The following is a 113,765-nucleotide window of genomic DNA, read 5'->3' as shown; positions in this document are numbered from 1 at the left end:
GGGTGCTCGACGCGATCGAGAACTTCCGGTTCGGCGAGGCCGAACTCGAACAGCTCGCCGCCACCCGCGTCGTGGACGACGCGACCCTGGAATGGCTGCGCGACTACCGGTTCCAAGGGCAGGTCGACGGCTATCCCGAGGGCGAGCTGTTCTTCCCCGGCTCCCCGCTGCTGACCGTGCGCGGCACGTTCGCCGAGGCAGTGGTGCTGGAGACGCTGGTGCTGTCGATCCTCAACCACGACAGCGCGATCGCCGCCGCGGCGGCCCGGATGGTGTCGGCGGCCAACGGCCGGCGGATGATCGAGATGGGCTCGCGGCGCACGCACGAGGAAGCGGCCGTGGCCGCGGCGCGGATCGCCTACCTGGCCGGTTTCACCGCCACCTCGAACCTGGAGGCGGGCCGCCGCTACGGCATCCCGACCGCGGGCACGGCGGCGCACGCGTTCACGCTGCTGAACGACTCCGAGCGCGCCGCTTTCGAATCGCAGGTCGCCTCGCTGGGCACCGGCACCACGCTGCTGGTCGACACCTACGACATCACCCGCGGCATCGAGCTCGCGGTGGAGGTCGCCGGGACCGGGCTGGGCGCGGTCCGGATCGACTCCGGCGACGTCGGCGTGCTCGCCCAGCAGGCCCGCGACCAGCTCGACGGGCTCGGCGCGACGGGCACCCGGATCGTCGTCTCCGGCGACCTCGACGAGTACGCCATCGCCGCGCTGCGCGCCGAGCCGGTCGACGGCTACGGGGTGGGCACGGCGCTGGTCACCGGTTCCGGCGCGCCGACCGCCGAGATGGTCTACAAGCTGGTGGAGGTCGAGGGTCGGCCGGTCGCGAAGCGCAGCTCGCACAAGACGTCCCGCGGCGGCCGAAAGGCCGCGGTGCGGCGGTACAAGGAGACCGGAACCGCCGTGGAGGAGGTCGTGTACCAGGTCGCGCCGGGCGCCTCCGAGCCGGTGCTCGGGCCGCACGACCGGTTCCTGCAGATCCCGTTGATCCGGGACGGGAAGCGGGCCGACGGCGTGCCGACGCTGGAGGAGGATCGGCAGCGGCTGCGGCACGCGCTCGTGACGCTGCCGTGGGAGGGCCTCAAGCTCTCGCACGGCGAACCGGCGATCCCGACGGTTTTCCACGAGGCCTGAAGCTTCCCGCCGGGCCCGGCGGCGCTCCAGAATTGCGGTAACGGCGAGGGGGACGTGATGACCAAAGCGTTGATCATCGTGGACGTGCAGAACGACTTCTGCGAGGGCGGCTCGCTGGCGGTGGCCGGCGGCGCGGGCGTGGCGACGGAGATCTCGCGGTACCTCGCGGGATTCGACCACGACCACGTGGTGGCCACCCGCGACTACCACATCGACCCGGGCGCGCACTTCAGCGACGAACCGGACTTCGTCCGCTCCTGGCCGCGGCACTGCGTGGCGGGCACTCCAGGCGCGGCGTTCCACCCGGAACTGGACGTGGGCCCGGTGGAAGCGGTGTTCTCGAAGGGCCAGTACAGCGACGGCTACTCGGGCTTCGAGGGCATCGACCTCCGGGACCGGCCGCTGCGCGACTGGCTGGCCGACCACGGCGTCCGCCGGGTCGACGTCGTGGGCATCGCGACGGACCACTGCGTCCGGGCGACGGCGCTCGACGCGGTCCGGGCAGGCCTGGACACCACGGTGCTCCTGGAGCTCACGGCGGGCGTCTCCCGCGAGACGGTCGACGCGGCGCTGTCGGAGCTAGACGCCGCGGGCGTGAACCTCATCGGCGAACCGGTGGTCCGGTAGCTACGTTTCCGCTGTTCAGGGCTCGTGAGCACTTTGGAGCGCTATAGCGATCCAATACACGCACGAGCCCTGACCTGCAGAGACGCCACCTTGCCGTGATGGCCGGCCGGGTCTCCGCGGTATCCATCGCGGAGCGGCTGCGGTAGCGCGGGGGCATCGGGGCTCTTGGACAGGGGGGCGCGGTAGTTTCTTCTCGTGCCCACCTCTGTCCCGCGATGGTCCGACCCGGTTGCGTTCGAGCCTGACGAAGACGACGAGCTGCCACCGGAGATCGCCGCCGACCTCGCCAAGGTGGGCAAGCGGGAAGCGCCGGAACTGCCGCTGACGGCCAAGCCCAAGCAGGACATCCCGGACCTGGCGACGCTGCTGGAGATCGCGATCACCGCGGTCGGCGGCGTGCCGCGCGAGGGCCAGGCCCGGATGGCCGCCGCCGTCGAGCACTCCATCGGCTCCGGCGAACACCTGGCCGTGCAGGCCGGCACCGGCACCGGGAAGTCGCTGGCGTACCTGGTCCCCGCGATCCGGCACGCCGTCGCTGAGGGCACCACGGTGGTCGTCTCGACCGCGACGATCGCGCTGCAGCGCCAGCTCGTCGACCGGGACCTCCCCCGGCTGGCGACCGCGCTCGCCGAGGCGATCGGCCGCCGCCCGACCTTCGCGATCCTCAAGGGCCGCCGCAACTACCTGTGCCTCAACCGCGTGCACGGCAACGCGCCCGAGGAGCCCGACGACGGCGCGCTGTTCGACGCCTTCGCCGCGTCCGCGCTGGAGCGGCAGGTCAAGCGGATCCAGGAGTGGGCCACCGAGACCGAGACCGGCGACCGCGACGAGCTCGTGCCCGGCGTCACCGACCAGGCGTGGCGGCAGATGTCGGTCACCGCCAAGGAATGCCTCGGTGTGCACCGCTGCCCGGTCGGCGTCGACTGCTTCGCCGAGCGCGCCAGGGCCGAGGCCGGGCGCGCGGACATCGTCGTGACGAACCACGCGCTGCTGGCCATCGACGCGCTGGACGACCGGCCGGTGCTGCCCGACCACGACGTCGTCCTCGTCGACGAGGCGCACGACCTGGTGGACCGGGTGACCTCGGCCGCCACCGGCGAGCTGACCGCGGGCGCGGTGCGGCTCGCGGCGCGCCGCTGCGGGCGGGCCATCGACGAGGAGATCGCCGACCGCCTCGTCGAGGCCGCGGAAGGCCTGGACCTGGTGCTGCAGGCGGCGAACCCCGGTCGGCTGGAAGAACTCCCGCAGGACCTCGGCGGCGCGCTGACGGTGACCCGCGACGCGGCCTGGGCGTGCATCAACGCGCTAGGCCCGGAACGCAAGGAAGACGCCGAAGGCAGCACGGCGCGCAAGCTCGCGCACGCCCTCACCGAAGAGGTCCACGACACCGCGGTGCGGCTCCTGGAAGCGTTCGACGACGAAAAGCAGTACGACGTCGTGTGGGTGTCCGCGGAACCCAACCGCCCGCCGACCGTGCGGGTCGCTCCGCTGGGAGTCGGCGGGCTGCTGCGGGACCGGCTCTTCGGGCAGCGCACCACGGTTCTGACCTCGGCGACGCTGGCGCTCGGCGGCTCGTTCGACACGCTCGCCCGGCAGTGGGGCCTGCCGCCGCAGCAGAAGGCCCAGGCGGCCGCCGGAATGGCCACCGCGAAGGAGGTCCCCTCCGACGCCGGCGGTCCGAAGTGGACCGGGCTGGACGTGGGTTCGCCGTTCGAGCACCAGCGCAGCGGCATCCTCTACATCGCCCGTCACCTGCCACCCCCGGGCCGCGACGGGCTGCCGCCGCAGTACCTGGACGAGCTGACCGAGCTGGTGCAGGCTGCGGGCGGGCGCACGCTCGGGCTGTTCTCGTCGATGCGCGCCGCCAAGCAGGCTTCGGAAGAACTGCGCGAACGGCTGAGCACGCCGGTGCTGTGCCAGGGCGACGACTCGACCGCGCTCCTGGTCCGCAAGTTCGCCGAAGACCCGGAGACCTCGCTGTTCGGCACCCTGTCGCTGTGGCAGGGCGTGGACGTGCCGGGCGATTCGCTGCAGCTGGTCATCATGGACCGCATCCCGTTCCCGCGGCCGGACGATCCGCTCGCCTCGGCCCGCCAGAAGGCGGTTTCCGAGCACGGCGGCAACGGGTTCATCACGGTGGCGGGCACGCACGCGGCGCTGCTGCTGGCGCAGGGCGCCGGGCGGCTGCTGCGCTCGCCGAAGGACCGCGGCGTGATCGCGGTGCTGGACCCGCGCCTGGCCACCGCGCGCTACGGCGGTTTCCTGCGCGCCTCGCTGCCGCCGTTCTGGACCACCCACGACCCGGAGGTCGTGCGCGGAGCCCTGCGAAGGCTGTCCGCAGCCGCATCGGAGGTCTAGCGGCGTCGCATTTTCAATTAGGTTTTTCCAACCTCGTTTTGGGTGGCGGTGCGGGTAGCGGAACCTCAGAAGCTCCCTGGACTGTGGGTGCCCCTCCTGATGTATGTCCAATACACGGCGGAGGGGCCGTCCTCGCCAGGAAGCCCCTGAGAACCCGCGGCGGTGCCAGTTGCGGGGGTGGGCTATGCGCCTGCGGCGCATGCGACACCCATCGACGTGCAGCTTTGCGACCCGCGGCTACGGGCCGACCAGGATGAAAAACGCTCAATGGAAGTCAGATTTCCATTGAGATTGCGGGAATCCCGGATCGGGGTTCGGGGTGTCGTGATCGCCGCGCAGCTCGCGCCGGGCGGCTACCAGACCGGTGGTCCCTGTTCGACGCGGTCGAGCACCGGCCCGAGCCGGTGGAGGTCGTCGCTGGTCTGGAGCAGCCGCTCGTCCCACCAGGTGGCCCCGGCCTCGGCCAGCGGTCCGATCAGGTCGCGCGCCGCCGCGGGGTCGCCCGGGCTGACACCGCCCACGACGATCTCGAAAGGGTCGGCCCGCCGATCCGTGCGATGCCGGTGGACGTAGCCGACCAGTTCCCGCACTTCATCGACGCGCGGCGGGTGTCCGTGGCCGGCCGTTTTGAACAGGGGGACAACGCCGTCCCAACGCGCGGCGCGGCGCATCGGCGGGCGGTTCGGCCACACCCCGCCGATCCAGACCGGCGGACGAGGACGCTGCACCGACGCAGGCAGCAGGGTCACGTCATCGACGTAGTAGTGCCGACCGCGGTGGTTCACCGGCTCCCCGGACCAGTAGCGCTGCAGCAGGTCCAGTCCCTCGTCGAGGCGCTCGGCCAGCACCACCGGGTCGGTGGTTTCGCCGAAGCTGGCGAAGTCGCCGTCGATCGGCCCGCCGAGGCCCGCGCTGAAGATCACCCTGCCGCCGCTCAGCGAGTCCAGGGTGGCCACCTGACGGGCCAGCTGCTCCGGCCGCCGCCGCGCGACCGCGGCGACCAGCGTCCCCAGCCTCAGCCGGGAGGTCGCCAGCGCCGCGGCGGTCAGCAGCATCCACGGGTCGCCGAACTGCTGGCCTCGACGCTCGTCCTTGTCGGCACCACGTGATCCCAGACGAACAACGCATCCCAGCGCGCCTGCTCCGCCGCCGCGGCCACCTTCGCAACCGTTGCGGGATCGGCGAAATCGCCGAAGTTCGGGATGTTGATCGAAAAGCGCACCGATACCTGGTGTGCACGGCTCGACACGCAGAGCACCCGACTTTTCGGCAGCCTGCCGCTGCGGCAACCAGACCCGAGCGGCGCTACCGCGAACGCCACAAGCCCAGCTGAGCCGTTTTCGCTGCTCAGGCACCGTGCGTGTTTTGTGTCGCCATAGCAAGCACAAAACACGCACGGGCTCCCACCAGGCGAGACGGTGGATTTGTAGGAGATCGACAACTCGGTGTTGGGCTTTCTGTTCCGGCGGGGTTGGCGGGTAGGTTGAGCTCGCCGCGCTCATCGGGCCGCCGACGCCGCCCGATTCGACGAGAACCGCTGGTGAGGAACGCCCTGCCGGGCGGGACGCAGTCGAGGAGGAGGCGCGGCGCGAAGCCCGGCCCGGCAGCGCCGCCGGTCGGCCATGTTGTCGATCAACCGCTAGGGAGACGTCGTGTCCGCACCACGCCAAGCCGCGCCCGCCGCGAACCTGGCCAGGACTGTGGTCTTCGCCGCATTCATCGCCGTCCTCGGGATCTTCCCCGGCTTCTACCTCGGCGGCGCGGCGGTGCCGATCGTCCTGCAGAACGCGGGTCCGCTGCTGGCAGGCAGCATCCTCGGCGCCCGCCGGGGCGGCGCGGCCACGCTGCTGTTCCTCGCCCTGGTGGCGATCGGGCTGCCGCTGCTCTCCGGCGGTCGTGGCGGCCTCGCGCCGTTCATCGGGCCCAGCGGCGGTTTCGTGATCGGCTGGGTGGTGGCGGCGGTCGTCGTCGGCCTGATCGTGCAGCGCGGCCTGCCGAAGCCGGGCCTGTTCGTGCTGCTCGCGGCCAACGTCGCGGGTGTGGCCGTGGACTACCTGATCGGCATCCCGTACTGGGGCCTGGTCATCGGCGACCTGCGCGCGGCGGCGGTGCAGTCGCTGGTGTTCCTCCCCGGCGACGCCCTGAAGCTCGTCGCCGTCTCGCTCGTCGCCGTCGCGGTGCACCGCGCCCTCCCGGCGACGCTGACCGGCTCGGCGCGCCGCGCCACCGCCGAGGGCTGAGCGTGCTGCCGATCCTCGGCCGCTCCCCCGCTTCGCGGGTCGCGCACGCCGGAACGACGCTGGACGCTCAGGAGCTGCTCGCGCGGGCCTGCCGCGCTGCGCGGCTCCTGCCGCACGGCTCCAGGGTCGCCTTCGACGGAGGGGACGCGCTGACGCGCTTGACCCACTTCCTCGGTGCAGATCTCGCGGGCTGCGCAACCCTGCTCGCGGAACCCACCTGGACTGAAGCAGACCGCGCGGCGGTTCTCGCCGACGCCCGCCCGGATCTCGTGCTGAACCTGGACGAGCCGCCAACCGCAGACGAGAGCGAACGGACCGTTCACGCCACCTACCGGAACGAACGGGCCGTTCACCCCACCTACGGAGGCGAACAAGCCACCCGCTCAACCGAACCGAGCGAACGGACCGTTCACGCCACCAACCGAGACGAACAGGGCGTTCACTCCACAACCGAACCGAGCGAACGGACCGTTCACCTCGCCAACCGGAACGAACAGGCCGTTCACCGCACCGGCTCAACGCCGGCCGACACGGAGCGCACGCACTTCTACCTGCCCACCACCTCCGGCAGCAGCGGGTCACCGAAGGTGCTGATCCGGTCTCGGCGGTCGTGGCTGCGCAGCTTCGCCGCGCTCGGCCTGCCCTTGAGCTCGTCGGATCGCGTACTGATCCCCGGTCCGCTGAGTTCGTCGTTGTTCCTCTTCGGCGCGTTGCACGCGCTCCACGAGGGCGCCGACGTCGAACTGCTGGACAAATGGTCCGCCGCCGGTGCGGCCGCCGCTTCGCGACGGGCCACCGCGGTCCACCTGGTGCCCGCGATGCTCTCCGCTCTCGTGTCCACTTTGGAGCGTGATCCGGTGTTGCGGGCCGAATGCGGTTTGCGCGTGGTCGTTTGCGGCGGGGCCCGCGTGGACGACTCATTGGCGGAACGGCTCGCCAAGGCGCTTCCCGGGTGCGAGCTCGTCGAGTACTACGGATCGGCCGAGCATTCGCTGATCGCCGTTCGGCGCGGCGGTTCGCTGCGGCCGGTCGTCGACGTGGACGTGCGCGATCTCGTGGGCGGCGTCGGCGAGCTGTGGGTGCGCTCCGACCTGGTCTTCGACGGCTACCTCCGCGACGGGGCGATCGTGCCCGCGACGACCGAGGACGGCTGGTCGACCGTCGGCGATCGCGCCGTGCGGCACGCCGATGGGTCGCTGGAGGTTCTCGGCCGCCTCGGCTCGGCGATCAACACCGGCGCCCGGATCGTGGGCGCGGAGGAGGTCGAATCGGTGCTGCGCGGCGCCGAGGGCGTGCTTGACGTGCTCGTTTGCGCCAGCCCGCATCCGAGGCTCGGCGAGCTCGTCACCGCCGTCGTCGAGATCGACCCGGCAACACCACCGTCGCTGCGCGAACTCCGCGCGCGGGCCCGCAACGCGCTGGGTCCGGCGAAACGCCCCCGGCGCTGGCTGGCGGTGCGGGAGCTGCCCCGGACCGCGTCCGGCAAGCCCGCTCGCGCCCTGATCGCGAAGCGGCTGCGGACCGGAACCCTCGATGCGGAGGCGCTGTGAACCGGACCCCCGTCGTGATCGCCGCACGTCGCACCCCCATCGGCGAAGCCGGCGGCGTGCTGCGCCACCTGGCCGTCGACCGGCTCGCCGCGCCGGTGCTGCGCGCCGTCCTGGACGACGCCGGTGTGACCACAGGGGACGATGTGCTGCTCGGCAACGTGCTGGGCCCCGGCGGGAATCCGGCGCGGGTGGCGGCGTTGCGCGCCGGGTTGAGAGAGGCCACGCCCGGCATGACCGTCGACCGGCAGTGCGCGAGCGGGCTCACCGCGATCACCACGGCTGCGGCGATGATCCGCGGTGGCGCGGGCGACTGGTTCCTCGCCGGCGGTGCCGAGAGCCCATCGACCGCTCCTTGGCGGGCGTGGCGGCCGCGATCGGCGACCGAACCGCCCCGCTTCTACGACCGGGCACCGTTCGCCCCGGCCGAGATCGGCGACCCGGACATGGGCCCGGCGGCGGACCTGGTGGCCGCCGAGGCCGGGATTTCCCGGCAGCGCCAGGACGCTTTCGCCGCCCGCAGCCACGAACGCGCCGTGGCCGCGCGGCGGGCGGGCCGTTTCGACGCCGAGCTGGTGCCGGTCGGCGGCATCTCCGCGGACGAGCGGCCGCGCGAGGGCTTCACCGCCGAGCGGCTGGCCCGGTTCCGGCCCGCGTTCACCCCGGACGGGACCGCGACGGCAGCGAATTCCTGCGGCATAAACGACGGTGCCGCCGCCGTGCTGATCACCACCGAGGAGCAGCGCCGCCGGCTCGGCGTGCCGGGCCTGCGGCTGCTGGGCTGGCGCACGACGGGGGTCGACCCGAACCGGCTCGGTCTGGGCGCGGTGCCCGCCATGCGGGAACTGCTCGAGCAGCACGAGCCGGAGGTCGTCGAGTTCAACGAGGCCTTCGCCGGGCAGACCCTGGCCTGCCTGGACGCCGCGGGCATCGACGAGCGGCTGGCCGGGCCGGACGGCGGCGCGATCGCGCTCGGCCACCCCTGGGGTGCCTCCGGCGCGGTGCTCGTGGTGCGGTTGTTCGGCCGGATGGTGCGGGCGGACGGGCCGCGCGTGGGCCTGGCGGCGCTGTCCTCCGGCGGGGGTTTGGGCGTGGCCACGATGTGGGAGCGAGTGGGTTGATCGAGTTCGAGGACGTCGGGCACAGCTACGACGAGCGCACCGTGCTGGACGGCGTGGACCTGCGGCTGGCCGAGCGGCGGGTCGCCTTCGTCGGGGCGAACGGCTCCGGCAAGTCCACCCTAGCCCGGATGATCAACGGCCTGGTGCACCCCAGCCGCGGCCGGGTGCTGGTCGACGGGGTGGATCCGGCTCACAACGGCCGCGCGGTGCGGCGGCGGGTGGGGTTCATCTTCACCCACCCGGACAGCCAGATCGTGATGCCCACCGCGGGCGAGGACGTCGCGTTCTCGCTGCGCAAGCAGGGCCTTTCCAAGGCGGAGCGGCAGCGCCGGGCGGCGGAGGTGCTGGCCCAGCACGGGTTGGAGGGCTACGCCGAGCACCCGGCGCACCAGCTCTCCGGCGGCCAGAAGCAGCTGCTGGCGCTGTGCTCGATGCTCGTCCTGGAACCGGACGTGCTGGTCTGCGACGAGCCGACGACGCTGCTCGACCTGCGCAACAAGCGGCACTTCATCGACGTCCTGAACGGGCTGCCGCAGCAGGTCGTGCTGGTCACCCACGACCTGGACCTGCTGGACGGTTTCGACCGGGTGGTGGTGCTAGACGCGGGCAAGGTGGTCGCCGACGGCGAACCCGCCTCGGCCATCCCGTTCTACCGGGAGCTGATCAAGTGAGCCCGCTCGGCCTGTACGAGCCGGGGAACAGCCCGCTGCACCGGCTCGGCGCGGGGTGGAAGTTCCTGGCTCTGCTGGCCTTCGCGGTGCTGACCTTCGTGCTCGGGTCGCCGCTGGCGCTGGGCGGATGCGTGCTCGCGGTCGCGGTCGCGTACCTGGTCGGCCGGATCCCGCCGCGCCGCTGCTGGCAGGCCGTGCGGCTGCTCATCCCGTTGCTGCTGGTGGTCTTCCTGCTGCAGTGGTGGATGCTCGGCCTCGACACCGCCGCCGTGGTGTGCCTGCGGCTGCTCGGCGCGCTCACCGCCGCCAACCTCTTCACCCTGACCACCAGGGTCGACGACCTGGTCACCGCCGTGGAGCGCGGGCTCGGCCCGCTGCGGCGCTTCGGCATCCGGCCGGAGCGGATCGGCCTGCTGGTGGGCCTGACGCTCCAGGCGGTCGCGGCCCTGTCGACGATCGCGACGCAGGTGCGCGAAGCGCAACGAGCCCGGAACGCGGAGCGCTCGTTCCCCGCGTTCGCGGTGCCGTTCCTGGTCCGCACGCTCCGCCACGCCGACGAACTCGGCGAAGCCCTCGCTGCCCGCGGCGTCGGCGACGACTGACCCCGCTCGCACCGCCCGGCTACCTGTTCGGCCAGGTCAGGGCCCGTGAGTACTTTGGGTCGCTATAGCAGCACAAACCACGCACGAGACCTGACCAGGCAAAACCTGAAGCCCGAGGCGGCTCAAGACCGGAGGTAGGCGAGCACCGCGAGGACCCTTCGGTTGGTGTCCTCGGCCGGGGGCAGGTTCAGCTTCGCGAGGATGTTGCCGACGTGCTTGCCGACCGCTGCCTCGCTGACGACCAGCCTCCTGGCGATCTCCGCGTTGGAATGGCCCTCCGCCACCAGGGCGAGGACTTCGCGCTCCCGCACCGACAGAGCCGCCAGCGGATCGCGCTGCCGGTTCAGCAGTTGGCGCACCACCTGCGGGTCGACCACCGTCCCGCCCGCGACCACGTGCCGCAGCGCGCCCGCGAAGTCCTCGACGTCGACCACCCGGTCCTTGAGCAGGTAGCCGACCCGTTCGCCGCCGTGCGAGTCGAGCAGTTCGGCCGCGTAGCTCCGCTCGACGTACTGGCTGAGCGCGACCACCGCGAGCCCCGGGTTCGCGCGGCGGAGCTCCACGGCGGCCCGCAGGCCCTCGTCGGTGAAGCCCGGCGGCATGCGGATGTCGGTGATCACCAGGTCAGGATCGTGCTCGGCGACTCCCGTGGTCAGCGCGTCGGCGTCACCCACCGCGGCGGCGACCTCGAAGCCGAACCTGTCGAGCAGGCCGGCGAGGCCTTCCCGCAGCAGCACGCCGTCCTCGGCGAGCACTACTCGGATGGGACGGGACACGGCAGCTCCACGCGCAACAGGGTCGGGCCGCCGACCGGGCTGGACAACAACATCTTGCCGTCGATCACCGCGACGCGGTCCGCGAGCCCGGTCAGCCCCGTGCCACGCGCGGGATCGGCGCCGCCGCGGCCGTCGTCGGCGACCTCGACCGCCAGCACACCGGCATCCTGCCGAACCGTCACCGACACGGCCGTGGCGGCGCTGTGCTTGACGATGTTGGTCAACGCCTCGGCGACCACGAAGTACGCCGTCGCCTCGACGTGCGCGGGGAACCTGTCCGGCAGCCCGGCGTGCAGCGCCACCGGAACCGGGCAGCGGTCGGAGAGTTCGCCGAGCGCGGCGGGCAGTCCCCGGTCGGTGAGCACCCGTGGGTGGATGCCGCGCACCAGCTCGCGCAGCTCGGCCATGAGCTGCTTGGCCTCGTCGTGCGCGGCCGAAACGTTCTGGTGCGCCGCGGAATCCGCCGGCACGTCCAGCCGGGCGAGGCCGAGTTTCAGGGTGAGGCCGACCAACCGCTGTTGCGCGCCGTCGTGCAGGTCCCGCTCGATCCGCCGCCGCTCGACCTCGAAGGCGTCCACCAGCCGCGCCCTCGACCGCGACACCTCGACCAACTCGGTGCGCAGCCGTTCCCGGCCGTCGTGCAACAGCGCGCGGGCCAGCGCGGCATGCCCGGCGGCGAGCAGGCCGAGCAGCAACGGCACGACCGGGAGCGCGGCCAATGCGGGCAGCGCGTACCAGAGGGCTTCCCCGAAAGTGGTTGCGGTACCGAGGAAAATCGCCACCGGCTCGGTAGTGCCGATGGTCAGCAGCGGGCTGATCAGCATCATCAGCAGCACGAACGCGATCCCGAACACCAGCGCATGCGCCACGGGACCGGCGGTGGCGAGCAGGACGGCGTAAGCGACCTCCCGCCAGGTCGCCGGTTCCCGGTACCGGGCGCCCAGCCGACGCCAGGCACCGGTGGCCGCCAAGGCGCGGTGGCCGCTGCTGATCGGCCGGGGGTCGACGAGCCGCAGCCGCCACCGCTCCAGCTTCGCCAGGGGCATCGCGACCAGCGGGGCACCCGCCGCGAACAACCCGCAGCCGACGGCAACGACCACCAGGACCCCGCCCGGCGACGATCCGCCCTTGACCGCGGCCGCCACCACCGCCGTCCACAGCAGACCCGGGAAGGCGACCGCCGCCACCACCGGGATCGCGCCGAGGACGTAGCCCATCGAACCCCAATCGAGGAGCAGAACCCGGTGCTGCCGCAGCGTTTTCAGCCATGTTCGAAGTCGCACGGCCGCAAGCCAACCAGATCGCGGCGGCCCGATCAGCGGCACTGGCCCCCGTCTTCGGGGTATGCCCAGCCATACCCCGAACCGGACGGCTGCGCGTAGTGACCGGGACGCCGCCGCGCTGATCTGCTCGCGGCATGACGACCTCACAGCTCAGCCGATCCGCAGACCGGCCGAGAACGTCGCGGCGCCAGGGTGTTCTGGCGTTCGTCCTGCTCACCTTCGGCATCTCGTGGGCGGGCATGTTCGCGGCGGCGCTGCTGGGCTTCTCGCTGGCGAGCCCGCTGGCACAGCTACCGGCCGCGATGGGGCCGGCGGTCGCGGCGATCATCGTGCGGCGGTGGGTGACGCGGGAAGGCTTCGGCGACGCCGGGCTCCGGCTGCGGCTGCGCGGCAACCTGCGCCACTACCTCGCCGCCTGGCTCGTCCCGTACGCCCTGGCCGCCGGGGCCCTCGCGATCGCCGCCGCCACCGGCCTGTGGCGGCCGGACGAGCTGCCCGCCTGGTGGCTGATCCCGGCGCTGCTGCTCGTCGTGCCGGTGCTCACGCCGCTGTACTGGGGCGAGGAGTTCGGCTGGACCAGCTACCTCCGGCTGCGCGTGTGCCCCGGCCGGCCACAGCTGGCCACCGCGGTCACGGGGCTCGTCTGGGCGGTCTGGCACTACCCCCTGGCCTTCCTCGGCTACATCGAGTTCGACAACGTGCTGATCGGCCTGCCGCTCTGGACGGTGTCGTTCTACTTCCAGGAAGTCGTGCTGAGCTGGCTGCGGATCCGCAGCGGAACCATCTGGACGGCCAGCCTCGCGCACGGCGGCAACAACATGGTCCTCTCGCTGCTGACCGGCATGGCGCTCGAAGGGGCGGTCAGCGCGGAGGTCACCACGGTGGTCATGATGGCGCCGATCGCCCTGCTCGGCGCCTGGATCCTGATCAGCGGGCGCCTCCGACCCGCGGAACCGGGACTTTAGCCTCTGTCGTCGCGGCCCGGATGCTGGGCATATTGGTCGTTACCGGGGAAACCCGGCGACCGGCCCGAGGATGCAGTGGCCTTGACGACCATCAGGCCGCCAAAGACCTAGCAATCGAAAGATTGCAAAACATTCTCGGGCCCGGCCTATGTCCGGGCCCGTTTCAGGAGGCCCGTTTCCGCAGGTCACGGGGTCCGTGCGTGTTTCGTGCCGCTATGGCGACACAAAGTACTCACGGGCCGTTACCAGCGGGAACAGCACATTTCGCGGATCAGTTCCACTGGGCGAGGACCGTGACGGTGCCCGGATCCACCTCGGTGAAACCCGCGTCGCGCACCATGCCCACCCGTGCCTGCCGCCAGGCCGTCTCCGGATCGTCGCGCGGGTGCAGTCGCGCCCAGGTCGCCGCATCGGCGCGCCGGACCGAGCAGCGGAACCCGTCCGCCGCCCAGCCCTCCAGCTCGGCGTCCAGCCCCGCCCCGTGCAGCAGCGAGGCCAGGATCATCGTCGCGTGCCCCACCTGCGCCGCGGACTTCCCGGCGCTCATCGGCACGTCCGGGTTCAGCCACAGCGTCGGCATCCCTGGCAACGGCGCGCCCGGGTCGTCCGCCTCCAGCTCGCTGCCGGAGATCTGCAGGCGGCTGAGCTCCTTCGGCATGTCCGCCACCCGCATCGGCAGGAACGCCCGCACCTCGGCATTGCCGACGCGCACCGTGCGCCCGCGCAGCGACTGCACCGCCTCCCAATGCACGCCGCGCGCCCGCCGCGCCACCTTGCGGATGCGCCCGGAGATCCAGGTGTGCATGGCCTCGTGCCACTCGCCGCCCGGCTTGCAGCGCTCGTCGAGGCACACCTCGATCGCCGCCGCGGCGGCCGCCTCCAGCAGCGCAGTGCGGTCCGGCGGCTCGCGGCGCTCGATCCGCAGCACCATCGGCATCAGGACCACGTTCTCCGGGTCCTCGTCCGAGGTGTCCGCGGTCGCCGCCTCCGGCAGTGCCAGCCACGAGGCGTACCGGGCGATCAGCGGATCCAACACGGAGTGGGAATCAGACACACCTGGATTATCCGATCCCGCGCCACCGGTATTCCGCGCGGCTGCCGACGTCACACGTCCAGCGGCACCCGCCGCAGCACGCCGTCCTCGGTGTCCGCGGCCTCGATCTCGGCGCGGGTGACGCCGAGCACGAACAGCACGGTGTCCAGGAACGGGTACGACAGCGCGGTGTCGGCGACCTCCCGCAGCGCGGGCTTGGCGTTGAACGCCACGCCCAGCCCGGCGGCGGAGAGCATGTCGATGTCGTTGGCGCCGTCGCCGACCGCCACGCACTGCGCCGCGGGCACCCCGAACGACTCGGCGAACCGGCGCAGCGCCTTGGCCTTGCCGGCCCGGTCCACGATCTCCCCGATCACGCGGCCGGTGAGCTTGCCGTCCACGATCTCCAGCTCGTTCGCGGCGCTGAAGTCCAGCCCCAACTCGTCCACCAGCTGGTCGATGATCTGGGTGAACCCGCCGGACACGACGCCGGTGTGGAAACCCAGGCGGCGCAGCGTGCGGATGGTGGTGCGGGCGCCGCGGGTGAGTTCGAGCTCCGCGGCGACGTCGTCGAGCACCGACGCGGGCAGGCCCTCCAGCACCGCGACCCGCTGCCGCAGCGACTCCGCGAAGTCCAGCTCGCCGCGCATGGCCCGCTCCGTGACCTCGCGGACCTCCTGCTCGCAGCCGGCCCGCGCGGCAAGCATCTCGATGACCTCGCCCTGGATCAGCGTGGAGTCCACGTCGAACACCACCAGCCGCTTGGCCCGGCGGGCCAGCCCGGTGCGCTCGACGGCCAGGTCCACCCCGGTGCGCGCGGCCAGGTCGGCCACCGCCGAGGTCAGCGCGTCGTCCGAGCCCTCGCCGTTGTCCGGGGCGCTGACCTGCAGCTCCAGCCCGGTCACCGGGTAGTCGGCGACGCGGCGGATGGAGTCGATGTTCACGTCGAGCTCGGCGAGGCCGCGCGCGACGTCGCTGAAGTTCCGGGCGGTCACCGGCTGCCCGAGCACCACCACGACGTGCGTCGAGCCGAGCTTCGCGGCGCCGCCGTCCTCGGTGCCGATCGCCACGTCGACGGTCATGCCGACGGTGGCCATCGCCTGCTCGACGGCCTCCTGCAGCTGCTCCGGGTCGCGCTCGGTGGACACGAGCACGCCGAGCACCAGCCGGCCGCGGATCACCACCTGCTCCACGTCGACGATGTCCACGCCGTGCCGCGTCAGCGCGGCGAACAGCACGGAGGTGACCCCCGGCTTGTCCTTCCCGGTCACGGTGATCAGCACGGTGGTCGCGTTCACGGCTGCGGTTCTTCCTCTCTCGGCCCCAACAAACGTTAAGCCCCGGCGGGGCATGCCCGCCGGGGCTCATCGTCGAGCTAGCCCTACCCTGGCACAGTTTCGCCGTGCGGGGCTAGCGCGCAGGTCACTTCTCGGCGTCGCCCGACGCGCCGACCGCCGGCTTCTCCTCGTGCTTGTGGGCGAGGGTCTTGCCGGTAAGGCTGAGGTGCGCCTCCAGCCGCATCCGCTCCGAGATGTGCGGGTAGTGCAGCTCGAACGCCGGCCGCTCGGAACGGATCCGGGGCAGCTCGGTGAAGTTGTGCCGCGGCGGCGGGCAGGAGGTCGCCCACTCCAGGGAGTTGCCGTAGCCCCACGGGTCGTCGACGGTGACGACCTCGCCGTAGCGGTAGCTCTTGAACACGTTGTAGAGGAACGGCAACATCGAGGCGCCCAGGATGAACGCGCCGATCGTCGAGATCGTGTTCAGCATGGTGAAGCCGTCGGACTCCAGGTAGTCGGCGTACCGACGCGGCATGCCCTCGTTGCCCAGCCAGTGCTGCACCAGGAACGTGCCGTGGAAGCCGATGAAGGTCAGCCAGAAGTGCAGCTTGCCCAGCCGCTCGTCCATCATCCGGCCGGTGATCTTCGGGAACCAGAAGTAGATGCCGGCGAAGGTGGCGAACACGATCGTGCCGTAGAGCACGTAGTGGAAGTGGGCCACCACGAAGTAGGTGTCCGAGACGTGGAAGTCGACCGGCGGCATGGCCAGCAGGACACCGGTGAGGCCACCGAAGAGGAAGGTGACCAGGAAGCCGACGCTGAAGATCATCGGCGTCTCGAAGGTCAGCTGCCCCTTCCACATGGTGCCGATCCAGTTGAAGAACTTCACACCGGTCGGGACCGCGATCAGGAACGTGGTGAACGCGAAGAACGGCAGCAGCACCGCGCCGGTGGCGTACATGTGGTGCGCCCACACGACGACCGACAGGGCCGCGATGCCCAGCGTGGCCAGCACCAGGCCGGTGTAGCCGAACAGCGGCTTGCGGCTGAACACCGGGAAGATCTCCGAGACGATGCCGAAGAACGGCAGCGCGACGATGTAGACCTCGGGGTGGCCGAAGAACCAGAACAGGTGCTGCCAGAGGATCACGCCGCCGTTGGCCGGGTCGAACACGTGCGCACCGAGGTGGCGGTCGGCCATCAGGCCCAGCAGCGCGGCGGTCAGGATCGGGAACGCCATCAGGATCAGCAGGCTGGTGACCATGATGTTCCAGGTGAAGATCGGCATCCGGAACATCGTCATGCCGGGCGCGCGCAGGCAGACCACGGTGGTCAGCATGTTGACCGCACCAAGGATGGTGCCCAGACCGGAGACCGCCAGGCCGGCGATCCACATGTCCGCGCCGTGCCCCGGCGAGTGCAGGGCGTCCGACAGCGGGGTGTAGGCGAACCAGCCGAAGTCGGCGGCGCCACCCGGCAGCAGGAAGCCGCTGACGACCATCAGGCCGCCGAACAGGTACAGCCAGTAGCCGAGGGCGTTCAACCGCGGGAACGCGACGTCCGGCGAACCGATCTGCAGCGGCAGCACGTAGTTCGCGAAGCCGAACAGGATCGGCGTCGCGTACAGCAGCAGCATGATCGTGCCGTGCATCGTGAACAGCTGGTTGTACTGCTCCTGCGACAGGAACTGCATCCCCGGAACGGCGAGCTCACCGCGGATCAGCATCGCCATCAGGCCGCCGACCAGGAAGAACGCCATCGACGTGACCAGGTAGAGGATGCCGATTTGCTTGTGGTCCGTGGTGCGGAACATCCGCGCCAGGAATGACCCCTTGACCGTTTTGCGCACCGGATAGGGGCGCGTGGCGATCGGCTGTGGCGCGACGGCCGTCACGGTGCCTCCTGCACTCCCTTTGAAGCCTCTTCGAACCCGACTAGGGTTCGCCCGACCCGGTTGGGTCGGTTGACAGCATGCGACACCCTGCAGGACCCCTGCAGCGCAAGTCAGTCGCGATGCCTGCCGACTGCGGATACTAGTCCGGGCGTCCGGCCGCAGTTCGGCCGGGCCGTAGCCACCCTATTCATTGCGACGTGCCCAGTCACGCGTAGTGAGATCAACTCGACAGCACGCGCCCGGCGAGCGGTTCCCGGCGACGTCGGCCGCACGCGCCCGCGGGGCGCCGGTTAGCCTACGGGGCAAAAGGTCCGGCAGCCCAGCTGCGATCAGCAGCTACCGATCAACGGGCCGCCCTGGGACGACGTCCACCAGATCCTGGAGGGGAAGCACGTGCGGAGGAGCACGATCATCGGCGCCGTGCTGGCCGGCGGTCTCGCACTCGCGGGCTGCACGCCGAGCGAGGAACCCAGCGACCAGCCCCCGGGCCCGGGCACGCCGCCGCCCGCGACCGCGCAGCAGCACGCCGGGCAGGGGCACGCCCCGGCCGGCGAGCACACCGCGACGGACCGCGAGTTCGCGCAGCAGCTGCTCGCCAACCGGCAGCAGGTCCTGAACCTCGCCGAGCTGGCCGGCACCAGCGCGCAGAGCGCCGAGGTCAAGACCCTCGCCGCGGAGTTCAAGCAGGCGGCTCAGCCGCAAGTCGACCAGTTGACCGCGTTCCTGAACTCCGCTACCGGCCAGCAGTCCGGCAGCTCCCCGGAGGACGAGGCAGGCGACTCCGCCGACGCCGGTCTGCAGACCGACCAGCAGCTGCAGCAGATCTCGAAGCTGTCCGGAGCGCAGTTCGACCAGCAGTGGAAGCAGGCGATGCTGTCGCTGCAGCAGGGCGCCGGGAACCTAGCCCGCACCGAGCAGGAGGAAGGCTCTGCGCAGCAGATGCGCAAGCTGGCCGAGGAACTCGTCGCCGAGGAGCAGCAGACCGTCACGAAGCTCAACGCCTTGAGCTGACGCGACTCGAAGACGCGAAGGGCGCCTTCCGCCGGGCAACCGGCGGGAGGCGCCCTTCTCTTTCTTCTCCCGTGGAGCCGAAGGGCGTCTCCAGCCGGTCCGCACCGGTCGAAGACGCCCTTCGCGCTTAGCCCGATCAGGTGCATCTCCGCCGCGTGCCAGTGATCTTCGACGCGTCCTCGCTCTAGAAGGCCACCTGGGACGCGGCGCGGGTGGATTTCCGTCTCCCCAGTGGCGACGCCACTTCGGTGGCGGCGTGGTGCCGGGCGCCGTTTTCGCGCGAAACCGCCATCCCCCAGGCGTGCAGAACGCCGTTTTCGCGCGAAAACGGCGTGAAGATCACATCGAGACGTCATCACGTCATTGCGCGACGTCCGGCTCGCGCTGGCCCGACTCGGCGGTCTTCGTCACCCGAACGACGCCCGGACCAGCAGGAATTCCGCCCGCCAGGAACTCGGCGCAGTGCGCGGCCGGGGCCGCGGTCCAGTTCGACGCTTTCTCTTCCGCTCCCCGCGACCAGAACCTACTATGAGTAGCCTACTGACCAGTAGATAGCTCGCTGGCCGCACGAACCTAGGGAGTGCTCATGCCGAACGTGTCCGGGAAAGTCGTCCTGATCACCGGCGCCGCGCGCGGGATCGGCGCGCAGACCGCGCGGGAGCTGGCCCGGCGCGGCGCCCGGCTCGCCCTGGTCGGCCTGGAGCCCGACGAGCTCGCCGCCGTGGCCGCGGAACTGGGCGACGGCCACTTCTGGGCCGAGGCCGACGTGACCGACCCCGACTCGATCGAGGCCGCCGTGGCCGCCGCCGTCGAGAAGCTCGGCCGCCTCGACGTAGTCATCGCCAACGCCGGGATCGCGCCGATCGGCACGGTCCGCCACTCCGATCCGCGCGCGTTCGTCAAGGCCGTCGACGTCAACCTCAACGGCGTCTTCCACACCGCCCGCGCCGCCCTGCCGCACCTGATCGACCGCCGCGGCTACCTGCTGGTGGTCTCGTCGCTGTCGGCGTTCAGCCCGACCGGCGGCATGGCCGCCTACACCGCGAGCAAGGCGGGTTCGGAGGCGCTGGCCAGCGCGATCCATTCGGAGGTGGCGCACCTCGGTGTCGCGGTGGGCAGCGCGCACCCGTCGTGGATCGACACCGACATGGTGCGCGACGTCGCGAAGGACCTGCGCACCTTCGCCGCGATGCGCAAGCGGCTGCCGTGGCCGATGCGGGCGACCACCAGCGTCGAGGACTGCGGCAAGGCCTTCGCCGACGGTGTCGAGCGCCGCGCCCGCCGCGTCTACGTGCCGCGGGCGATCATGGTGATGCACTGGCTCCGCAACGTGCCGTCCTCGCGCCTCGCGGAGCGGCTCATGCTCCCCGTCCTGCGCCGCCTCATCCCGCAGCTGGAGCAGGAAGTCACCGGACTGGGCCGCTCCCTGAGCGAGCGCCACCAGAAGCTCCAGGGCTGATGCCGTGCGTGCTTCGTGTTGCCATAGAGCTTGTTTCCAGGCGCACCTTGCGTGGCGGTGCGGGTGGCGGTCCCCCTGCGGGAGTTGCTGCGGCCTTCTCGCTGTGGGATCCCCGGCTCATGAATGGCCAATTCACCACGTCGGGGCTGTCCTCGCTGGGAGAACCCCGGAGGGGTGGGCGCCGTGAACCCGCGGCGGTGCGAGTTGCGAGGGTGGGCTAAGCGGCTGCGCCGCTTCAAAAACAAAGGCAGCACAATGCACGCACGGTCCCGAACGGTTGGGACCGGTGGCCGGGTTGTCTGACGCGGAAGGCGGCCCCGGCCACCGGAGTCTCAACGCGAGCGCTGCTCGCCGACCAGCGGGCCCACCCGCCGCCGGAACGGCGCCGCGAGTTCTCGCTGCCGCTCTCGCTCGACCTTGGCGATCAGCAGCCAGACGGTCTGGTCGTTGCGGCCCGTCGCGCTGTGCTGCGGGCGGCCGGGCGTCGCCGCGGCGATCCAGCTCGGCGCGCGGACCAGGATGCCGCCGACAGTCGCGCCGATCGTGTTGCACACGACGTCGTCGGTGGACGCCACCCGGCCGGTGACGGCCAGGAACTGGACCAGCTCTATCGAGCAGGCCAGCACCAGCCCGCCGAACGCGATCTTGACGATGCTGTCGAACCACCGGACCCGCTGCGGCACCAGCACGCCGAGCGGCAGCAGCAGGACGAGGTTCCCGGCCAGCTGCACCCAGGGCAGCGAGTCGCCGGGGTCGGCGGCCAGCGCCATCGACACGTCCTTCCCCAGGTCCGGCCGGACCGGTTCGGCCGCCGGCCGCTGGGGCGTGAAGACGAGGTATGCCACGCAGAGCACCGAGAGGACCAGCACTCCGTCGATCAGCGGGCCCCACCGCACAGATCTTTCCGTCAGGTAGTTGCGCACCAATGCCGATCCGAGCGCCGCCGCCACGGCGACCGGGAGCAGAACGGTGACCACTGGTACGAATCCGTCGAATGCCACGAGAATCTGCTGCACGTTCGCCGCACTTCCTCTGGCCGCCAGCGCCAGGACGACGCGGCCACCGGAAATCCACAGTGGATCGCCGAATGACCTGGAACCGTTGGGAACTCTCATTTCCAGCGGTCTGCGTTGACCGGTACCTGCAAGGGATCAGGGGCTGGCGGCGGCCGGACGTCGCCTCGGGGTCCGCCGACGACCGGCCGCCGATGAGCCCTGCCGCGAAGTCGCGGCAGGCCGGGGGCGTTCCGGTGGCGGGACGATCCGGCCGGTGCGGTGACGCCGCCGCTGTCGGGGTCCGACGAGCGCCTGCCGCATGACCTACCTCCGCCACTCCCCCGCACTGCTCTGGTAAAGATCCGAAATCAACTTGGTTGCGGTCGAACCTAACCGCCGCCCCAGAACCCACCAGGAACATGGCAAAAACCCGCCACTCCCGACACTAGTATCCATTGAGGACGGACAGGTTGCCAGAAGAGCGCTCCGATCAGGGGTTTCGACAAGCGGGCCGCCGTTACACAACGCGACGGAAGATAATTCCCACAATTCCCAAACGGGAAACACCGCGAATCCTCGTGAATTCCGCGTAACGCGCGGTGAACGGCGGTGGAATAACGGAGAATCGCCCGCCCGGCGCGAAGTCGGGCCGACCCGCCCACGCCCGGCTGCCGCGGCGGTGCGAAAAATCACGTGCTCCCGAGAATCCGGACCTGCTAGCCTTGGGTCCGTTCGTGCTCGATGACGCAGGTGGAACGGGAGGTGAGATTCAATGGTTGCCCTGGTGATCGCTGCTGCACGCAGCGCCCGGACCGTTCTCACGTCCCGAGTCCCGGTCTGATGCGCCGTCTTCGCTGACAAGTCCGCCCGCGTTGCGGACGCGTCTGCGCGCGCCTCCACCGGGACTCCCATCACCAGGAGTTCCCTCCGTTGTCACACAACACTTCCGCACATCCAGGCGATCTCGCTTCCTTCGGCTGGGACGAGACGCTCGACCAGTCCTTCTCCGAGCACCGAGCGGCCGGGCTGATCCCGGCGCGCGTCATCGGCGTCGACCGCGGTAGCTGCGACGTCATCACCGCCGACGGACCGATGCGCGTCGGTACGTCCCCGACTCCGGCCGATCCGCTCGAGGCGCCGTGCACCGGCGACTGGGCCGCCGTGCGCCCGGGAGCAGATCCGCGGCTGGCGGTCCTGCTCCCCCGACGCAGCGCCATCGTGCGGTCGAGCGCGTCGCGTTCGTCGCACGGGCAGGTGCTGGCGGCCAACGTCGACACCGCGGCGGTGGTCGTTCCGGCGGTGGAGCGGCCGAGCCCCGGCCGGATCGAGCGCCTGCTCGCGCTGGCTTGGGAGAGCGGCGCGGTACCGGTCGTCGTCGCGACCAAGGTGGACCAGGCCGACGACCCCGAGCGGCTGATCGCCGAGCTCGCGCTGCTGGCGCCCGGTGCCGAGACCATCGCCACCAGCGTCGTCACCGGCGAAGGCATCGACCGGCTCAGCGGCCTGCTGACCGGGACGGTCGTGCTGCTCGGCCGGTCCGGGGCGGGCAAGTCCACGTTGGCCAACGCCCTGCTCGGCACCGACCGGCTGGCCACCGGCGCCGTCAGGGAGCAGGACGGCAAGGGCCGGCACACCACGGTGCGCCGCGAGCTGATCCCGCTGCCGGGCGGCGGGGTGCTCATCGACACCCCCGGCCTGCGCGGCGTCGGGCTGTTCGACGCGGACGAGGGGCTGGAACGGGTCTTCGCCGAGATCGAGGAGCTCACCCGCGATTGCCGGTTCGCGGACTGCGGCCACGACACCGAACCCGGCTGCGCGGTCCAGGCCTCGATCTCCGCAGGCGAGCTCAGCGCCCGCCGGCTCGACAGCTACCGCAAGCTCCAGCGGGAGAACGACTGGGCGGCGTCCCGCGCGGACGCCCGGCTGCGCGCCGAACGCGACGACCGCAAGAAGGCCATCACCCGGCATCTGCGCGCCACCTACCGGTTCCGGGGCAGGAAATGACCGCTGACCGACCGAATCGGACTTCCACGACCACGGAGAAAACCGCTGTGAACGACAACAGTTCGCACGCCGCGGACCGCGATGACGTGCGCGACGCGTTCTTCGCGTTGCACCACGGCCTGCCCCGGCAGGGGCCCGGATCCGACGCGACCACCCGGCACCTGCTCGAACTCGCCGCACCACCCGAGGCGCCCCGGGCGCTCGACATCGGCTGCGGGCCGGGACGGGCGTCCCTGCTGCTGGCCGCCGAGGCCGGTGCCCGGGTCACGGCCGTCGACCTGCACCAGCCGTTCCTGGCGGAGTTGCGCGCCGCCGCGGAGGCGAGCGGGGTGGGCGATGCGATCGACACCGACGTCCGGACGATGGCCGAATTGCCTTACCCGGACCGGAGTTTCGACCTGGTCTGGGCCGAAGGTTCGGCCTACAACATCGGTTTCGACACCGCGCTGGCGTCCTGGCGGCGACTGCTCGCCCCGGGCGGCGTGCTGGTCGTCACCGAATGCGAGTGGGCGACCGACGACCCGGCTCCCGAAGTCCGGGCGTTCTGGGACTCGCACTACGCGCTGCGCACGACCGAGGCCAACGCGGCCGCGGCGGTCCGGGCCGGATACGAGGTGTCCGCGATCTACCACCTGCCGGAGACGGACTGGTTCGACGAGTACTACACCCCGCTGGCCGAGCGCATCGCCGCGGCCGACCTGACCGCGCCCGGGATGCGGGAGGCGGTCGCGGGCGCCCGGGCCGAGATCGAGATCCGCCGGGCGCACGGCCGCGACTACCGCTACACCGGCTACGTACTGCGCCCGAACCACGAGGAGAACACCGAGATGTGGACCACCCGACCGGAGACCGAAGCCGACATCCCCGCGATCCGCGCGGTCAACCTCGACACCTTCCCGACCGCCCTGGAGGCGGACCTGATCGAGGCGCTGCGCGAGGACCCGGCGTGGATCGACGGGCTGTCCATCGTGGCCGAGGACGCGAACGGCGAGGTGGTCGGCCACTCGCTGCTCACCCGCAGCCACGTCGACGGCTTCCCGGCCCTGACGCTCGGCCCGTGCGCGGTGCTGCAGCGCTACCAGCGCACCGGAGCCGGCTCGGCGACGATCCGAGCCGGGCTGGAAGCGGCGCGCGCGATGGGCGAGAAGCTGGTCCTGGTGCTCGGGCACCCCGAGTACTACCCCCGCTTCGGGTTCAGGCGGGCATCGGAGTTCGGGATCGGCCTGACGATCGAGGTCCCGGACGAGGCCATGATGGCCCTCCCCCTCGACCCGGAAGCCGAGATCCCCGGCGGCAAGGTCCGGTACCCGGCCCCGTTCGGCATCTGACCCGGGGCGGCTGAACACGACGAGGGCCCTGCTCACCTGGCGAGGTGAGCGGGGCTCGCGTCCCGCTCAGTCCTTCTTACGGCGGAAGAGGCGGAGGATCGGGTCGTAGCGGTGGTCCGCCACCCGCTCCTTCAGCGGGATCAGCGCGTTGTCCGTGATGTGGATGTTCTCCGGGCAGACGTCCGTGCAGCACTTCGTGATGTTGCACAGGCCGAGACCGTGCTCGCCGCGCGCCTCTTCCGGGCGGTTCTCGGCCGCGTCCAGCGGGTGCATCTCCAGCTCCGCCACCCGCATCAGGAAGCGGGGCCCGGAGAACGCCTGCTTGTTGTCATCGTGGTCGCGGATGACGTGGCAGGTGTTCTGGCACAGGAAGCATTCGATGCACTTGCGGAACTCCTGGGAGCGCTGCACGTCCACCTGCTGCATCCGGTACTCGCCCGGCTCCAGCCCCTCCGGCGGCGCGAACGCCGGCACCTCGCGGGCCTTGGTGTAGTTGTAGGACACGTCGCAGACCAGGTCCTTGATCAGCGGGAACGTCCGCATCGGAGTGACCGTGATCGTCTCGGACCGCTCGAACGTCGACATCCGGGTCATGCACATCAACCGGGGCCGGCCGTTGATCTCCGCCGAGCACGAACCGCACTTGCCCGCCTTGCAGTTCCACCGCACCGCCATGTCCGGGCACTGGGTGGCCTGCAGCCGGTGGATGATGTCGAGCACGACCTCACCCTCGTTGACCTCGACGGTGTAGTCGCGAAGCGCCCCGTCGGACGGACCGCGCCACACCCGGAAGTGCGCCTGGTAACCCATCTACAGCCCCTTCACCTGGACGTCCGCGAGTTCTTCCTCGGTGTAGTACTTGCGCAGCTCCTCGACCTTGAACAGCGTCAGCAGGTCCTCGCGCATCGGCGCCTGCGGCTGCTCGACGACCTCGATCCGCTCGTGGCCGACGCTGCAGACCAGCAGCTTGCGCCGCCAGTTCGCGTCCATCCCTGGATGGTCGTCGCGGGTGTGGCCGCCGCGGCTCTCGGTGCGCAGCAGGGCGGCGCGCGCCACGCATTCGCTGACCAGCAGCATGTTCCGCAGGTCGAGGGCCAGGTGCCAGCCCGGGTTGAACTGCCGGTTGCCCTCCACCGCGAGGTGCTCGGCGCGCGCCCGGAGGTCCCGCAGCCGCTCCAGGGCCTGCCGCATCTCCGTGCCCTTGCGGATGATCCCGACCAGGTCGTTCATCGTCTGCTGCAGTTCGGCGTGCAGCGCATAGGGATTCTCCGCGTTCGGCGAGGCCGCGGAGGCGAACGGGTCCTGCGCGCGCCGCGCTGCGGCGTCCACATCGGACTCCGCGATCGCCGGACGGGCGTCGAGACCCGCGATGTACTCGGCGGCGCCCGCACCCGCGCGGCGGCCGAAGACCAGCAGATCGGACAGCGAGTTCCCGCCCAGCCGGTTGGAGCCGTGCATCCCGCCGGCCACCTCGCCGGCCGCGAACAGGCCCGGCACCCGGGACGCCGCCGTGTCCGGGTCCACCTCCACGCCGCCCATCACGTAGTGGCAGGTCGGCCCCACCTCCATGGACTCCGCGGTGATGTCCACGTCGGCGAGTTCCTTGAACTGGTGGTACATCGACGGCAGCCGCCGGGTGATCTGCTCCGCGGGCAGCCGGGTCGCCACGTCGAGGAACACCCCGCCGTGCTGCGAGCCGCGGCCCTCCTTCACCTCGTTGTTGATCGCGCGCGCCACCTCGTCGCGCGGCAGCAGCTCCGGCGGACGGCGGTTGTTGTCCGGGTCGTCGTACCAGCGGTCGGCCTCGGCCTCGTTGTCCGCGTAGTTGTCCTTGAAGACCTCGGGGATGTAGTCGAACATGAACCGGCGGCCCTCGGAGTTGCGCAGCACGCCGCCGTCGCCGCGCACCGACTCGGTGACCAGGATGCCCTTCACGCTCGGCGGCCAGACCATGCCCGTCGGGTGGAACTGCACGAACTCCATGTTGATCAGCGACGCCCCGGCCCGCAGCGCCAGCGCGTTCCCGTCGCCGGTGTACTCCCAGGAGTTCGAGGTCACCTTGAACGACTTGCCGATGCCGCCGGTGGCGAGGACGACCACCGGCGCCTGGAACAGCACGAACCGACCGGACTCCCGCCAGTACCCGAAGGCCCCGGAGATCCGCGCGGAATCCTTCAGCAGCTCGGTGACCGTGCACTCCTGGAAGACCTTGATGCGGGCCTCGTAGTCGCCGTGCTCGGCGTGGTCCTCCTGCTGCAGCGACACGATCTTCTGCTGCAGCGTGCGGATCAGCTCCAGGCCGGTGCGGTCGCCGACGTGCGCCAGCCGCGGGTACTCGTGGCCGCCGAAGTTGCGCTGGCTGATCCGGCCGTCCGGGGTGCGGTCGAACAGCGCGCCGTAGGTCTCCAGCTCCCAGACCCGCTGCGGCGCCTCTTTGGCGTGCAGCTCCGCCATCCGCCAGTTGTTCAGGAACTTCCCGCCGCGCATGGTGTCGCGGAAGTGCACCTGCCAGTCATCGCGCGAGTTGACGTTGCCCATCGAGGCGGCGATGCCGCCCTCGGCCATCACGGTGTGCGCCTTGCCGAACAACGACTTGCACACCACGGCCGTGCGCAGGCCCTGGGAGCGCGCCTCGATCGCCGCGCGCAGACCCGCGCCGCCGGCGCCGATCACGACGACGTCGTACTCGTGCCGTTCGATCTCCACCATCGACTTCCTTCTGCTTCACAAGCGGCGGCAGCCGCTTGCGGTGTGGGACTCGGCTTGCACCGCCGCGGGTTCTCAGGGGCGGTGCACGCTAGTTGAACAATCTGGGATCCGGGAACGCGCCGCTGGCGACCAGCAGCACGTAGAGGTCGACCAGGGCCACCGACACCAGCGACGACCAGGCCAGCAGCATGTGCTTGCCGTTAAGCCAGGTCACCTTGGTCCAGAACCAGTAGCGCACCGGGTGCTTGGAGAAGTGGTTGATGCGGCCGCCGATCAGGTGCCGGCAGGAGTGGCAGGACAGCGTGTACGACCACAGCAGCACCACGTTGGCCACCATCAGCAGCGTGCCCAGCCCGATGCCGAAGCCGCCGTCGGCGCCCCGGAAGGCGATCACCGTGTCGTAGGTGAGCACCGCGGCCACCACCAGCGCCGCGTAGAAGAAGTAGCGGTGCACGTTCTGCATGATCAACGGGAACCGGGTCTCACCGGAGTAGCGGCGGTGCGGTTCGGAGACCGCGCAGGCCGGCGGCGACGCCCAGAACGACCGGTAGTAGGCCTTCCGGTAGTAGTAGCAGGTCAGCCGGAAGCCGAGGACGAACGGCAGCACGAAGATCGGCGGCGGCACGAACGGCCCCAGGTCCGGCGCCGGCTGCCCCCAGTGGCTGGAGCCGGGCACGCAGGCCGTGGACAGGCAGGGCGAGTAGAACGGCGCCAGGTAGTGGTACTCGGGAACCCAGTACCACTGGTTCATGAAGGTGCGGATCAGGCCGTAGACCACGAAGGCCAGCAGCCCGAGGAAGGTGACCAGCGGCGGCAGCCACCACCGGTCGGTGCGGAGGGTTCGCACGGAGATCCGTGCCCGTCCTGAGGCGGAAGGTGGTGCGGACATTCGCAGACCTCGTTGTCTAGGTTCGTCCGGCGGTGCTCACCTGAGGTCGCTCATTGTGGATCAACGGCCTCGACCCAGGTAGTCCCCCAACCGGCGCAACCCGGTCGTGGCCTTCCCCCGATCAAGCGAGATGCGGGGGACTCCTCCCCCGCATCCGGGCCGGTCCACTGCGGACAGGCGAGCGGCTGCCGACTGGCGGCGTGCAGTCCCTGCGGCGGCCTAGTGCGGGGCCTGCCCGCCCAGTCCCTCGTCGTCGGCGTCGCGCCACAGCGACGGGTCGTAGGGGGTGTCGGGCACGATCACCACGTCCTCGGCGGACTCGGTGCTGCGCCGCTGCGTGGGCATGGTGCCGGAGAGTTCGGCGATGTCTATGTCCAGTCGCTCCACATCGTTGTGGATCCGGCGCACGGCCGGGGCGTCGCCGTAGCGCGACCGCAGCGCGCCGACGCTGCTGCGGAGCTGCGCCAGGACGCGCTGGAGATCGGCCAGTTCGGTCGTCGTCGAGGCCATGGGCGAACACCTCTTCCGCCTAGCGGGGCTAGTACCGCACCGACTCTGCCCCCAACGACGTAATGTGACAAGTGCCACATTGTAGATCTTGCTCGAATTCCCCCACCGGGGTCAGGCGACCTCAGAACCCGTGAGTGCTTCGGGGCGCATTGGCACCCCAAAGCACCCGGGACCCCCGCCGAGATCAGGTGTCCTGGTCTTCGTCTTCTCGGGGGTTCTTGCGGCGGTCCCGGTAGACGATCACCGCTACCACCGCCACCACCGCGAACGTCGGGACGAAGAACGGGACCGCCGTGATGATCGGGTGGCTCGCCAGGACCAGCTCCGCCGACGCGGACGTCATGCCGTGCCGTCCGCGAGCCGGGCGACCCGGACCGCGCGGTGCTTGGCCCGGCGGGCCGTCGGTGGGCCCGAGATCGCGCGCGAGACCCGCTGCGCTCCCCAGCCCAGCGACACCACCAGCGCCACCGAGCACGCCAGCACCACCAGCGACGCGCTGACCCACAACCACGGCGGGATGCCCAGCTTCGTCTCGCGCTGCAGCACCTGCCATTCCGGTTGGCCGTCGCGGGTGAACTGCGGTTCCGCGGCCAGCTCGGGCAGTCCCAGCGCCGCGTCGGCCGGCATGTGGATCGGGAACGCGAGCATCGCGCGGCCGTCGTGCAACCGCAGCAGGGTCTTGCCCGTCCCGTCGACCGGCACCGGGTCGGTGGTCCGGTAATGGCCGTCGCCGATCCGCCGCAGGTGGTCGACCCTCAGCGGCCGCCCTGCCAGCTGGTCACCGCCAACCACGTCGGGTCCTGGGCAATCGCGGGCGGGTCTAGCCGCACGTCCGCCTGGCCGGTCCGCTGGTCCAGCGCCATCGTCGCGCGCACTCCCGCGGGCGCGGTGCCGATCAGCCCGTTGGTGACGCCCAGCGCGATCGCCAGCAGGGCGCCGCCGAACACCGCTCGCCGCACCGGCAGGCTCGGCAGCTCGCCGCGCAGGGCGCACACGAGCGACGCCCCGAGCAGGCCGCCGCTGACGCCGCCGACGATGGCCATGAGCACGCCTTCCAGCAGCATGTCCGGCGTCCACGGCATCACGAAGGCGAACTGCGTCCACACGTATTCGCTGGCGAACCCGATCGTGCCGATGAGCAGGCCGGACACCGTGCCCAGCGCCAGCGGCCTGCGCAGCAGGGCGACCGCCGCGACCTCCACGCACAGCGCCTCGACGACGTACAGCGGGACGGCCGCGAACAGCTCCCCGATCACCGGGCCGACCAGGACCGAGACGCCGCCGCGGATCAGGACGTAGAAGCCGACCGCGAACAGCGCGCCGCCCCGCCCGACCCACATGCGGGCGACCACCAGCGCGCACCCGGCGGCGACAGCGATCAGCAGCGGCTGGTGCACCAGCCGGAACTGCGGGACGCCGAAGTCGAACTCGGCCTGGAAAACCGACAGCCCCGCCAGCATCCCGCCGCCGATCATGCCGCGCCGCACGTAGCAGGCGAGCATCGTCTCGGCCCGGCCGGTGCGGACGAACCGGCCCTCGCGCTCCAGCAGGGCGAGGGCGATCAGCGACAGGCCCGCGCCGCCGATGAGCATCAGGTGCGTCGGACCCCAGAGCGTGACGTCCTGGCCGAAGATGCGGTGCCAGACGTCGTCGAGCGGGAAGCCAAGCAGCGCGTAGAAACCCGCGCCGGCCAACAGGATTCCACTTGTCGGCGCGTACCAGTCGCGGGTGATCCGCACCGCCGCGCGACCGGGGCGCTCGCCCAGTGGCAGCACCATCGCCAGCATGCCCGCGGCGAACAGGCCGAACAGGCCGAACAGGATCGGGTAGTGCGCGATGTTCGCCAGCGGCCCCTCGTCGCGGCCCTGCGTGATGTGCAGCGAGATGTCCCAGTACATGCCCAGCAGCGCGAGCACCAGCGAGCCGAATGCGAGCTGCATCGGCAGCGCGGCCCAGCCGGGCAGCCCGCGGAGGAACCAGGAGTGCTCGGATCGCTCGGCGAGCCGCGCGAGCAGCTTGGTGCGACCGGTGCGGTGACCGTAGCCGAGCAGGAGCAGGAGCGCGGTGAGCAACGTCGCGCTTCCCGAAGCGATCAGGATCTGGTCCAGGGCGGCCCCACCGGCCGGGCGGGTGTCCGGCAGCTGCTGCATGAGCGAGGTCATGGCAGTAGTGGAACACGCGGACCTAGACAATGTCACGCCCTAATGTGACATTGGCTGTTGTCATGGTTTGGACTTCACCTGAGCGGCCCACGGAGGATTCATGACGACCGCACGAGGCTTCGGACTCACCCTGCTGGCCGGCGCCGCACTGCTGTCGGCCTGCACGGCGCCTCCGACCGCCGAACCACCCGCGCCGCAGGCCGAGTCGTCGGCGGCGAGCGTGGTCTCGGCGGACTTCGAGGTCATCGGCGGCCAGGTGCGCGGCCCGTCGGAACGACTCCAGGCGCCGCTCGGCGGCCTGGTCCGGCTCACCGTCCGAAGCGACGAAGCGGACGAACTGCACGTGCACGGGTACGACAAGTCCGCGCAGCTCCGCCCCGGCGAGCCGGCGACCGTCGAGTTCCGCGCGGACATCCCCGGCGTGTTCGAGATCGAGCTGCACCACTCCGGCTCGGCGCTGCCCAGCCTGGTGGTGCGGTGAACTTCCTGGCACACGGGCTCGGCGGCCGCACCGACCTGCCGCTCAACGGCGTCGCGGCGATCATCGGCGGCGGCATCGCGGTGGCGATCTCGTTCGCCGCGCTGGCGAAGCTCTGGTCGCGGCCGTGGCTGAACCCCGACGCCGGGCGGCCGCTGCCGTTCCTGCGTTTCGTCGACTCGCCCGGACTTCGTTGGGCGGCAAGGGTTCTGACGCTCACGCTGGCCGTTCTCGTGGTGGCGGTGGCCTTCTTCGGGCCGCCGGAGACGGAGCGGAACCTCGCGCCCTGGGCGCTGTACGTGACGTTCTGGGTCGGCCTGGTGCCGCTCAGCGCGCTGTTCGGTCCGGTGTGGCGGGTCGTCAACCCGCTGCGGACGCTGCATTCGTCCCTGTCCGTCGTGAGCGGCAATGGTCGTCATGGCGACCATTACCCCTCACGACTGGGGTACTGGCCGGCCGCGGTGTGGCTGGGCGCCTTCGTGTGGCTGGAACTGGTCCTGCCGGCGCGATCCGATCCGCGCGTGGTCGGCGGCGTGATCGTCGGCTACGCGGTGGTGAACCTCGTCGCAGCGCGGGTTTTCGGGTCGGGCTGGTTCGCGCGCGGCGACGGCTCCGAGGTGTACGCGACGCTGATCGCGCGGCTGTGCCCCATCGGCCGTCGCAGCGATGGCGCGCTGATCCTGCGCAATCCCCTGGCCGGGCTGGTGCGCACCGACGACGAGCCGGGCATGGCGGCGGTGGCGTGCGTGCTCATCGGCGCCACCGGGTTCGACGGCCTGACCAGGACGACCTTCTGGCAGTCCGGCGGCGTCCTCGGCGACACGCTCGGCCTGCTCGGCTCGATCGCCGCCGTCTCGGCGCTCTACGCGATCGCGATGCGGCTCAGCGCCCTGGTCTCGCCCGCGCGCGGGCTCCCCGGGCTGTTCGCGCCGACGCTGCTGCCGATCGCGCTCGGCTACGCCATCGCGCACTACTTCTCGTTCTTCCTGCTGGAAGGGCAGACGACGCTGATCCTGGCCGGCGATCCGTTCGGGACCGGACTGGATCTGTTCGGCATCCGCGACCACGCCATCGACTACCGACTGGTGTCGCCGGAGCTGGTGGCGATGGTGCAGATCAACGCGATCGTGCTCGGCCACATCGCCGGCACCGCCGCGGCCCACGACCAGGCCCTCCGCCTGTTCCCGCCGAAGCAGGCCCGCCGCGGCCAGCTCCCGGTGGTGATCGCGATGGTCCTGCTCACCTGCACCGGCCTGCTGCTCCTCCTGTCCGGCTGACGTTCCACTGTGGATTTCCGATCGATCCGCACGAGCGAGGAACCGGAGACGAACACGATCGCGGCGTGCCCCGGTGGAGATCTCTCGCAGCAGCCGCAACGGTGCTGTTGCTCGCAGCAAGAAGGTCGTCGACGTCGAGATCTACGGGTGAACCGAATGGTCCACTGTGGCCGATCGCCGCGTTCCGCCGCAATTTCAATGGAAATTGCGGGTCCGATTTCCATTGAAATTGCACGAACGGAAGCCGGTTTCCGCGACGTGGAATGGCGGCGGACGGACCGCGACTCAGGACGCGATCGCGGCGAGGCCGGCGAGCAGGGGTTTCAGGCCTAGGTCGAACTGCTCGTCCAGACCGTGGTTCCGGGTTTCCCGCGCCGCCGCCACCACGTGCGGGAACTCGGCCTCCGACAGGGCCGCCATCGGCGAGTCCCCTGCCGAGTCCGCCTTGTCGACCAGGTCGAGCTGGGCGAATCCGATGGCATAGCTGAAGACCAGGCGCGCGCCTCCGACCATCGCCGCCCCGCGCAGGCCCGCGTCGTGCAACGCGGTCATGACGGCGTCCGGCAGGCGCAGCGCCACCGGGTCGCTGTACTCCCGCAGCGCCAGCAGCGGAGTTGCGTTGGGATGCCGGAAGACCAGCGCGCGGATGCCGTGCGCCAGCGCCGCGATCCGCTCCCGCCAGGGCAGCGCCGCGTCCGGCAGTTCGACCGCGGCGAGCAGGCGCTCGATGACCAGGCGTTCCAGCTCCGAGCGGTCCGCCACGTGGTGGTACAGGCTCATCTTGCCGACGCCGAGGTGCTCGGCGACCGCTCGCATGGACAGCCCGTCGTGACCCGACTCGTCGAGCACCTCCAGCGCACCCGCCACGACCGCGTCGCGGGTCAGCTTCGGCGGACGCCCGCGCCGCCTGGGGACATCCGGCGTGGTCACGAGCCCAACCTAACGCACCTCCTCGACCGGGCCGACACCAGCTGCTAGATTTTTCGTCTAGCCGACGAAAAATAGGAGGGTGCATGCGCACCAAGTACGGACTGGTCCTGTTCACCGACTCGTTCAGGAGCGGCGCGAGCGGCCGCGAGGTCTTCGAGTGGTCGCTGGAATACGTCCGCGAGGCCGAACGGCATGGCTGGCACGAGGCCTGGACGACCGAGCACCACTTCAACTCCCGGGCCCAGAACCCATCGGCCCTGGCGATGGCGGCCTTCCTGCTGGGCCGCACGAACCTCGGCGTCGGCACCGCGGTCTGCGTCCTGCCCAACCACCACCCGCTCGCCCTCGCCGAGCAGGCCGCCGTGCTCCAGCACCTCTCCGGCGACCGGTTCACGCTCGGCGTCGGGCGCGGACAACCGCTGGTGGACCTGGAGATATTCGGCACCGGACTGGCGGGCTTCCGCGACATCGACGAATCCGTGGCCCTGCTCGACGAGGCGTTGCGACAGGGACGCGCGAAGGGCGGCGGCGAGCGGTACCGCTTCGACGAGGTGCGGATCGTGCCGGCGCCGGAAACGTCCCGCGCGCCGTTCGTGCTGGCGTCGTCATCGCCGGAATCCGCGCGATCGGCCGCGCGCCGCGGGCTTCCGGTGCTGCTCAGCCCGTTCATCGACGTGGCGGCGAAGCGCGCGGTGCTGGACGCGCATGCCGCGGCGGCGGCCGAATCCGGTCACCGGCTGGACCCGCTGGACAACATCGACTCGGCGTACTTCGCCATCGCCGACGAAACCCCGACCGCGAGGCGGCTGCTGACGAACGGGATCGCCGAGCTGAACCTGCAGACCTCCCACGAGGCCGTGCCGCTGGTCGAGCGTCCGGCGCCGACGGCCGCGCAGGCGTTCGACGAGGCCGCCGCGCTGGCCGACTGCCACATCGCGGGCGACGTGGCGGAATGCCGCAGGCAGCTGGCCGACCGCGTCGCGACCCTCGGCGTCGGGCGCGTCCTCCTGATGCCCGAAGGCGCCGGGTCCCGCGAAGCGGCGCTGCGCACGATCCGCGAAGCGGAGAAGGTCTTCGCGGACTAGGGAGTCGTTTCGGAAAGCTCCGGGAATGCTCGGCCGAGGGCGATTTCGCGTGAAATCGCCACCCCGCCCTCACGAGGGACGCCGATTTCGCGCGAAATCAACGCATGCGCCAGGTCGTCACGGCGCCACGCGGGCATTCTGAAACGACCTCTAGGACGCGGCTTTCAGGCGGAGCCGGGGCCTAGCCGGTCGGCGGGCGGGATGGTGCGGAGGAGGTCCTTCTCCGACGCCGTGACGTGGATCGTCGCCCAGGACAGGGCAAGCGCCGCGTCGCCGGCTTCGAGCGCCTCGTAGATCGCCTGGTGCTGGGACATGATCCGCTCGCGCGCGTCGGCGATGTTCAGGGCGTTCCAGGTCCGGGCCCGCAGGGCGCGCGCCGCCAGGCCGTTGACCACCGAGGTCAGCGTCCGGTTGCCGGTGGCCGCCATGATGCAGGCGTGGAACTCGGCGTCGTGCGTGATGAGCTCCTCGATCGTCTCCGATCGGCGCATCGCGTCGAGGTGTCCGCGCAGCCGCGCCAGCTGCTCCGGCGTGATCCGTTCCGCGGCGAGCGCCGTCGCCTGCGGCTCCAGCAGGCGGCGGAGCTCGAAGATCTCCGGCAGCGTGTCGTCCTGCATGAGCTCGACCGCGTGGGCGATGCCCTCCAGCAGCCGGTGCGGCTCCAGGCTCGTCACGTACGTGCCGTCGCCGCGCCGGACGTCGAGCACCTGCGCGTGCACCAGCGCCGTCACGGCCTCCCGCATCGAGCTGCGGGAGAGCCCGAGCTGCGCGGCGAGGTCCGGTTCGCGCGGCAACCGGACGCCGGGGCGCAGCTCGCCGTCGGCGATGAGCTGGCGGATCTTCTCGATCGCGTCGTTGCTCCGCCCCATCCCGCGCCCTCCACATCAGTCGGCCCGCGCTGCTCGTGAGCGTTTTGATCCGCTATGGCGATCCAAAGTACTCACGAGTCACCGCAGCCGATACATCAGATGTTCCGGTCCGTCAACGTTGATCGTTCGATCGGGGAATTACGGTGAAATCGGTTGTTCGACAGGGTATTGGCCGGTCAGCGGTCGCGGAAACATGCTCGGCGTATTGCTCGAAACATCAGATGTGTCCTAGAGTCGCGGACGTCCCGAGCACCGTCGAATCCCTTCGACCAGCACCGATTTCGCCCGCAACGCCGGGGCGGCGCCGGCCCGGCACGACCCCCTCCGAACGCCGGCAAGCCGCGGTCGGCGATCGAGTTCGAAGGAGCATGATGGCAACGCTGCGTGAAACCCTGGAGGCCGGTCGCCCGACGGTCGGCGGCTGGTGCTCGATCCCCAGCCCGTTCGCCGCCGAGCTGATGGGCCGCTGCGAATACGACTGGGTCTGCATCGACACCCAGCACGGGCTCGTCGGCTACGACCAGATGGTCCTCATGCTGCAGGCGCTCGCGATCACCGGGACGCCGACCTTCGTGCGAGTGCCCTGGAACCAGCCGGACCAGATCATGAAGGCCCTCGACGCCGGCGCGCACGGCATCATCGTGCCGATGGTCAACAACGCCGAGGAGGCCCGCCGCGCGGTCGAGGCGGCGAAGTACCCGCCGATGGGTTCGCGCAGCTGGGGCCCGATCCGGGCGGCGTTCGAGCTCGACGACTACACGCCGGAGGCCGGCAACCGGCGCACCGTGCTCGCCGCGATGATCGAGACCCCCGAAGGCGTGCGGAACGCGGACGAGATCCTGTCCACGCCGGGCATCGACGCGGCCTACATCGGCCCGTCCGATCTCGCCCTCGGCCACGGGATGGCGCCCGTCCTGGCGGTCCGCGAGGCCGAGCACGAGCAGCTCGTCCGCTCCATTTTGGACAGTTGCCGCCGAAACGGCGTGCTGGCGGGCATCCATTGTGACAGCGCCCAAACCGTGCAACGCTGGCATGACCTGGGCTTCGACCTGGCGTCGCTGAGCTCCGACGCGGTCCTGCTCCGCGAGGCGGCCACCGCGGCGGTCCGCCAGGTGACGGGACGAGCGGGACGAGCCGCAGGCGCCGGGTACGCCTGAAAACGGCCGCGAGTCTTGTGCAGCGCGAGGCGTCGCACCAGACTCACTGGTCGGTTCCCGATTCTGATCCTGTTGACTGCGAGGCACCATTGAGCATTCTCGGCACCCGGGTCGAGCGCCGCGAGGACCCGCGCCTACTCACCGCCGGCGGCACCTACGTGGACGACCTGCGAGATCCCGCACTCGCCGGGGCACTGCACGTCACCTTCGTGCGCAGCCCGCTGGCGCACGCCAAGATCACCGAGATCGACACCTCGGCGGCCCGCGAGCTGCCCGGCGTGGCCGGCGTGTTCACCGGCGCGGACGTCGACCTCCCGCCGTTCGTTTCGCAGATGGGCGTCAGCGGCCCCCCACCTGCTGCGATGGAACGACCGCACCTGGCCCGCGACACGGTCCGCTACGTCGGCGAGCCGGTGGCCGTGGTGCTCACCGAGACCCGCGCGCAGGGCGAGGACGCCGCCGAACTCGTCTCCATCGACTACGACCCGCTGGACCCGGTGGTCGACGTCGCCGACGCGTTGCGCGACGAAGTCCTGCTGTTCCCGGAGGCGGGCACCAACATCACCGGCACCAGCGGCGAGCTGGACGACTCGCTGTTCGACGGCTGCGAGGTCGTCGTCACCAAGCAGATCGAGAACCAGCGCCTCGCCGCCGCACCGCTGGAGGTGCGCACCGCCGCCTGCGCCTGGGACGGCGACAAGGTCACCCTGTGGCTGTCCAACCAGAACGCGCAGAGCTGCCGCGACGAGCTGATGGCGAACCTGGGGCTGCCGCAGGATCGGATCCGGGTGATCACGCCCGACGTCGGCGGCGGCTTCGGCGCCAAGATCGGCGTCGAGCAGGAGGCCGCGCTGCTGGCGTTCCTGGCCAAGCGCGCCGGCCGCCCGGTGAAGTGGGTGGAGAGCCGCAGCGAGAACCTGGTCGCGATGACCCACGGCCGCGCGCAGCGGCAGGTGGTGACCATCGGCGGCCGCCGCGACGGCACCGTGCTGGCCTACCGGCTGGAGATCGTCCAGGACGTCGGCGCCTACCCGCGGATGGGCGCGTTCCTGCCGCTGTTCACCCGGTTCATGGTCAGCGGCGTCTACGACATCCCGAAGGTCGACTCCGTCGCCCGCTGCGTCGTCACCAACACCACGCCGATCGGCGCCTACCGGGGTGCGGGGCGGCCGGAGGCGACCGCCGCCGTGGAGCGCGCGATGGACCTCTTCGCGGCCGAGACCGGCGTCGACCCGGCGGAGGTGCGCCGCCGCAACCTGGTGCGCCCCGAGCAGTTCCCGTTCGACACGCCGGGCGGCATGACCTACGACACCGGCGAGTACATCAAGGGCCTGGACGCGGTCCTGGAAGCCGCCGACTACCAGGCGCTGCGCGAGGAGCAGGCCAAGCGGCGCGCCGAGGGCGCCGCGCTCCAGCTGGGCATCGGGCTGGCCAGCTACGTGGAGATCACCGCGCCGAACAACACCGAGGGCGAGACCGGGCACGTCGAGATCCGCCCGGACGGCAGCGTTCTGGTGCTCACCGGCAGCTCCCCGCACGGGCAGGGCCACTGGACCTCCTACGCGATGCTGGTGTCCGACCAGCTGGGCATCGATCTGGACAAGATCGAGGTCGTGCACGGCGACACCGACCTGATCCCGAAGGGCGTGGGAACCATGGGTTCCCGCTCGCTGCAGCTGGGCGGGTCCGCGGTGCACCGGGCCGCGGTGGACGTCAAGGAGAAGGCCCGCAAGCTGGCCGCGGAGCTGATCGAGATCGACGAGGCCGACCTCGAACTCGCCGACGGCACGTGGCAGGTGCGCGGCACGCCGAGCGTCGCGCTGTCCTGGGCGGAGCTGGCCCAGCGCGCCGACGAGGGGCTGGCCGCCGACGTGCACTTCACCGAGGACCGGCCGACCTTCCCGTTCGGATCGCACCTGGCGGTCGTCGAAGTCGACACCGAAACCGGCAAGGTGAACTATCTTCGGCACGTGACCGTTGACGACGCGGGCGTGATCATCAACCCGATCCTCACCGAGGGCCAGCGGCACGGCGGCATCGCGCAGGGCGCCGCCCAAGCCCTGCTGGAGGAGGTCTCCTACGACGCCGACGGAAACCCGCAGAACGCCAACCTCGCCGACTACGCCTTCATCACGGCGGCCGAGCTGCCCAGCTTCGAGCTGCTGACGATGGAAACCCCGACCACGCTCAACCCGTTGGGCGTCAAGGGGATCGGCGAGGCGGGCACCATCGGCGCCACCCCGGCGGTCCAGAACGCAGTGGTCGACGCAGTGGCCCACCTCGGGGTCAAGCACATCGACATGCCCACCACCCCCGAACGGGTGTGGAAGGCCATCAACGAGGCATAGACAGCCCGCGGAGTTGGTTCGGGTGAGTGGATCACGCTGACCCGACAAGTGCTTAGGAGTTCGTTTCGTGCAAGTTTCGATCAACGTCAACGGCGAGCAGCGCAGCCACGAGGTCGAGGACCGCACGCTGCTCGTTCAGTACCTGCGGGAAGACTGCGGCCTGACGGGCACCAACATCGGCTGCGACACCACGTCGTGCGGGGCCTGCACGGTGCTGCTCGACGGCGAGTCGGTGAAGTCCTGCACCGTGCTCGCGGCCCAGGCCGAAGGCCACGACGTCACCACCATCGAGGGCCTCGCCGACGGCGAGGAGCTGCACCCGATGCAGCGCGCCTTCCAGCAGAAGCACGGGCTGCAGTGCGGTTTCTGCACGCCGGGCATGGTGATGGCCTCGGTGTCGCTGGTCGAGGAGAACCCGAACCCGACCGAAGCCGACGTGCGGTCCGGCCTGGAGGGCAACCTCTGCCGGTGCACCGGCTACCACAACATCGTCGAAGCCGTGCTGACCGCGGCCAAGGAGAAGTCGGGGGCCGCGGAATGATCCCTGCCGCGTTCACCTACAAGAAGGCCAATACCGTCGAGGAGGCGCTGAGCCTGCTCGCCGAGCACGGCGACGACGCGAAGCTGCTCGCCGGCGGGCACTCGCTGCTGCCGCTGATGAAGCTGCGGCTGGCGGTGCCGGAGGTGCTGATCGACCTCGGCGGCCTGCGCGACCTGTCCTACATCCGCGAAGAGGGTTCGGAGATCCGGATCGGGGCGCTGACCCGGCACCACGACCTGGAGAACTCCGAGCTGCTGGCCCGCGAGGTGCCGCTGCTGGCGCACGCCGCGGGCACCATCGGCGACCCGCAGGTCCGCCACCGCGGCACCATCGGCGGCTCGCTGGTGCACGGCGACCCGGCCTCCGACCTGCCCGCGGTGGCGCTCGCGCTGGACGCGGTGCTGGTCGCGCAGGGCCCGTCGGGCACCCGGGAGATCCCGGCGACGGAGTTCTTCACCGACTTCTTCGAGACCGCGCTCGGCGAGGACGAGCTGCTGGTGGAGATCCGGGTGGCGAAGAACCCCGCGCAGGGCTGGGACTTCCAGAAGTTCACCAAGCGGGCGATCGACTGGGCGGTGGTCGGCGTAGCCGTCGCCGGCCAGCGCGTAGCGCTGGTGAACATGGGCCCGACGCCGATGCGGGCGCACGGCGTGGAGGCGGCCCTGGCGAGCGGAGCGAGCGCCGCCGAGGCCGCGGAGCGGGCGGCGGAGGACACGTCGCCGCCGGACCAGGCCAGCGCCAGCGCCGACTACCGGCGGCACCTGGCGAAGGTGCTGGTGCGCCGGGCGCTGGAAGCCGCCGCGGCACGCGGCGCGTAGCGGTTCTGCCGAGGGCGCCCTTGACCTAGCGGTCGAGGGCGCCTTCGTCTTCCAGCAGAGTCCACTGTGGACTCATTGCCTGTCACGACACGCCTCGGCGCGTCGGCTCCCGACACGCCGAGGTGGCCCGATTTTAGGCAAAATCGGGATCCTCCTCCGCTCCGGCGCGGCGTGACCCGCGTTCACCTGGGCCGTTCCGGCGGGTGTGGGTTCGAGTCGGCTGGAGGTTCTAGCCGCGGATGGTGGCGGCGAGTTCTTCCGCCAGCTCCGGCGTTGCCGCCGCCACCCCGGACCAGCGGCGCCGGAGGTCCGGGTCGACCTCCAGCGGTCTGCCGTGGACGTCCAGGACCGCGCCGCCCGCTCCGGGCAGCGCCACCATCGCCGCGACGAGGTCCACGATGCGGTGGGTGTCGGAGCCCGCGTCGGCGAAGGCGTCCGTCGAACCCTCCGCCACCAGCATCGTCTCCAGGCACGTCGTGGACAGGATCCGCACGCGCGCCGCCCGCTTCGCCACCCGCCACCACGAGTCCGCGCTGCGCTCGTGCGGGCGCAGCAGGCTGACCGCCGCGCCGTCGAGCGAACGCCGGCCGCTGGTGCGGAACTCCGGCGACTGCCCGGCGACCGCGTGCCAGCACCGCCCGGTGTCCAGCCAGCAGGTCAGCGCCTCCACCGGCGTCCCGTCGAGCACGATCGCGCCCGAGAACGCCGACAGCGGCACCCCGGCGGCGGCGTTGGCCGTGCCGTCCACCGGGTCGGCCACCAGCGTCACCGCCGATCCGTTGTCGACGAACCCGACCTCCTCGCTGAGCATGTTGATCCGGTGCGCGTCGACGACCTCCGCGATCGCGGCCTCCACCAGCAGGTCCAGCCGCATCGACGCGGTGCCGTCCGCGCCGATCGAGGACGTCTCGGCGAGCTGCGCCCGGTCGTAGCGGGCCCGGGCGTCGCGGAACGCCGCCGACGCGGCCTTGGCCGCCTCGGCCAGCACCGCGTGCGCGGCGGACGGGATCTGCGGGTCCGGCACCGGCCATCCGATCACGCCGCACCTCCCGACAGCACGGACCGCACCAGCGGCCACTTCGGCCCCGGCTCCACCAGCGCCAGGTCCGCGCGCAGTCCGGGTTCCAGCCGCCCCCGGTCGGCGATCCCGGCGACCGCCGCGGGCCCGGCGGTCACCAGGGCGATCGCCGCGGGCAACCCGAGCTCGCCGGCCAGCCCGAACACCGCGGCCAGCAGCCCCGACGGCAGGTAATCCGAGGCCAGCGCCGTGACCAGGCCGCGCGAGGCGAGCTCCCGGGCCGACACGTTCCCGTTGTGCGAGTGCCCGCGGAGGACGTTCGGCGCGCCCGCCACGACCGGCAGGCCGTGCTCGCGGGCCGCGACGGCCGCCGCCATCGTGGTCGGGAACTCCGCCACCGCGCCGCCCCTGGTGCACAGCGCGGAGATCTCCTCGGCCGACTCGGGGTCGTGGCCGAGCAGCCGAATCCGCCCGGACCGCGCGAGGTCGCCCAGCCAGGCCAGGTTCTCGTCCCGCACATCAAGCAGCTCGCCGCGCTCGGCGATCATCTCCGTGACGTGCTGCTCGGCCTCCTCCGGCGTCATCCCGTCCGCGCCGACGAGGTAGCGCTCCATCTGCCGCCGGTCGGCGTACTGCCCGATGCCCGGCGTGTGGTCCTCGTGCGAGACCAGCGCGCCATCGTCCACAGTGTCCAGTTGCGCCCGCAGGGCGGTGGCGCCTTCGGCGGAGCGCACGTCCAGCCGGTACAGCACCCGGTGGTCCACCGGCCCCGCTCCCCTGGCGCGCACCGTCTCGCACAACTCGCTCGCGCCGCCGATCGAGCGCTGCGTCCCGCGCGAGGTCTTGTGCTGGAACGCCGCGCCGTGGAACACCGTCGTGACGGCGGCAGCCGTGAGCTTGCCCTCCATGGACAGCAGGGCGAAATCCCACGGCAGCACCGCCGACGGGCGCGGCATGCGCTCCCGCTCCAGCGCGTCGCTGTGCACGTCGATCAGGCCCGGGATGCACAGCAGGCCGCCGCCGTCGACGTCGCAGGACGATCCCGCCGGGTGGTCCTCGATCGCCTCGATGCGCCCGGCGCGCACCACGATCCGGCTGTCGTCGGTGACCCGGTCCGGCAGCACGGCGCGCACGTGCCCCAGCACGTAGTCCTTCGGCGCCGCCGCCAACGGCCAACTGACCTCCTCGACCGCGCTGCTCATGACTGGTCCGCCTCTCCGCGATTCACAGTTCCGCCTCTCCGCGCTTCACAGTTGTGGTTACGTCCCAGGTCAAACTCGAGTTTCGCGGTTTCCTATGGCTGGTTCGCGTCACGGTCCCCTGGGGTGCGGTTGAGGAGGGCTGCGGTTGACACCGGGCTACTCATGCGGCGAGCACCTCCTCGGCCGTGCCGGAGCGGACGATCCGGCCGTCGGCCATCTCCACCACCCGCGTCGCCAGCCGCCGGATCGCGTCGAGGTCGTGGAAGACCGCCAGCACCGCCACGCCCTGGCCGGTCAGCGAAGCGATCAGCTCCAGCGCACGCTCCCGGTTCGCCGGGTCGAGCGCCGAAACCGGCTCGTCCAGCAGCAGCAGTCGCGGCGGCCGCACGGTTCCGGCCGCGAGGTTGACCCGCTGCCGCTCTCCGCCGGAGAGGACCCCGCAGTCGACGTCCCACAGCACCTCGTCCAGCGCCAGCCGACGCAGCGACTCCGCCGCCGCGTCGCGCGCCTCCGCCCGGTCCAGCCCGCGGCGCCGGGCCGCGGCCGCGACGACCTCCAGTGGCCCGGTGCGCGGCGGGGTGGCGAGGAACTGCGAGACGTAGCCGAGCTGCCTGCCGCGCAGCCGGGCGAGCGCGCGATCCGGTAGCGCGGTCAGCTCCACCGACCCGTCACCGGTGTGCAGGACGACCGAGCCGGAATCCGGCAGGTAGCTGCGCTGCGTGCAGCGCAACAGGCTGGACTTGCCTGCACCGCTGGGCCCGGCGATCGCGACGTGCTCACCGGCGGAGACGTCGAGGTCGACGCCGCGCAGCGAGACGACCGTCCGGCCGTCCACGGTGTGCAGGGTGAACGTCTTGTGCAGGCCGCGAACGGTCAGCACGGGCTTGGCGTCCATTGTGGACCTCACCTCCGGGCGGCGGCGACGAGCCGCTGGGTGTAGGGGTGGTGCGGGTCGGCGAACAGCTGGTCGGTCAGGCCCCGCTCGACGACGCGCCCGAGCTGCATGACCAGGCTGCGATCGGTCAGCGCCTCGATCACCGCGAAGTCGTGGCTGACCACCACGGCCGCGATGTCGCGCTCGCTGAGCAGCCCGCGCAGCAGGTCGAGCACGCCCGCCGCGACCGACGCGTCGAGCCCGGTGGTCGGCTCGTCGAGCAGCAGCACCGGCGGCTCGGTGGCCAGCGCCTTCGCGATCTGGACGCGCTGGCGCATCCCGCCGGAGAAGGTGCTCACCGGGTCGTCCATGCGGGACAGCGGCACCTCGACGCGGTCGAGCAGCTCGGCCGCGCGCTTGCGGATCGCGTGGTAGCCGCGCCACCCGGCGGCGGTCAGCCGCTCCGCGACGTTGCCGCCGGCGGTCACTCGCAGGTCCAGCCCGGCGGCCGGGTCCTGGTAGACGACGGCCATGGTGTCCACCCGGAGCCGCCTGCGCCGCGCGGAATCCAGCCGAAGCAGGTCCGTCCGACCATCGTCCACACTGGATAGATAGACGCCGCCGCCGGTGGCGGGCTCGTCGCCGATCACGCAGCGCAGGGCCGTCGACTTGCCGGAGCCCGACTCGCCGATGATGCCGAGCGCCTCACCGGGCGCGACGTCGAACGACACGTCCCAGGCCGCCACCACGGCGCCGGTCTCCGGGCTGACCGCGGTCCCGTGCTCGGGACCGGTGCCCGCGACGGCGCCCGCGCCGCCCGGCCCGTACACCTTGCCGATGCCGTCGACGCGCAGCGTCCACTCCGGACCTTCCACCGGGCGCGGCGCCTCGACGACCTCGACCGGCCGCTGTGCCACCTCCGGCAGCATGTCCACCGGCAGCCGGTGCCCCGCCACGTCGGCGTCCCCGGCCTCCACCCGCGAGCACCAGTCCGAGTCGCTGCACACGTAGGTGCCCTCGCCGCCCTCGACCAGGAAGCTGGTCGTCGAGCCGCAGTACTTGCAGCTGGCGCCCGGCACCTGCTCGACCTCGAACGGGATGTCGTCGAAGGTCAGCGGCACCACGTCGGTGTGCGGCGGGATCGCGTAGATCCGCTTCTCCCGGCCCGCGCCGTAGAGGTTCAGGTGCTCGCACTGGTGCAGCTTCGGCACGTCCCAGCGCGGCACCGGGCTGGTCGCCAGCACGTAGCGGCCGTCCACCAGCACCGGGTAGCCGGTCGACTTGGTGATCACCCCGTTGCGGACCATGTCCTCGTACAGGCTGACCCACATCGCCGAGTAGTCGTTCTCGGCGTGCATCCGGGCGCATTCGACGACCGACTTCTGCACGCCGCGCAGCGGCTCCGGCACCGGCACCTGGTACACCAGGACGTGCTGCCGGCCCAGCCGCTCCTCCGGAATCCGGTGCCGCGACTGGATGACCGTCGCCCGACGGGTGTCGGTGCTGGCGTCGCAGCCGGTGGTGCCCGCGATCATGCGCCGCAGGTTGACGGCGTTGACGCCGCCGTCGTCGCCCTGGTCGATCACCTTCACGACGTCCTGCTCGCCGATCACGGCCAGCGTCACCTGCAGCCCGCCGGACCCCCAGCCGCGGGCCACCGGCATCTCCCGGGAGCCGAACGGCACCTGGTAGCCGGGCACGCACACCGCGACCAGCGCGGCCCGCCGGATCTCCCGCTTCGCTCCCTCGTCGAGGATCCCCGCGCTGTCGTCGGTGTCCGACAGCAGATCCCGCACGGCCGTGGTCATCGGCACTCCTCCCCGAACGGCTCCGGCACGCGCGGCTCGGTCGAGTTCCGCGCCGTCCGCCGGGCGAGCTTGCGGTCCACCATGGACCGGAACGTCACGTAGTGCGGCAGCTTGAGGTGCTCCAGGAAGCCGCCGGAATCCAGCCCGTCGGTGGTGAGCAGCAGCAGCTGTTCCAGCGGGCTGTCCGGCGCGGCGCGGCGCCAGGCGATGTCCAGGTTGGCCATCGCGATCGCCTTGCGCTCGTTGTGCCCGAAGCAGAGCCCGTAGCCGACGTCGAACCGGGTGCGGTCCTCGTCGGCGCCGTCGAGGTCCTCGATGCCCTCCGCCTCGGTCACCCGGATCTGCCCGATCTCCACCGGTTTCCCGGTGTGCGGGTGCACGACCCGCAGCGGCACGCGGCCGTGCCGGGTGTCGCCGAGGGTGATCTCGTGGACGTCGCCGTCGGGCCCGAGGATCGACCGGTACCAGAGCCCGACCAGCGCACCGGTCTCCGCGCGGGCCATGCTGGAGAGCACCGCCGAGCGCGGCGCCGGCGGGCGGGCGGCCCGCCGGGTGATGTCGAACGGCTCGGGGTCCTCGGCCGGCTCGCCGTGCTCGACGACCAGGTCCAGGTCGCGGAGCAGCTGGTAGAACCGGCGCGGCTGCCGCTGCTCCGGCGTGCGCTCGGCCGGTCGCTCCTGCTCCGCCTCGTGGCGATTTCGCGCGAAATCGTCGCTCTCCACGCCTGCGGGACGGTGATTTCGCGCGAAATCGTCGCCCTGCTCTCCGGCCGGGCGCTCCAAGAGGCGGCCGGTGTAGTCGGTGGTGCGGCCCAGCAGCTGCGGGCCGTCCGGGGTGCGGTGGGCCGGGACGATGCGGCGCAGCACCACCATCTCGTCCGGGTCGACGGGCTCGGTGACCGCCAGCCTCGGCAGCGTCGACCGGTGCGCCCGCACGAGGTGCGCGGCCTCCAGCACGTCGCCCTCGGCCTGCCGGAACGCGTCGGCGGCGGTCGGCGGGTCGTACAGGCCCGCCTCGCCCATGATCCGGTCGACGGCCAGGCGGAACCGCAGCACGATCTGCTCGGTGCTCGCCCACTCCGCCGGGGCGTGGTCCCGCGACCGGCGCACCAGCCGCTCGGCGGCGAGGATGGCGTTCATCCCGCCGCGGACTCCGGAATATCCCATCAGGCACCTTCCTCGACTCGGGTGGAGCGCGGCAGCCCGACCAGCTCCCCGCCGGGGGCGACCAGCAGCAGGTCGAAACCGGCCGGGAAGGAGATCAGGTCCCGCCGCTGCGCGACGAAGTCGGCGGGCAGGCCGGCGACGCGCAGCTCGCGGCGGCCCGGCACGCCCGGCCCGGCCAGCCGCAGCGGCCGACCGCGGCCGAAACCTTCCACGGCAAGGGAAATCAGCGCGGCGTCTTCGGGCGCGGCAGCGCTTCCGACGCGGAATCCGGCCAGGTCGTCGAGCGGCCTGAGCAGCGCCGCCAGGCGCGCGGTGGGGCGGTCGACGATCGGCGCGGAGGTCTGGGTGCGGACGACGTCGGCGCAGTCATCGACGTGCACGGGGGTGTCCAGGTCGGCCAGCGCCAGCACCGGCAACAACGCCTCCGGAACCCGGGGATCCGCAATTTCCATTGAAATCGAAGGTCCAATTTCAATGGAAATTGCGGGAAACCGGAGCACCTCGCCCGGGCGGGACAGGGCGTCCAGCACGGCGCGGAAGACCAGTTGCGCCTGCTTGGGCGACAAGGAAGCGGTCGCAGTCATCACAATTCCTCGAACTCGACGATCGTCGGGGCCAGTTCGGCCCACTCGGTGTCCTCGGCCAGCCGCTGCCGCTCCGCGACCCGCGCGCAGAGCTGTTCGACCTCGGCCCGCGCCCGGCCGGATTCCACGGCGGCGTCGAGGATCGCCGCGGCCAGCGCGGCGGCCCGGTCGTCGCCGAGCCGCATCGCCCAGCCACGTGCACCGTCCAGCTCCACCTCGGCGCGGCAGGCGAGCACGTCGCCGAGCAGGAACCGGTCCCGCACGATCGGCTCCCGCACCTGCACCGACACGCAGCCGACCTCCGGCGGCACCAGCACCTTCGGCGGCGGCGCCGCCTCCAGGCAGGCATCGGCCAGCTCGATCACCTCGGCCGGTTCGGCCGCGGCGAGCAGCGCGGCACGCTGTTCCCTGTTCACTCGTCCTCCGGTTGGTACGGCCCGTCCATCTCGACGACGATCCGGGCGGAATCTGGGCGCGACCAGGAGCGGCTGAACAGCACCGGAAGTCCGGTGCCCGAGTCCCGGCTGACGCTCTCCACCAGCCACACCGGGCGGCCGGACTCGATCTCCAGGCCCGCGACGACCTCGGGCTCCGGCAGCGCGTTGCTGACCCGGCACCAGGAACGCACCGGCCGGACCCTGCCCATCTGGCGCAGGATCGAGTCGACCGATTCGACGCTGTGCACCGCGATCTCGACGTCGGGCAGCACGTCGGCCGGGATCCACTCGTTCGACCAGCCGTGCAGCAGGTCGTCCACGTAGTACTGGCGGATCAGCAGGCTGGCCGGGCTGCCGGCCGGCCGCTCCAGCAGCCCGGCCTCGGCCGCGGGCAGCGGAGCGCGCCGCACGTCGCGCACGACCGAGCGCGGCTCGGCACCCGCCTCGCGCACCGTCTGGTGCCAGGACGGGGCCCGCCGCTGGGAAATCACGTAGTCGATGCGCCGGTTCACGAAGGTGCCGGCGCCCCGCACCCGGCGAACCAGCAGCCGCTGCTCCAGCTCCTGCATGGCGGCGCGGGCCGCCGCCCGCCCCACCTCGAACCGGGCGGCGATCTCGTGCTCGCCGGCGATCCGGCTGCCGGCCGGCAGCTGCGCGAGCTCGGCGGCGAGGGTGTCGGCTATCTCCACGTACCGGCTTCTGACCACGCCCGGGAGCCTGCGCGCCCAGCTTGTCCGGACAACTTCGCCGAACCCAACGCGCAGAATCACGAAGGTGAACACCCCGGACACTTGTCACGTATTCGAAGCGGTGGGGACCGCAGTTTCAATTGAAACTGCGGTCCCCACCGGACATTCGCGTGTCAGCTGCCTTCGGTGCACTGCTTGTCGCGGGTGATGCCGCAGACGTCGCGGACGCTGTTGAACGTCGCGTCGTCGGCCGGGACGAAGCCCCAGTAGCCGCCGACCTCGCAGTCGTCCGCCGTGCAGAAGCCGTTCGCCTTGAGGTAGTCGGCGTTGGCCTTGGTCCCGAACGCCTCCACGACCTTGCTCTTCAGGGCCGGGTCGAGGTCGTCGGCGATCGCGGCCGGCGAGCCCGGGATCAGCTCCGAGCGCCACACCACCCGCAGGTCACCGGTCTTGATGCCGCCCTTCTCCGGCAGCAGCTTGTCGACCATCGCGTCGTAGGCGAACCCGGCGTCGCACTGGCCGCTGGCCACGCCCAGCGCCGACGCGTCGTGCCCGCCGGCCAACACCGGCTTGACGTCGCGTTCGGCGTCGATGCCGGCCTTCTGCAGCGCCGCCTTCGGGTAGAGGTAGCCGGAGGTCGAGTTGGGGTCGACGAAGCAGACCTGCTTGCCCCGGAAGTCCTCGATGCGCTGGACCGGCGAATCGGGCTTGACCACTCCGTAGGCCCGGTAGCCGGGCGCCCCGCCCTTGGTCTCCACCTGGGCGCCGAGCGGGCTGATCCGCACCCCGCTGTTCTTCGCGACCACGTACGACAGCGGCCCGTACATCGCGATGTCGATCTTGCCGGTGCGCTGGCCCTCGATGACCGCCGCGTAGTCGGTGGCCTTCTCCACGCGGATCTTCTTGCCGGTCTCCTTCGCAAGCATGTCGATCAGCGGCCGGAACTCCTGCTCCAGGCTGGTGGAGTCCTCCGTCGGGATCGAGGCGAACACCAGCTCGTCCGGGTTGCGCGCGCCGCCCTGCTCGGTGGCCGCACTCGGGCCGCAGGCGGTCAGGCCCAGCGGCAGCGCCGCGCAGGCGAGGACGGTGAGCAACCGCCGGGAGGTCTTGAACATGGCAGGTCCTTCCATCGCTGAGGTGCGCGGTCAGCGTGCGGAAACCAGGTGGAGTGGTGACCGGCTCCCGGTTACACCGAACCGAACGGCTGCGGACGGTCCGGCGCATCTGACCTGACAACTCGCGTAGCTTCGAGACCGTGATCGAGATCGACTCCGCCTTCGTCACCGCTGCCCGCGCCACCTACGCCCGCCTCCGCGAGGAGGGGCCCGTGCACCGCGCGACCGCCCCGGACGGCACATCGATCTGGCTGGTCACCCGCTACGCGGACGTGCGCGCGGCGTTGGCCGATGCGCGGCTGTCGCTGGACAAGAAGCACTCCGGCGGCGGCTACCGCGGCTTCTCGCTGCCGCCCGCGCTGGACGCGAACTTGCTCAACATGGATGCGCCGGAGCACACGAGGCTGCGCCGCATCATCGGCAAGGCGTTCGCCCCGCGCCGGATCGAGCCGCTGCGCCCGCGGGTCCGGCAGATCGCCGACGAGCTGCTGGACGCCCTGGCCGGGCAGCGCGAAGCGGACCTGATGCCGGCCTACTGCGCGCCGCTGCCGATCACGGTGATCTGCGAGCTGCTCGGCGTGGACGCCGCCGACCGGCCGGACTTCCGCTCGTGGACCGACGGCATGCTCGCACCCGAGACGCCCGACCAGGCCCGGGATTCACTCAAGGCGCTGTACGGCTACCTGCTCGAACTGATCGCGGCGAAGCGCGCGAATCCCGGCGCGGACTTCCTCAGCAGCCTGATCGAGCTCCGCGACGAGGAGGACCGGCTCAGCGAGGAGGAGCTGACGTCGGCGGCGTTCCTCGTGCTGTTCGCCGGCTACGAGAACACGGTGAACCTGCTGGGCAACGGGCTCGCCGCGCTGCTGACGCGACCGTCGGCGCTCGCCGAAGCCCGCAGCGGAGTCACATCGGCCACTGTGGACGAATTGCTGCGGTTCGATCCCCCGCCGCAGCTGGCGATCCGCCGGTTCCCGGTCACCGACGTCGAGATCGGCGGCGTGACCATCCCGGCCGGGGAGACGGTGCTGCTCTCGCTGGTGTCGGCGCACCACGACCCGGACCGCTACGCCGACCCGGAGCGCCTGGACCTCGACCGCGCCGACAACCCGCACCTGGCGTTCGGCCACGGGCCGCACTTCTGCCTCGGGGCGTCGCTGGCGCGGATGGAGGGGGAGATCGGCTTCGGCGCGCTGCTGAGCCGGTTCCCGGACCTAGCGCTGGCGGTGCCGGAGGAGGAGCTGCAGTGGCGGAACTCCTTCCGCAACCGCGGCCTCCGCACCCTCCCGGTCACCCTGCGCTGACGACTGCCGCCTGACCGAGGGCATCCAATTCCAGAGCTCGTTTCAGAATGGTCCGCCCGGCTCATCCGAAGGCATCCGGCGCCCCACGCCGGGGCGATTTCGCGCGAAATCGCCAACCCTCCCCCACGCGAGGCGTCGATTTCGCGCGAAATCGACGCCCTGCGTTCCAGGCGGCCACGTCCCACGTGCCCGCACGCCGGTCTGAAACGGGCCCTCGGACAAACCGGAAAATCCCGTTCGGACGTGCCGCGCCGGGCCGGGGTGGGTAGTCCGATGCTCGGAGACCCGCCGGTCGGCGAACCGGCGGATACCGTGGGAAGGGTCATGCGAGCTCGTTCCGCATCGCGCAGGATCCGGATCGGCACGTCCGGTTGGGTGTACGGCCCCTGGCACGGTCCGTTCTACCCGCGCGATCTGCGCCGCGGCGCCGAACTGGAGTACCTCTCGAGCCGACTCGGCTCGGCGGAGATCAACGCGTCGTTCTACTCCCTGCAACGCCCGCACACCTACCGCCGCTGGGCGGAGCAGACCCCGGACGACTTCCTGTTCGCGGTCAAGGGAAGCCGCTACATCACCCACATGAAAAGGCTCCACGACGCCGAAACGCCGCTGGCGAACTTCTTCGCCTCCGGCATCCTCGCCCTCGGCTCGAAGCTCGGGCCGCTGCTCTGGCAGCTCCCGCCGTCGCTGGGCGTCGACGTCGAACGCCTGACGGCGTTCTTCCGCCTCCTCCCCCGGAGCACCGCCGCGGCCGCTGCGCTGGCCGCTCGGCACGACGATCGGCTCGCGGGCCGCTCGCTCACCGAGACCGACGCGGATCGGCCGCTGCGCCACGCGCTGGAGGTCCGCCATCCCGGCTTCGCCTCCGCCGAGGCGGTCGAGCTGCTCCGCAGCCACGACATCGGCCTGGTGGTGGCGGACGCGGCGGGGGCCTGGCCGCACCTGGAGGACGTCACGAGCGACTTCGTCTACCTCCGCTTCCACGGCGCCGAGGAGCTGTACGCCAGCGGCTACAGCGCCAAGGACCTGGACCACTGGGCGAAGTTGATCAGGTCGTGGCACGAGGGCAAATGCCCCAAGACCAAGCACACGGTCGCCGCCCCGGCCCCAACGACCAAGGGCCGAGACGTCTACGCGTACTTCGACAACGACGTGAAGGCCCACGCACCCCACGACGCGATAGCCCTCGCCGAGCGCTGCGCCGGCTGTTGAACGGTTGGCTCGGGCATCGTCCGGCGGTGGAGCGCGGCGGCATGGCACCCGATCCCCTATGAAGCGACGCTTCTGCAATTCCGGGGGCGTGCGTGCTTCGTGTCGCGATAGCGGCTGTTCGGCATCTTATTCTCCGCGCCGTTTTCGCGCGAAAACGGCGTTCCCCACGCCTGCCGGATGACGGTTTCGCGCGAAAACGGCGCCCCACCCGCCCTGCCGCACCCGCACTCCGGCAGATCTCGGACAGGCTCCGTAGCAGACAAGAGTTCGCACGGCCCCTGGCCTGGCGAAATCCGGCCCGCAGCCTCGGGATCGTGAGTGCTTTGGATCGCTATCACGATCCAAAGCACTCACGACCCAGCCGCGCCCGCAGCCCGTCAGGGTGCTTCGGGGCCCAGGAGTTCCGGGCGGGCGTCGAAGGTGCTTCGGACCAGTTCCGCCAGTTCGTCGTGGCCGTGCGCCGCCAGGACCTCCGCCACCCGGCGGCCGAGCGCCGCGCGCTCTTCCCCTGTCGCCAGGCCTTCGATCGCGGCCAGCACGTGCTGCGATGCGCCCGGCCTGCTGCCCTGGACCTCGAATTCCTCCAGCCGGAACGAGCGCATCGTGTGCTGGTCGCCCGGCATCGCGGTAATCCACTGTGGAGGGTGGAGGTCCGGGTCCGGGATCCGGGTGTCGTGCGCGGCGGCGGTGAGCCTCCGCAGGTTGGCGATCTGGCGGACCGCTTCGTCGACGTTGCCGTCTTCCCTCGCCAACCACCAGACGAGCGCGCTGCCGGGATTCTTCAGCACGTCTTCGGCCAGGTAGGCGCGCTTTTCGCGCTCGTGGTTCCGCGCGCGTTCCCAGAGCTCTTCCTGCTTGCGCGCCTCGGCGAGGCGATGCAGCCGGTCCGCGTCGGAGCCGGGCAGTTCGAGCCGCACGTCGCCGGCCCAGGCCGCCACGCGCCCGGACGGATCGGAGCGTTCCACGCCGAGCGCGGCGTTCAGCCGGTACTGCGCGAGCTCGCCCTCGTCCGGCGGCACTTCCGCCACGAAGTGGGCGGCCTGTTCCAGGACCAGGTCGATGGCCAGCCCTCCGGGGTCGGCGTGCGGCAGCCCCGGCGCGTCCGGCTTCGAGTACCAGAACACCTTGCCGGAGAACAAGAACTTGTAGTCCGGGTGCGCGCTTCGCATCGGCAGGCCCGATAACGACCGTTCGGCCGCTTGCGGCCGCTCCCGCGGTTCGGCGGCTTCGACGACCGGCGGCTCCGCCGCGAGCTTCCGGTCCTGCCAGCGCCGGTACCGCCAGAAGATCACCCACGGAGCGACGCACGTCGCGGCGACCAGCGCCAGCCACAGCCACGCCGGCCAGCCGAAACGCAATCCGAGCACGATCCAGAGCGCCGCCGCGATCACCGACACCGCCTTGACGACACCACGCTGCTCACGATTCATCCGGCGTCCTCCACGCACTGGGCTGCACCCCACAATTCAGTACCGGGCTTCCGGCGCGGCGGAACCGTTCAAGCGGTTTTCCGCTCGAACAGAGCAGACCCGGCGCCCGGATCGTGGCGGGCTCAGAAGCGCAAGAACACCGCGGTGGCGTCGTCGTGGGGTTTTCCCCTTCGCCTGCGGCTTTCCGCCTGGGTTTCCGCCGCTTCCGCGGCTCGCACCCGGCGCAGCAGTTCGGCCGGGCCGGCGTGCTCCACGAAGTCCAGCAGGTCGGTCCAGTCGCCGAGGCCGAAGCGGTCCACGTAGCGGGACGCGCCGTCGGTGAGCAGCACCGCCCGGCGCACGTCGGGCGCCGGGAGCACGCCGTGCACGGCTTCGTACGCCGCTTCGGGTTTCGTGCCGGCGACCCAGAATCCGCCCGGTCGGTTCCGCAGGTCGCGGACCGCTTCGAGCGTTTAGCTGGGCAGGTGGTCGATCCGGTCGTCGATGATCGGCCGGGGTTCGCCCGCCACGTCGAGCACGATCGGGCTGTCGGCGAGCACGAGGTACTCCAGGTCGTCGCCGCGCAGCCGCAGCAGCGCCGCGGTCGCCGAGGGACTCGACGGGTTTCGCAGGTCGCAGGTGTCCGCGTGCGCTGCGCAGGTCGCGCGGATCGCCTCGGCGAGGAGGTCGGCGGCTGTCCCGTCCGACGCCGCTAGCCGCTGCGCCAGCTCGCCGCCGAGCCGGCGTACCAGCCAGGGCACGTCGTGCACGCAACCACTGTCCACTCCGGACAGAGCAGTCGCGCCGTCGAGGACGAACGCCCAATCGGGCCCGGTGGCCAGGTAGTCCTCGTTCGACCGGCCGGGCGTGGCGATCGTCGCCTGCGCCGCCCGCACGCCCGGTCAGCCGCCGGGCCGCTGCGGCAGGTTGTGCAGCGCTGCCACCAACGGCGCGAGCTCCGGGAGCTGCTCGGCTTCGACCAGCGCCTTCTCCAGGGCTTCGTCGTGGGTGGGGCGGGCCTGCTCCCACAGGGCCCGGCCCGCGTCGGTCAGCTCGGTGTAGATGCCGCGGCGGTCGTCCTTGCACAGGACCCGGGTGAGCAGCTCGCGGTCTTCCAGCCGGTTGACCAGCCGGGTCGTCGCGCTGCCGCTGAGCGCCGTGGCGCGGGCGAGCTGCTGCATCCGCATGTGCCAGCCGTCCTGCCTGCTCAGGGCGTCCAGGACGGTGTACTCGACGACCGACAGCCCGTGCCCGGCCTGCAGCGCCTTCTCCAGCGCGGTTTCGAGCGCCCCGTGGAGCGCGGCGAGCGTGCGCCAGCCGTGCGCCCGAATCTCGACGGCGTCGTCGGCGATCCCCACCGCACACCTCCCGTGATGCGTACCTCCTACGACTATAGCAGCTTGCGCGGTTATGAAGCGTGTGCAAGCATTTATCGCGCGCCTGCAACTATCTGTGCACCTTGCGTCGACTCGCGCCTCTGCCGCCAGGGCACCCCGGCCAGCACCGACCTGCCGACCACCCCGATCGCAACGAAACCACTCCCACCCAACGGATCTAAACGCTCAGCTCCGCTTGAACAGCACGTACGCCTCGACCCAGCCCTTCTCGTTCGGCACCACCGAGAACCGGTCGAGCTCCCAGCCCTCGTCCTCGATCGCCTCGATCCGCTCCGACCACGGATCGATCGCGTCGTCCTTGCTGCCGGGCAGCGCCACCAGGCGAACGGTGAACCGCCGCCGCTCAGCTTCGAGAGCGGCGGCGGCCATCGCGCCGAGATCGGCCTTCGAGTTCTGGAAGAATCCCATTCCCCCATTCAACCCCAAATGCCCCGAAATACTCGAAACGGGTCAGTGGTCGTCGTTGCGGAAGAAGAGCTCTTCGAGATGATCCGCGGTTTCCGCGACGAAGTTCAGCGGATCGGTGAACTCGTTGATGTCGAGGTTCAGCAGCGGCAGCGAATGCCGGAGCACGACGTGGTCCCCGATGATCAGCGCCCCGCACACGACCGAGGTCTGCCCCAGCTCTTCCAGCAGTTTCCGCAGGTTGACGCTCTCGGCCAGGCCGATCACCGACACGACCTGCACCCAGTCCTCGCGGCCGTCGAGCCGCTCGTGGCAGACGATGACGATCTGGCTCCGGTCGTCCTCGTACTCGACGAGGAGCCGGATCTCGTCCTCGCTGTCCTCGATGATCCGGTACTCGGGCTCGCCTTCCTCCGCCTCACCGGGGACGACCCGGTATTCGGTCCGGACGAATTCGAGAAGGTCTTCCCAGGTCGCCACGATTCCTCCCAGCAATCGGCCGCGAACCGGCATGGATTTCGACGGCGATCTTGCCACGCCGCCCCACCGCGCCGACCCTTTTTCCGGCCGGGAGCAGCCGAACGCGTTATTCGGTGAGCAAGGGCAGCGAAGTCGCGCCGATCATGTCCGTGCCCGGCATGAGGACCGGCGGGTTCGCCGGATCCGTGCGCAGCGCCGGGAAGCGGTCCAGCAGGATGTTCATCGCGATCCGGCCCTCCAGCCGGGCCAGCGGCGCGCCCAGGCAGAAGTGGATGCCGCGCCCGAACGCGATGTGCGGGTTGGGGTCGCGGGCCGGGTCGAAGGCCTCCGGATCGGCGAACACCCGGTCGTCGCGGTTGGCCGCCCCGAGCCATACCGAGAGCACCTGGTCCGCGGGCACCCGCCGGCCGCCGACCTCCGTCTCGGTCATCGTCGCCCGGTAGGTGAGCGCGAACGGGGTCAGCAGGCGCAGCGATTCCTCGATCGCGCCCGGCACCAGCGCGCGGTCCGCACGCACCCGCGCCGCCTGCTCCGGGTGCGCGTCCAGGCACATCACCGTGTTGCCCAGCAGCATGGTGGTGGTGATGTGCCCGGCGCCCAGCAGGAGGTTGGCGAAGTTCACCACCTCGTTGTCGGTGAGGCGTTCACCGTCGACCTCCGCCTGCACCAGCTGGGTCAGCAGGTCCTCGCGGGGGTTCCGCCGCCGCTCCGCGGCGTGCTCGAGGAAGTAGTCGAGAATCTTCCGGAAGCTTTCCAGCCCGGCGTTCAGTTCGCGCTGCTGCTCCTCGCCCTGGTCGACGACCGAGAGCTGCTGGCCGCCGCCGACCTGCTCCTCCACCCACTGCCGGAAGAGATCGCGGTCGCTGCTGGGCACGCCCAGCAGTTCGGCGATGACGATCACCGGCAGCGGGTAGGCGAGATCCGCGACCAGCTCGAACCGGTCCCGATCGGCCACCGCGTCGAGCAGTTCGTGCGTCAGCGCGGCGATCCGCGGTTCGAGGTCGGCCACGATCTTCGGGGTGAACGCGTGGCTGACCAGCCGGCGCAGCTTGCGGTGGAACGGCGGGTCCATCTGCGTCAGGTCGCCCTCCAGGAAGGCCGGGTCGAGATCGACCGGCACGAGCCGCGCGACGTTGGAGGAGAACGTCTTCGGGTCGCTGAGGATTTCGACCGTCTCCGGATGGCCGTAGACGTTCCACACGCCTCGCTCTTCGTCGAAGTCGACCGGGCTCGCCGGTTTCTCTCCGCGCAGCCAGAAGTGCTGCGGGTCGACCGCCATGCGGGCAGCATCGATTATCACGGGTATTTCCCTTTCGTCGGGATAAAAGGAAAAACAGGTGCGTCCGATCAGGACCGGCACCAGGCCGGAGCGAGGGCAGCAGGAAGCGCATCCGCGTGAACATCGGCCCGTCAAGGGCCGGAATCGTGGCGCAAGACCTCGGTCCTGGCGAAGGTCACCGCCGGAAAGTACGGCGGCGTGGTGCTTTTCGGGGCTATCCGCCCATCATTCGTCGACGAGCGAGGAGCGGCGCACGATGATGTCACCGCTCACGGTGCTGGCGCGGACCTCGACGGTCTCCTCCGCGTCTCCCGGCGCGTCGACGCTGTCCAGCGAGTTGTGCACGCGACCGATCGTGGTGTTCAGGTCCAGGTACGCGGCGGTCCCTTCGCGGATACCGACCTCCAGCTCCCCACCGACACGTCCAGCTCGACCGTGCCGCGCGCGACTTCGCCGATCCGGATGTCGCCGTTGGCGGTCTTGGCCCGGACGGAGTCGCGCGCCTTCTCGACGGTGATGCCGCCGTTGGCCGCGCTCAGCCGCGCTTCACCGCCGATCTCGCCGATCCGGGTCTCCCCGTTGGAGTTCTTGAACACCCCGGCACCGTCGACCCGCCTGATCCGCAGCTCGCCGGACCCGGTGGCGGCCTCGGCCGGGCCCGCCACGTGGTCGACGGTGACCGCGCCGGTGGCGGTCTTCGCGTTCAGCGGGCCGGTGGCGTCGAGCCGGATGGCGCCGACCGAGGTCCGCAACCGGCACTCGCCGAGCCGTCCCTCGCCGCGGAAGTCCCCCTGCGCCGACTCGCCGCGCACCTGCGACCCGGTCGGCAGCTCGATCAGCACCTCGACCGATCCGCCGTCGCGCGGGCCGTAGTGCCGCCACCGCTTCTCCGTCTTGACCAGCAGCTCGCCATCGGAGAACTCGACGCGGGTCAATTCGACCGCCCGCACGTCGGCCTTCCGGGACGGGTCGGTCGGCCGCACGTCGACGACGGTGTCGGCCCGGTCGGCGGCGACGATCCGCACGTCGCCCAGGACGACGTCGATCGTGGCGGAAATCGGCTCCGGAGTGTCGAAAGTTGACATGGCTGTCCCCTCAGATCGTGTTCGGTGAGCGTCCTCGCTGGTAGGACGTGTGGTGTGTACGGGTCGGAGCGCGCCGCTAGCGCGCCCACCCGGTGTAGCGCTGCCCGCGCCGGCCGGTGCCGCGCCCGGCGGGCCGCTCGACGGGTTCCACCGCAGCGGCGGCGGCCCGGACGAGCCACGCGTTGACCGACAAGCCTTCTCGCCCGGCGGCTTCCTCGACGCGGGCCTTGAGCCTTTCGGGCATCCGGACGTTGATCCGCGACATGGCGCCTTCGTCGGCCTCCAGGACCGGCCGGACCTCCGCCGGCGCGCTCTCGGCTTCGTCAGCCGCCGCGCCGTGGGCCACCGGTGGCGCCGTCACGACGAATTCCGGTTCCCCGCTGCGGAACCGCAGGTCCACGGATCCCGGCGCGAGTTCGCGGGTGATCTCGTCGGCAGCCGAGGACAACGCGTCCAGCAGCGTCAGCCGGAGGGCGGACTCCAATGGCGTCGTGAGCCGCTCGGCGAGCTCCCGGGCATCGTCGCCACCGACTTCGGCGGCGACGGCCAGCTCCCGCCGGATGCCGTCGACATACACCCCAATATCCATGGCGCCATCATGGCACCAACGTGGCACCAGCGCAACCATCCATGGCACTCGGCGCGGCACGGGCCCGGGTCCGCGACCGAGAACGATCAGCGTTTCGGCTGGCTGACGCCGCGCAGGCGCGGCGCGGCACCCAGTGGCATCAGGCCCCAGGTGAACACCCGGTGCGCGCTGGTCACCCGGGCCCATCATCGGGCGCGGCGTCAGGCGCCGGCGGTTGGCCGCACGGACGCCGACGACGGGCGCACTTCGTCGGCCGCATCCGGTTCTACTGGGCCGTCTCGCTCACCCTGGCGAGCGCGACGCCGCCCACGATCAGCGTGAGCGCGAGGCGCAGATCTCGGTCCACGCCTGCCCGATCGGCGGCACCGGCTCTGCGGCGAGGTCGCGGTGGACGTAGTCCTGACTGGGGTTGGCGGACTGCCAGGCGAGGGCGAAGCGCTCGGTGAGCGCCCGGGAGAACGAGCGGCTTCGCGCGCTGGTGTCGAGGTGGAGCAGCATGGTCGACTCCTTCACGATGGAGGACATCGCGAACGCAGCCGGCGTGGGACGCGCGACCTTGTACCGCCGCTACCCGGATCGCGCATCCATCGCCACGGCCCTGCTGGACGAGCACGAGCGGGCGCTGCAGGAGAAGTTGCTGCGCGGCGACCCGCCGCTGGGACCGGGCGCGCCGCCGGCCGAACGCCTGGCGGCCTTCTACGAGGCCATGGTCGACCTGCTGGAACGGCACATCCACCTGGTCCTGGGCACCGAAGTGGGCAGATCCCGGTTCGAGACGGGCGCCCACGGGTTCTGGCGAGCGCACGTCCGCTCGCTGCTCGCGGAATCTTCCCTGGCAGACCCGGAATCCCTGACGGACTCCCTGCTGGCGCCGCTGGCCCCGGAGGTCTTCCGGCACCAGCACGAAACCCTGGGGATGGAGGCGAAGCGGATCAAAGCGGCCTTGGCAGCATTGGCCCGCAGAATCCTGTGAGGACAAAAGCCCTTGCAGGGAGCGTTTTTCATCCTGGTCGGCCCGCAGTCGCGGGTCGCAAAGCTGCACGTCGATGGGATGTCGCATGCGCCGCAGGCGCATAGCCCACCTACGACACTGGCACCGCCGCGGGTTCACGGTGCCCACCCCTCCGGGGTTCCCTCGGCGAGGACGGCCCCTCCGCCGTGGACCAGGGAGCCTCTGAGGTTCCGCTACCCGCACCGCCACCCAAAACGAGGTTGAAAAACCTCAGGGCAAGTGAAATCAATGCGACGAGGTCGCACCTCAGTCGGCGAGGAGGTGCTCCCGGCCGAACATGGTGGCGGCGGCCCGGGCACTGGGCGTCCCCGCGTCGAGGTCCGCGCCGGCCTCGCGGAGCACGGCCACCACCTCATCTGCGCCCTTGAACAGCGCACCGGCGATGGGCGCCTGGTCGCGCTCGTTGCGCAGGTCGGGATTCGCGCCGCGGTCGAGCAGCGCGCGCACGGTTGCGGCGTGCCCGTGGTAGGCCGCGAGCATGAGCAGGGTGTTGCCGCCCTGGTCGGCCACGTCGACCGGGAGTCCGTGGTCGACGAACTCCGCGAGCTGCGCGGTTTCGCCTTCCCGGGCCAGGTCCATGGCGATCGCCACGACGCGCTCGGTCTGCTCCGGGGTCAGTCCACCGTGGCTCATCAGCAGCTCTTCCTGATCACGTCTGGGAATTCCGGTTCCGGGACAGGAACGGCGGCCACGGCTTCCCGTGGCCGCCGTTCCTGCTGTCCAGGTCGAAGACCTAGGCGGCGTCAGCCCTTGCTCGCGGCCAGGGCCTCGATCGCCTTGCGGACGCCCTCACCGTAGGCCGCGTCGGCCTTGGTGCAGTTGGCGATGTGCCGCTCGATGGTCGCCTGCGAGGCGCCGTCGATCGCCCGCGCGGTGTTCTCGAAGAGCACCTGCTGCTGTTCCGGCGACATGTTGCGGAACAGGATGCCGGGCTGCTCGAAGTAGTTGTCGTCGTCTTCGCGGTAGTTGAACCGGTCGGCGACGGCACCCACGGCCTGCACCGGGTCGCGGTAGGAGGCCTGCTCCTGCCAGCGGCCGTAGGAGTTCGGCTCGATGCCCGGGGTGGCGCCCTGGTTGCCGTCGACGCGCATGGCACCGTCGCGGTGGTAGGAGTTCACCGGGTTCTTCGGCGAGTTGACCGGGATCTGGTGGTGGTTCACACCCAGGCGGTACCGCTGGGCGTCACCGTAGGAGAACAGCCGGCCCTGCAGCATCTTGTCGGGCGAGAAGCTGATGCCCGGCACCACGTTCGCCGGGGTGAACGCGGCCTGCTCCACGTCGGCGAAGTAGTTGTCGGGGTTGCGGTTGAGCTCCCACTCGCCGACCTCGATCAGCGGGTAGTCCTTCTTGGACCACACCTTGGTCAGGTCGAACGGGTGGTACTTGTACGTGTCGGCGTCGGCCTCCGGCATGATCTGCACGTACAGCTTCCACTTCGGGAAGTCGCCGCGCTCGATCGCGTCGAAGAGGTCGCGCTGGTGCGACTCGCGGTCCTTGCCGATGAGCTCCTCGGCCTCGGCGTCGGTCAGGTTCTTGATGCCCTGCTGGGTGCGGTGGTGGAACTTGACCCAGAACCGCTCGCCCTCGGCGTTGATGAAGCTGTATGTGTGCGAGCCGAAGCCGTGCATGTGGCGGTAGGACGCCGGGATGCCGCGCTCCGACATCACGATCGTGACCTGGTGCAGCGCCTCGGGGAGGTTGGTCCAGAAGTCCCAGTTGTTCTCGGCGTTGCGCAGGTTGGTGCGCGGGTCGCGCTTCACGGCGTGGTTGAGGTCGGGGAACTTCAGCGGGTCGCGGAAGAAGAACACCGGGGTGTTGTTGCCGACGATGTCCCAGTTGCCTTCGTCGGTGTAGAACTTCAGCGCGAAGCCGCGGATGTCGCGCTCGGCGTCGGCCGCGCCGCGCTCGCCGGCGACGGTCGAGAACCGGATGAACAGGTCGGTCTTCTTGCCGACCTCGGAGAAGATCTTCGCCTTGGTGTACTGGGTGATGTCGTTGGTCACCGTGAAGGTGCCGAAAGCACCCGAGCCCTTGGCGTGCATCCGGCGCTCCGGGATGACCTCGCGGTCGAAGTGCGCCAGCTTCTCCAGGAACCAGACGTCCTGCAGCAGCATCGGGCCGCGCGGACCGGCGGTCAGGGAGTTCTGGTTGTCAGGGACCGGCGCACCGGCCACCGTGGTCAACGGTTTCTGGTTGTTCTCGGGCAAAACTCGCTCCTCGGTGGTGGGATGTTGACTGGCTCACTCGGCACGGGAGAGACAGTCGGGGCAGATGCCCCAGAAGGTCACCTCGGCCTCGTCGAGCACGAATCCGTGCGGGTCCTCGGTGTGCAGGCAGGGCGCCTCGCCCACAGCGCAGTTGACGTCGGCGATGGCACCGCAATTTCGGCACACCAGATGGTGGTGGTTGTCGCCCACGCGCGTCTCGAACCGGGCGGGCGAACCGGCCGGCTCGATGCGACGGACCAGGCCCGCCTCGGTCAGCGCGCGCAGGACGTCGTAGACCGCCTGGGTCGACACCGAACCGAGCTCGCGGCGGACCGCGGTCGCGATGGTGTCGGTGTCCGCATGGGGATTGTCCGAGACCATCGTGAGCACGGCAACCCGCGGACGGGTCACCCGCAACGACGCCTCCTTGAGGAGGGCGACGGCATCGATGGACGGCATGTACCCATACCTACCAGCTTTTCTGGAACGAATCAAATAAAGACTCGCGCGACGCCCCTCCGGCAACGGCGAAGAACCCCGCGCGCCAGCCCCGCACCCAGCTCGACCTGGCCAAACGGACCGAACATGCCCGAAGATCATAATGACCCGTACGAGTGACGGAGGGCTGACGAGTGGGTGTCTACGTGTCGATCAGAGGCTGGCTGGAGTGCGACCAGAAGCAGCTCGCCGCCATCCGGGAGATCATCTCCGCGCACGACGACGACCACTACTCCCACGGCTGGGGCCTGCCCCAGCGGCATTTCAACTGGACCTGCTACGCCTTCTACGGCGGCGACGTCCGAGAGCTCGCGGCGAGCTGGCTGCTCGACCAGCTCACCGAGATCGCCCGGGTCCCCGCCTCCGACGAGGACGGCGACCGAGTCCGGGGCCTGTTCCTCGCGAGCCACGAGATCGACGGCACCAGCGAATGGCAGATCCGCGAAGGCCGAGTCCTGATCTCGCCCGCCGACGACCGGCACCGGTACCTCGACGTCTAGCCGTCCCTACAGGCCCGTCACGGGCCAGGTGACCGCGCCCCACCCGTCGACGCGCACGTCGGCCCGCCGAGCAGTGCCCTCGGCCTGGTAGACCGCGCGCTCGGCGGCCATCCAGGCGTGCCAGTGGCCGCGCGCGTCGTCGCCGTCGCGCTCGATGCCGCGATCGAGGCGCTCCGCGTCCTCGGCCTCGACCCACACCAGGAGCGTCGTGAGGTCGGCGAACCGCCGCGCTCCCGCCCCGCAGCCCTCGACGACGAGGTAGGGCGCGCGCGGAACGTCGTGCCACTCCGCGAACGCGCCGGCGTCCCAGTCGTACCGCTGGTACCGACCGTCCCGGCCGGCGGCCAGCGGATCGAGCACCTGCTCACCGAGCCGCTCAACGCCACCGGCCATCCCGCTCCACCCCTCGTACAGATCGTCCATGTGCACGACCTGAGCGGGCAGCGCCTCCGCGAACTGAGCGGCGAGCGTCGTCTTGCCCGAACCGGCGGGCCCGTCGACGACGACGAGCCGCCCCTCCCCGCCGGAAGGACCGAGCCGGGGAGAACCGTCGCGCGCCCACCGCACGAGCCCGGCCAGCACAGCAGACCCAACACTCAACGAAAGAACCCCAACCAAAACCAGCCGGACGAAACCACCGGAGTATCACGGATCCGAAGCGCCGCCGGACCGCCGGGCACCGCGGAGTCAGAGGTCCGGCAGCGGATCCTGCGGAAGGTCCTGCGGCGACGCGATTTCCGCGTCGGCGGCGTTGACCACGGCGACGTACTCGTCGTCGATCTCGTAATCGACGCCGTCCAGGCTGAAGTACGGCGTGGTCTGCGTGCTCACCGGGCCGAGAACGGTGTTGCGCGGAAGCCGCGCGACGACCGACTTCGGCACCTTCGTGGACCAGAAACCGGTCGACAGCACGGTGACGGCCGCGCGGCTCACGACGACCAGAACGCTCGACTGAACGCTCATCGGAATGGTGGCGGGAAAGACGTACCGGATCTCGTCGCCCTCGTCCAAGAAGGCGCGGATTCGCTCGCGAACGGCCCCGGAAACAGGCATACCGGAAGATTACCAACGCCGGCCCTCCGGAAGGCCGCCTTCGCGAGTCGGTCGCGACGGCGTAAAAACCGTTGCGGCACGCGCTCATCGCGGTGCTAGCCTGCTCGGCATGTCTGGCGCTTCTGCCGCGGCCGCGGCCGCCGTCACGAGGACGCTCCGCTAGCGGCGGTGCTCTCCTAACGCTCCGCCGCTCCACGTCTTGGACCGGAGCGGCCTCTTCGTGCTGCTCAGATTCCTCTCGGAAATCGGAGCACCCTCTTGACCTCGGACATTTCCAATCCACGCCGGGCTGACATCCGGGCGTGGTCCGTTCTCGGCTGCCTCGCCACGCTGCAGTTCCTCATCGCCATCGACGTGACCGTGGTGAACGTGGCGCTGCCGTCGATCGGGGCGGGCTTGAGCGTGAGCGCCCGCGAGCTGACCTGGGTCGTCGTCGCGTACACGATCACCGGCGGCGGACTGCTGATGCTCGGCGGCCGCCTCGGCGACGTGCTCGGCCGACGACGCGTCCTGATCGCGGGGACCGCGCTCTTCGGGGCCGCCTCGCTGCTCGCCGGCCTCGCGCCGTCGTTCCCGTTGCTGGTGGTGGCGCGGCTTCTGCAAGGCGTCGGCGAGGCGCTCGCGCTGCCGGCGTCGATGGCGACGATCGTCCTGATGTTCCCCGAAGGCCCTCGCCGCTCTCGCGCGCTGAGCGTGTGGGCGGCGGTGGCGAGCACCGGCCTCGTGGTGGGATTCGTGCTCTCGGGGATCATCACGGAACTCTACGGTTGGCGGTGGATCTTCCTCGTCAGCGTTCCGTTCGTCGTGCTGGTGATCATCGGCGCCATCGCACTCGTCCCCGCGGACAGTGCCGTGGCACGCGTTCCGCTCGACCTGCCGGGTTCGTTGCTGCTGACGCTCACGCCCCTGCTGTTCGCGTTCGGCGTCATCGAGGCGGGCGAGGGCGGCACGGCCCCGTGGATCACGGCCGTCGTCCTGATCGCGTCGGCGGTGTCCGGGGCGCTTTTCGTCGTGGTGGAAAAGCGATCGGCGGCGCCGCTGATCCCGCTGACGTTCTTCCGCAACAAGACGCGGGTCATGGCCAACCTCTCCACCGCGCTCCTCAGCGCGGCGCTGTCGACGTCGTTCATGCTGTTCACCCTCCATCTCCAGCAGCGCGCCCTCCTCACCCCGCTCGAGGCGGGGCTGATGCTCCTCCCGCTGGCCATGTCGCTCGTCGCGGCTGCGACGTTCGTGCCTCGACTGCTGGAGCGTTGGGGCGCCAGGGCGTGCGCGGGAGCCGGGATCGCCTTGACCGCAGCGGGAATGGCGGCGATCGCGATCCCGTCGTCCGGCGGAGCAGGCGCGGCGGCGACCATCCCGGCGATGGTGCTGATCGCGGCGGGCATGGGCTTCGGCCTGGTCGGGCTGCAGTACGCGGCGGTCACGGGCGTGACCGAAGACGATGCGGGGGTGGCATCGGGAATCCAGCGGGCGGCGGACCAACTCGGTGGCTCAACGGGAATCGCCCTCTACATCGGCATCGCCTTCGCCCCAACCCTGGCAACGAGCATCGACCCCTTCGTCACGGCAAGCGCGCTCGCCGTCGCAGGACTGGCGGCGGCCTGGCTGATCACCCGACGAATCACGATGCCCGAGCCGGAGAAAGAACCAGAAGTCGGCTAAACCCTAAACCCCCGACAGGCGTGAAAACCGCCTGAAAAAGCGGTCAGGGCCGGCGCAAACCCGCACCGGTCCTGACCTGGCTCACCCCAGCAGACGCTGCGACCGCCAGTTCCCAACGCGCGGAGCCTTCGAACCCGGTCTGCTCGTTCTCCGCCAAGGTCGCCCACGACGTGGTCCGAGCGCTGCTAGCCTCGATCTTCAGGTAGGGCAGTCGGAGGGTGACGATGGCGTCCGATGAGAACCCGGCACCGCAGATGCAATCCGCGAGCAACGAAATGACCGCGCTGGTCGGCGGTCACGTCATCCAGGCCGGCACCATTACCGGTGACATCAACCTGGGCGGTTCCGACCGGCCGGCCGCTCTGCCCCGCCAACTCCCGGCGGCACCGCGGCTCTTCACTGGTCGGGTCCGCGAGCTGGTGCAGCTCACCGAGATACTGCGCTCCCACGCGGACGACAGCACGGTGATGATCACGGCGATCAGCGGCAGCGGCGGAATCGGCAAGAGCTACCTCGCGATTCACTGGGCGCACCAGAACGCGGACCGGTTCCCCGACGGCCAGCTGTACGTGAACCTCCGCGGATTCGACCCTTCCGGGACGCCGGTGCACCCGTCGACGGCGGTGCGCACGTTCCTGGAGGCATTCGGCGTTTCGCCGAGCAATCTGCCCGCCGATCCGGAAGCGCAGGTGGCCCTGTACCGGACGCTGATGGCCGGGCGCAGGATGCTCGTCGTCCTGGACAACGCCCGCGACGCAGACCAGGTGCTGCCGCTGATACCCGGAAGTTCCGGTTGCGCCGTGCTGGTCACGAGTCGCTACCAGCTCGCCGGGCTCGTCGCGGTGTACGGCGCTCATCCGCTGTCGGTGGACGTGCTCAGCGAATCGGACTCGCACGACCTGCTCGTCGGTCACCTCGGCCGGGAACGCGTCGATCGGCATCCGGAGGCGGTCTCGAACCTGCTGGACCACTGCGGCGGCCTGCCGCTGGCGCTCGGCATCGTGGCGGCCAGGATCTCCCTGCAACCGGAGATTCCGCTGGATGTGCTCGCCGGGGAGCTCCGCGAGGAATCCAGTCGGCTCGACGCTCTCGATGCGGGCGGCCCCGGGGTCGACCTGCGTGCCGTGTTCTCCTGGTCTGCCCAGGCGCTTTCGCAGCCGCAGTCGCAGGTCTTCAAGCTGCTCGGGCTCGTGCCGGGCGCCGATCTGAGCTCGGTCGCCGCTGCCAGCCTCATTGGGCTCCCGATCCGCCGAACGCTTGGCCTGCTGCGCGATCTGGAACGCGCGAACCTCGTGCACGCAAGCGCCTCTGGTCGTTACCGGATGCACGACCTGGTCAAGCTCTACGCCGCCGAAGAGGCTGAACAGCTCGAAGCCGGCGAGGAATGGGACCGGGCGCTCGAGCGGCTGGTGGACTTCTACCTCCACACGGCCTACGACTGTTCCCGGCAGCTGTACTCCCGCACCCGGGAACTCGTCTTGGAGCCTCCCGAGCGCGGCAGCCTTCCGCTGACGGCCGCCGATTCTTCCGAATCAGCAGAATGGTTGGCCGCCGAGCACGGCAATCTGCTCATCGCGGTGCGGAACTCGGTCGATCACGGCTGGTACGTCCGGGCGTGGAACCTCGTCGAGGCGCTGGACACCTACCACCGGCGCCGGGCCTACATCCACGAGAACCTGATCAACTGGCGGTCCGCGCTCGTCGCGGCCGAGCAGCTGGGCGACGCCGGGAAAATGGTGCTGGCCCACCGGAATCTGGGCGACGCGTACAGCAGGGCCGGCCGCCACGACGACGCGGTGCACCACCTGCAGCACGCCCTCTCGTCGTCGGAAGCGACCGGCGACGAACGGGGTGCCGCCCACACCCACCAGGTTCTCGCGCTGGCCTGGGAGTCTCACGGCGAGAACGGGCATGCGTTGGAACACGCGCAACGCGCACTCGAGATCTACCGGCGGCTCGCGGATCCGACCCGGACGGCCACCTCGCTGAGCCAGGTCGGGTGGTTCAGCGCGCAGCTGGGGCGCTACGACGAGGCACGAGATCGCTGTGCGGAAGCGCTCGCGCTGCATCGCAGTTCCGGCTACCAGGAGGGGGAAGCCCACGCGCTCGACGGTCTCGGGTACATCGCCCACAACACGGGCGATCACCTCGCGGCGATCGACTACTACCGCGAAGCGATCGAGGTGTTCCGCGCATTGGGCAACGAGTACTGGGAGCCCAGCGCTCTCGACCGACTCGCGGAAGCGCATGTGGCGCTGGGGCGGCGGGCACGTGCCCGGGAGCTCTGGCAGCAGGCGCTCGAGCTCTACCGATCGCAGCTGCGGATGCTCGACGTCGCGAAGGTCCAGGAGAAGTTGTCGGCCCTCGACGAGGGCTAGCGAGGTTCATCGATGCCTGTTGGGTTGGTTCGCATGGGCAAAAGCTGGATCGCATACATCGACGTCGACGGAACGCTGCTGGATTCGCAGCTGAACCTGAGTCCGCGCGTCCGGGCGGCAGTGGACCTGGTGCAGGAGCGCGCGGATATCGTGATCGCATCGGGCCGGTCCACGGCCGCGTGCTTCCGGATCGCCCGCGAACTCCTCGAATTCCCGACCTACGTGATCGCCTCCAATGGGGCGGTCGTGGCCGAATGCGCGACCGGTGGAATCGCATATTCCGCTTCTTTCCCGGTCGGCGCGGCCGAACACGTCCTCCGCCTGGCGGATTCCGCGGATTGCGCCCTGTGGGTGTACCACGCGACCACCTGGTACGTCGCCGCGGAGCACGCCGGAACGGTGGCGCTCAGCAGATCGAAGTCGGTCCCGGAGTACGTGGACTCGATCGGCGAGCGGTTGGCCGGCGCGGTCAAGCTGATGATCGTCGGAGCACCGGAGACCGTTCGGCTTCTTCACCGGGCGCTGCGGGAACGGCAGGACCTCGTCTCGTTCGTCTCGTACCCGGATTACCTGGAAGTGATGCCGGCCGGGGTGTCCAAGGCGACGGCGGCCAGAGTGGTCGAATCGCTGGTGCAGCCGCGCACGGGAGTGCGCACCCTGGCCATCGGGGACGGAGTCGCGGACGTGCCGCTGTTCTCCGCGGTGGACTACTCGGTCGCGGTCGCCAACAGCAGTGTGGAGGTGCGCAGCGCGGCCGGCTACCTCGCGCCCAGCAACGACGAGGACGGTGTTTCCGTAGCCCTACGCGCATTGGTGATGGGTGAGATCGCGGCCCGGTCCGTACTGCGGCGGAACTAACGATCACTACCCGCCCGGACTAGGGCCGATGAGCAATTCCCCGCTATGCTGCATGCTGCGATATTCATCATTGCGGGCACTGGTTCCACGCCTCAAGATGAGCGATATTCTGGAGGATTTCATGATTGTCATCGCCGGTGACGCCCACGCCGGACCCGCATTGGTCCGAATTCGGGAATTCCTGGAAAATGCCGGTTCCGCGTTCGAGGAGTTCGGTTACCGGGATGGCGAGAACCCCTCGGCCAAACTGGAGGAGTTCATCCCGCAGGTGGCGAGGCCCGTGCGCGACGGGGAGGCGACGAGCGGCGTGCTGGTGTGCGGAACCGGCGCCGGCGTCGAAATCGGCGCCAACCGGTTCCCGGGGGTTCGGGCGAGCCTCTGCATGACCCCCCGGTCCGCGGAGTGGGCGCGCGTCTACGACGACGCCAACGTGCTGTGCCTCTCGTCGTGGGCCCTGGACGAGATCGACCTGGAGAAGATCCTGTCGAGCTGGTACCAGGCGTCGTACGACGGAGATGTGGCTAGGCGGGCCATGTTCGACGCCTTCGACTCCTGGAGCGTCGACGCCTAGCACTCCACCGGTTCCCCGGGATGTGCTCGTGACCGGCAGCAGAAGGCGGAGAGCGGATGGTGTTCTCGGTTGTAGCTCCCACGGTCAAACATCTTTCGCTCTTCCGCGACGACCTGTGGAAAGAGCAGCGGTCGCTGGAAGTGGTCGTCGGGGACAGCGGGACTCGGGTGTTGCGCAAGCACTTCTCCGAACGCAGGCAGGCTGATTCGGAGGTCCGCTACCTGAGCGTCGCGAGCGAGTTGGCCGGCGGTTCCACCCCGTCGGTCGTCGGTGTCGCCGACAACTACGTCGACCTGCGGTACGTGGAAGGCATCCGCGTGTACAACGTGCTTGAGCTGCTGCGCGAACTGGAGGGGGTCGACGACCGCGCGAACCGGCTTCGAAGTCTCCTCGTCGAACGTTGCGCGGCGTCCTGCGCGGCTTTGCAGGAGGTGCTCGTACGAGATGCGGGGCGCGGGTACGCCGCCCCGAAGTTGTACCCGGTGCGGCAAAAGCTGACGACCCTGCTGGCGATCATCGACCACGGCCTGGGGCTCGGCCTGGACATGGTCGCGATCGAAACCGAGGCGCGGTGGGCGGAGGACTGCCTGCGGCAGGTGTCCTGCCTCGTCCCGTTCCGCGACGCGGCACCGAAGAACCTGATACTCGAGTGGCCCGAGATGTGGCGCGGCCGAAAGTCGGTGGAGGAGCAGCGCCGGTCGGTGCAGGACTTGGTGGCGAACTGGTCGCCGGGCGCGGGTTCTCCGTTCGAATCGAATCCCATCGTGCACGTGGACTTCTCCTCGTGCGGCGAGTTGACGGTCCCCGAGGACGATCCGATCAGCCTGCTGGTCCACGAATCGACCTGGATGGGTGAAATCCCCGGCCGCGACCGGCTTTGCTGGCTACCGCACGACCCGGACGCGACCCGCTTGGCCGTCGGCCTGCTGGTCCGCCTGTACCGGCTCGGCGGACGCCGGCTCTGCTACCTCCTGGTGCACAAAACCGGCTACCGCAGGAGGTACGCGCACGAGTCGGTCGAGTTCTACTTCCGCGCACTGCTCCTCGCGGCGGACACCGCATGCCCTGAGCTGAAGTCCTTGTTCCCCGCGATATTAGGTGCCGCGGAGGCGATCCTGTCCCGCTTGTCCGGAAAGTTGTCGATAGCGCACGACTGGTTCGACGCCGCCTACGAGCCACCGCCCGGGAAGTACTACCGGGACGTATTCCCTTATTAACGCAACCCATGCGGCGCCGCCGATGGCCCACGACTTCGGGCGGTGCGAGTCACCGGCCAGTCACCGGAGAAGGACCGGAGGGCCGGTCACCTGGTACTTCTCCTCGGCAACCTGTCCTCTGAACCGGGTGGATTTGATCCAGAGGACAGGCCCGGAAGGCGCTTTCCCCGTTCTACCGGGTCGTCCAGGTGACCGGCAGTTCGTGGACTCCGTAGATGTTCATGTCGGTCTTGAGCTTCACCTCGTCGGTGGGGATGGCGAGCTCGAGGGCCGGGAAACGGCGCAGCAGCCCGTCGAAACCGGCGCGCATCTCGATGCGGGCCAGTTGCTGGCCGAGGCATTGGTGGATGCCGTGGCCGAAGGACAGGTGACCGCGGGCCTTGCGGTGGATGTCCAGGGCGTCGGGGTTGTCGAAGCGCTGGGGGTCGCGGTTGGCGGCCAGCAGCGAGACAACGACGGTCGATCCCTCGCGGATCGTTTCACCGCCGAGTTCGATGTCCTCCGCGGCGTAGCGGTAGAAGACGTCGGCGACGGACAGGTAGCGCATGAGTTCTTCGACGGCATCCGGGAGCAGATCCGGGTTGGCGCGGAGTTCGGCCAGCTGCTCGGGGTGCTCCAGGAGGGCGAAGGTTCCCAGTGCCAGCATGTTGGCGGTGGTCTCGTGGCCCGCGAGCAGCAGCAGGAAGGCTGCGCCGGTCAGCTCCTCGATGGTGAGGTCGTCGTGGCGGGCCAGGTCGGACAGGATGTCGTCGCCGGGTTCGGCGCGTTTGCTCGTGACCAGTTCGGCGAGGTACGCGTTCATGGCGCCGATCGCAGCCACCTTCTCCTCTAGCGTCTGGTCCTTGACCATGAACTGGGAGGAGTTGGCCTGGAAGGTATCCCGGTCCGCGTAGGGGACGCCGAGCAGTTCGCAGATCACCAGCGAGGGCACCGGCAGCGCGAACTCCTTGACCAGGTCGACCGGCGGGGCGAGTCGCGCCAGCTCGTCCAGCTGCCGCTCGGTGATGGCGATGATCTGCTCTTCGAGCATCTTCATGCGCTTGACGGTGAAGGCGCCGGTGAGCTTGCGCCGCAGCCGGGTGTGGTCCGGCGGGTCCATGGCGACGAACAGGCCCGGCATCTGCGGGGAAGGTTCGGTGGCGACGGGCATGCCGGGGGTCTCGTACGGCACGTGGATCACGCCGATGTCCTGGCGGGAGCTGAACCGGGTGTCGGCCAGGAGCTGGCGGACCGCCTCGTAGCCGGTGACGAGCCAGCCCTCGTGACCGTCGGGGAAGAGCATGGGACTGACCGGGCGAGCGTCGCGCAGCCGGGAGATTTCGCGGGGCGGGTCGAAGGGGCCCGCGTTCCGCTCCATGGGGAGGCCCTGCGGGATGGGAACCGCTTGAGTCATCGGTCTTCCTTTCGTGGCGGTCGTTGCAGCCACGATCGCCGCCGGACCTGACATGCGCCTGACACGGCTCTGACACCGACCATGACGGAAACGTCTCCTGCGTCGCGTCAACAGGCGGAGGCCGGCCCGTCGCCCATGGCAAAATCAGCCAGGTGCAGATCGGGATGCTTGGCTCATTCGAGGTTCGCACGGATGACGGCGTCCTAGCCGACGTGCCGGGCGTCCGGTTGCGCGGGCTGTTGGTCGCGCTCGCGCTCGAACCGGGTCGCGTGGTCCCGAAGTCGACGCTCGTCGACTGGATCTGGGGTGAGAACCCGCCCGCCGACGCGGCGAATGCCTTGCAGCGCTTGGTTTCCCGGCTGCGGAAGGCGCTACCGGAAGGGTCGGTCGAGGGACAGCCGAACGGCTACCGGTTGAGGGTGGAACCCGACGCCGTCGACGCCGTGCGGTTCGAACACCTCGTCGCCCACGCCCGCGACGATGCGGATCCACGGGGGGTGCGGCGGCTGCGCGAGGCCCTGGCGCTGTGGCGCGGTGCGGCCATGCAGGACGTCGGTCTGGCCGACAGCGCAGCGTTCGACGCGGCGGTCACCCGGCTCGAAGGGCTGCGCCTGGCAGCCATGGAGGATCGGTTCGATGCGGAGATCAGCCTCGGCCACGGTGCGGAGCTGGTCACGGAACTGACCGACCTGGTGGCCGCGCATCCGGTGCGGGAACGGCTCGTCGCCGCGTTGATGCGCGCCCTCGTCGCGACCGGTCGCGACACCGAGGCGCTGCTCGTGTACGAGCGCACGAGGGAAACCCTGGCCGACGAGCTGGGCGTCGACCCCTCACCGGAGCTCTCCGGATTGCACGTCGCGCTGCTGCGGGGCGAGTTGGGACGGCCGGAGGAGGGCCGGAAGACCAACCTGCGTGCCGAGCTGACCAGCTACGTCGGCAAGGACGCCGACGTCGCCGCGGTTCGCGAACTCAGCACCGAACACCGGCTCACCACCCTGATCGGGCCGGGCGGCTCGGGGAAGACCAGGCTGGCCGCGGAAACCGCGCGCACGCTGCTCGGCGACCTGCCGGACGGGGCCTGGCTGGTCGAACTCGCGCCCATCGGCGCCGACGGTGACGTGGCGCAAGCGACGCTCGCCGCGCTCAAACTGCGGGATGCGCTGCTCGGCGACGCACCGGACGCGGAACCGACGGATCGGGTCATCGCCGCGCTCCGCGAGCGGGAGATGTTGCTGATCCTGGACAACTGCGAGCACGTGATCGAATCCGCCGCGGCATTCGCCCACCGGGTGCTCGGAGAGTGCCGGCGGCTGCGGATCCTCGCGACGAGCAGGGAATCCCTCGGCATCACCGGTGAGGCGCTGTGGCAGGTCGCGCCGTTGGTCCTCCCCGCGGAAGACGCCGACCCCGGGGAGATCGAGTCCGCTCCGGCCATCCGGCTGCTGCGGGACCGAGCCGGCGCGGTGCGCAAGGACCTCGCGATCGACGCCCGCACGATGTCGACCATGGCGCGCATTTGCCAGGCACTGGACGGGATGCCGCTGGCGATCGAACTCGCCGCGGCCAGGTTGCGCACCATGTCCCTCGACCAGCTCGCCAATCGGCTCGACGACCGGTTCCGCCTGCTGACCGGCGGCAGCCGGACCGCGCTGCCCCGGCACCGGACGCTGCGCGCGGTGATCGACTGGAGCTGGGAGCTGCTCACCGACGCCGAACGATTGGTCCTGTGCAGGCTCTCGGTGTTCGCCGGTGGCGCGAGCCTGGAAGCGGCCGAGCAGGTCTGCGCCGGCAATGCGGTCGAGCCTGGCGAGGTGCTCGAGCTGCTGACCGCGCTGACCGAGAAGTCGCTGGTGGTCACCGCGGGCGACCGGGCGACGCGCTACCGGATGCTCGGCACGATCAAGGAGTACGCCGAGCAGCGCCTCGCGGAGGCGGGGGAATCGGATCTGACGCGCCGTGCGCATCTCGCGTACTTCACCGAACTCACCGGAATCGCGGAGCCGCACCTTCGCCGCGCCGAGCAATTGGAATGGCTCGCCACGCTCGAGGCCGAGCACGACAACATCATCGCCGCGATGCGCGGTGCGCTCGCCGCCGGCGAGGCGGACGGGGCGATGCGGCTCGCCGCTACCGCCGGCTGGTACTGGTGGCTCGGCGGGCACAAGGTCGAGGGCAACGAGCTGATCATGGCGGCGATCGCCATGCCCGGCGAGGTGGCCGATGAGATCCGGGTCGTCGTGTACGCGCTTGCCACGGGGTTCATGACCTCCGGGCGGGAGAGCGACCAGTTCCAGGCGGCGGACTGGATCCACGAGGTGTACGAGATCAACCGACGCGTCCAGAGCCATCACCCGGCGGTAGGGCTCGTCGCCGCGCTGGAACGCCTGGTGCAAACGCCGGACGCGTACGTTCCGGCGTGGGAACCGCTGCTCACCGACGAGGATCCCTGGGCGCGCGCTCTTGCCCGGCTGCAGCTGGGCAAGATGCGGATCATGCTCGGCCACGGCGACCGGGATGCGGATGCTCATCTCGAGACGGCGCTCACCGAGTTCCGCGCGCTGGGCGAACGGTGGGGGATTTCGTTCGCCTTGACCGAGCTGGCGGATCGAATCGCCGTGCGCGGCGAGTTCGCCACTGCGTGCACGTACTACGAGCAGGCGATCGCGGTCGTCTCCGAGGTCGGCGCCGCCGAGGACGTGGTGCCGATGCGGTCGCGGCAGGCTCAGTTGTACTGGCTGGCGGGGGACGAGGAGTCGAGCGCGGCTGCCATGGCAGAGGCACAGCGGTCCGCGGAGCGGGTCGCCTGGCCGGGGGCGCTGACCGAGCTGGCCCTGTCGAAGGCGCAGTTCGCCCGCTGGAGCGGTGACGCCGAGCAGGCACGCCTGCAACTCGACGTCGCGACGGCGATGCTGGGTGATAACGCCGAGCGGGCGAACATCCGCGCGATGAGGCACGACCTGCTCGGTTACCTCGCCGAGGATCTCGACGAGGTCCGCGAACACCGCGCCGCAGCCGTCCAGGCGGCGTCCGAGGCGGGGACCCCACTCGGGATCGCGCAGGTGATCGTGGGGATCGCGGACCTGGCGCTGCGCCAGGAAGAGCACGAGCAGGCCGCGCGCCTGCTCGCGGCGAGCGCCGGCGTGCGCGGTCTGCCGGATCGTTCCCAACCGGATGTGGGCCGGATCGAGCAGGCCGCGCGAAGTCGCCTCGGTGACGCGAGGTTCACCGAGGCGACGCAGGAAGGCGCGCAGGCGAGCTGGCGCGAGTTGGTCGCGGTCACGCTCGCTTGTTGAACGTGGCGGACGCCCACAGGTACCCGACGACGGCGATCCCGACGCACCAGGCGAGGGCGGCGATCATGTCGCCGGTGGCCGGCGCGCCGTCGAGCAGCCCGCGCAGGGTTTCGATGATCGGCGTGAAGGGCTGGTACTCCGCGAATTCCCGGAGGCCGGGCCCCATCTTCTCCGCCGGCACGATCGCGCTGCTGAAGAACGGGAGCATGACCAGCGGCACCGAGGCCAGACCCGCCGTTTCCGGGGACTTCGCCGCCAATCCCAAGGCGACCGTCAGCCAGCCGGTCGAGAAACCGAGCAGCGCGACGACACCGATCACGCCGAGCCAGTCGAGGAGGCTCGCCGACGGGCTGAATCCCAGCAGGAAGGCGACTCCGATGATCGCCGCGATGGCGACCAGGTTGGTCAGCAGGCTGGCAACGACGTGACCGGTCAGCACCGCACCGCGGGGGACGTCCATGACCTTGAAGCGGTTGATGATGCCCTTGGTCATGTCGGAGTTCACCGACGTCGCCACGGACCCCAGCCCGTAGCAGACGGCCAGCAGGAGCATGCCCGGCGTCGCGTAGTCGATGTAGTCGACGCCGACGCTGAAGGCATCACCGAACATGTACACGAACATCAGCATGACCACGACCGGCATCAGGACCGCGTTGAACACCGAGGTCGGATTCCGGGCGATGTGCTTGAAGTTGCGGCGCAACATCACCATCGAATGGGACTTCATTCCGCGACCACCTCCGTGGTGTGGCCCGTGAGGGCGAGGAAAACGTCATCGAGGTCCGGCGTGTGCACGGTGAAGGCTTCGGCGCTGAGCGAGTGCTCGTCGAGCCTGTCCAGCAGGGCCCGCAACGACTTCGTCCCGCCGTCGCTGGGAACCCGCAGGGTCAGCGCCTCGTCGTCCCGCGTGGAGCCGGCGATGATCCGCGCGGCCGCGTCGAGTTCGGCGACGGTGGTGAACCGGAGCCGGACGTGCGTGCCGGGAATCTGGCGCTTGAGGTCGTCGGGAGTGCCCTGGGCGACGAGGCGGCCCTGGTCGAGCACCGCGATCCGGTCGGCGAGCTGGTCGGCTTCCTCGAGGTACTGGGTGGTGAGGAAGATGGTCACGCCATCGGCCACCAGCTCGCGGATGATCGACCACATCGTGCGACGGCTGCGCGGGTCCAGACCCGTCGTCGGCTCGTCCAGGAAGATGATCCGCGGGTTGCCGACGAGCGTCATCGCCAGGTCGAGCTTCCGGCGCATGCCCCCGGAATAGGCCGACGCGGGCTTCTGCGCCGACTCGACCAGATCGAAGCGTTCCAGGAGCTCTGCGACGATCCGCTTGCCGCCGTTGGCGGGGGCCTGGTTCAGGTCCACCATCAGCTGCAGGTTCTCCTGCCCCGTCAGCAGCTCGTCCACCGCCGCGAACTGGCCGGTGACCCCGATCGCCGCGCGCACCGCCTTGGCCTCGGTCGCGAGGTCGTGCCCGGCCACGTGGACCGTCCCGCCGTCGGCCTTCACCAACGTGGTCAGCACGTTCACCGTCGTGGTCTTGCCCGCCCCATTGGGTCCGAGCAGGGAGAAAACCGTGCCCGCACGGACGTTCAGATCGATGCCGTCGAGCACGATCTTGTCCTGGTAGGACTTCCGCAGCCCGGAAGCCGTGATCGCTGAATCCGTCATGCGATCACTGTCACCGGCCGACCTGACACCGGCCTGCCCTCGACCTGACACGGGTTCTGACACGGCGTGTGCGCCCGTTTGATCCGCCGACAGCTACGCCCTACGACCACCGGGCCGAGCAGGCGATCTGCCTGCTCGGCCCGGTGTCCGCGCATGTGGCCCGGAAGACCTGCGCCGTAGTTGCGCAGCCATCGGGCTTTCGTCTTCGGTGTGGCACTCAGGCGAAGAGCTCGCCGAGCAACTCGGGATCGATGGAGATGGGGGCGGGACGGTAGGCGGGCGGCTGCGTGCCCAGCAGCTCGCGCACCAGGAAGTCCCAGCCGCGCGTGCGGACGTATTGCAGGCAGTCGATGAACAGGTGCTCGGCCCCGGGCACGATGAGCAGCTCGAAGTCCTTGCCGGCGGCGATGAGCCGGTCGGCCAGCCGCAGCGTGTGAGCCGGGTGGACCTGGTCGTCCATCTCGCCGTGGATGAGCAGCAGCTTGCCCGCCAACCGATCGGCGATGTCCACATTGGACGCGCGAGCCCATGCCTCCGGGTTGTCCGCGCCGTCGTAGGCCTCCGCGTAGCCCAGGGTGAAGTAGCGCGGGTCGTGCGAGCCGGCGAGGGCGACGCCGGCCTTGTAGACCCCGGGGAAGTCCAGCATCGCCCGCACGGTGGCGAACCCGCCTCCGGAGTGGCCGAACGCGCCCACCCGGTCCAGGTCCATCCACGGCCGGGTTTCCGCCAGCTGCCGCAGAGCCCCGACGTGGTCGGCCAGGCAGCCCGCGTCGGCCAAATGGCCGTAGGAGGCGTCGTGGAAGGCCTTGCTCCGCCCCGGGGCGCCCCGCCCGTCGACCGCGACCACCACGAAGCCCAGCGCCGCGATGGGTTCCGCGTCGGCGCCCATCCCGCCGGGGTCGAAGCACGGGTCGACCCGGGTGAGGTGCGGGCCTGGATAGACGCTGTCCACCACCGGGTAGCGCTGAGCGGGGTCGAACCCCCTCGGCCGGTACAGCACGCCGTAGATGTCCGTCACCCCGTCGGCCGCCTTGACGCGGAACCGTTCCGGCGGCGTCCAGCCGATGGCGGTGAGCTTGCCGATGTCGGCGCGCTCCAACTCGACCAGCACCCGACCGGTCCAGTCGCGGACGCTGGACACCGGCGGGGTGTCGACAGTGGACGCGGAGTCGATGAAGTACGCCATGGTGTCCGGCGCCGTGACGATGTGGTCCAGCCCGTCGTCGGTGACCTTGGCGAAGCCGGTGCCGTCCAGGTTGGCCCGGCACACCGTGCGCCGGTACGGGTCCTCGTCGACCAGCCCGGAGGCGGTGAAGTACACCACCCGCTCGGCCTCGTCGACGTGCAGGATCTGCCGCACCGCCCACTGCCCGGAGGTGACCTGCCCGAGCAGAGCGCCGGTGTGCAGGTCGTACCGGTACAGGTGACCCCAGCCGTCCCGCTGCGAGTACCACAGCACCTCGTCGGCCAGCACCCGCACGATCGGCTCCCCGGTCATCCACTGGTTCGGCTCCACGCGGGTGGCCCCGGTCTCGCTGAGCACGGTGGTGACCGCACCGGTGGCCGGGTCCAGCCGGTGCAGGGTGAGCGTGTGCAGGTCGCGGGGCTGGCCGAGGTAGTACACCGCCGAGCCGTCGCCCGCCCACCAAGCCCACTTGATCATGATCGGCGACAGCTGCGTCATGAGCAGCGGCTCGGCCTGCGCGCGGACCACGGTGCCCTCGGCGACGTCCAGCACGACCAGTTCGGCCCGCGGCACGTTCTCGTCCCCGGCGTAGGCGTACCGCTGGGTGCGCAGCACCGGGGCGCCGCCGTCGGCGGGCCTGGCCTCCACCAAGTGGGTCTGCCGGACGCCGCGCTCATCGGTCCGATGCGCCAGCACGCGCGTCGAGTCGGGCGACCAGGCCACGGCCGGCGGCAGGTGCGGCAGGCCGAACTTGCGCAGCAGGGTGGGGTTGCGCGTGCAGTCCGGGCCGGAACCGTACTGGTAGGCGGGCTCGCCGTCGGTGGTCAGCGCCCACTCGCGGCCATCGGAAAGGGAGCGCGCCCACAGGTCGTGCCCCCGCTGGGACACCGCGAACTTCTTGTCGGGTGACGGCACCTCCAGCGGGTTGCCCGGCGGCGCGCCCTCGGCCCGCTCGCAGGCGTAGCTGTCCAGGAGGCAGCGCCAATGCTCGCCGAACGCGTCGAACTCCACGGCGTTCCCGCTCGGCTCGATGGCCCGGAACGGCAACGCCTCGGGGTCGACCTGCTGCCCGGAGGCCGCGGCCAGCGCGGCGGCGAGCCGGGGGTGGTCGAAGGCCGGCTCGCGGGTGCCCGCCGCCGGGTCGACCAGCACGAACCGCTTGCCGACCCCGTTGCTCACCCCGTACCAGAAACGGTCTCCCCCGTCGATCCACTGCGGCCTGATCTTGTCGCCGACGACGAGCTCGCCAGGGCGGGCCATTCGGCGGAGGAGTTGCTCCGCGGCCTGGTAATCCCGGGTGGTGGTCATCTGTTCTGTCCTTTTCGGTGTCGATTTCGGGCATGGCGATGCCACGGCGGTGCCATCACGGCAGGGATGCAGGGGCGCGAGGGAGTCAGGCGCGGCGGACGATGATGTCGCCACCGTGGCTGCGGGCGCGCACCTTGACGGTTCGGTCGGACTGCTCGGATGCCGGCAGGTCGTTGCGAACCCGGCCGGCCGAGGTGTGCGCATCCAGGCGGACAGCGGTGCTCTGGGGAACGCCGACCTCCACCACGCCGGTGGGGGTGTACAGGTCGACCGCGCCGCTGCCGAGCTCGCCGACGCGGATGTCGCCGCAGGCGGTCTTGGCGTCGACCTCGGCACGCGCCACGTCGACGGTGATGGCGCCGTTGGCCGAGCTGACCCGCAGGTCGCCGGCGACCTCGCCGACCCAGATGTCACCGCCGACGTTCTTGACCACCGCGCCGCCGCCGACCTGGCGGAGCCGGATCTCCCCGTTCCCGCTGACGTCGGCCTGGCCGGTCACGCGGTCCACGCTGACCTTGCCGGCGGTGGTCCTCAACCGCGCGCCGGTGGCCTGCTCGACCTGGATGTCCCCGGTGGGGGTCTTCAGCTGGCACGAGCCGACCGCGCCCTCGACGAGGTACCCGCCATTCGCGGTGTCACCCCGCACGTCCGACCCGGTCGGCAGCTCGACCAGCACCTCCACCGTGCCGTACTTGGTGGTCCACAGGTGGCGCAGCTTCGGCTGCTTGACCACCAGCTTCCCGTTGGCGAACTCGATGTCGGTCTGATCGGCGGCCTTGACGTCGAGCTCCCACGACGGGTCGACCGGCCGAACCTCGACGACGGTGTCGGAACGATCGCCGGCGACGAACCGGATGTTCCCGAAGGTGATGTCAACGGTCGCGGAGATCGGGCTGGGGGTGTCGAAGGTCTGCATGGCGGTGCCCTCCCGAGGAGTCGTGGCTGTCATGGAAACCACGATCACCGGCAGACCTGACACCGATCGGTCACAGCCCTGACGCCACCCCTGACACGCCACCGCCACAGGCAAAACCCCAGCTCACCGCGGCAAGCCGACCTTGCTCCATCCGACGAGGTCGCCTTTTCCTTCCGGACACGGCAAACAAACCCACATCCGAGCCGAAGGCGTTGTGCGGCAAGGTCTATCACCGCTTCGACGCGGGCAGTCCGGAGGCCAGCTCGTCTCGTCGACCTCGGAGCCGTCGAATTCGCCGCCTACGTCGGTGCAAGGCTGAGGTGAGCCGACTGTGGAACACACGCAATGCCGTTTCGGTCAGCGTGGCCCGCACCGTGGCTGCCGCACTGGTATGCGGCAGCCACGGTGCCGAGGCCGGCCGGGGGGTGTCGTGGCGGTCAGGAACACTCAAGCCGCCTGTTCCCGGATCAGGCCGCGGTCAGCCGATGGGGGTTGAAGTGCAGGCGTTGCCGTTCTTGCCGCCATATTTGGTGAAGGAGCCGTTGGCGTTCTTCCCCCAGAAGGTCACGCAGAGCAGGGTGCCGCGCGGGAAGCTCGCGTTGACCTGGAAGGTGTGGTCCTGTTCCCGGCTGGTGGGACCGGTCACCTTGTAAGTGCCCGGTCCGAAGATCTCGAAGAATCCGATCTCTGCTGTCACATTCGTGTTCCGCCAAGCCACGATCTCTTTGACGCTGTTGCCGGTGCCGTAGGTGGTGTTGCACAGCGTTTGCCCCATGGCGCAGACGCCTTCCTTCGCAGTGACGCCGCTCGTGCTCGCCGCGGCCGGCGCGGCCAGCACCAACGCGGTGGCGGCGACAGCGACTCCGCCTTGCGCTGCCCGTCGGGTGAATCTCATGAGCATTCCCCTTCACATGCTGCCGGTGTCCGGCCATTCCGGACCCGCCATTCACACACGCCCGACGCGGCGACACCGTTGGCCACCAACACGCACACCACCCAACGGAGTGACACGACCTGCGCCACAGCCGACTGGCACACGCCGGTGAGGACGGCGCCACCGAGGCCGACCCGATGAACCTGTCCGGCCACGAAGACCGGCGCCCGCTGCAGCGCTACCTCAAGCGCAGCAAGTCAGCGATCAGCCAACTGGTCGGCCAGGGTTCGATGCAGACGTCGACGGTCGTCCCGAGGGCCGCGGCCACTAGCCGCGGGCAGAGATCGCGGGTGGGGGCCACTTCAAGATGCCGAACCGGATCCGATTCGGCTGGCCGCGGGCCTGACTACTGCTGATCAGCCGATATAGGGCTCAGCGCGCTGCTGCAAGCCGTGCTCGATGCGGAGCCGGTTGGCCTGGCCGATGTCGAGCGCGGCGATGTCGGCGGGGGCACTCCAATGGACCTCTTTGCTTTCGCTGCTGGTGCGGGGTGTTCCGCCGACGGGGCGGGCGCGGAAGCAGAGGGAGAACTCCTGGCGGACTTCTCCCGACAGCCGCCGCAGGTGCAGGGCCGAAGCGTGCGGGGCCTGGAAGCCGTAGACGTGCGGGTTGACGATCATGTCGTCGTCGTAGCGGTAGATCGAGTTGTACAGCGCGGTCCCGTGGCAACGGATCTCTATCCCGTCGACGCCGGACACCGGTTTGAAGAACGCGAGGGTACGGCGGATCTTCGCCGAGACGGTGCTCTTACCGATGTTCCCCTCGGTGCTGCGGCGGGCGATTGCCGCACTCGCCGGGTCGCCGAACAGCAGCCGGACGCGAGCACCGTCGTTGGCTTTCCAGGTCAGTTTCCGCAGGATGTTGCGGTCATCGGTGAGGAACATGCCGACGTAGACAAGGATCTCGACTTCGCTGGTTGCGCGGTCGAGCAGCTGGCTCCAGAGCTCACGGGGAACGGCGTGACGGTGTGGGTAGACCTTGATGATCTCTGAGCCGCTGAACTTCCGCGCTGCGTTCCGGCCCGATGGCGTAGGGCCAAAGGTAGGTCTCGGACTCTCGCACCATCGCAACCGATATACGTTTGTGCTACTTCAGCTCAGAATGCGCCGGCCCAGCGTTCTGCGAATCCGGCGGCCGTAGCGGCTGCTGATTCCAAAGATTCGCATTGTTCCAGCCGAGCTAGGTGCTCGCTGAATTCTGTGCGACTGTCGGCGACTCGTTCCGGACTCCAGGTGCCGGCACTGTGTGGGGCGTAGTAGACGGGGAACCCTATGCCCTCCTCTTCGGCGCTGACGAAGAAGGGGTCGGCGAACCCATTTGAACAGACCAGCCACCAGGACGGTTGCCAGTCTCCGGCCCCGGTTCCGGTCGACGGCCGCGTCGACGCCGTCCTCGAACTCATCCGCACAGACCCGTTGACGTCAAGCAACCGACCGATGGCGGTTGCCTACTTCGCCCACCAACGGCGAGTGAGCAGCGCGGCGATCGTCGCGCCTGCGGTGTTCATGAGCACGTCGTCCACGGAGCTGACCCGACCGAGGTGGAGCGCGTACTGCAGCAATTCGATCGTCGCCGACACTCCTGCCGAAGCAGCAGCCACCCGATGCAGCCGAGCCAAAGCGGCGAACCGGACAGGCACAAATGCGCCAAAAGCGGCGAGCACCAACAGGTTCCCTCCGACCTGAACGACCACGGTTGCCACGCGTGCGTCGAGCAGCGCAACCAGGTCCTGCAGCGGGACCAGCGCCACACCCCGCGCACCGGATGTTGGTGTGAGCACCATCCACAGCCAGGGCAGTGTTCCGGCGGTGGCGCCCACCTCGGATAAAGATCGACGTAACGCCGTGCCTGGCGCTGTTCCGCGCCACGCCCGCCACCGCGCCAGGGCGAAGACGGCTAGCGTCAACACCGGCAACGCAAGCATCGACGCAAAGACCACGTGCCCCCAGCTTTGCCAAACGACCATCACACCGGTAAGACGGTGACGCCCGCTTCGGGTTGCCCGTAAAGCGATCTTGTTATGTGGCGCCGTCACCAGGTTCGTTGGCGAGTTGCCTACGGGCTTCGGCAATGGTGACGGTCGTGTTTCGGCTCGGGACCGGGCCGAATGCAGCCGCAACGCGGAGGGCGTAGGCCTCAGGGCTGGCCGCCGCGCCAATGCGGCGCAGCGGCCGCAGGGTCATGACGCGGCTCGCCATGCGGACCACGGGCGCGACGGCGCCGTCCACAACTCGCGAGCGGTTGAAGCCGCCGAGACCACGCATGTAGAGCGGCAGCGTGGCGGCGGCGGCCCTTGCGAGCAGTACGAACACCGGCTTGAGCAGCCTCAATTCGGATGAGGTGGGTTTGAGCAGCCAGTCGATGATCTCGCGAGCATCCTCCGAAACGCACATTCGCGGTCGCATGGAAGCGAAGTACTCCCGCACCTCGGTTCGCGACCCCGGGACCTCGGCGGGGTGTCTACCACTTCGGCGGACCGGCCAGGGGCGGCGCCTGGCACACGCCCAGAGGCGGATCGCCAAGGGGGTGGCACGCCAGTTCGTGGCGATGCAGATCGGCACCGTCCGCCTGCAACGCGCCGAATAAACACCGCCGGTAGCGCCAGCGGCGGTACGAATCCTGGCCACGGCGGGACTGCTGCAACACCCATCCCGAACGCTTTGACGCTCCAACGGAGTTCCGATCGGCAGGACGCTACGCGTCGATCTGTGTCGGATCCTTGCCCGCGATCCGGATTGCGGTCAAGTCGCCGCCCTCCCTCCGATAGCACACATACAAGGTGTACTGGCCAGCTTCGGCAAGGTTGTCCTGTGCCCACGCAATTGCTTGGTGCACGTCGCACCCTGTGAGCTCATAGGAGTAGTTCCACCAGCCAACCCGTTCCGGAGGAACGTGGACATTGGGGAAGGGCTGCGACCACAGGTACACCCGAAAGACAGGATGATCATCCTCGCTCGTCACATCCCGCTCATCTACGGGCCTAATCTCCATGATCGCAGCCTCCCTGCGTTAGGGCGTGGTCACGGGCACCAGCGGGGTGTCCCCGTTGCCGATCGGCCCCTGAATCGGAGCGACGAAACCCGCTTCATATCCACCTGTGTACCAGCCGGAACCCAACACAGGCGGTTGCCCTTGCGCCGGCGTGTAATAAGTCGCCTCCCCGGGTACCGGAACCCGTTGGGTCTGGCTGGACACCGAACGCGGTTCAACTGGCCCGGGCGGGGGTGGCGGCCCGGCCGGATCTCCAGGCACGAACCCGAGGACGCCGTTGACGTGAACGTCCGGGGGCGCTCCTTGCCCATCGCATTTCACCCGAACTTTGAACAGCACACTCCCTGCCCGAGGCGGCGGAGAGTAGTGCGGGTATTCGAGACTGCTGCTGCATGCGACATCGGCCGTTCCGCTGGAGTCGCCGACGACGGACACCAAGTGGCCATCCGCATCGTAGGTTCGTAGCACGTACGTGGTGGTGTCCTGGTCTGCTGACGCGATCCCGCTGGATAGCAGCAGCCCGACTCCGGCGGCCAGCAGGGCACTACGAAACCTTGTGAACATGACACAGGACGTTAGCGATCTACGCTAGAAATTCACTAAACGCATCGCGGGCTACCGCCGAAGGACGCTTGAAGCGATCGACGCTCGGCAGTGGTCGCGGGAGTTGGTCGTGCTGAATCCGGAGGTGCTGTTGTTCCACCAGATCACGGTCCAGCCCTATGTCAGCACCGGCGCCTACGAGACCAGCACGGCCCACCGATCACCGTCCGGCCGCAGGTCGAAGACGCTGGCGTGGAGGCGCACGACGTGCGGAAGATCGCCGGTCGCGCGTCGCTGACCACAACTCAGTGGTACCTGCACACCAGCCACCAGTCGGTCCGTCCGCAGAACAACCAAAAGGCCGATTACCTGAGATTTCTCCTTGGTAACCGGCCCTGGTCATTAGGTGGAGCTGACGGGATTCGAACCCGTGACCCCTTGACTGCCAGTCAAGTGCGCTACCAGCTGCGCCACAGCCCCTTGTTCTATTTTCCCGAGGTGTTCGGTTCGTTTCCGCCCCGCTCATCTCGTGTGTCATAACAGTACAACAGGCTCCGGAGGGGTTTTCAGGGGGGTCCCCCCTGTTGGATCTACCCACGGGCTCGGTCGAGCTGCTACACCGTGGGGCGTGGCGACAGCACAACGCGTGCATCCTCCGCTGGTGGCTCCCGAGGCCGAGGGCGTGACCCCCGAGCAACGCCGTGAGCTGCAGGAACGACGGTTGCGGCAGTTGGTCGACCGCCTGTTGGCCGCCGGGGGCCTGCAGGCCGGGCGACTTCGGGAGAGCGGCGTCTCGGCCGGCTCCGACGTGCGGCTCGAAGACCTGCACCGGTTGCCGCTCGTCTCGAAGCAGGACTTCTGGGATCACTACCCGTTCGGGCTTCGCGCGGCGGCCGAGGACGACATCGTCTGCGTGCACGGCACGTCCGGCACGATGGGCCGGCCGACCCTGGTTCCCTACACCGCGCATGACATCGAGGTGTGGACGCAGGTCATGGCCCGGGCGCTGGGCGGCGCCGGCGTGACGCGGCGCAGCGTCGTGCACTGCGCCTACGGGTACGGCCTGTTCACCGGCGGGCTCGGCGTCCATCACGGGGCGACGCGGCTGGGCGCGACCGTGCTCCCGGTGTCCAGTGGCGCGACCGATCGGCAGCTGCGGTTGTTGCTCGATCTGCGTCCTGATGTGCTGTGCTGCACACCGTCGTACGCGACCTACCTCGGCGAGGCGCTCGCTTCGACCGGGATCACCGCCGATCAGCTGTCGCTGCGGGTGGGCTTGTTCGGGGCCGAGCCCTGGACCGAGGAGATGCGGCAGAGCATCGAGGGGCTCCTGGGGTTGCGGGCGCTCAACATCTACGGGCTGACCGAGGTGATCGGGCCGGGCGTCGCTTGCGAGTCGCTGGACTCCGGGGGCTTGCTGAACATCGCCGAGGACCACTTCTTCCCCGAGGTCGTCGGCCCGGACGACGAGCCGCTGCCCGACGGCGAAGTCGGCGAGCTGGTGTTCACGACGTTGACGAAGTCCGGCACCCCGCTGCTGCGCTACCGGACCGGCGATGTGGCGTCGCTGAGCGGGCCCGCCCCCGGTTCGCCGCGGACGCTGCGCCGGATGAGCCGGGTGCTGGGGCGCACCGACGACATGGTGGTCATCCGCGGTGTCAACGTGTTCCCGTCGGAGATCGAGGCCGTGCTGCTGGCCGATCGACGGGTGGCGCCGCACTACCTGATCGTCGAGGACCGCCGGGACCGGTCGCGCCCTGAGCTGCGGGTCGCGGTCGAGCCGCGGGATCCGAACGGCGACACCGAGCTCCTGGCGCGCGAGCTGGCGGCCGCGCTGCTCGGGCGGCTCGACATCTCGTGCATCGTCCGGGTGCTCGACCACGTGCCGCGGGTCGCCACCGGCAAGGCGCAGCGCCTGGTGCGGTGGGAGCACGGGGTCAGCCCGCTACCCGGCATCGAGTGAACGCAGGGTCCGCGCCGCCACCCGCAGGTCCGCGACGAACCCCTGGTACATCGCCTCCCTGTCGTCGGAGCGGAGGATCGCCGACGGGTGGATCGTGGCGAGCACGTGGGCGTCGCGGTGCGGGAGGTCCAGCACGATGCCGCGTTCCTTCGTGATGCGGAACGACGTGCCCAGCATCGCCTGCGCGGCGGTCGCCCCGAGGCAGATCACCAGCCGAGGCGCGACGACCCGCAGTTCGGCATCCAGCCACGGGCGGCACGCGTTGACCTCGGTCTGGGACGGCTTCCGGTGGATTCGCCGCTTCCCGCTGGTGCGCTCGAACTTGAAGTGCTTGGTGGTGTTGGTGACGTAGACGTCGTCGCGCCGGATGCCGGCCTCCGCCAGCGCGCGGTCCAGCATCCCGCCCGCAGGCCCGACGAACGGCACGCCCCGCCGGTCTTCCTGGTCGCCGGGTTGCTCGCCGATCACCACGACCTTCGCCGTCTCCGGGCCGGCACCGAAAACGGCCTGGGTCGCGTCGCGGTAGAGGCCGCAGCCCCGGCAGTCCTGAACCGCTTTCCTCAGGCCGGGCAACCGGGCCCTGGACGGGACGAACTCCTCGGCGCCGGGCACGGGATCAGACGGCGTGGCCGTGGGGTTTCGGCAGGCCGCGGGTGTTGGCTGCCTTGACGAACTCGGCGCGGGGGTCGTGCAGTTCGCCGAGTGCGACGACCTGGCGGCGGAACGGCAGTTCCAGCAGCCAGTCGCCGAGGATGCGCGCCTTGTGGGACGCGGTCGGCATCTTCGCGAGGTGGTAGGTGCGGTGCAGCAGCCACGCCGGGAGGCCCTTGAGCTTGATCCCGTGGACCTCGGCGGCGCCCTGGAACAGGCCGAGCCCGGCCACCGATCCCGCGTACTTGTGCTTGTAGTTGACGAGTGGTTCGCCGCGCAGCATCGCGAGGAGGTTGTCCGCCAGCACCTTGGCCTGGCGGACTGCGTGCTGCGCCGACGGGCTGCACAGGGTGTCCGGGTCGCTGCTGGTCAGGTCCGGCACCGCAGCGCAATCGCCGGCCGAGAACACGTTGTGGGTGCCGCGGACCTGGAGCTTGGCCGTGCATTCGAGGCGGCCCTTGGCGTCCCTCGGCAGGTCGCTGTCCTCCAGCATCGGGTGCGGCTTGACGCCCGCCGTCCACACCAGCGTGTCGGTGTCGAACTCGTCTCCGTCGGAGAGCACCGCATGTCCGTCCACGAAGGACTTCGCGGTGGTGTTCAGCTTCACCTCGATGCCGCGTTCCTCCAGCCGCTGCCTGGTGTACTCGCTCATCGGCGGGCTGACCTCGGGCATGATCCGGCCCATCGCCTCCACCAGCACCCAGCGCATGTCGCCCGCCGAGACCTGCGGGTAGCTGCGGATCGCGTAGCGGGCCATGCTCTCCAGCTCGGCCATCGCCTCGATGCCCGCGTAGCCGCCGCCGACGAACATGAACGTCAGCAGCCGCCGGCGGAGCCGCTCGTCGGTCGTGCTCGCGGCGATGTCCAATCTGGACAGCACGTGGTTGCGGAGGAAGATCGCCTCGCCGATGGTCTTGAACCCGACGCCCTGCTCGGCCAGGCCGGGGATGGGCAGCGCCCGCGAGATCGACCCCGGGACCACCACCAGCATGTCGTAGCCGAAGCGCTCGACGGTGCCGTCGCCGAGGGTCGCGGTCAGCTGCTGGGTGGCGTGGTCGATGGCGGACACCTGCGCGGTCAGCACCTCGCACCGGCGCAGCGCCTCCCGCAGCGGCACCACGACGTGCCGCGGTTCGAGCGATCCGGCCGCGGCCTCGGGCAGGAACGGCTGGTAGGTCATGTGCGGCTGGGTGTCGATCACCGTGACCTTGGCCTCGCCGGGTTTCATCTTCCGCTGCAGGCGCAGCGCGAGCGTCAGGCCGACGTGTCCGCCGCCGACGATCACGACACGTGGTTCAGGCATTTTGCGGCTCTCCTCTCGCACCGGATCGGGTGCGGCGGGGATCCACCTCGCGCTCCGGGTGCCGCCGCAGGTACTCCTGTTCGAGCTCGAAGGTGCGCGCCGTGTGCTCGCGCAACGCGTCCGGCGAGCCGTGCAGGAAGGTGTCGTTGCGGGTCGCGTGCAGGTGGCGGAGCTCCTGCAGCAGCAGTTCCTCGGCCAGCTCGAAGCCGGGGATTCCGGTTGTCGTGCTCATGTCGTCCTCCCGCATCGAAGGCAGGCACGGATCACGACGCCGCGGGATCGACGTCAGTGCCGGGATACCCATCGGTCCGCGGCCGGACACCTGCCCCATCGTTTCCCCAGCCTGCGGCGCGGCGGAGCGTTCGGCGACTCGAACCCGAGCGGGTGGCGTCGGCGTTTTCGCGCGAAACCGTCACCGGCCACGCCTGGCGCGCGCCGGTTTCGCGCGAAAACGCCGCGCAGCGCCGACCGACGACTACGCCGCGTCGGCGGCCGGGGCGGGGCGGGGCGCGGCGGACGGGCGGGTTTCGGGGGCGCCGATCCAGGCCACCAGGCCGAGGACCGCGGTGAAGCCGGTGACGGCGAACGCCGCCTGGTAGGACACCGTGTCGGCGAGGACGCCGGCGATCAGCGGGCCGAGGATCGCGCCGAAGTCGGCGGACATCTGGAACGCGGCCAGCACCGGCCCGCCCTTGCCCTTCGCGCCGACGATGTCGGCGACCGCCGCGTTCTGGGCCGGGTTGAGGATTCCGGCGCCCATGCCCGCGATCAGCGAGGCGGCGAGGAACCACGGGACGGAATCGGTGAAGCCCAGCGACGCGGTGGCCAGGCCGGAGACCAGGAGCCCGACGAGCACCAGCGGTTTGCGGCCGCGCTTGTCGGCCATCCGGCCCGACAGCAGCAGCACCGCGGCGTTTCCGACGGCGAACACGGAAAGCGCGACGCCGGCCATCGACTGGGTGGAGCGCAGCGCCTCGACCACGAACAGCGGCACGAGCGCGATGCGGACGCCGTAAACGGCCCAGCCGTTGCTGAAGTTCGACAGCATTGCCGCCCGGTAGGCACGCTGGCTCAGCGCCTGGCGGACCGTCATCGACGGTGCTCCGTTGTCGGGCTGCGGCGCGGCGAGCGTCGACTTCCGCAGCAGCAGCCAGCCGATGAACGCCGCGATGAACAACGCGATCCCGTAGGTGATGAACGGCAGGCGCAGCGAGTAGCCGACCATGACGCCGCCGATGATCGGCCCGGAGACGTTGCCCAGCAGGAAGCTCGTCGCCCACACGCCGGAAGCGCGGCCGCGCAGGTGCGGCGGGGCGAGGCGGACCAGCAGCGCCACGGCCGACACCGTGAACATCGTCGAGCCGGTGCCGCCGAGCGCGCGGAAGATCAGCAGCTGCCAGTAGGAACCTGCGAACGCGCAGGCGGCGGTGCTGATGCCGACGATGGTGATGCCCCACACGTAGATCGAGCGCTCGCCGAAGAACGACACCAGGCGGCCGCTGACCGGCGCGAAGGCCAGCCGCATCAGGGCGAACGCGCTGATCACGAAGGAGGCGGCTGTGACGCCGACGTCGAAGCTGGTGGCGAACGTCGGCAGCGCGGGCGCGACGATGCCCATGCCGACGGCGACGATGAAGCTGCCGACGACGAGGATCCAGATCTCGCGAGGTAAGGAACTGATGCCGGTGTCGCCGCTGTCGACGGGTTCGGTCGTCTCGTCCGCCGTGACCGGGCTGCTCGACACCGTTCCTCCCAAGTGTTTAGGCAAACTAAGGGAAGCAGCGCACTGCGGCGCGGTCAATCGAGTTACCGCGCCGCAGCCACTGTTTCGTCAGTGTTAACGCCTGCCCCGCACCGCTATTCCGGGCGAGCGGCGCACATCACAGGAGTTCGTCGATCCGGCGCGCGTAGGCGGTCACGCCGTAGACGACCTCGAAACCGCAGGCCTCCGCGAACCGCTCGGCCGTGCCGCCTTCTTCGGTATGCGCCGCGACCAGCAGCGATCCCCGCTCGCGGAGCTCGTCGACGACGTCGGCGACCAGCTCCCGGCCCACGCCGCGGCGCCGGCGACCGGGCCGCACGATCACCTGCTCGACCAGGCCGATGCCACGCTCGATGAAACCCTGCGCGAACCCGGCGATGCGGTCGGCGCCGGGGTCGTCGACGACGCGCAGCACGCAGCGCGGGTCGTCGATCCGGTGCCCGAGGTTGCGCAGCAGCCGGCGCTCGCCCGCGTCCGAGAGCTCGGCGTCGTCGGCGATCAGGTCCACGATCGCGAGCAGGTCGCGATCTTCGGCCGGGCGCGCTTCTCCCCTGGCGTACTGGCGAACCCGGTGCAGCATCGCCACGAGTTCTTCCACCGCACGCCACCCGGCGTCGTCGGCGATGCCCTCGATCTCCGCGACGGTCGTCGGCGAGGCGTAGACGACGGCCTCGTCGCGGCCCGCCTCGGCGAAGACCTGCTCCAGTTCCAGCAGGGTTCCGGCGACCTCGGCGAGCGTTCCCCACAGCGCGCACGCGTGGTTCGCGGTCGGCAGCGGGTTGTCCTGGTTGAGCACCACGGTCGCGGCGCCGACCTGGGTGCGCAGGCCGTACCGCACGACGGCCGAGGCCAGCCTCGCGGTCTCGACGAGCCCGGCGAGATCGCGGGCCTGGCGCGGGTCGAGCAGGGCTTCGTCGTCAGGGTCGTGCAACGGATCCACGCATTCATTGTCCCCGCCCCAATCGACGCAGCGCGCAGGAGAGTGGTTCGAATGTGGTTTGCGTGGCGGTGCGGGTAGCGGAACCTCAGGAGCCGTCTCACTCCGGGATCCCCCGACTCATGTATGTCCAATACGCCACGCTGGGGCTGTCCTCGCGAGACGACACCTGAGAACCCGCGGCGGCGCAAGCTGAGTCCCACACCGCAAGCGGCTACCGCCGCTTAGGACAGACTCTCGTCGGAAGATTGAGGCAGGATGGAGTGCTGTGAGCACGCCCACCGAACTCGCCGACGAGCTGCTGTCCGTCATGTTCGACGCCGACCCGGTCAGCGCGACGCTTTACGGGATCCGGGACCGCGACGACCGGCTGCCGAGCATTTCCGCGGAAGCCGAGCTGGCGCTGCGAACGCGCGCCGAGGACATCCGCGTCCGCGCGATGGCCGTCGACACCTCGCACGCCGACCTGGAGCAACGGCTGACGATCGCGGTGGTCGTGCAGCAGGCTCAGGCGCTGGTCGACGAGTTCGACGCCCGCCCCGCCGAGTACACCGTGATCGGGAACCTGTTCGCGCCGGTCGCGGGCCTGCTGTTCCACCTGGGCCAGGTGCCGGTGGCCGACGCCGGGCAGGGCGAGGACTTCCTGCAGCGGTTGCGGCGGATCCCCGAGTTCACCGCATCCGCAGCGCAACGGCTCCGCGACGGGATCGCCGCCGGACGCGTCCCGGTGCGGCCGCTCGTGGACAACGCGATCGAGCACCTCGACGGCTACCTCGCCACGCCCGAAGCCGATCCGCTGCTGACCCCGGAGCTGCCCGAACCGGCCCTCGAAGCCGAGCGCAAGCGCCTGCTCACCGACGCGGTGCACCCGGCGCTGCGGCAGTACCGGAACGTGCTCGCCGAGGAGATCGCCCCGCACGCCCGCCCCGCCGACGAGCCCGGGCTGTGCTGGATCAACGGCGGCCGCGAGACCTACCGGCGGCTGGTGCACGCCCAGACCACCACCGATCGCACGCCGCAGGAGCTCCACGAGACCGGACGGGCCCACCTCGCGTCGTTGCGCGGCGAGGTCAGCGAGCTCGGCGCGAGGATCTGGGGCGAAGCCGAATTCGACGCGGTGTTGCGCCGCCTGCAATCCGATCCGGAGCTGTACTGGCGCGACGGCGAGGAGATGCTGGCCGCGGCGCGCGAGGCGATCAGCCGGGCCGAAGCCGTTGCGCCGCAGTGGTTCGGGCTGCTGGCGAGCCAGCCGTGCGAGGTGCGGCCGGTGCCGGGCACCGCGTCGGACAGCACGCCGATCGGCTTCTACATCTCGCCCGCGCTCGACGGGTCGCGGCCGGGCGTGTACTTCGCGAACACCCAGGGGGCCGAGCAGCGGCCCCGCTTCGCCGCGGAGGTGATCGCCTTCCACGAGGTCGTGCCCGGCCACCACCTGCAGCTCGGCCTGGCCCAGGAACGCACCGATCTCCCGCTGCTGCGCAGGCTGGTCGGCATCACCGCCTACAGCGAGGGCTGGGGCCTCTACACCGAGCGGCTGGCCGACGAGATGGGGCTGTACTCCGGCGACCTGGCGCGGCTGGGCATGGTCGTGCAGGACCTGCTGCGGGCCGCCCGGCTGGTGGTCGACACCGGGCTGCACGAGTTCGGCTGGAGCCGGCAGCAGGCGCTCGACTTCATGCTCTCGCACACCACGTTGTCCCCGCTGGAAGCGGCGTCCGAGGTCGACCGCTACATCAGCATTCCCGGCCAGGCGCTGTCGTACCTGGTGGGGCGGTTGGAGATCGAGCGGATCCGAGGCGCGGCCCGCGACCGGCTCGGCAACGCCTTCGACATCCGCCGCTTCCACGACGCGATCCTGCGGCACGGCGCGCTTCCGCTGTCCACGCTGGACGTTCTGGTCCGCGAGGAGCTCGCCTGACGGCTCCTGCGACATCCAGGTGATCCCGCCCGAGGGCGCCCGAAAACGACACGCAACGCATTAATGTCGATACCGAGCGTGCTCTTACCGTGGTCGACCCTCGGCGGCTCCGGCCGCCGACCGGGGGCGGGTTTCCCATCGGATGCCGGAGGCGTCATGAGCGACGATCTCGATTTCCGCGCTCGTGCCGGCCGTCCGGCGGTGGGTGCCCCGCGAGATTTGGAGGCGCCGTGACCGGGACCTTCCACCACCGCCAGGAGAGACTGCGCCGCGAGGCCGAGGCGGAACTGCGCGACAGGCTCCTGCCGACCTGGCAGAACCGGGTGCTGCAGCGGTTCGCCGTGGAGCGCGACAACGGCTGGTACCCGCTGCTCAACCAGTTCGCGCCGCACACCCCGGCCAATCGCCCCGATGCCGTGCTGGTCGGACCGGCCGGGGTGCTGGTGATCCTGCTGCGCGAAGCCGAACCCGGCTGGGAGGACTCGCGGGCGGCGTTCCTGTGGATCGCGGAACTGCTGGCCGGGGCGTCGATCGGGCCGGGCGTGCTGACCGAGTCCGCGGCCCGGACGGTGGTCGTGCATCCCGTCGACCACCAGGGCCGCCGCGGGCACACCGGCGAGCACCTCGCGATCACCGAGGCCGAGCTGGACCGGATCATGGGGCGCGGCGACGAGGTGCTCACGGCCGCGGATGCGCTGGCGATCGCCCGGCACCTGGACAGCCGCACCTTCGACCTGACGCCGATCATGTGGAACTCGAAGCGGATCCCGCAGCAGCGCGGGCCGGGCCAAACGGGCTCCGCGGGCCTGTTCGACGTGCGGGACCTGCGTCGCGAACGCGTCGAGCACGCCCTGGACCGGCCGTTCCGGGACTGGCGGATCTTCCTGGACGACGCCCAGCACGGCGCGGTGCGCAGGCACTATTCCGGTCCGGCTCGGATCACCGGCCCGGCCGGCACCGGCAAGTCCGTGCTGGCCCTGCACCGGTTGGCCTACCTGGCGCGGCGGAGCACCGGGCCGCTGCTGTTCACCACGCACTTGAGCAACCTGCCGAAGATCGCCGAGGCGCAGTTCCGGTCGCTGGCCCCGCACCTCGCGTCGCGCATCGAGTTCACCCACCTGCACGCCTGGGCGCGGGATTTCCTGGAGGAACGCGGCCGCGCCGCCGACGTCGACGAACCGCAGGTGGAGCAGGCCCTGGAAGCGGTGTGGCAGCGCACCGAGCTGTCCACTCCGCTGCGGAACTTCCGGGCCGCGCGCGGCTACTGGAAGGACGAGATCGACCGGGTGATCAAGGGCCGCGGCATCCGGTCGTTGGAGGCCTACCGGGCGGTGCCGCGCAAGGGCCGTGGCGCGAACCTGCCCGCCGAATTCCGGGCCCACGTCTGGCAGTTCTACTGCGAGTACGAGCGCGCGCTGGGCGAGCGGGGCGTGTCCGACCACAACGACGTGCTGATGCGGGCGCTGGCAGAGCTCGAACGCAGCCCGCTGCCCCGGCAGTACACCGCGGTGGTCGTCGACGAGGTACAGGACCTGACCCTGATCGGGCTGCGGCTGGTGCACGCGATCAGCGGCGACGGGCCGAACCAGCTGCTGCTCGTCGGCGACGGCCAGCAGCAGGTGTACGCCGGCGGCTGGCGGCTGTCCGAGGCCGGGATCTCGTTGCAGGGGCGCGGCGAGATCCTGCGGCGCAACTACCGCAACCGCACCGCGATCGTCGCGCAGGCCGGGGAGCTCGACGCGGTCAACCGGTTCGACGACCTCGACGGCGGCCCGACCGTCCCGCTTCGCTCGGCGTTGCCGGTGCTGCGCGGCGGGCGGGTCGTCGAGTGGCAGGGCGACGATCAGGACGAGGCGCTGGTGTCCGCGCTCCGGCGGCTCGACGACGACACCGCCGCGGCCGTGCTCACCCGCACCAACGGCGCCGCCGAGCACTGGGAGCGAGTGCTGCGCGCGGCCGGTTTCGCAGTCCGGCCGCTGGACCGCTGGGACGGCCGGGAGTCCGCGCCGATCCACGTCGGCACCGTGCACCGCGCCAAGGGCACCGAGTTCCGCAGCGTGTTCCTGCCCGACGAGCGGTTGCTGTCCGGCGGCTACCGGGAAGAGCGCGAGGCGCTGCACCGGCAACGCCTGGTGGCCCTGACGAGAGCCCGCGACTTCCTGTGGATCGGCACCGTCGTCGCGTCGTGAGCGCGGTTCTTACCACTCACGAGCCGCAAAAATCCGGTACTTACCGGCTTCAGCGCTCACGATCGGCTTGCGCCAGGTGCACGATCGCCGCGGCGGCCGACGACGGCAGGGCACCCCAGCGCTCGGCGACGTGCACGGTGAAGGCCTCGCGGAGCTCGTCGCCCAGGGCTTTGCCCTCCTCGGTCAGGCTCAGCCGGCTGATCCGGCGGTCGCTGCGATCCGCCACGCGCGTCAGCAGGCTGCGCCGCTCCAACCGGTCGACCATGCCGGTGATGTTGGTCTTGTCGCAGCCGAGCAGGGCAGCGAGTTCACCGAAGGAAGGCGTGCGGTCCTTGAGCAGGCACAGCAGCTCCACCTGTTGCGGTGTCAGCCCGAAGCGGCGAGCGATGGCCGCGTAGAGCCCGCGCAGTTCGCGATGCAGGGCCATCAGGGCGCGCGAGAAGTCCGGGTCCATCCGCGCAGGCTATCCCGAATGTTGACAACCTCGACAAATTTAGTTAATGATCTCGACTAACGATTACCTCTACCGATGGGGAGAACGTGGACGGGGTAGCACTGGTCACCGGGAGCTCGCGCGGCATCGGCCGGGCCATCGCCGAACGGCTCGGCGCCGACGGCATGAGCGTGGTCGTCAACTACCGGTCCGACCGGGCCGCCGCCGACGAGGTCGTCGCCAAGATCGAAGCCGCCGGCGGGCGGGCGACGGCGGCCCAGGCCGACGTCACCGACCCGGCCCAGCTGCGCGCCCTCTTCGACGCCGCGGAACAGCGCTTCGGCAGCCTCGACGTCCTGGTGAACAACGTCGGCACCGCCCGCTTCTCGCCCATCGCCGAGGCATCCGACGACGACTTCGACGTGCTGTTCGGCACCAACGCCCGCGCCACCTTCATAGCCCTGCGGGAGGCGGCGAACCGGCTGCGCGACGGCGGCCGGATCGTGGTGATCTCCAGTGGCGTCACCGCGATGAACCGGCCTGGCACCGGCCTCTACGGCGCCGCCAAGGCCGCCGGCGACCAGCTGGTCCGGGTGCTGGCAAAGGAACTGGGGCCGCGCCGGATCACCGTGAACAGCGTGTGCCCCGGCGCGACCCGAACGGATGCGCTGGCCGCGATCCAGCCCGAGTCGGTCATCGAGAGGATGGCGGCGGAAACGCCGCTGGGCCGCATCGCCGAGCCCGGCGACATCGCCGACATCGCGGCGTTCCTGGCCTCCGACGACAGCCGCTGGGTCACGGGCCAGGTGATCCACGCGGGCGGCGGCACCTTCTGAGCCGTCCAGTCAGCGCAGGTTTCCGGCGCCCACCGGGGAGAACTCGCGCAACGCCCGGTCCACCCTGGCCAGGGTGTCGGCGTGCAGGCCGATCCGGGCCGCTTCGAGGTTCTCGGTGATGTGCGCGGGCGTCCGCGATCCGGGAATCGGCACCACGGCCGGATCCTGGTGCAGCAGCCAGGAAAGCGCGAGCTGGCCGGGCGAGATGCCCAGTTCCGCGGCCAGCGACCGGATCGGCGCGTAGCGGTCGTTGTTGGCGGCCAGGTGCGCCGCGTCGAAGCGCGGGATGTTGCGCCGGAAGTCGCCCTCGGCGACCTCCCGGACCGTGCCGGTGAGGAACCCGCCGCCCAGCGGGCTCCACGCCACCACGCCCACCCCCAGCTCGCGGGCGGTGGCAAGCAGGTCCGCGTCGATCGGCTGCCACATCGACCACTGGGTCTGCACCGCGGCGACCGGGTGCACGGCGTGCGCCCGGCGCAGCTGATCCGCATCCACATTGGACAGACCGAGGTGCCGAACCAGCCCGTCCCGGATCAGCTCGGCGACCGCGCCCACGGTGTCCTCGATCGGCACGACCGGGTCCGGGAAGTGCGGGTAGTACAGGTCGATCCGGTCGGTGCCGAGGTTGGCGAGGCTCTGCTCGGCGTAGCCGCGGACGTGCTTCGGCTCGGCGTTCACCGCCAGCTCGCCGAAGGCGTAGTTCACCGGGAACTGGTGCGGCTCCGCACCCTCCGGGATCCGGAAGCCGAACTTCGTGGCGATCACGACGTCGTCCCGGCGGCCGCGCACGGCCTCGCCGATGATGCGCTCGTTGTGCCCGTCCGCGCCGTAACCGTCGCTGGTGTCGATTAACGTCGTGCCTGCGTCGAGCGCGTGGCGCAGCGCCCGGACCGCCCGGTCGTCGTCGATCTCGCCGTACATGCCGGGCGACAGCACCATCGCGCCGAATCCGATGGCCGAAACGTCGAGGCCGCCCAGGGACCGGGCGGGAAGTTCTCCAGTCATGGCAACGATCTTCCGGCCGATCCGGCACGATGTCGAAGATCCGCTGCTATAACCGATGGTTATGGACGTCCACCTGCGCCACCTGCGGTACTTCCTCGCGGTGGCCGAGGAGCTGCACTTCACCCGGGCTGCGCAACGGCTCTTCGTCTCGCAGCCCGCGCTGTCGAAGCAGATCCGGGTGCTCGAACGCGAGCTCGGCTTCGACCTCTTCGAGCGCCGATCGCGCGACGTGGTGCTCACCCCGCAAGGCGAAGCGCTGCTGCCCGGAGCCACCGCGACGGTCGCCGCGTGGGAACGCGCGCAGCAAGCCGCACGAGAAGCGGCGGAGCAACGCGAACTGGTCGTCGGCATGCAGACCGCCGTCGGCCGCGGCCTGCAGCGCCGGGCGATGCGCCGGTTCGGCGAGCAGATGCCGAACTGCCGCGTGGTGCTGCGGCTCGTGGACTGGACGGACCCGACCGCGGGACTCGCGGACGGCAGCTCCGACGTCGCGTTCGTCTGGCGGCCGGTGCAACCGCGCGACATCAGCACCCGGACGTTGTTCAGCGAGCGGCGGGTGGTCGCCCTGCCGGACGACAACCTGCTGGCGGGCAAGGAGGAAATCCCGTTCGCCGACCTGCTCGACGAACCGTTCATCGCGCTCCCGCCGGAAGCGGCCGAGCTCCGCGACTTCTGGCTGGCCACCGATGCCCGGCAGGGCCGCGCGCCGGTGATCGGCGCGGTCGCGGAGGCAGCGGACGAGGTGTTCGAGGCCATCGCGGCGGGGCTGGGCGTGGTGCTCCTCGCGGAGGGCAACGCGGAGCTCTACGCCCGCCCCGGCATCACCACGCGGCCGGTCGCCGGGTTGTCCCCGGCGGAACTCGCTATCGCCTGGCGCGCCGAAGACACGCGTCCGGCGGTCCACGCCTTCCTCACGGCTCTGGCAGCTGAGCCGCCGCGCTCGGATTCCTCCCAATTTTAGGCAAAATCGGGAACCACCAAGCAGCCCCGGCCCCGGCAGAGATGTCCGATTTTGCCTAAATTTGGGCGTTTTCGCGCCCACTGGATGGGATCGCGGGCCGCGGCAGGAACTGTCCGGCGCCGGGCGACGTCTCCCAGAACGTCGATCCTCGCTTAGGAGAACTGGTGACCTCTGCCCCGCCGGCCCCGCAAGCCCAGGCGGCCGACAAGCCCCAGCCCGGGCGCCTGTCACGCAACGCCGCGTTCTGGGCCCTCGCCGCCACGCTGCTCGCCTTCATGTGCGCCGCCGCGGCCCCGTCCCCGCTCTACTCCGTCTGCCAGGCCGAATGGCACTTCTCCGCGATCACGCTCACGGTGGTCTTCGCGGTCTACGCGATCGCGCTCCTCGCTGCGCTCGTCACCGTCGGCGCCCTGTCCGACCACATCGGTCGCCGCCCGGCGCTGCTCGCCGCGCTCGCCACCCAGGCCGTCGCCATGCTCGCGTTCATCACCGCCGATAGCAGCGGCTGGCTGCTCGCGGCACGCATCTTGCAAGGCCTCGCAACGGGTTTGGCGACCGGCGCGACCAGCGCCTGCCTGGTCGACCTCCGCCCGAAGCTGGCCCCGCTGATCAACACCGCCACCCCGGGCATCGGCCTCGGCGCCGGCGGGATCGGTTCGGGCCTGCTCGTCGAGTACGCGCCCGCCCCGACCACGCTGGTCTACGTGCTGCTCCTCGCGGCGTGCGCGGTGGCCGCCGTCGGCATCGCGCTGATGCCCGAGACGTCGCCGCGACGGCCCGGTGCGCTGGCTTCGCTGCGGCCCAGGATCGGTGTGCCCGCCGACGCCCGCGGCCGGTTCCTCACCGTGGTGCCGATCCTGATCACCACCTGGTCGATGACCGGCTTCTACATGTCGCTGGGTCCGTCCCTGGCCATCGAACTGCTGGGCATCACCAACCACCTGATGGGCGGCTTCGTGGTCTGCTGCCTGATGGGCACGAGCGCGATCGGCTCGGTCGCGTTCCGCAGCGTCGCCCCGCGCACTGCGATCATCGCCGGCGTGCCGACGCTGCTGGTGGGCCTGGCCGGCACCCTCGCCGCGCTGGCCACGACCTCGGCGCCGGTGTTCTTCGGCAGCACGGTGATCACCGGATTCGGCTTCGGCGCCGCGTTCCTCGGCGCGTTCGGCAGCGTGTCCCGGCTGGCTGCGCCGGACAGCCGCGCGGCCCTGTTCGCGACGGTGTACACGGTCAACTACTCGGCCTTCAGCCTCCCGGCGGTGGCGGCGGGCATCGCCGTGACGTGGGTCGGCCTGGGCGTGACCGCCAACGCCTACGCGATCGCCGTCGCGGTGGTGGCCGCCATCGGCCTGCTCGCCGCGCTGCGGACCGAGCACTGACCGGGGGATCTTCCGGGCTGAGGCTTGGTGCCCGGGCTACCGGGGCCGTGCTGCTCACCGGGGGTGCAGCCATGCCGGAGCCTCTCGAGTACGTCGTGGACGACCGCGAATTCGAGGAGAAACGCCTGCTCGAACAGAGTGCTCGACCCGCTGACGCACCGCCTGTTCGCCGAGTCGGGATTGGCGCCCGGGATGCGGGTGCTCGACCTAGGCAGCGGAGCGCCTCTACGGCGCCTGGGCCACCAAGTAGCGGGCCCTAGGGGCCGGATCGGGGAGATTCCCGGGGCTCCGCCGGATGTCCGCCGGTGAGGCGATCCGCAGTCTGGTGCGGTGTCGAAGCGAAACTCGCAGCGGTGGCGGCAGGCAGTCGTCTGGCTGCACGTGATCACCTCCGTGGGCTGGATGGCCCAGGCGCTGGTGCTTTTCACCCTGCTGGCGACGAGCACCACCAGCGACGATCCCGCGGTCCGGATCGGCGCGACCTCGATGGCACACGTCGTGGACACGCAGCTGCTCGCGCCGTTCGCCAACGCCGCGGCGTTCACCGGCTTCATGCTCGCGGCGTCGACGCCCTGGGGCTTCTTCCGGAACTGGTGGGTGCTGGCGAAGTTCGCGATCACCATCGTCCAGCTCTACGCCGGGATCTTCCTACTCTCCGACGCGCTGGAAGGCTCGGTCGAAGCGGCCCGGGCGGGCCTGGCCCCACCGCCGGCGCTGCTGGCCGGCACCGCGCTTATGGCCTCGGCGATCGCCTTCCAGGCGTGGCTGTCCGTCGCGAAGCCCTGGCGCCGCACCGGTTGGGCGGCGAAGGAGAAGCTGCCGACCGCCTCGAACCGCGTCTTCGCCGCGACGGTGGCCGCGCCGCTGGTCGACCTCGCGATCGGCCTGTCCCTCGGCTTCCCCTCCCCGCTGTGCCAGCTCGTCGTCCTGGCCGCCCGCCTGGTCGCCCGGCGCCGGCAGCTCCGGCCTCAGCTCGCCGGGAGCCGGTTGGCGTAGATCGCGACGCTGCCGATCAGCAGCAGGGCGACGATCGAGAGCAGGCCCACCACCGTGCTCCCGGTGGCGTCCTTGACGAAGCCGATCAGCGTCGGGCTGATGAACCCGCCGAGCAGGCCGATGCTGTTGATCAGCGCGATCCCGCCGGCCGCCGCCGTGCCCTTCAGGTAGGTCGACGGCATCGCCCAGAACACCGTGTACGACGCCCACATGCACGCGGTGGCGACGATGATGGCGATCAGCGAAACGGCGAAGCTGCTGGCCGTGAAGGCCGCGACAGCGAGCGCGATCGCGCTGACCAGCGCGGTGATCGAGCTGTGCAACCGGCGCTCGCCAGTGCGATCCGACCGCCGCCCCAGCACGATCATCAGCACGATCGCGAACGCGTACGGCAGCGCCGAGTAGAGGCCGATCGTGACGGTGTCGGTGAGCCCGTTCTCCTTGAGGATCGTCGGCAGCCAGAAGCTCACCGCGTACAGGCCGCTGATCAGGCAGAAGTAGCCGATCGCCAGGGCGTAGACGCGCGGGTCGCGCAGCACCTGCCGGAAGCTGTGCGTCCCCTTGTCCCGGTCCACCGCGAGGTCCCGGCGCAGCAGCTCCTTCTCCTCTGCGCTGAGCCACTTCGCCTGGTCCGGGGTGTCGGCCAGCGTCAGCCAGACGACGACCGCGAGCACCACGCACGGCAGGCCTTCCAGCAGGAACATCCACTGCCAGCCGTGCAATCCGGCGACGCCCTCGAAGTTGGTGATCAGCCACGAGGAGACCGGACCGCCGAGCATCGAGCCGATCGGGCCGGGCAGCATCAGCAACCCCATCGCCGCCGCCATCCGCGCCGGCGGGTACCAGTACGTGAGGTAGAAGATGATGCCGGGCGCGAAGCCGGCCTCGAACACGCCTAGCAGGAAGCGCAGGACGTAGAACGACGTCGCGTCGCTGACGAACATCATCGCCGCCGAGGTGAGCCCCCAGAGGACCATGATGCGGAAGATCGTCTTGCGGGTGCCGATCTTCGCCAGCAGCAGGTTGCTGGGCACCTCGAAGATCACGTAGCCGAGGAAGAAGATCCCGGCGGCCAGCCCGTAGACCGACTCGCTGATCCCGACGTCCTCCTGCATCTGCAGCTTGGCGAACCCGATGTTGACGCGGTCCAGGTACGCGAAGGTGTAGCAGAGGATGAGCAGCGGCAGGATCCGCCAGCCCACTCGCCGGTACAGGGCGTCGGGTGCCACGGCGGTGTTGGTCATGGTTGCTCCGTGCGGTTGCGGTGGCGACCGAAGACCGGTTCGCCGGGCAGGCGGTCGAGTTGGATCTGCTCGTCGCGGACCACGAAGGTGCCGCCCACGAGCACGTGGTCGATCCCGGTGGAGGGCCGGACCTGGGTTGCGGTGGCGCCGCTGGCGATCGCGCCGGGGTCGAACACCACGATGTCGGCGTCGGCGCCGACCTGGATCCGGCCCTTGCGCCTCATCGCGGGCGCCGCGGCTTCGAGGATCTGCGCCGGCAGCAGGGTGCAGCGCCGGACGGCTTCGGCCAGCGACAGCACGCCGAGCTCGCGGACCAGCCAGCCGAAGGTCCGCGCGTAGCAGCCGACGCTGCGCGGATGCGTGAAGATGTCGTCGGCGACCGGCCAGGTGTCACCGGCCTGCCCCGCCAGCGGCACCGCGTCCGAAGCGATCGCGGTGTCGGCGAACAGCAACGAGCGCTGCAGCGTCGCCAGGTCCGCCGGATCGGTTTCGTCGAGCCAGTCGAAGAGGATCAGCGCGCCGGGATCGGATTCCCGCAGCTCCGCCAGCCGCGCGGCGTCCGCGACGCGCTCCCCCGTGGCCAGGCAGAGGATGTTCTTCGGAACCATCCCGAGCCGGTGCAGCAGCTCGGGCGCCAGGAACGCCGCACCGATCACCGTCGACGCCGAGCCGTACGGGTAGGCCTCGGTGGTGACCTGCAGGCCGTATCCCCTGGCGCGGTCCACCGCGCCCGCGATGTCGTCGATCATCCGGTTCGACGTGCTGTTGATGTGGCACATGTGCATGTGCGCGCCGGTCCCGGCCGCCGCCGCGATCACCTCCAGCGCGCCTTCCAGCGAGGTCCCGGGCTCCTCGGTGGAGATGAACCGGGTGTGGGTGAACGTCGGCACGCCGAGCCGCGCGGCCAGCGAAGCCACCGCGAAGTACTCGTCGCGGCCCGAGTCGGGTGCATAGCCGACGAGCACCCCGATGCCGAGGGCGCCGTCGTGGATCTGCTCCTCCAGCAGGTCCAGCACCCGCGCCACATCGCGGGCACCGGCGGGCCGACGCCAGTTCGGCGCACCCTGGTGCTTCGAGAACATGTCGAACGACGTGCCCAGCGCGGCGTCGTCGAGCAGCCGCATCCGGGCCAGCGCCCAGCCCGCGGAGTAGCCGAAGTTGATCGGCCGCCCTTCGGCGGTCGCCTCGGCGTAGGCGGTCCGGACCGGCAGCGCACCGGCTTCCAGCTCCAGCGCCGTGGTCACGCCGTCGAGGGCCTGCAACCGCAGCCCGGTGACCGTCTGCGCGTGGCTGTGCATGTCGATGAAGCCCGGCGCGAGCACGCGGTCGGAGACGTCGACGACCGCATCGCCGGTCAGCCGGGACGCCGAGACGGCCGCGATCCGGCCGCCGCTGATGCCGACGTCGCGCACCTCGTCCAGGCCGGTCTCCGGGTCGATCACCCGTGCGCCCGCCAGGACCAGTTCGAACCGCTGCTCGCCGCTCACCATGCGATGCAGCGTGGGGAAACCTCGTCACAACAACCGCAGAACGATGGATATCTCCGCAAGAGCCGGTTTGAATGTCGGAAAACGACGCAGCCGTCATCCGGCCGTCACGCGCGAGGAGGTCGCCCGGTGCTGGACGAAGTGGATCTCGCGCTGGTGGACGCCCTGCAGATCAACCCGCGAGCGAGCTGGACCGCGCTGGCGGATGTGCTGGAGCTGGCGCCGATCACGCTGGCGCGCCGCTGGCAGCGGCTCACCGACGCCGGCGCCGCCTGGATCACCGTGGCGCTGGGCAACAGCTCGGCGAAGGGCGCGACCATCGAGTTCGCCTGCGCGCCCGGCACCGAGCTGCGGGTCGCGGAGCAGCTCGCCGAACTCCCGCACGCGATCACCGTCGGCGTGACCACCGGCGAGTACCAGGTCTTCGCGCTCGTCATGGCGCCGACGCTGGGCGCGATCTCCAACGTGCTGCTGCGGACCCTGCCGGTGCCGGCGGAGGTCACCAAGGTCCGCAGCCACGTCTTCGGCAGCACCTTCGGCGGCATCATCTGGCGGCTCGGCGTGATGAACCGGAGCCAGGCCGAGCAGGTCCGCGAAGCGGTCGGGCCGAGGCCGCGCGAGATCCGGCCGTTCGGCGCCGCCGACCGGGCCCTGTTCCTGGCGCTCGGCCACGACGGCAGGCGCAGCTACGCGAGCCTGGCGGCAGAGCTGAACACCTCGCCGCAGGCGGTGAAGCGCCGCCTTGACCGGCTCCGCCGCCACGGCGACATCGCCTTCCGCTGCGACGTGGCCCGGCCGCTGGCGGGCTGGCACGCAATGGCGCTGCTGTGGCTGGCGGTTCCGGACACGGAGGTGCAGCGCATCGGCAAATCCCTCGGCGGCTGGCCGGAGACCCGGCACTGCGCGGCGGTCGCGAGCCCGACGAACCTCGGCCTGATCGTGGGCCTGCGCTCGCTGAACCACCTGGACGACCTGCTGATCCGGATCGCCCACGACCACCCCGAGGCCAAGGTGGTGGACCGGAAGCTGGTCCTGCGCACGACCAAGGTCCACGGCCGGATCCTCGACGACGAGGGCCGGAGCGCCAGGGTCGTCCCGGTGGACCCCTGGGCGGCCCTCCCGACGTAGCGGAGTCCTTTGGGCTGTTGCAGAGGCTGTTTCGGGGTGCGGTAGGGCGGGTTTTCGAAGCGGCGCAGCCGCTTGGCCCACCTACGCAACCGGCAAAACGAGTCTGGAACAAGCTCGATGCCAACCCAGAAGACTCACGGGTCGACCGACAGCGTCAACCCGTGCTCATGCGCGTAGGTGACCGCGTGCACCCGGGTCCGCAGACCGAGCTTGGCGAGGACCCGCGCGACGTGCGTTTCGACGGTGCCCTCCTCGATCCACAACGCTCGGGCGATCTCGCCGTTGCTCAACCCGCGCGCGACCTGCAGCAGCACTTCGCGTTCCCGTGCGGTCAGCCGGGCGAGGTCCGAGCCGGCGGGTTGCGGTGAAAGCCGCGCGAAGCGGCGGACCAGCCGCCCGGTGACCTGCGGGTCGATCAGGCCCTGGCCGCGGGCGGCAGCGCGCACGGCGTCGACGAGTAGCTGCGGATTGTTGTCCTTGAGCAGGAATCCGGTGGCGCCGACCCGCAACGCCTCGAAGCGCTGACGACCTTCGACCTGGACGAGTACCTCTTCTCCTGATCCCGTCGGCGCGGGCATGCCGGACGGCGTTGGTCAGCGCTTCCTGGGCCAGCCGGTAGCCACCGTGCTCGACCAGCGGCGGCAGTGCGGTGACCTTGCCGTGCCGGACAACGGTGATCGGGCACTCCGATGTGGACAACCGGTCGGCCAACGCCTCGACGTCGTCCAGGGCGGAGCCACCGGGGTCGTTGTCGTCACGCAGCGTCTCCAACAGCTCGCGAACCTCCCCCAAAGCGGCTGCGGCGAGGGAATCGACCGTGCCGAAAGCGGTCCCCGCGGCGGGCGGGAGGTCGCGCAGTGCGTCGAACCAGTTGGTCAACTCGTCGAGCTGGCGTTGCACGGCAGGCAAGGCGAAGAGCACCGGGTTCGGCCCGCCGGGGTCGACCACCAGCGTGCCGAGCTTGGTCGCCTGATCGCGGGCGGGAAGCTTCCCCAACCCGATCTCGATCTGCGCTCCCCCGGGCTGCGACCAATCCGCGGGAACGGCGATCTCGCCGCACCGCAGACCGTCGAAGCAGTCCCGCCAGGCAGATCTTCCTCCCCGTCAAAGGCTTCCGCCTGGACAGACGTTCGGCCAGCCGGGTCCCGTGAGTACTTTTTGACGCTATAACGGACAAAAAGCACTCACGGCCCGGAGCCGGCTCAGGACTCGTCCGCGACGCCGAGCTCGTAGGCGTGCAGGGTGTCGATGAACATCCGCCGCTGCTCCGGCGTCAGCGGCGCGAGCGCGTTGCGCCACGCGTCGGCGCCGCGGGCCAGCCAGCCGTCGATCGCGGGCAGCATCTCGTCGGTGATGCTGACGATCCGGCGTCGCCGGTCCGCCTCGTCCTCCCGCCGCTCCAGAACGCCTTTGCGGCTCAGCTCGCCGACCATCAGGCTCACCGTCGTCGGCGCCACTTCCAGCCTGGTGGCCAGCTCGTTCACCGTCATCGGCCCGTCGAAGAGCAGGTAGGACAGCAGCGAGAGGTGCCGCGGCGCAAGCGCGAGCGACTGGAGCTCGTCGGGGATCCGCAGCCTCTTGGCGCGCCCGACCAGCCGCGGCATGAGCAGCAGCAGCGCCCGGATCGCCTCGTCGACGCCCGGATCACGGTCCTTCGTTGACATCAACCACGTCCAACCAATAACTTTGTTTACAAAGAAGCTTTGCTTTCAAAGCAAACCTTCTCCTCCATCGATGCTACGACGACCGAAGAGGCCGACCATGCCACACTTCACCGTGAAACTGCACGAAGAGATGCTCGACGGGAGCACCGAGCGCAAGCTCATCGAAGCCCTGACCAATGCGGCGACCGAGGTGTACGGGGAGGACTTCCGGTCACTGGTGGTCGTGGAACTGTTCGGAATCCCCCGCCACCGCTGGGGTTCCGGCGGAGCACCGGCGACACGGGAGGCAGTGCAGGTCACCCTGAACATGCGCGAAGCGGGCCTGACCCGCCTCGACCCGGCGATACTGATCACGTCGATAACGGACGCGGCGACAGAGGTGTTCGGCACCCAGATCCGGGAAGAGGTGACCGTCCACCTGGTCGGCGTCCCCGCGGGACGCTCGGGAGTCGGCGGCGAGGTCGCCTGAAACCACTACCGGACCGAGGTCCGGGCGGCTTCGAGCCCGGCCAGCATGGCGTCGAGCGCGAAGTCGAAGCGGGAGTTCGAGCCCTGCCGCCGCTCAACACGAGCGGCGGCCTCGGCCAACAGCGGAAACTCTGCTGCGTCCACATCGGACAGATGTCGCACCTGCTCGGAAGCCTCCCGCCGACCACCGGTCACGACGTGCCCGACGACAACGCCTTCAGGCCCTCGCGGTCGGCCAGCGCCATGGCCGCTTCGAGCACGGCGCGACGAGTCAGCCCGGCGCGCTGACCACGAGTGCGACTGGCCGACATGGCGCCCTCCAACGCCTGCGCGATGCGTCGGCTGGGCGCCGAGCTCGGTGTGGAGGCGATGACCCTCTACCACCACGTGTCCAGCACAAAGACGCCCTGCTGGACGGCTTGGTCGAGCAGCTTCTTGCCGACGTCGTGGTGTCTCGGATCGACGGCGAGTCGTGGCAGGCCGGGCTGCGCGACTACGCGCATTCCTTGCTGGTCGCGATGCTCGCGCATCCCAACGTGGTTCCGCTGGTGGTCTCGCGTCCTGCTGTCACCTCGCGAGGCGCCACCCCCATTGAACGGCCGAGACAGGACGCTGGTCAGCAACCAGGCCGAGAACGCTCCTCCCGCGAGGAGCCCGCGAAAGGCGCCCCTCGCACCGTGGGGGGCTTGGGGGGCTCGGCCCCCCAAAATGATGCGGAACGCGAAAAGGCGAAGCGCCCTGCGCGAGCAGGGCGCTTCCACCGCGTGGAGGTGCCGGGAATCGAACCCGGGTCCTCCGTCGCCTCACCAAGACTTCTCCGTGCGCAGTCCGCTGTGTCTCTGCTCGGCTTCACCGGTCCCGCGAACTAGCCGGTGTGACAAGCCCAGTCGCTGTTTGATGTCCCACCAGGTCCCGCGACCGGACCTGGCGGTTAGAGCCTCCTAGCTGATGCCGGATCCCGGGTCGGAGGCAATCCCGGTCCGACAGAGTCGCTCCTCGCTCAGGCGGCGAGGGCGAACTCGCGCTGACTCTTGTCGGCGCTTATTCGATTGCGGCGACGCTCACGGTGGCCTCCCGCCTACACCGGCACGCTTCCCTTGGATCAACGTACGGAGTCGAAACCGTTCACCCCCTTGCAGCCGGCTCGTCCTTCGAACCGGTGTACACCAGCATAACGCCTCGCGTCCCGGCGATCATTCCCATATCCCTTAAACGATCAAGTTCCGAGCCCGAGCAGCCGGGACGGTGTGCCGTGCAGCACGGCGCGCAGGAAGTCCGCGCCGAGGCGGTCGTCGGCTTCGGCCCAGCTCGCGATGGCCGCGAGCTGTTCGGCGTACGGGTACGGGATGTTCGGGAAGTCGGTGCCCAGCACGATCCGGTCGGGGTGGGCGGCCAGCCTGGCCGGCCAGTCCGCGGGCAACGGCGCGATCCGTTCGGTGAAGGCGACTCCGATCATCGTGGTGTCGAGGTGCACGCCCGGATAGCGGTCCACGAGGTCCAGCGCCACCTCGTAGTCGGGCATGCCCGCGTGCGCCAGCACCGCGAGCAGCCGCGGGTGGCGCCGCAGCACGCCTTCGAACACGTCGAGCCCGGTGTGCTCGCCCTTCCGCGGGCCGTCGCCGCAGTGCACCACGGCCGGCACACCTGCCTCGGCGAGCAGTCCCCACGCCGAGTCGAGCAACTCGTCGCGCGGGTCGAAGGCGCCGACCTGGACGTGCACCTTCACGCACCGCGCCCCCGCGTCGAGCGCTTTGGCCAGGTAGTCCGCGACGTCGGGTTCCGGGAAGATCGTCGCCGTCGGCACCGCGTCGGGCGTGCGCCCGGCGAAGTCGATCGCCCAGTCGGTCAGCCAGGCCGCCATGTCCGGCCGGTGCGCGTAGACCAGCGGCGCGAAGGTCGTCACCCCGACATCGCGGAGCGCCTGGATCCGGGCCTCCTCGGCGTACCGGTAGTGGATCGGCCATTCGAAGCCGTAGTTCGTGCTCGCCGCGTCGAAGTAGGCCCAGACCTTGCTCAGGACCCGTTCCGGCAGGAAGTGCGTGTGGATGTCGACCAGCCCGGGCAGCCCCAGCTCGGCCACCCAGGCGGGCACATCCGCGTCGCTGCGCGGCGGCACTACCGCATGCCCTTGCGAGCCCGACCGATCGCCTTCTGCATCTCGCGGTCCGCGTCGCGCTTGGCCAGGTCCTGCCGCTTGTCGTGGGCCTTCTTGCCTCGCGCGAGGGCGAGTTCAACCTTCGCCTTCCCGTCGCTGAAGTACAGCGTCATCGGGATCAGGCTCAGCCCGCTCTCCTTGATCTTGCCGATCAGCCGGAGGATCTCGTGCTTGTGCAGCAGCAGCTTGCGGGACCGGCGCGGCTCGTGGTTGGTCCACGTGCCCTCGGTGTACTCCGGGATGTGCACGTTGCGCAGCCAGACCTCGCCGTCGTCGACGGTGGCGAAGCCGTCGACGAGCTGCGCCTTGCCCTGCCGCAGGCTCTTGACCTCGGTGCCGGTCAGCACGATGCCGGTTTCGTAGGTGTCCAGCACCGCCCAGTCGTGCCGCGCCTTGCGGTTCTGCGCGATGACCTTGCGGCCGCGTTCCTTCACCATACGAACAACTCTAGCTTTCGTGTCACGTGACTTTCGGTGCCGCAGCCTGCAACGCAGGCCGCGGCACCGATAATCCCGCTACAGCGGCCGCTTTGGTAGAGGATTTGATCTCTACCTTTAAGCAGCGCAGCCGCTTAGCTCACCCTCGCAACCCGCAACGCAACGCAAAGCGAGTCTGGAAACAGGCTCTACAGCCGGACGTACAGGCGGAGCGTTACGTAGCCGGTAATGGCCGAGACGGCCGCCGCGACGAGGAGCAGGATCGGCGAGATCAGCGCGATGTCGCCCCACTCGACGTTGGGGATGATGCCCGTGCCGAACACCGGCGACATGACCCGGTCGATGAAGGCGGCCTTGGAGATCAGCAGGCCGATGATCGCCAGGAACGCGCCGATGAGACCGGAGACCACGGCCTCCAGGAGGAACGGCAGCTGCGTGTACCAGCGGGTGGCGCCGACGAGGCGCATGATGCCGGTCTCGGTGCGCCGGGTGAACGCCGACAGCTGGATCGTGTTGGAGATCAGCAGCAGCGCGGCGAGCGCCTGCACCAGCGCGATCGAGAACGTCGCGTTGCGGATCCCGTTGAGCACGTCGAACAGCCGGTTCAGGTACTCGGCCTGGTCGACGACGCTGTCCACGCCGGGCCGCCCGCTGAACTGCTGCTGCAGCGCCGGGAAGCGCTCCTGGTCGGCCAGCTTGACGCGCAGCGAGGCGGGCATCGCCTCGGCGCGGGCCACGTCGCGCAGTTCGGGCTGCGACTCGAAGACCTTGTTGAAGTTCTCGAACGCCTTCTGCCGGTCCTCGTACTGCACCGACTCGACGCCCGGGACGCGCTTGAGGTCGGCCATGATGTTCGAGCACGGCTGCTGGGTGCAGTCCTTGTCGTTGGCGCTGACGTCATCGGTCATGAACACCACGACCTCGACGCGGTCCTGGTAGGTCTCCTGCATCTTGTCGATCATCCGGACCACGAGGAGACCACCGCCGAGCAGGCCGACCGAGATGGCGGTCGTCAGGATCATCGCGATGGTCATCGTCACGTTGCGCCGAAGGCCGTTGACGACCTCGCTGAATACGAAGCTCGCGCGCATCTTGTGTCAGCTTTCCTGCCGGTCGGGGGTGTTGTCCTCAGGTGCGGGGCGACCGCCGTCGGGGCTAAGTCGTGTTTTGTTTCGAAACACTCTCTAGCGGCCGACGCCGTAAACGCCGCGGGCATCGTCGCGGATGACCCGGCCGAGGCTGAGCTCGACGACGCGGCGCCGCATCGAGTCGACGATGGAGTGGTCGTGGGTGGCCATGACGACCGTGGTGCCGGTGCGGTTGATCCGCTCCAGCAGCAGCATGATGTCCTGGCTGGTGTCGGGGTCGAGGTTCCCGGTGGGCTCGTCGCAGAGCAGCACCAGCGGCCGGTTGACGAACGCCCGCGCGATCGCCACGCGCTGCTGCTCACCACCGGAGAGTTCGTGGGGCATCCGGTCGGCCTTGCCCTCGAGCCCCACCAGCTGCAGCACCTGCGGCACCACGCGGCGGATGTCGTTGCGGGGCTTGCCGATCACTTCCAGCGCGAAGGCGACGTTCTCCGCGACGGTCTTGTTGTTCAGCAGCCGGAAGTCCTGGAACACGCAGCCGATGCGCTGGCGCAGCCGCGGGACGCGGCGCCGCGGCAGCTTGGCGACGTTCCAGTCGGCGACGAAGACCTGACCGCGGGTGGGCACGTCCTCGCGCAGCAGCAGTCGCATGAACGTCGACTTGCCGGACCCGGAGGGCCCGATGAGGAACACGAACTCGCCCTTTTCGATGCCTACCGAGACATCGTCGAGAGCGGGCCTGGTCGACGTCTTGTACGTCTTGGACACGTGCTCAAGGCGGATCACGGGGCGTGAGTTTACCTGCGACCGTTAGGGGGACATCACTCACCCGGACCGGCGGCGGAACCGTCGATCACCTGCGACTTCGTCGCCGGTCAGGGCCTTGGCGCGCAGTGCAGGTCAGGCCACGCTCTGCTGCTGGCGGCGCCAGCGGATGCCGGCCTCCAGGAACCCGTCGATGTCGCCGTCGAGCACCGCGTCGGGGTTGCCGACCTCGTGCTCGGTGCGCAGGTCCTTGACCATCTGGTACGGGTGCAGCACGTAGGACCGCATCTGGTTGCCCCAGCTCGACCCGCTGTCCTTGAGGGCGTCCAGCTCGGCGCGCTCCTCTTCCTTCTTGCGGGCCAGCAGCTTGGACTGGAGCACGCGCATCGCGGCGGCCTTGTTCTGCAGCTGCGACTTCTCGTTCTGGCAGGACACCACGATGCCGGTCGGGATGTGCGTGATGCGCACGGCGGAGTCGGTGGTGTTCACGCTCTGCCCGCCGGGGCCGGAGGAGCGGAAGACGTCGACGCGGATGTCCTTCTCCGGGATGTCGACGTGGTCGGTCTCCTCCACGACCGGCAGCACCTCGACGCCGGCGAAGGAGGTCTGCCGCCGCCCCTGGTTGTCGAACGGCGAGATGCGCACCAGCCGGTGCGTGCCCTGCTCGACGGAGAGCGTGCCGTAGGCGTAGGGGGCGTTGACCCGGAACGTCGCCGACTTCAGGCCGGCCTCTTCGGCGTAGGACGTGTCGTAGACCTCGGCCGGGTAGGAGTGCCGCTCGGCCCAGCGCAGGTACATGCGCATCAGCATCTCGGCGAAGTCGGCCGCGTCGACACCGCCGGCCTCGGCGCGGATGGTCACCATCGCCTCGCGCGGGTCGTACTCGCCGGAGAGCAGGGTGCGCACCTCGAGGGCTTCGAGGTCCTTCCGGAGGCGGTCCTGCTCGTCGTCGGCCTCGGACAGCCCGGCGGTGTCGCCTTCGTCCTCGCTGAGCTCGTAGAGCACTTCGAGGTCTTCGACGCGCTGCCGCAGTTCGGTGATCTTGCGCAGTTCGGCCTGCCGGTGCACCAGCTGGCTGCTGACTCGCTGCGCGTGCTCGACGTCGTCCCACAGATCCGGCTTGGCGGCCTCGGCCTCGAGCTCGGCGATATTGGCGCGCAGGGCGTCCAGATCCATCACGCTCTCGATGCCTTCGAGGGTGTTGGACAGTTCCTTGAGCGAGGCAGCGACGTCGGGATTCACAGTGCTCAGCGTACTTCACCGGGCACGGGCCGCCCACGAGGACGGCCCGTTTCCGGTCATGAGCGGTTTTGGCCGTTGTGGCGACCGCCACCGCTCACGACTGTTCGGTCCGGGGTGGTTCAGTCCGGAATCGAGTCCAGCAGCTTGATGATCGCCCGGTTGTAGGACACGGTGAAGTCCGCGGCGGCCTTCTCGTACGGGTCGGTCGCGGCCTTGGCGGCGTTCTTCGCCTCGTCCATCTTCACCGCGTACTGGGCACGGGCCGCCTCGACCAGCCCGGAGCGCTGCTTCGGGGTCAGGGAACCCGAGTAGACCAGGCGGAGGATCAGCGGGCTGCGGACGTTGTCCGGCCCCGGCTCGGTGTTCAGCCACGACTTGAAGGCGCGCTTGCCGGCGGCCGTGATCGCGTACTGCTGGCTGGAGCGCGGACCCTGCTTGCCGAGGCGCAGCAGGCCGGCGTCGGTCAGCGCGGGCAGCTCGCGGTAAACCTGGCTGCGGGTCACGCTGAAGAACCCTCCGAAGCGCTCGGTGGCGGCCGCAACCAGCTGGCCACCGGTCTTCGGACCTTCGTGCAGTAGTCCCAACAGGGCAGCGGATGTCGCATTCAGCTCGGTCACATCTGCCACGGTGCCATGCCACCGCTTCGCTGTCCACAGTGGTCCCCAGTTCTGTCCACAGTGGTTGCAGTGGACTGGTCCAAGTGGACGAACGGTTGCGCCATTGGCGCGCGCTCCGGACGACTGGCGAAGCGGCGGCCCCGGACACGGGGCGCACACGCGGGCGGCCGAGTGTCTGCACTCATTGCGACGAGCATTCCCGGGGTTCGCCTGGATGGGGGGTCTTCCTGGCGCAATGAGGTGCTATCACGCTCTGGAGCTGCCCAACTACGACAGGTGACACGCACCCTGCACTTGGCCGACCAGTCGGCGGCCGATGAGAGGCCGGTTCAGGAGGTGCGGAGCGTGCATCGCAGTTGGTTGCGTACCAAGGTCAACGAGAGCAGGACCAGGGTGACCAACAAGGTCACCGAGCAAGCGAAGCGAGCCAAGGCACTGGTGCCCATGCAGAGAGAGGGCGAAGCCGACGCCTGCATCGTCTGCGGCCGAGCGATGCGCCCGACGAACACGGTCCGAGGAGATGGCCGGGTCTGCTCCCCGGCGTGCGCCCGCCAATGGGCCAAAGGCCTCTCATAAGAGAACGACCTGACAAAACGGAAAGCCCCCGACCGAAGTCGGAGGCTTTCCGTTCGAATAGTAGCGGGGACAGGATTCGAACCTGCGACCTCTGGGTTATGAGCCCAGCGAGCTACCGAGCTGCTCCACCCCGCGCCGTGTGCGTTTTTCTGTTGTACGGAGTACTTTACACACCCCGAAAACGCCCCGAACAAGGGGGTCCCCAAACCCCAAAACC

The 113,765-nt window shown here is 70.2% G+C and carries 111 protein-coding genes, 2 tRNA genes and 1 other RNA gene (1 of these 114 running past the window's edge); 40 read left to right on the top strand and 74 right to left on the bottom strand.

Annotated elements, in window-relative coordinates; translation table 11 throughout:
* The 3 genes from E1288_RS07155 to E1288_RS07145 form a co-directional block, all read left to right on the top strand.
* Window positions 1–1,139: the 3' portion of a nicotinate phosphoribosyltransferase gene (locus E1288_RS07155; RefSeq protein ID WP_132482483.1), read on the top strand. 166 nt of this gene lie to the left of the window's left edge; the window shows 1,139 of its 1,305 coding nt (coding positions 167–1,305); its start codon lies beyond the left edge, outside the window; its stop codon occupies window positions 1,137–1,139.
* Between the two features lie 57 nt (window positions 1,140–1,196).
* Complete coding sequence (locus E1288_RS07150) at window positions 1,197–1,766, top strand: nicotinamidase (protein ID WP_132482481.1); 570 nt, start codon at window positions 1,197–1,199, stop codon at window positions 1,764–1,766.
* A 195-nt stretch (window positions 1,767–1,961) separates the two neighbouring features.
* Entirely contained in the window at window positions 1,962–4,124 is a 2,163-nt protein-coding gene (locus E1288_RS07145) for an ATP-dependent DNA helicase (protein WP_132482479.1), read from the top strand.
* A gap of 353 nt (window positions 4,125–4,477) precedes the next feature.
* On the opposite strand, the gene E1288_RS07140 is transcribed toward E1288_RS07145, so the two are convergent.
* Both E1288_RS07140 and E1288_RS47905 read right to left on the bottom strand, forming a co-directional pair.
* Window positions 4,478–5,179 carry an LLM class flavin-dependent oxidoreductase gene (locus E1288_RS07140; protein WP_207954226.1) on the bottom strand — a complete coding sequence of 234 codons (702 nt, stop codon included), beginning with the start codon at window positions 5,177–5,179 and terminating at the stop codon, window positions 4,478–4,480.
* Window positions 5,170–5,445 carry a hypothetical protein gene (locus tag E1288_RS47905; RefSeq protein WP_207954225.1) on the bottom strand — a complete coding sequence of 92 codons (276 nt, stop codon included), beginning with the start codon at window positions 5,443–5,445 and terminating at the stop codon, window positions 5,170–5,172. Before E1288_RS47905 ends, E1288_RS07140 begins: the two co-directional genes overlap by 10 nt.
* A gap of 331 nt (window positions 5,446–5,776) precedes the next feature.
* On the opposite strand from E1288_RS47905, the gene E1288_RS07135 reads away from it, so the two are divergent.
* Genes E1288_RS07135 through E1288_RS07115 form a run of 5 tightly spaced genes read left to right on the top strand, consistent with a single transcriptional unit; the run spans window position 5,777 to window position 10,305 of the window.
* Window positions 5,777–6,364, top strand: a complete 588-nt coding sequence (locus E1288_RS07135; RefSeq protein ID WP_132482477.1) for a biotin transporter BioY — start codon at window positions 5,777–5,779, stop codon at window positions 6,362–6,364.
* Between the two features lie 2 nt (window positions 6,365–6,366).
* Window positions 6,367–7,914, top strand: a complete 1,548-nt coding sequence (locus E1288_RS07130; protein ID WP_165968020.1) for an AMP-binding protein — start codon at window positions 6,367–6,369, stop codon at window positions 7,912–7,914.
* Window positions 7,911–9,032, top strand: a complete 1,122-nt coding sequence (locus E1288_RS07125) for a thiolase family protein (RefSeq protein ID WP_132482475.1) — start codon at window positions 7,911–7,913, stop codon at window positions 9,030–9,032. The genes E1288_RS07130 and E1288_RS07125 overlap by 4 nt, the downstream gene beginning before the upstream one ends.
* A complete protein-coding gene (locus tag E1288_RS07120) occupies window positions 9,029–9,703 on the top strand; it encodes an energy-coupling factor ABC transporter ATP-binding protein (RefSeq protein WP_132482473.1) in 675 nt (224 codons plus the stop codon). Before E1288_RS07125 ends, E1288_RS07120 begins: the two co-directional genes overlap by 4 nt.
* Window positions 9,700–10,305: an energy-coupling factor transporter transmembrane component T family protein gene (locus tag E1288_RS07115; protein ID WP_132482471.1), complete on the top strand. Its 606-nt coding sequence runs from the start codon at window positions 9,700–9,702 to the stop codon at window positions 10,303–10,305. Before E1288_RS07120 ends, E1288_RS07115 begins: the two co-directional genes overlap by 4 nt.
* Window positions 10,306–10,427: 122 nt before the next feature.
* Here the strand turns inward: E1288_RS07115 and E1288_RS07110 are convergent, their stop codons facing one another.
* Both E1288_RS07110 and E1288_RS07105 read right to left on the bottom strand, forming a co-directional pair.
* On the bottom strand, window positions 10,428–11,069 hold the full coding sequence (locus E1288_RS07110) for a response regulator transcription factor (protein ID WP_132482648.1): 642 nt from the start codon (window positions 11,067–11,069) through the stop codon (window positions 10,428–10,430).
* The gene (locus tag E1288_RS07105; protein WP_207954224.1) at window positions 11,060–12,364 is read right to left on the bottom strand and encodes a sensor histidine kinase; all 1,305 of its coding nucleotides are present in this window, start codon (window positions 12,362–12,364) and stop codon (window positions 11,060–11,062) included. Before E1288_RS07105 ends, E1288_RS07110 begins: the two co-directional genes overlap by 10 nt.
* Before the next feature lie 134 nt (window positions 12,365–12,498).
* Here E1288_RS07105 and E1288_RS07100 point away from each other — a divergent pair, with 134 nt between their 5' ends.
* Window positions 12,499–13,329: a CPBP family intramembrane glutamic endopeptidase gene (locus tag E1288_RS07100; protein WP_132482469.1), complete on the top strand. Its 831-nt coding sequence runs from the start codon at window positions 12,499–12,501 to the stop codon at window positions 13,327–13,329.
* Window positions 13,330–13,600: 271 nt separating this feature from the next.
* Here E1288_RS07100 and E1288_RS07095 read toward each other — a convergent pair whose 3' ends face one another.
* The 3 genes from E1288_RS07095 to ctaD form a co-directional block, all read right to left on the bottom strand.
* Window positions 13,601–14,383 carry a peptidyl-tRNA hydrolase gene (locus E1288_RS07095; RefSeq protein WP_132482467.1) on the bottom strand — a complete coding sequence of 261 codons (783 nt, stop codon included), beginning with the start codon at window positions 14,381–14,383 and terminating at the stop codon, window positions 13,601–13,603.
* A gap of 50 nt (window positions 14,384–14,433) precedes the next feature.
* Window positions 14,434–15,660: a phosphoserine phosphatase SerB gene (gene serB / locus E1288_RS07090; protein WP_132482465.1), complete on the bottom strand. Its 1,227-nt coding sequence runs from the start codon at window positions 15,658–15,660 to the stop codon at window positions 14,434–14,436.
* A gap of 124 nt (window positions 15,661–15,784) precedes the next feature.
* On the bottom strand, window positions 15,785–17,533 hold the full coding sequence (gene ctaD, locus E1288_RS07085; protein ID WP_132482463.1) for an aa3-type cytochrome oxidase subunit I: 1,749 nt from the start codon (window positions 17,531–17,533) through the stop codon (window positions 15,785–15,787).
* A gap of 393 nt (window positions 17,534–17,926) precedes the next feature.
* Between ctaD and E1288_RS07080 the strand changes: the two genes are divergently transcribed.
* Window positions 17,927–18,544, top strand: a complete 618-nt coding sequence (locus E1288_RS07080) for a DUF305 domain-containing protein (RefSeq protein ID WP_132482461.1) — start codon at window positions 17,927–17,929, stop codon at window positions 18,542–18,544.
* 184 nt (window positions 18,545–18,728) lie between these two features.
* Here E1288_RS07080 and E1288_RS46795 read toward each other — a convergent pair whose 3' ends face one another.
* Complete coding sequence (locus tag E1288_RS46795) at window positions 18,729–18,887, bottom strand: hypothetical protein (RefSeq protein ID WP_165968019.1); 159 nt, start codon at window positions 18,885–18,887, stop codon at window positions 18,729–18,731.
* Between the two features lie 243 nt (window positions 18,888–19,130).
* Between E1288_RS46795 and E1288_RS07075 the strand changes: the two genes are divergently transcribed.
* On the top strand, window positions 19,131–20,003 hold the full coding sequence (locus tag E1288_RS07075; protein ID WP_132482459.1) for an SDR family oxidoreductase: 873 nt from the start codon (window positions 19,131–19,133) through the stop codon (window positions 20,001–20,003).
* A gap of 332 nt (window positions 20,004–20,335) precedes the next feature.
* On the opposite strand, the gene E1288_RS07070 is transcribed toward E1288_RS07075, so the two are convergent.
* The gene (locus E1288_RS07070; protein WP_235883394.1) at window positions 20,336–21,019 is read right to left on the bottom strand and encodes a VanZ family protein; all 684 of its coding nucleotides are present in this window, start codon (window positions 21,017–21,019) and stop codon (window positions 20,336–20,338) included.
* 909 nt (window positions 21,020–21,928) lie between these two features.
* On the opposite strand from E1288_RS07070, the gene rsgA reads away from it, so the two are divergent.
* Together rsgA and E1288_RS50115 are read left to right on the top strand one after the other, a co-directional pair.
* A complete protein-coding gene (rsgA, locus tag E1288_RS07065; RefSeq protein ID WP_132482451.1) occupies window positions 21,929–23,002 on the top strand; it encodes a ribosome small subunit-dependent GTPase A in 1,074 nt (357 codons plus the stop codon).
* A 47-nt stretch (window positions 23,003–23,049) separates the two neighbouring features.
* A complete protein-coding gene (locus tag E1288_RS50115) occupies window positions 23,050–24,330 on the top strand; it encodes a bifunctional class I SAM-dependent methyltransferase/N-acetyltransferase (protein WP_328592442.1) in 1,281 nt (426 codons plus the stop codon).
* Window positions 24,331–24,396: 66 nt separating this feature from the next.
* On the opposite strand, the gene E1288_RS07055 is transcribed toward E1288_RS50115, so the two are convergent.
* The 7 genes from E1288_RS07055 to E1288_RS07035 all read right to left on the bottom strand — a co-directional run bounded on the left by E1288_RS07055 (window position 24,397) and on the right by E1288_RS07035 (window position 30,600).
* Entirely contained in the window at window positions 24,397–25,140 is a 744-nt protein-coding gene (locus tag E1288_RS07055) for a succinate dehydrogenase/fumarate reductase iron-sulfur subunit (RefSeq protein ID WP_132482447.1), read from the bottom strand.
* Window positions 25,141–27,039 (bottom strand): fumarate reductase/succinate dehydrogenase flavoprotein subunit, encoded by a 1,899-nt coding sequence (locus E1288_RS07050; RefSeq protein WP_132482435.1) that lies wholly within the window; start codon window positions 27,037–27,039, stop codon window positions 25,141–25,143.
* A gap of 88 nt (window positions 27,040–27,127) precedes the next feature.
* Complete coding sequence (locus E1288_RS07045) at window positions 27,128–27,928, bottom strand: hypothetical protein (protein ID WP_132482433.1); 801 nt, start codon at window positions 27,926–27,928, stop codon at window positions 27,128–27,130.
* 219 nt (window positions 27,929–28,147) lie between these two features.
* Window positions 28,148–28,438, bottom strand: coding sequence for a hypothetical protein (locus tag E1288_RS07040; protein WP_132482430.1), 291 nt, complete (start codon window positions 28,436–28,438; stop codon window positions 28,148–28,150).
* Between the two features lie 184 nt (window positions 28,439–28,622).
* Window positions 28,623–28,781: a hypothetical protein gene (locus E1288_RS46790; RefSeq protein WP_165968018.1), complete on the bottom strand. Its 159-nt coding sequence runs from the start codon at window positions 28,779–28,781 to the stop codon at window positions 28,623–28,625.
* Window positions 28,778–29,230 carry a hypothetical protein gene (locus E1288_RS48655; RefSeq protein ID WP_235883393.1) on the bottom strand — a complete coding sequence of 151 codons (453 nt, stop codon included), beginning with the start codon at window positions 29,228–29,230 and terminating at the stop codon, window positions 28,778–28,780. The genes E1288_RS46790 and E1288_RS48655 overlap by 4 nt, the downstream gene beginning before the upstream one ends.
* Window positions 29,194–30,600 (bottom strand): hypothetical protein, encoded by a 1,407-nt coding sequence (locus E1288_RS07035; RefSeq protein ID WP_235883392.1) that lies wholly within the window; start codon window positions 30,598–30,600, stop codon window positions 29,194–29,196. Before E1288_RS07035 ends, E1288_RS48655 begins: the two co-directional genes overlap by 37 nt.
* A gap of 100 nt (window positions 30,601–30,700) precedes the next feature.
* On the opposite strand from E1288_RS07035, the gene E1288_RS07030 reads away from it, so the two are divergent.
* Window positions 30,701–31,081: a cupredoxin domain-containing protein gene (locus E1288_RS07030; RefSeq protein ID WP_132482427.1), complete on the top strand. Its 381-nt coding sequence runs from the start codon at window positions 30,701–30,703 to the stop codon at window positions 31,079–31,081.
* Window positions 31,078–32,355 carry a hypothetical protein gene (locus E1288_RS07025; RefSeq protein WP_132482424.1) on the top strand — a complete coding sequence of 426 codons (1,278 nt, stop codon included), beginning with the start codon at window positions 31,078–31,080 and terminating at the stop codon, window positions 32,353–32,355. Before E1288_RS07030 ends, E1288_RS07025 begins: the two co-directional genes overlap by 4 nt.
* 285 nt (window positions 32,356–32,640) lie before the next feature.
* Here E1288_RS07025 and E1288_RS07020 read toward each other — a convergent pair whose 3' ends face one another.
* On the bottom strand, window positions 32,641–33,285 hold the full coding sequence (locus E1288_RS07020; RefSeq protein ID WP_132482421.1) for a TetR/AcrR family transcriptional regulator: 645 nt from the start codon (window positions 33,283–33,285) through the stop codon (window positions 32,641–32,643).
* An 83-nt stretch (window positions 33,286–33,368) separates the two neighbouring features.
* Between E1288_RS07020 and E1288_RS07015 the strand changes: the two genes are divergently transcribed.
* Window positions 33,369–34,370 carry an LLM class flavin-dependent oxidoreductase gene (locus E1288_RS07015; RefSeq protein WP_132482419.1) on the top strand — a complete coding sequence of 334 codons (1,002 nt, stop codon included), beginning with the start codon at window positions 33,369–33,371 and terminating at the stop codon, window positions 34,368–34,370.
* A 164-nt stretch (window positions 34,371–34,534) separates the two neighbouring features.
* Here the strand turns inward: E1288_RS07015 and E1288_RS07010 are convergent, their stop codons facing one another.
* Window positions 34,535–35,239: a FadR/GntR family transcriptional regulator gene (locus tag E1288_RS07010; RefSeq protein WP_132482417.1), complete on the bottom strand. Its 705-nt coding sequence runs from the start codon at window positions 35,237–35,239 to the stop codon at window positions 34,535–34,537.
* Window positions 35,240–35,610: 371 nt separating this feature from the next.
* Here E1288_RS07010 and E1288_RS07005 point away from each other — a divergent pair, with 371 nt between their 5' ends.
* From E1288_RS07005 to E1288_RS06990, 4 genes are all read left to right on the top strand, one after another.
* Window positions 35,611–36,396 carry an HpcH/HpaI aldolase family protein gene (locus E1288_RS07005; protein ID WP_132482415.1) on the top strand — a complete coding sequence of 262 codons (786 nt, stop codon included), beginning with the start codon at window positions 35,611–35,613 and terminating at the stop codon, window positions 36,394–36,396.
* An 89-nt stretch (window positions 36,397–36,485) separates the two neighbouring features.
* Window positions 36,486–38,744: a xanthine dehydrogenase family protein molybdopterin-binding subunit gene (locus E1288_RS07000; protein ID WP_132482413.1), complete on the top strand. Its 2,259-nt coding sequence runs from the start codon at window positions 36,486–36,488 to the stop codon at window positions 38,742–38,744.
* A 67-nt stretch (window positions 38,745–38,811) separates the two neighbouring features.
* Complete coding sequence (locus E1288_RS06995) at window positions 38,812–39,285, top strand: (2Fe-2S)-binding protein (protein ID WP_132482411.1); 474 nt, start codon at window positions 38,812–38,814, stop codon at window positions 39,283–39,285.
* On the top strand, window positions 39,282–40,103 hold the full coding sequence (locus E1288_RS06990) for an FAD binding domain-containing protein (RefSeq protein ID WP_132482409.1): 822 nt from the start codon (window positions 39,282–39,284) through the stop codon (window positions 40,101–40,103). The genes E1288_RS06995 and E1288_RS06990 overlap by 4 nt, the downstream gene beginning before the upstream one ends.
* Before the next feature lie 229 nt (window positions 40,104–40,332).
* Here E1288_RS06990 and E1288_RS06985 read toward each other — a convergent pair whose 3' ends face one another.
* From E1288_RS06985 to E1288_RS06945, 9 genes are all read right to left on the bottom strand, one after another.
* Window positions 40,333–41,142, bottom strand: a complete 810-nt coding sequence (locus E1288_RS06985) for an inositol monophosphatase family protein (RefSeq protein ID WP_235883391.1) — start codon at window positions 41,140–41,142, stop codon at window positions 40,333–40,335.
* Complete coding sequence (locus tag E1288_RS06980) at window positions 41,139–42,323, bottom strand: alpha-D-ribose 1-methylphosphonate 5-triphosphate diphosphatase (protein ID WP_132482405.1); 1,185 nt, start codon at window positions 42,321–42,323, stop codon at window positions 41,139–41,141. Before E1288_RS06980 ends, E1288_RS06985 begins: the two co-directional genes overlap by 4 nt.
* A 160-nt stretch (window positions 42,324–42,483) precedes the next feature.
* A complete protein-coding gene (locus E1288_RS06975; protein ID WP_132482403.1) occupies window positions 42,484–43,218 on the bottom strand; it encodes an ATP-binding cassette domain-containing protein in 735 nt (244 codons plus the stop codon).
* Window positions 43,219–43,226: 8 nt separating this feature from the next.
* Window positions 43,227–45,005 (bottom strand): alpha-D-ribose 1-methylphosphonate 5-phosphate C-P-lyase PhnJ, encoded by a 1,779-nt coding sequence (locus E1288_RS06970; protein ID WP_132482401.1) that lies wholly within the window; start codon window positions 45,003–45,005, stop codon window positions 43,227–43,229.
* A complete protein-coding gene (locus tag E1288_RS06965; protein WP_132482399.1) occupies window positions 45,002–46,171 on the bottom strand; it encodes a carbon-phosphorus lyase complex subunit PhnI in 1,170 nt (389 codons plus the stop codon). The genes E1288_RS06970 and E1288_RS06965 overlap by 4 nt, the downstream gene beginning before the upstream one ends.
* Window positions 46,171–46,755 (bottom strand): phosphonate C-P lyase system protein PhnH, encoded by a 585-nt coding sequence (phnH, locus tag E1288_RS06960; protein ID WP_132482397.1) that lies wholly within the window; start codon window positions 46,753–46,755, stop codon window positions 46,171–46,173. Before phnH ends, E1288_RS06965 begins: the two co-directional genes overlap by 1 nt.
* Window positions 46,755–47,171: a phosphonate C-P lyase system protein PhnG gene (locus tag E1288_RS06955; RefSeq protein ID WP_132482395.1), complete on the bottom strand. Its 417-nt coding sequence runs from the start codon at window positions 47,169–47,171 to the stop codon at window positions 46,755–46,757. The genes phnH and E1288_RS06955 overlap by 1 nt, the downstream gene beginning before the upstream one ends.
* The gene (locus E1288_RS06950) at window positions 47,168–47,899 is read right to left on the bottom strand and encodes a GntR family transcriptional regulator (RefSeq protein WP_235883390.1); all 732 of its coding nucleotides are present in this window, start codon (window positions 47,897–47,899) and stop codon (window positions 47,168–47,170) included. Before E1288_RS06950 ends, E1288_RS06955 begins: the two co-directional genes overlap by 4 nt.
* 155 nt (window positions 47,900–48,054) lie before the next feature.
* Entirely contained in the window at window positions 48,055–48,996 is a 942-nt protein-coding gene (locus E1288_RS06945) for a phosphate/phosphite/phosphonate ABC transporter substrate-binding protein (protein ID WP_132482391.1), read from the bottom strand.
* Between the two features lie 140 nt (window positions 48,997–49,136).
* Between E1288_RS06945 and E1288_RS06940 the strand changes: the two genes are divergently transcribed.
* Window positions 49,137–50,300: a cytochrome P450 family protein gene (locus tag E1288_RS06940; RefSeq protein WP_132482389.1), complete on the top strand. Its 1,164-nt coding sequence runs from the start codon at window positions 49,137–49,139 to the stop codon at window positions 50,298–50,300.
* A gap of 324 nt (window positions 50,301–50,624) precedes the next feature.
* Complete coding sequence (locus E1288_RS06935; RefSeq protein WP_132482387.1) at window positions 50,625–51,512, top strand: DUF72 domain-containing protein; 888 nt, start codon at window positions 50,625–50,627, stop codon at window positions 51,510–51,512.
* Between the two features lie 377 nt (window positions 51,513–51,889).
* Here E1288_RS06935 and E1288_RS06930 read toward each other — a convergent pair whose 3' ends face one another.
* The 10 genes from E1288_RS06930 to E1288_RS06890 all read right to left on the bottom strand — a co-directional run bounded on the left by E1288_RS06930 (window position 51,890) and on the right by E1288_RS06890 (window position 58,654).
* On the bottom strand, window positions 51,890–52,942 hold the full coding sequence (locus tag E1288_RS06930; protein ID WP_132482385.1) for a hypothetical protein: 1,053 nt from the start codon (window positions 52,940–52,942) through the stop codon (window positions 51,890–51,892).
* A gap of 122 nt (window positions 52,943–53,064) precedes the next feature.
* Complete coding sequence (locus tag E1288_RS48650; protein WP_235883389.1) at window positions 53,065–53,310, bottom strand: hypothetical protein; 246 nt, start codon at window positions 53,308–53,310, stop codon at window positions 53,065–53,067.
* Between the two features lie 84 nt (window positions 53,311–53,394).
* On the bottom strand, window positions 53,395–53,817 hold the full coding sequence (locus tag E1288_RS48645) for a protein phosphatase 2C domain-containing protein (RefSeq protein ID WP_235883388.1): 423 nt from the start codon (window positions 53,815–53,817) through the stop codon (window positions 53,395–53,397).
* 6 nt (window positions 53,818–53,823) lie between these two features.
* Complete coding sequence (locus tag E1288_RS06920) at window positions 53,824–54,279, bottom strand: MarR family winged helix-turn-helix transcriptional regulator (RefSeq protein WP_132482383.1); 456 nt, start codon at window positions 54,277–54,279, stop codon at window positions 53,824–53,826.
* 204 nt (window positions 54,280–54,483) lie between these two features.
* Window positions 54,484–54,726 (bottom strand): hypothetical protein, encoded by a 243-nt coding sequence (locus E1288_RS06915; RefSeq protein WP_132482381.1) that lies wholly within the window; start codon window positions 54,724–54,726, stop codon window positions 54,484–54,486.
* 42 nt (window positions 54,727–54,768) lie between these two features.
* Complete coding sequence (locus E1288_RS06910; RefSeq protein WP_132482379.1) at window positions 54,769–55,203, bottom strand: type III secretion system chaperone family protein; 435 nt, start codon at window positions 55,201–55,203, stop codon at window positions 54,769–54,771.
* Window positions 55,204–55,309: 106 nt separating this feature from the next.
* A complete protein-coding gene (locus E1288_RS06905) occupies window positions 55,310–56,482 on the bottom strand; it encodes a cytochrome P450 (protein WP_132482646.1) in 1,173 nt (390 codons plus the stop codon).
* 362 nt (window positions 56,483–56,844) lie between these two features.
* Window positions 56,845–57,567, bottom strand: a complete 723-nt coding sequence (locus tag E1288_RS06900) for a DUF4097 family beta strand repeat-containing protein (RefSeq protein ID WP_328592441.1) — start codon at window positions 57,565–57,567, stop codon at window positions 56,845–56,847.
* 76 nt (window positions 57,568–57,643) lie between these two features.
* Window positions 57,644–58,156, bottom strand: a complete 513-nt coding sequence (locus tag E1288_RS06895; protein ID WP_132482377.1) for a toxin-antitoxin system HicB family antitoxin — start codon at window positions 58,154–58,156, stop codon at window positions 57,644–57,646.
* Between the two features lie 312 nt (window positions 58,157–58,468).
* On the bottom strand, window positions 58,469–58,654 hold the full coding sequence (locus E1288_RS06890; RefSeq protein ID WP_132482375.1) for an NAD(P)H-dependent oxidoreductase: 186 nt from the start codon (window positions 58,652–58,654) through the stop codon (window positions 58,469–58,471).
* Between E1288_RS06890 and E1288_RS06885 the strand changes: the two genes are divergently transcribed.
* Window positions 58,653–59,129 carry a TetR/AcrR family transcriptional regulator gene (locus tag E1288_RS06885; RefSeq protein ID WP_132482373.1) on the top strand — a complete coding sequence of 159 codons (477 nt, stop codon included), beginning with the start codon at window positions 58,653–58,655 and terminating at the stop codon, window positions 59,127–59,129. The genes E1288_RS06890 and E1288_RS06885 overlap by 2 nt on opposite strands.
* A gap of 285 nt (window positions 59,130–59,414) precedes the next feature.
* Here E1288_RS06885 and E1288_RS06880 read toward each other — a convergent pair whose 3' ends face one another.
* From E1288_RS06880 to E1288_RS06870, 3 genes are all read right to left on the bottom strand, one after another.
* Complete coding sequence (locus E1288_RS06880) at window positions 59,415–59,801, bottom strand: ankyrin repeat domain-containing protein (protein ID WP_132482371.1); 387 nt, start codon at window positions 59,799–59,801, stop codon at window positions 59,415–59,417.
* 110 nt (window positions 59,802–59,911) lie between these two features.
* Window positions 59,912–61,375 carry a catalase gene (locus E1288_RS06875; RefSeq protein WP_132482369.1) on the bottom strand — a complete coding sequence of 488 codons (1,464 nt, stop codon included), beginning with the start codon at window positions 61,373–61,375 and terminating at the stop codon, window positions 59,912–59,914.
* Window positions 61,376–61,408: 33 nt separating this feature from the next.
* Window positions 61,409–61,834: a Fur family transcriptional regulator gene (locus E1288_RS06870; protein WP_132482367.1), complete on the bottom strand. Its 426-nt coding sequence runs from the start codon at window positions 61,832–61,834 to the stop codon at window positions 61,409–61,411.
* A gap of 173 nt (window positions 61,835–62,007) precedes the next feature.
* On the opposite strand from E1288_RS06870, the gene E1288_RS06865 reads away from it, so the two are divergent.
* Window positions 62,008–62,373 (top strand): hypothetical protein, encoded by a 366-nt coding sequence (locus E1288_RS06865; RefSeq protein WP_132482365.1) that lies wholly within the window; start codon window positions 62,008–62,010, stop codon window positions 62,371–62,373.
* A 6-nt stretch (window positions 62,374–62,379) separates the two neighbouring features.
* Here E1288_RS06865 and E1288_RS06860 read toward each other — a convergent pair whose 3' ends face one another.
* The gene (locus E1288_RS06860; protein WP_132482363.1) at window positions 62,380–62,973 is read right to left on the bottom strand and encodes a uridine kinase family protein; all 594 of its coding nucleotides are present in this window, start codon (window positions 62,971–62,973) and stop codon (window positions 62,380–62,382) included.
* 87 nt (window positions 62,974–63,060) lie between these two features.
* Window positions 63,061–63,426: a hypothetical protein gene (locus E1288_RS06855; RefSeq protein WP_132482361.1), complete on the bottom strand. Its 366-nt coding sequence runs from the start codon at window positions 63,424–63,426 to the stop codon at window positions 63,061–63,063.
* Window positions 63,427–63,684: 258 nt separating this feature from the next.
* Here E1288_RS06855 and E1288_RS06850 point away from each other — a divergent pair, with 258 nt between their 5' ends.
* The 5 genes from E1288_RS06850 (at window position 63,685) to E1288_RS06830 (ending at window position 70,115) form a co-directional block, all read left to right on the top strand.
* Complete coding sequence (locus tag E1288_RS06850) at window positions 63,685–65,091, top strand: MFS transporter (protein WP_235883387.1); 1,407 nt, start codon at window positions 63,685–63,687, stop codon at window positions 65,089–65,091.
* A gap of 224 nt (window positions 65,092–65,315) precedes the next feature.
* The gene (locus E1288_RS06845) at window positions 65,316–67,469 is read left to right on the top strand and encodes an ATP-binding protein (RefSeq protein ID WP_132482359.1); all 2,154 of its coding nucleotides are present in this window, start codon (window positions 65,316–65,318) and stop codon (window positions 67,467–67,469) included.
* Between the two features lie 33 nt (window positions 67,470–67,502).
* Window positions 67,503–68,327, top strand: a complete 825-nt coding sequence (locus tag E1288_RS06840; protein WP_165968017.1) for an HAD-IIB family hydrolase — start codon at window positions 67,503–67,505, stop codon at window positions 68,325–68,327.
* A gap of 121 nt (window positions 68,328–68,448) precedes the next feature.
* Window positions 68,449–68,898, top strand: a complete 450-nt coding sequence (locus E1288_RS06835) for an RpiB/LacA/LacB family sugar-phosphate isomerase (protein ID WP_165968016.1) — start codon at window positions 68,449–68,451, stop codon at window positions 68,896–68,898.
* A gap of 56 nt (window positions 68,899–68,954) precedes the next feature.
* Complete coding sequence (locus E1288_RS06830; RefSeq protein WP_132482353.1) at window positions 68,955–70,115, top strand: hypothetical protein; 1,161 nt, start codon at window positions 68,955–68,957, stop codon at window positions 70,113–70,115.
* A gap of 172 nt (window positions 70,116–70,287) precedes the next feature.
* On the opposite strand, the gene E1288_RS06825 is transcribed toward E1288_RS06830, so the two are convergent.
* Window positions 70,288–71,508, bottom strand: a complete 1,221-nt coding sequence (locus E1288_RS06825; protein WP_132482351.1) for a cytochrome P450 — start codon at window positions 71,506–71,508, stop codon at window positions 70,288–70,290.
* Window positions 71,509–71,660: 152 nt separating this feature from the next.
* Here E1288_RS06825 and E1288_RS06820 point away from each other — a divergent pair, with 152 nt between their 5' ends.
* Entirely contained in the window at window positions 71,661–74,801 is a 3,141-nt protein-coding gene (locus E1288_RS06820; protein ID WP_132482349.1) for a BTAD domain-containing putative transcriptional regulator, read from the top strand.
* On the opposite strand, the gene E1288_RS06815 is transcribed toward E1288_RS06820, so the two are convergent.
* From E1288_RS06815 to E1288_RS06775, 9 genes are all read right to left on the bottom strand, one after another.
* Entirely contained in the window at window positions 74,785–75,528 is a 744-nt protein-coding gene (locus E1288_RS06815) for an ABC transporter permease (RefSeq protein WP_132482347.1), read from the bottom strand. The two genes, E1288_RS06820 and E1288_RS06815, sit on opposite strands and share 17 nt — an antisense overlap.
* Window positions 75,525–76,466: an ATP-binding cassette domain-containing protein gene (locus E1288_RS06810; protein ID WP_132482345.1), complete on the bottom strand. Its 942-nt coding sequence runs from the start codon at window positions 76,464–76,466 to the stop codon at window positions 75,525–75,527. Before E1288_RS06810 ends, E1288_RS06815 begins: the two co-directional genes overlap by 4 nt.
* A gap of 217 nt (window positions 76,467–76,683) precedes the next feature.
* The gene (locus E1288_RS06805) at window positions 76,684–78,960 is read right to left on the bottom strand and encodes a S9 family peptidase (RefSeq protein ID WP_132482344.1); all 2,277 of its coding nucleotides are present in this window, start codon (window positions 78,958–78,960) and stop codon (window positions 76,684–76,686) included.
* Window positions 78,961–79,045: 85 nt separating this feature from the next.
* Window positions 79,046–79,909, bottom strand: coding sequence for a DUF4097 family beta strand repeat-containing protein (locus E1288_RS06800; RefSeq protein WP_235883386.1), 864 nt, complete (start codon window positions 79,907–79,909; stop codon window positions 79,046–79,048).
* Between the two features lie 445 nt (window positions 79,910–80,354).
* Window positions 80,355–80,777, bottom strand: a complete 423-nt coding sequence (locus E1288_RS06795; RefSeq protein WP_165968015.1) for a hypothetical protein — start codon at window positions 80,775–80,777, stop codon at window positions 80,355–80,357.
* A gap of 389 nt (window positions 80,778–81,166) precedes the next feature.
* The gene (locus tag E1288_RS48640; protein WP_132482340.1) at window positions 81,167–81,880 is read right to left on the bottom strand and encodes a DUF5919 domain-containing protein; all 714 of its coding nucleotides are present in this window, start codon (window positions 81,878–81,880) and stop codon (window positions 81,167–81,169) included.
* Window positions 81,881–82,257: 377 nt separating this feature from the next.
* Entirely contained in the window at window positions 82,258–82,629 is a 372-nt protein-coding gene (locus tag E1288_RS06785) for a VanZ family protein (RefSeq protein ID WP_235883385.1), read from the bottom strand.
* Window positions 82,630–82,828: 199 nt separating this feature from the next.
* Window positions 82,829–83,203, bottom strand: coding sequence for a hypothetical protein (locus tag E1288_RS46780; RefSeq protein WP_165968014.1), 375 nt, complete (start codon window positions 83,201–83,203; stop codon window positions 82,829–82,831).
* 301 nt (window positions 83,204–83,504) lie between these two features.
* Window positions 83,505–83,771: a hypothetical protein gene (locus tag E1288_RS06775; protein ID WP_132482336.1), complete on the bottom strand. Its 267-nt coding sequence runs from the start codon at window positions 83,769–83,771 to the stop codon at window positions 83,505–83,507.
* Window positions 83,772–84,474: 703 nt separating this feature from the next.
* On the opposite strand from E1288_RS06775, the gene E1288_RS46775 reads away from it, so the two are divergent.
* The gene (locus E1288_RS46775; protein WP_165968013.1) at window positions 84,475–84,642 is read left to right on the top strand and encodes a hypothetical protein; all 168 of its coding nucleotides are present in this window, start codon (window positions 84,475–84,477) and stop codon (window positions 84,640–84,642) included.
* Window positions 84,643–84,751: 109 nt separating this feature from the next.
* Here the strand turns inward: E1288_RS46775 and E1288_RS06770 are convergent.
* Window positions 84,752–84,824, bottom strand: a tRNA-Ala gene (locus tag E1288_RS06770).
* A 181-nt stretch (window positions 84,825–85,005) separates the two neighbouring features.
* Between E1288_RS06770 and E1288_RS06765 the strand changes: the two genes are divergently transcribed.
* A complete protein-coding gene (locus tag E1288_RS06765; protein WP_235883384.1) occupies window positions 85,006–86,307 on the top strand; it encodes a phenylacetate--CoA ligase family protein in 1,302 nt (433 codons plus the stop codon).
* Here the strand turns inward: E1288_RS06765 and E1288_RS06760 are convergent.
* From E1288_RS06760 to E1288_RS06740, 5 genes are all read right to left on the bottom strand, one after another.
* The gene (locus E1288_RS06760) at window positions 86,290–86,919 is read right to left on the bottom strand and encodes a UdgX family uracil-DNA binding protein (RefSeq protein WP_132482334.1); all 630 of its coding nucleotides are present in this window, start codon (window positions 86,917–86,919) and stop codon (window positions 86,290–86,292) included. The genes E1288_RS06765 and E1288_RS06760 overlap by 18 nt on opposite strands.
* 4 nt (window positions 86,920–86,923) lie before the next feature.
* Window positions 86,924–88,261 (bottom strand): NAD(P)/FAD-dependent oxidoreductase, encoded by a 1,338-nt coding sequence (locus E1288_RS06755; protein ID WP_132482332.1) that lies wholly within the window; start codon window positions 88,259–88,261, stop codon window positions 86,924–86,926.
* Complete coding sequence (locus E1288_RS06750) at window positions 88,254–88,493, bottom strand: DUF6158 family protein (RefSeq protein WP_132482330.1); 240 nt, start codon at window positions 88,491–88,493, stop codon at window positions 88,254–88,256. Before E1288_RS06750 ends, E1288_RS06755 begins: the two co-directional genes overlap by 8 nt.
* Window positions 88,494–88,736: 243 nt before the next feature.
* On the bottom strand, window positions 88,737–90,005 hold the full coding sequence (locus tag E1288_RS06745) for an MFS transporter (protein WP_207954222.1): 1,269 nt from the start codon (window positions 90,003–90,005) through the stop codon (window positions 88,737–88,739).
* Window positions 90,006–90,141: 136 nt separating this feature from the next.
* Window positions 90,142–90,963: a GNAT family N-acetyltransferase gene (locus E1288_RS06740; RefSeq protein WP_132482328.1), complete on the bottom strand. Its 822-nt coding sequence runs from the start codon at window positions 90,961–90,963 to the stop codon at window positions 90,142–90,144.
* Between the two features lie 265 nt (window positions 90,964–91,228).
* On the opposite strand from E1288_RS06740, the gene E1288_RS06735 reads away from it, so the two are divergent.
* Together E1288_RS06735 and E1288_RS06730 are read left to right on the top strand one after the other, a co-directional pair.
* A complete protein-coding gene (locus tag E1288_RS06735) occupies window positions 91,229–92,878 on the top strand; it encodes a DUF885 domain-containing protein (protein WP_132482326.1) in 1,650 nt (549 codons plus the stop codon).
* Window positions 92,879–93,108: 230 nt separating this feature from the next.
* Entirely contained in the window at window positions 93,109–95,067 is a 1,959-nt protein-coding gene (locus tag E1288_RS06730) for a UvrD-helicase domain-containing protein (RefSeq protein ID WP_132482324.1), read from the top strand.
* Window positions 95,068–95,116: 49 nt separating this feature from the next.
* Here the strand turns inward: E1288_RS06730 and E1288_RS06725 are convergent, their stop codons facing one another.
* Complete coding sequence (locus tag E1288_RS06725) at window positions 95,117–95,521, bottom strand: MarR family winged helix-turn-helix transcriptional regulator (protein WP_132482322.1); 405 nt, start codon at window positions 95,519–95,521, stop codon at window positions 95,117–95,119.
* Between the two features lie 86 nt (window positions 95,522–95,607).
* Between E1288_RS06725 and E1288_RS06720 the strand changes: the two genes are divergently transcribed.
* Window positions 95,608–96,336, top strand: a complete 729-nt coding sequence (locus tag E1288_RS06720) for an SDR family oxidoreductase (RefSeq protein WP_165968012.1) — start codon at window positions 95,608–95,610, stop codon at window positions 96,334–96,336.
* A gap of 9 nt (window positions 96,337–96,345) precedes the next feature.
* Here E1288_RS06720 and E1288_RS06715 read toward each other — a convergent pair whose 3' ends face one another.
* The gene (locus E1288_RS06715) at window positions 96,346–97,341 is read right to left on the bottom strand and encodes an aldo/keto reductase (RefSeq protein ID WP_207954221.1); all 996 of its coding nucleotides are present in this window, start codon (window positions 97,339–97,341) and stop codon (window positions 96,346–96,348) included.
* 61 nt (window positions 97,342–97,402) lie between these two features.
* Between E1288_RS06715 and E1288_RS06710 the strand changes: the two genes are divergently transcribed.
* The 3 genes from E1288_RS06710 (at window position 97,403) to E1288_RS06700 (ending at window position 100,677) form a co-directional block, all read left to right on the top strand.
* Window positions 97,403–98,302, top strand: a complete 900-nt coding sequence (locus E1288_RS06710) for a LysR substrate-binding domain-containing protein (RefSeq protein ID WP_132482318.1) — start codon at window positions 97,403–97,405, stop codon at window positions 98,300–98,302.
* Between the two features lie 164 nt (window positions 98,303–98,466).
* Entirely contained in the window at window positions 98,467–99,681 is a 1,215-nt protein-coding gene (locus E1288_RS06705; RefSeq protein ID WP_235883383.1) for an MFS transporter, read from the top strand.
* Between the two features lie 402 nt (window positions 99,682–100,083).
* A complete protein-coding gene (locus tag E1288_RS06700) occupies window positions 100,084–100,677 on the top strand; it encodes a hypothetical protein (protein WP_235883402.1) in 594 nt (197 codons plus the stop codon).
* Here E1288_RS06700 and E1288_RS06695 read toward each other — a convergent pair.
* Window positions 100,650–101,921 carry an MFS transporter gene (locus E1288_RS06695; protein ID WP_132482314.1) on the bottom strand — a complete coding sequence of 424 codons (1,272 nt, stop codon included), beginning with the start codon at window positions 101,919–101,921 and terminating at the stop codon, window positions 100,650–100,652. The two genes, E1288_RS06700 and E1288_RS06695, sit on opposite strands and share 28 nt — an antisense overlap.
* Window positions 101,918–103,411, bottom strand: a complete 1,494-nt coding sequence (locus tag E1288_RS06690; protein ID WP_132482312.1) for an amidohydrolase family protein — start codon at window positions 103,409–103,411, stop codon at window positions 101,918–101,920. Before E1288_RS06690 ends, E1288_RS06695 begins: the two co-directional genes overlap by 4 nt.
* A gap of 126 nt (window positions 103,412–103,537) precedes the next feature.
* Between E1288_RS06690 and E1288_RS06685 the strand changes: the two genes are divergently transcribed.
* The gene (locus tag E1288_RS06685; RefSeq protein WP_132482310.1) at window positions 103,538–104,536 is read left to right on the top strand and encodes an Lrp/AsnC family transcriptional regulator; all 999 of its coding nucleotides are present in this window, start codon (window positions 103,538–103,540) and stop codon (window positions 104,534–104,536) included.
* A gap of 134 nt (window positions 104,537–104,670) precedes the next feature.
* On the opposite strand, the gene E1288_RS06680 is transcribed toward E1288_RS06685, so the two are convergent.
* Window positions 104,671–105,114 carry a LuxR C-terminal-related transcriptional regulator gene (locus E1288_RS06680; RefSeq protein ID WP_132482308.1) on the bottom strand — a complete coding sequence of 148 codons (444 nt, stop codon included), beginning with the start codon at window positions 105,112–105,114 and terminating at the stop codon, window positions 104,671–104,673.
* 624 nt (window positions 105,115–105,738) lie between these two features.
* Complete coding sequence (locus E1288_RS06675) at window positions 105,739–106,200, bottom strand: MarR family winged helix-turn-helix transcriptional regulator (RefSeq protein WP_132482306.1); 462 nt, start codon at window positions 106,198–106,200, stop codon at window positions 105,739–105,741.
* Window positions 106,201–106,297: 97 nt separating this feature from the next.
* Here E1288_RS06675 and E1288_RS06670 point away from each other — a divergent pair, with 97 nt between their 5' ends.
* The gene (locus E1288_RS06670; RefSeq protein WP_132482304.1) at window positions 106,298–106,669 is read left to right on the top strand and encodes a tautomerase family protein; all 372 of its coding nucleotides are present in this window, start codon (window positions 106,298–106,300) and stop codon (window positions 106,667–106,669) included.
* 5 nt (window positions 106,670–106,674) lie between these two features.
* Here E1288_RS06670 and E1288_RS06665 read toward each other — a convergent pair whose 3' ends face one another.
* The 10 genes from E1288_RS06665 to E1288_RS06615 form a co-directional block, all read right to left on the bottom strand.
* Entirely contained in the window at window positions 106,675–106,863 is a 189-nt protein-coding gene (locus tag E1288_RS06665; protein ID WP_132482302.1) for a TetR/AcrR family transcriptional regulator C-terminal domain-containing protein, read from the bottom strand.
* A 182-nt stretch (window positions 106,864–107,045) separates the two neighbouring features.
* Entirely contained in the window at window positions 107,046–107,171 is a 126-nt protein-coding gene (locus E1288_RS49785; RefSeq protein WP_268951799.1) for a hypothetical protein, read from the bottom strand.
* Window positions 107,172–107,430: 259 nt separating this feature from the next.
* Window positions 107,431–107,801, bottom strand: a transfer-messenger RNA (tmRNA) gene (gene ssrA / locus E1288_RS06655).
* An 83-nt stretch (window positions 107,802–107,884) separates the two neighbouring features.
* Complete coding sequence (locus E1288_RS06650; RefSeq protein WP_132482300.1) at window positions 107,885–108,784, bottom strand: amidohydrolase family protein; 900 nt, start codon at window positions 108,782–108,784, stop codon at window positions 107,885–107,887.
* Window positions 108,784–109,260 (bottom strand): SsrA-binding protein SmpB, encoded by a 477-nt coding sequence (smpB, locus tag E1288_RS06645; protein WP_132482298.1) that lies wholly within the window; start codon window positions 109,258–109,260, stop codon window positions 108,784–108,786. The genes E1288_RS06650 and smpB overlap by 1 nt, the downstream gene beginning before the upstream one ends.
* Window positions 109,261–109,448: 188 nt before the next feature.
* Window positions 109,449–110,351: a permease-like cell division protein FtsX gene (gene ftsX / locus E1288_RS06640; protein ID WP_132482296.1), complete on the bottom strand. Its 903-nt coding sequence runs from the start codon at window positions 110,349–110,351 to the stop codon at window positions 109,449–109,451.
* Window positions 110,352–110,444: 93 nt separating this feature from the next.
* Window positions 110,445–111,134: a cell division ATP-binding protein FtsE gene (gene ftsE / locus E1288_RS06635; protein ID WP_093262250.1), complete on the bottom strand. Its 690-nt coding sequence runs from the start codon at window positions 111,132–111,134 to the stop codon at window positions 110,445–110,447.
* 114 nt (window positions 111,135–111,248) lie between these two features.
* Entirely contained in the window at window positions 111,249–112,355 is a 1,107-nt protein-coding gene (gene prfB, locus E1288_RS06630) for a peptide chain release factor 2 (protein WP_132482294.1), read from the bottom strand.
* 119 nt (window positions 112,356–112,474) lie between these two features.
* Window positions 112,475–112,972, bottom strand: coding sequence for a PadR family transcriptional regulator (locus E1288_RS06625; protein ID WP_165968011.1), 498 nt, complete (start codon window positions 112,970–112,972; stop codon window positions 112,475–112,477).
* A 637-nt stretch (window positions 112,973–113,609) separates the two neighbouring features.
* A tRNA-Met gene (locus E1288_RS06615) sits at window positions 113,610–113,683 on the bottom strand.
* Between the last annotated feature and the right edge of the window lie 82 nt (window positions 113,684–113,765).

It is taken from the genome of Saccharopolyspora elongata, assembly GCF_004348985.1.
Classification (GTDB): Bacteria; Actinomycetota; Actinomycetes; order Mycobacteriales; family Pseudonocardiaceae; genus Saccharopolyspora; species Saccharopolyspora elongata.
Note: the sequence above shows the minus strand (reverse complement) of the source record. Positions and strands in the feature narration are given on the sequence as shown.

Bases quoted from the DNA above. Each gene is read 5' to 3' on its own strand.
- E1288_RS07150 (WP_132482481.1), top strand. From the start codon at position 1,197: ATGACCAAAGCGTTGATCATCGTGGACGTGCAGAACGACTTCTGCGAG.
- E1288_RS07140 (WP_207954226.1), bottom strand. From the start codon at position 5,179: ATGCTGCTGACCGCCGCGGCGCTGGCGACCTCCCGGCTGAGGCTGGGG.
- E1288_RS07100 (WP_132482469.1), top strand. From the start codon at position 12,499: ATGACGACCTCACAGCTCAGCCGATCCGCAGACCGGCCGAGAACGTCG.
- E1288_RS07075 (WP_132482459.1), top strand. From the start codon at position 19,131: ATGCCGAACGTGTCCGGGAAAGTCGTCCTGATCACCGGCGCCGCGCGC.
- E1288_RS07055 (WP_132482447.1), bottom strand. From the start codon at position 25,140: ATGGGTTACCAGGCGCACTTCCGGGTGTGGCGCGGTCCGTCCGACGGG.
- E1288_RS07050 (WP_132482435.1), bottom strand. From the start codon at position 27,039: ATGGTGGAGATCGAACGGCACGAGTACGACGTCGTCGTGATCGGCGCC.
- E1288_RS07045 (WP_132482433.1), bottom strand. From the start codon at position 27,928: ATGTCCGCACCACCTTCCGCCTCAGGACGGGCACGGATCTCCGTGCGA.
- E1288_RS07040 (WP_132482430.1), bottom strand. From the start codon at position 28,438: ATGGCCTCGACGACGACCGAACTGGCCGATCTCCAGCGCGTCCTGGCG.
- E1288_RS46790 (WP_165968018.1), bottom strand. From the start codon at position 28,781: ATGACGTCCGCGTCGGCGGAGCTGGTCCTGGCGAGCCACCCGATCATC.
- E1288_RS07035 (WP_235883392.1), bottom strand. From the start codon at position 30,600: ATGACCTCGCTCATGCAGCAGCTGCCGGACACCCGCCCGGCCGGTGGG.
- E1288_RS07030 (WP_132482427.1), top strand. From the start codon at position 30,701: ATGACGACCGCACGAGGCTTCGGACTCACCCTGCTGGCCGGCGCCGCA.
- E1288_RS07015 (WP_132482419.1), top strand. From the start codon at position 33,369: ATGCGCACCAAGTACGGACTGGTCCTGTTCACCGACTCGTTCAGGAGC.
- E1288_RS07010 (WP_132482417.1), bottom strand. From the start codon at position 35,239: ATGGGGCGGAGCAACGACGCGATCGAGAAGATCCGCCAGCTCATCGCC.
- E1288_RS07005 (WP_132482415.1), top strand. From the start codon at position 35,611: ATGGCAACGCTGCGTGAAACCCTGGAGGCCGGTCGCCCGACGGTCGGC.
- E1288_RS06990 (WP_132482409.1), top strand. From the start codon at position 39,282: ATGATCCCTGCCGCGTTCACCTACAAGAAGGCCAATACCGTCGAGGAG.
- E1288_RS06980 (WP_132482405.1), bottom strand. From the start codon at position 42,323: ATGAGCAGCGCGGTCGAGGAGGTCAGTTGGCCGTTGGCGGCGGCGCCG.
- E1288_RS06975 (WP_132482403.1), bottom strand. From the start codon at position 43,218: ATGGACGCCAAGCCCGTGCTGACCGTTCGCGGCCTGCACAAGACGTTC.
- E1288_RS06970 (WP_132482401.1), bottom strand. From the start codon at position 45,005: ATGACCACGGCCGTGCGGGATCTGCTGTCGGACACCGACGACAGCGCG.
- E1288_RS06965 (WP_132482399.1), bottom strand. From the start codon at position 46,171: ATGGGATATTCCGGAGTCCGCGGCGGGATGAACGCCATCCTCGCCGCC.
- phnH (WP_132482397.1), bottom strand. From the start codon at position 46,755: ATGACTGCGACCGCTTCCTTGTCGCCCAAGCAGGCGCAACTGGTCTTC.
- E1288_RS06945 (WP_132482391.1), bottom strand. From the start codon at position 48,996: ATGTTCAAGACCTCCCGGCGGTTGCTCACCGTCCTCGCCTGCGCGGCG.
- E1288_RS06935 (WP_132482387.1), top strand. From the start codon at position 50,625: ATGCGAGCTCGTTCCGCATCGCGCAGGATCCGGATCGGCACGTCCGGT.
- E1288_RS06930 (WP_132482385.1), bottom strand. From the start codon at position 52,942: ATGAATCGTGAGCAGCGTGGTGTCGTCAAGGCGGTGTCGGTGATCGCG.
- E1288_RS06915 (WP_132482381.1), bottom strand. From the start codon at position 54,726: ATGGGATTCTTCCAGAACTCGAAGGCCGATCTCGGCGCGATGGCCGCC.
- E1288_RS06905 (WP_132482646.1), bottom strand. From the start codon at position 56,482: ATGGCGGTCGACCCGCAGCACTTCTGGCTGCGCGGAGAGAAACCGGCG.
- E1288_RS06900 (WP_328592441.1), bottom strand. From the start codon at position 57,567: ATGTCAACTTTCGACACTCCGGAGCCGATTTCCGCCACGATCGACGTC.
- E1288_RS06895 (WP_132482377.1), bottom strand. From the start codon at position 58,156: ATGGATATTGGGGTGTATGTCGACGGCATCCGGCGGGAGCTGGCCGTC.
- E1288_RS06885 (WP_132482373.1), top strand. From the start codon at position 58,653: ATGGTCGACTCCTTCACGATGGAGGACATCGCGAACGCAGCCGGCGTG.
- E1288_RS06890 (WP_132482375.1), bottom strand. From the start codon at position 58,654: ATGCTGCTCCACCTCGACACCAGCGCGCGAAGCCGCTCGTTCTCCCGG.
- E1288_RS06880 (WP_132482371.1), bottom strand. From the start codon at position 59,801: ATGAGCCACGGTGGACTGACCCCGGAGCAGACCGAGCGCGTCGTGGCG.
- E1288_RS06870 (WP_132482367.1), bottom strand. From the start codon at position 61,834: ATGCCGTCCATCGATGCCGTCGCCCTCCTCAAGGAGGCGTCGTTGCGG.
- E1288_RS06855 (WP_132482361.1), bottom strand. From the start codon at position 63,426: ATGCCTGTTTCCGGGGCCGTTCGCGAGCGAATCCGCGCCTTCTTGGAC.
- E1288_RS06845 (WP_132482359.1), top strand. From the start codon at position 65,316: ATGGCGTCCGATGAGAACCCGGCACCGCAGATGCAATCCGCGAGCAAC.
- E1288_RS06840 (WP_165968017.1), top strand. From the start codon at position 67,503: ATGGGCAAAAGCTGGATCGCATACATCGACGTCGACGGAACGCTGCTG.
- E1288_RS06835 (WP_165968016.1), top strand. From the start codon at position 68,449: ATGATTGTCATCGCCGGTGACGCCCACGCCGGACCCGCATTGGTCCGA.
- E1288_RS06830 (WP_132482353.1), top strand. From the start codon at position 68,955: ATGGTGTTCTCGGTTGTAGCTCCCACGGTCAAACATCTTTCGCTCTTC.
- E1288_RS06825 (WP_132482351.1), bottom strand. From the start codon at position 71,508: ATGACTCAAGCGGTTCCCATCCCGCAGGGCCTCCCCATGGAGCGGAAC.
- E1288_RS06815 (WP_132482347.1), bottom strand. From the start codon at position 75,528: ATGAAGTCCCATTCGATGGTGATGTTGCGCCGCAACTTCAAGCACATC.
- E1288_RS06810 (WP_132482345.1), bottom strand. From the start codon at position 76,466: ATGACGGATTCAGCGATCACGGCTTCCGGGCTGCGGAAGTCCTACCAG.
- E1288_RS06805 (WP_132482344.1), bottom strand. From the start codon at position 78,960: ATGACCACCACCCGGGATTACCAGGCCGCGGAGCAACTCCTCCGCCGA.
- E1288_RS06800 (WP_235883386.1), bottom strand. From the start codon at position 79,909: ATGACAGCCACGACTCCTCGGGAGGGCACCGCCATGCAGACCTTCGAC.
- E1288_RS06795 (WP_165968015.1), bottom strand. From the start codon at position 80,777: ATGCTCATGAGATTCACCCGACGGGCAGCGCAAGGCGGAGTCGCTGTC.
- E1288_RS46780 (WP_165968014.1), bottom strand. From the start codon at position 83,203: ATGTGCGTTTCGGAGGATGCTCGCGAGATCATCGACTGGCTGCTCAAA.
- E1288_RS06755 (WP_132482332.1), bottom strand. From the start codon at position 88,261: ATGCCTGAACCACGTGTCGTGATCGTCGGCGGCGGACACGTCGGCCTG.
- E1288_RS06750 (WP_132482330.1), bottom strand. From the start codon at position 88,493: ATGAGCACGACAACCGGAATCCCCGGCTTCGAGCTGGCCGAGGAACTG.
- E1288_RS06725 (WP_132482322.1), bottom strand. From the start codon at position 95,521: ATGGACCCGGACTTCTCGCGCGCCCTGATGGCCCTGCATCGCGAACTG.
- E1288_RS06715 (WP_207954221.1), bottom strand. From the start codon at position 97,341: ATGACTGGAGAACTTCCCGCCCGGTCCCTGGGCGGCCTCGACGTTTCG.
- E1288_RS06710 (WP_132482318.1), top strand. From the start codon at position 97,403: ATGGACGTCCACCTGCGCCACCTGCGGTACTTCCTCGCGGTGGCCGAG.
- E1288_RS06700 (WP_235883402.1), top strand. From the start codon at position 100,084: ATGGCCCAGGCGCTGGTGCTTTTCACCCTGCTGGCGACGAGCACCACC.
- E1288_RS06695 (WP_132482314.1), bottom strand. From the start codon at position 101,921: ATGACCAACACCGCCGTGGCACCCGACGCCCTGTACCGGCGAGTGGGC.
- E1288_RS06690 (WP_132482312.1), bottom strand. From the start codon at position 103,411: ATGGTGAGCGGCGAGCAGCGGTTCGAACTGGTCCTGGCGGGCGCACGG.
- E1288_RS06680 (WP_132482308.1), bottom strand. From the start codon at position 105,114: ATGCCCGCGCCGACGGGATCAGGAGAAGAGGTACTCGTCCAGGTCGAA.
- E1288_RS06675 (WP_132482306.1), bottom strand. From the start codon at position 106,200: ATGTCAACGAAGGACCGTGATCCGGGCGTCGACGAGGCGATCCGGGCG.
- E1288_RS06670 (WP_132482304.1), top strand. From the start codon at position 106,298: ATGCCACACTTCACCGTGAAACTGCACGAAGAGATGCTCGACGGGAGC.
- E1288_RS49785 (WP_268951799.1), bottom strand. From the start codon at position 107,171: ATGCGCGTAGTCGCGCAGCCCGGCCTGCCACGACTCGCCGTCGATCCG.
- smpB (WP_132482298.1), bottom strand. From the start codon at position 109,260: ATGGTGAAGGAACGCGGCCGCAAGGTCATCGCGCAGAACCGCAAGGCG.
- ftsX (WP_132482296.1), bottom strand. From the start codon at position 110,351: ATGCGCGCGAGCTTCGTATTCAGCGAGGTCGTCAACGGCCTTCGGCGC.